The sequence below is a fragment of the Veillonella sp. 6_1_27 genome (assembly GCF_000163735.1).
Taxonomy (GTDB): domain Bacteria; phylum Bacillota; class Negativicutes; order Veillonellales; family Veillonellaceae; genus Veillonella; species Veillonella parvula_A.
On the sequence record NZ_GG770217.1, the window covers coordinates 202997 to 316475 of the forward strand.

General features: G+C 38.2%; 95 protein-coding genes, 2 pseudogenes and 1 riboswitch (1 of these 98 only partly in view). Of the genes and pseudogenes, 25 read left to right on the forward strand and 72 right to left on the reverse strand.

Translation table 11 applies throughout. The features are described 5' to 3' along the window. The 3 genes in view from HMPREF0874_RS07995 to HMPREF0874_RS08005 are tightly spaced (at most 38 nt apart) and all read right to left on the reverse strand, a layout consistent with a single transcriptional unit that may run on beyond the window. Positions 1–618, reverse strand: partial view of an asparaginase gene (locus tag HMPREF0874_RS07995; RefSeq protein WP_039965375.1) — the 5' portion only. It extends 360 nt beyond the left edge of the window; only the first 618 of its 978 coding nucleotides appear in the window; its start codon is at positions 616–618; its stop codon lies beyond the left edge, outside the window. A gap of 38 nt (positions 619–656) precedes the next feature. Continuing rightward, a complete protein-coding gene (gene nadE / locus HMPREF0874_RS08000) occupies positions 657–1424 on the reverse strand; it encodes an NAD(+) synthase (RefSeq protein WP_008602956.1) in 768 nt (255 codons plus the stop codon). Between the two features lie 8 nt (positions 1425–1432). Further along, positions 1433–2884, reverse strand: a complete 1452-nt coding sequence (locus HMPREF0874_RS08005) for a nicotinate phosphoribosyltransferase (RefSeq protein WP_008602957.1) — start codon at positions 2882–2884, stop codon at positions 1433–1435. A 301-nt stretch (positions 2885–3185) separates the two neighbouring features. Here HMPREF0874_RS08005 and HMPREF0874_RS08010 point away from each other — a divergent pair, with 301 nt between their 5' ends. The 4 genes from HMPREF0874_RS08010 to HMPREF0874_RS08025 all read left to right on the forward strand — a co-directional run bounded on the left by HMPREF0874_RS08010 (position 3186) and on the right by HMPREF0874_RS08025 (position 8283). Next, entirely contained in the window at positions 3186–4634 is a 1449-nt protein-coding gene (locus tag HMPREF0874_RS08010) for an aminoacyl-histidine dipeptidase (RefSeq protein WP_008602959.1), read from the forward strand. Between the two features lie 424 nt (positions 4635–5058). Continuing rightward, on the forward strand, positions 5059–5928 hold the full coding sequence (locus HMPREF0874_RS08015) for a GTP-binding protein (RefSeq protein WP_008602960.1): 870 nt from the start codon (positions 5059–5061) through the stop codon (positions 5926–5928). After that, positions 5925–7460: a permease gene (locus HMPREF0874_RS08020; protein ID WP_021147704.1), complete on the forward strand. Its 1536-nt coding sequence runs from the start codon at positions 5925–5927 to the stop codon at positions 7458–7460. The genes HMPREF0874_RS08015 and HMPREF0874_RS08020 overlap by 4 nt, the downstream gene beginning before the upstream one ends. Positions 7461–7518: 58 nt before the next feature. Beyond that, positions 7519–8283, forward strand: a complete 765-nt coding sequence (locus HMPREF0874_RS08025; RefSeq protein ID WP_008602964.1) for a TIGR03943 family protein — start codon at positions 7519–7521, stop codon at positions 8281–8283. Positions 8284–8469: 186 nt separating this feature from the next. Here HMPREF0874_RS08025 and HMPREF0874_RS08030 read toward each other — a convergent pair whose 3' ends face one another. After that, on the reverse strand, positions 8470–9036 hold the full coding sequence (locus HMPREF0874_RS08030) for a biotin transporter BioY (RefSeq protein WP_008602966.1): 567 nt from the start codon (positions 9034–9036) through the stop codon (positions 8470–8472). Positions 9037–9430: 394 nt separating this feature from the next. Between HMPREF0874_RS08030 and HMPREF0874_RS08035 the strand changes: the two genes are divergently transcribed. Continuing rightward, the gene (locus tag HMPREF0874_RS08035; protein ID WP_008602968.1) at positions 9431–10018 is read left to right on the forward strand and encodes a PepSY domain-containing protein; all 588 of its coding nucleotides are present in this window, start codon (positions 9431–9433) and stop codon (positions 10016–10018) included. Positions 10019–10499: 481 nt separating this feature from the next. Here HMPREF0874_RS08035 and HMPREF0874_RS08040 read toward each other — a convergent pair whose 3' ends face one another. The 7 genes from HMPREF0874_RS08040 to HMPREF0874_RS08070 all read right to left on the reverse strand — a co-directional run bounded on the left by HMPREF0874_RS08040 (position 10500) and on the right by HMPREF0874_RS08070 (position 18256). Continuing rightward, a complete protein-coding gene (locus HMPREF0874_RS08040) occupies positions 10500–11771 on the reverse strand; it encodes an O-acetylhomoserine aminocarboxypropyltransferase/cysteine synthase family protein (RefSeq protein WP_008602970.1) in 1272 nt (423 codons plus the stop codon). A gap of 289 nt (positions 11772–12060) precedes the next feature. Next, the gene (gene metA, locus HMPREF0874_RS08045; protein WP_008602972.1) at positions 12061–13020 is read right to left on the reverse strand and encodes a homoserine O-succinyltransferase; all 960 of its coding nucleotides are present in this window, start codon (positions 13018–13020) and stop codon (positions 12061–12063) included. Positions 13021–13081: 61 nt separating this feature from the next. After that, complete coding sequence (locus tag HMPREF0874_RS08050; protein ID WP_008602974.1) at positions 13082–14266, reverse strand: MalY/PatB family protein; 1185 nt, start codon at positions 14264–14266, stop codon at positions 13082–13084. Positions 14267–14276: 10 nt separating this feature from the next. Beyond that, positions 14277–15410 carry a PLP-dependent aspartate aminotransferase family protein gene (locus HMPREF0874_RS08055; RefSeq protein ID WP_038125772.1) on the reverse strand — a complete coding sequence of 378 codons (1134 nt, stop codon included), beginning with the start codon at positions 15408–15410 and terminating at the stop codon, positions 14277–14279. A 152-nt stretch (positions 15411–15562) separates the two neighbouring features. Then, complete coding sequence (locus tag HMPREF0874_RS08060) at positions 15563–16066, reverse strand: hypothetical protein (RefSeq protein ID WP_008602979.1); 504 nt, start codon at positions 16064–16066, stop codon at positions 15563–15565. 59 nt (positions 16067–16125) lie between these two features. After that, a complete protein-coding gene (locus tag HMPREF0874_RS08065) occupies positions 16126–16530 on the reverse strand; it encodes a PACE efflux transporter (RefSeq protein WP_008602981.1) in 405 nt (134 codons plus the stop codon). A gap of 259 nt (positions 16531–16789) precedes the next feature. Beyond that, on the reverse strand, positions 16790–18256 hold the full coding sequence (locus tag HMPREF0874_RS08070; protein WP_008602983.1) for a DASS family sodium-coupled anion symporter: 1467 nt from the start codon (positions 18254–18256) through the stop codon (positions 16790–16792). A gap of 210 nt (positions 18257–18466) precedes the next feature. Between HMPREF0874_RS08070 and HMPREF0874_RS08075 the strand changes: the two genes are divergently transcribed. Both HMPREF0874_RS08075 and HMPREF0874_RS08080 read left to right on the forward strand, forming a co-directional pair. Beyond that, the gene (locus tag HMPREF0874_RS08075) at positions 18467–20380 is read left to right on the forward strand and encodes an ABC transporter ATP-binding protein (RefSeq protein WP_008602985.1); all 1914 of its coding nucleotides are present in this window, start codon (positions 18467–18469) and stop codon (positions 20378–20380) included. Next, positions 20377–22200 carry an ABC transporter ATP-binding protein gene (locus tag HMPREF0874_RS08080; RefSeq protein ID WP_008602986.1) on the forward strand — a complete coding sequence of 608 codons (1824 nt, stop codon included), beginning with the start codon at positions 20377–20379 and terminating at the stop codon, positions 22198–22200. Before HMPREF0874_RS08075 ends, HMPREF0874_RS08080 begins: the two co-directional genes overlap by 4 nt. A gap of 134 nt (positions 22201–22334) precedes the next feature. Here the strand turns inward: HMPREF0874_RS08080 and HMPREF0874_RS08085 are convergent, their stop codons facing one another. The 5 genes from HMPREF0874_RS08085 to HMPREF0874_RS08105 all read right to left on the reverse strand — a co-directional run bounded on the left by HMPREF0874_RS08085 (position 22335) and on the right by HMPREF0874_RS08105 (position 27046). Continuing rightward, entirely contained in the window at positions 22335–23159 is an 825-nt protein-coding gene (locus HMPREF0874_RS08085) for a MetQ/NlpA family ABC transporter substrate-binding protein (RefSeq protein WP_008602988.1), read from the reverse strand. Between the two features lie 54 nt (positions 23160–23213). Further along, positions 23214–23885: a methionine ABC transporter permease gene (locus tag HMPREF0874_RS08090; protein ID WP_004693945.1), complete on the reverse strand. Its 672-nt coding sequence runs from the start codon at positions 23883–23885 to the stop codon at positions 23214–23216. Next, complete coding sequence (locus HMPREF0874_RS08095; RefSeq protein ID WP_039965377.1) at positions 23885–24907, reverse strand: methionine ABC transporter ATP-binding protein; 1023 nt, start codon at positions 24905–24907, stop codon at positions 23885–23887. Before HMPREF0874_RS08095 ends, HMPREF0874_RS08090 begins: the two co-directional genes overlap by 1 nt. Positions 24908–25158: 251 nt before the next feature. Beyond that, on the reverse strand, positions 25159–26025 hold the full coding sequence (locus tag HMPREF0874_RS08100) for a DMT family transporter (RefSeq protein WP_039965380.1): 867 nt from the start codon (positions 26023–26025) through the stop codon (positions 25159–25161). 319 nt (positions 26026–26344) lie between these two features. Further along, a complete protein-coding gene (locus tag HMPREF0874_RS08105; RefSeq protein WP_008602995.1) occupies positions 26345–27046 on the reverse strand; it encodes a hypothetical protein in 702 nt (233 codons plus the stop codon). A 353-nt stretch (positions 27047–27399) separates the two neighbouring features. Between HMPREF0874_RS08105 and pflB the strand changes: the two genes are divergently transcribed. From pflB to pflA, 3 genes are all read left to right on the forward strand, one after another. After that, positions 27400–29517, forward strand: a complete 2118-nt coding sequence (gene pflB, locus HMPREF0874_RS08110; RefSeq protein WP_039965381.1) for a formate C-acetyltransferase — start codon at positions 27400–27402, stop codon at positions 29515–29517. A 75-nt stretch (positions 29518–29592) separates the two neighbouring features. Beyond that, positions 29593–29829, forward strand: a complete 237-nt coding sequence (gene grcA3, locus HMPREF0874_RS08115; protein ID WP_004693956.1) for an autonomous glycyl radical cofactor GrcA3 — start codon at positions 29593–29595, stop codon at positions 29827–29829. A gap of 12 nt (positions 29830–29841) precedes the next feature. Continuing rightward, positions 29842–30618, forward strand: a complete 777-nt coding sequence (gene pflA, locus HMPREF0874_RS08120; protein ID WP_008602999.1) for a pyruvate formate-lyase-activating protein — start codon at positions 29842–29844, stop codon at positions 30616–30618. A 119-nt stretch (positions 30619–30737) separates the two neighbouring features. On the opposite strand, the gene HMPREF0874_RS08125 is transcribed toward pflA, so the two are convergent. Continuing rightward, entirely contained in the window at positions 30738–32633 is a 1896-nt protein-coding gene (locus HMPREF0874_RS08125; protein ID WP_008603001.1) for a cation-translocating P-type ATPase, read from the reverse strand. A gap of 200 nt (positions 32634–32833) precedes the next feature. Between HMPREF0874_RS08125 and HMPREF0874_RS08130 the strand changes: the two genes are divergently transcribed. Beyond that, complete coding sequence (locus HMPREF0874_RS08130; RefSeq protein WP_008603003.1) at positions 32834–33397, forward strand: TetR/AcrR family transcriptional regulator; 564 nt, start codon at positions 32834–32836, stop codon at positions 33395–33397. 14 nt (positions 33398–33411) lie between these two features. On the opposite strand, the gene HMPREF0874_RS08135 is transcribed toward HMPREF0874_RS08130, so the two are convergent. Further along, complete coding sequence (locus HMPREF0874_RS08135) at positions 33412–34362, reverse strand: 2-hydroxyacid dehydrogenase (protein WP_008603006.1); 951 nt, start codon at positions 34360–34362, stop codon at positions 33412–33414. Positions 34363–34672: 310 nt separating this feature from the next. On the opposite strand from HMPREF0874_RS08135, the gene alr reads away from it, so the two are divergent. Then, a complete protein-coding gene (gene alr, locus HMPREF0874_RS08140; RefSeq protein ID WP_004697849.1) occupies positions 34673–35785 on the forward strand; it encodes an alanine racemase in 1113 nt (370 codons plus the stop codon). A 404-nt stretch (positions 35786–36189) separates the two neighbouring features. Here the strand turns inward: alr and HMPREF0874_RS08145 are convergent, their stop codons facing one another. The 3 genes from HMPREF0874_RS08145 to HMPREF0874_RS08155 all read right to left on the reverse strand — a co-directional run bounded on the left by HMPREF0874_RS08145 (position 36190) and on the right by HMPREF0874_RS08155 (position 38328). Next, the gene (locus HMPREF0874_RS08145; protein WP_004697959.1) at positions 36190–36468 is read right to left on the reverse strand and encodes a PepSY domain-containing protein; all 279 of its coding nucleotides are present in this window, start codon (positions 36466–36468) and stop codon (positions 36190–36192) included. A 158-nt stretch (positions 36469–36626) separates the two neighbouring features. Continuing rightward, the gene (locus HMPREF0874_RS08150; protein WP_008603010.1) at positions 36627–37247 is read right to left on the reverse strand and encodes a hypothetical protein; all 621 of its coding nucleotides are present in this window, start codon (positions 37245–37247) and stop codon (positions 36627–36629) included. Positions 37248–37764: 517 nt separating this feature from the next. Further along, positions 37765–38328, reverse strand: coding sequence for a PepSY domain-containing protein (locus HMPREF0874_RS08155; protein WP_012863831.1), 564 nt, complete (start codon positions 38326–38328; stop codon positions 37765–37767). A gap of 160 nt (positions 38329–38488) precedes the next feature. Here HMPREF0874_RS08155 and fliB point away from each other — a divergent pair, with 160 nt between their 5' ends. Beyond that, positions 38489–39400, forward strand: coding sequence for a flagellin lysine-N-methylase (gene fliB / locus HMPREF0874_RS08160; protein ID WP_008603015.1), 912 nt, complete (start codon positions 38489–38491; stop codon positions 39398–39400). A 53-nt stretch (positions 39401–39453) separates the two neighbouring features. On the opposite strand, the gene HMPREF0874_RS08165 is transcribed toward fliB, so the two are convergent. The 4 genes from HMPREF0874_RS08165 to HMPREF0874_RS08180 form a co-directional block, all read right to left on the reverse strand. Continuing rightward, positions 39454–40083, reverse strand: coding sequence for a hypothetical protein (locus HMPREF0874_RS08165; protein WP_008603017.1), 630 nt, complete (start codon positions 40081–40083; stop codon positions 39454–39456). A gap of 72 nt (positions 40084–40155) precedes the next feature. Then, the gene (locus HMPREF0874_RS08170; RefSeq protein ID WP_039965387.1) at positions 40156–40839 is read right to left on the reverse strand and encodes a hypothetical protein; all 684 of its coding nucleotides are present in this window, start codon (positions 40837–40839) and stop codon (positions 40156–40158) included. A 299-nt stretch (positions 40840–41138) separates the two neighbouring features. Continuing rightward, a complete protein-coding gene (locus HMPREF0874_RS08175; protein WP_039965389.1) occupies positions 41139–41810 on the reverse strand; it encodes a hypothetical protein in 672 nt (223 codons plus the stop codon). 351 nt (positions 41811–42161) lie between these two features. Beyond that, on the reverse strand, positions 42162–43076 hold the full coding sequence (locus HMPREF0874_RS08180; RefSeq protein ID WP_008603023.1) for a metal ABC transporter substrate-binding protein: 915 nt from the start codon (positions 43074–43076) through the stop codon (positions 42162–42164). 147 nt (positions 43077–43223) lie between these two features. Between HMPREF0874_RS08180 and HMPREF0874_RS08185 the strand changes: the two genes are divergently transcribed. From HMPREF0874_RS08185 to HMPREF0874_RS08195, 3 genes are all read left to right on the forward strand, one after another. Continuing rightward, positions 43224–44009 (forward strand): metal ABC transporter ATP-binding protein, encoded by a 786-nt coding sequence (locus HMPREF0874_RS08185; protein ID WP_008603025.1) that lies wholly within the window; start codon positions 43224–43226, stop codon positions 44007–44009. Then, a complete protein-coding gene (locus HMPREF0874_RS08190; protein WP_008603027.1) occupies positions 44002–44820 on the forward strand; it encodes a metal ABC transporter permease in 819 nt (272 codons plus the stop codon). Before HMPREF0874_RS08185 ends, HMPREF0874_RS08190 begins: the two co-directional genes overlap by 8 nt. Before the next feature lie 230 nt (positions 44821–45050). Beyond that, positions 45051–45461 carry a Fur family transcriptional regulator gene (locus tag HMPREF0874_RS08195; protein ID WP_008603029.1) on the forward strand — a complete coding sequence of 137 codons (411 nt, stop codon included), beginning with the start codon at positions 45051–45053 and terminating at the stop codon, positions 45459–45461. An 81-nt stretch (positions 45462–45542) separates the two neighbouring features. Here the strand turns inward: HMPREF0874_RS08195 and HMPREF0874_RS08200 are convergent, their stop codons facing one another. From HMPREF0874_RS08200 to HMPREF0874_RS08215, 4 genes are all read right to left on the reverse strand, one after another. After that, positions 45543–46883, reverse strand: coding sequence for an anaerobic C4-dicarboxylate transporter (locus HMPREF0874_RS08200; RefSeq protein ID WP_008603031.1), 1341 nt, complete (start codon positions 46881–46883; stop codon positions 45543–45545). A 187-nt stretch (positions 46884–47070) separates the two neighbouring features. Further along, positions 47071–48459: an adenosylmethionine--8-amino-7-oxononanoate transaminase gene (gene bioA / locus HMPREF0874_RS08205; RefSeq protein ID WP_008603034.1), complete on the reverse strand. Its 1389-nt coding sequence runs from the start codon at positions 48457–48459 to the stop codon at positions 47071–47073. 201 nt (positions 48460–48660) lie between these two features. Further along, positions 48661–49413: a dethiobiotin synthase gene (bioD, locus tag HMPREF0874_RS08210; protein ID WP_008603035.1), complete on the reverse strand. Its 753-nt coding sequence runs from the start codon at positions 49411–49413 to the stop codon at positions 48661–48663. A 552-nt stretch (positions 49414–49965) separates the two neighbouring features. Then, positions 49966–50511 (reverse strand): carbonic anhydrase, encoded by a 546-nt coding sequence (locus HMPREF0874_RS08215; RefSeq protein ID WP_004694000.1) that lies wholly within the window; start codon positions 50509–50511, stop codon positions 49966–49968. Positions 50512–50858: 347 nt separating this feature from the next. Between HMPREF0874_RS08215 and HMPREF0874_RS08220 the strand changes: the two genes are divergently transcribed. Both HMPREF0874_RS08220 and HMPREF0874_RS08225 read left to right on the forward strand, forming a co-directional pair. Further along, on the forward strand, positions 50859–51899 hold the full coding sequence (locus tag HMPREF0874_RS08220; protein WP_004694002.1) for a YeiH family protein: 1041 nt from the start codon (positions 50859–50861) through the stop codon (positions 51897–51899). Positions 51900–52034: 135 nt separating this feature from the next. Continuing rightward, positions 52035–52649, forward strand: coding sequence for a LysE/ArgO family amino acid transporter (locus HMPREF0874_RS08225; protein ID WP_008603040.1), 615 nt, complete (start codon positions 52035–52037; stop codon positions 52647–52649). Positions 52650–52779: 130 nt separating this feature from the next. Here HMPREF0874_RS08225 and HMPREF0874_RS08230 read toward each other — a convergent pair whose 3' ends face one another. The 10 genes from HMPREF0874_RS08230 to HMPREF0874_RS08275 all read right to left on the reverse strand — a co-directional run bounded on the left by HMPREF0874_RS08230 (position 52780) and on the right by HMPREF0874_RS08275 (position 65592). Then, complete coding sequence (locus tag HMPREF0874_RS08230) at positions 52780–53664, reverse strand: LysR family transcriptional regulator (protein ID WP_008603042.1); 885 nt, start codon at positions 53662–53664, stop codon at positions 52780–52782. A 204-nt stretch (positions 53665–53868) separates the two neighbouring features. Beyond that, positions 53869–55065, reverse strand: a complete 1197-nt coding sequence (locus tag HMPREF0874_RS08235) for an MFS transporter (protein WP_008603044.1) — start codon at positions 55063–55065, stop codon at positions 53869–53871. 291 nt (positions 55066–55356) lie between these two features. Then, the gene (locus tag HMPREF0874_RS08240; protein ID WP_004697749.1) at positions 55357–55962 is read right to left on the reverse strand and encodes a hypothetical protein; all 606 of its coding nucleotides are present in this window, start codon (positions 55960–55962) and stop codon (positions 55357–55359) included. Between the two features lie 138 nt (positions 55963–56100). Continuing rightward, the gene (locus HMPREF0874_RS08245; RefSeq protein ID WP_039965392.1) at positions 56101–57372 is read right to left on the reverse strand and encodes a putative porin; all 1272 of its coding nucleotides are present in this window, start codon (positions 57370–57372) and stop codon (positions 56101–56103) included. Between the two features lie 251 nt (positions 57373–57623). Continuing rightward, positions 57624–58226, reverse strand: a complete 603-nt coding sequence (locus tag HMPREF0874_RS08250) for a hypothetical protein (protein ID WP_038125765.1) — start codon at positions 58224–58226, stop codon at positions 57624–57626. 324 nt (positions 58227–58550) lie between these two features. Then, positions 58551–59222: a respiratory nitrate reductase subunit gamma gene (narI, locus tag HMPREF0874_RS08255; protein ID WP_004694017.1), complete on the reverse strand. Its 672-nt coding sequence runs from the start codon at positions 59220–59222 to the stop codon at positions 58551–58553. Beyond that, positions 59219–59743 carry a nitrate reductase molybdenum cofactor assembly chaperone gene (narJ, locus tag HMPREF0874_RS08260; RefSeq protein WP_038125764.1) on the reverse strand — a complete coding sequence of 175 codons (525 nt, stop codon included), beginning with the start codon at positions 59741–59743 and terminating at the stop codon, positions 59219–59221. Before narJ ends, narI begins: the two co-directional genes overlap by 4 nt. Next, positions 59736–61169, reverse strand: a complete 1434-nt coding sequence (gene narH / locus HMPREF0874_RS08265; RefSeq protein ID WP_038125763.1) for a nitrate reductase subunit beta — start codon at positions 61167–61169, stop codon at positions 59736–59738. Before narH ends, narJ begins: the two co-directional genes overlap by 8 nt. Further along, positions 61159–64836 carry a nitrate reductase subunit alpha gene (locus HMPREF0874_RS08270; RefSeq protein WP_008603055.1) on the reverse strand — a complete coding sequence of 1226 codons (3678 nt, stop codon included), beginning with the start codon at positions 64834–64836 and terminating at the stop codon, positions 61159–61161. Before HMPREF0874_RS08270 ends, narH begins: the two co-directional genes overlap by 11 nt. Before the next feature lie 69 nt (positions 64837–64905). Next, complete coding sequence (locus tag HMPREF0874_RS08275; RefSeq protein WP_039965394.1) at positions 64906–65592, reverse strand: Crp/Fnr family transcriptional regulator; 687 nt, start codon at positions 65590–65592, stop codon at positions 64906–64908. Positions 65593–65954: 362 nt separating this feature from the next. Between HMPREF0874_RS08275 and HMPREF0874_RS08280 the strand changes: the two genes are divergently transcribed. Beyond that, positions 65955–67292, forward strand: coding sequence for an MFS transporter (locus tag HMPREF0874_RS08280; protein WP_008603059.1), 1338 nt, complete (start codon positions 65955–65957; stop codon positions 67290–67292). A gap of 587 nt (positions 67293–67879) precedes the next feature. Here the strand turns inward: HMPREF0874_RS08280 and hemQ are convergent. The 6 genes from hemQ to HMPREF0874_RS08310 all read right to left on the reverse strand — a co-directional run bounded on the left by hemQ (position 67880) and on the right by HMPREF0874_RS08310 (position 76708). Next, on the reverse strand, positions 67880–68611 hold the full coding sequence (hemQ, locus tag HMPREF0874_RS08285) for a hydrogen peroxide-dependent heme synthase (protein WP_039965396.1): 732 nt from the start codon (positions 68609–68611) through the stop codon (positions 67880–67882). 230 nt (positions 68612–68841) lie between these two features. Further along, complete coding sequence (gene hemG, locus HMPREF0874_RS08290; protein ID WP_008603063.1) at positions 68842–70458, reverse strand: protoporphyrinogen oxidase; 1617 nt, start codon at positions 70456–70458, stop codon at positions 68842–68844. Then, positions 70455–71354 (reverse strand): ferrochelatase, encoded by a 900-nt coding sequence (hemH, locus tag HMPREF0874_RS08295; RefSeq protein WP_039965398.1) that lies wholly within the window; start codon positions 71352–71354, stop codon positions 70455–70457. Before hemH ends, hemG begins: the two co-directional genes overlap by 4 nt. 4 nt (positions 71355–71358) lie before the next feature. Beyond that, on the reverse strand, positions 71359–72402 hold the full coding sequence (gene hemE, locus HMPREF0874_RS08300) for a uroporphyrinogen decarboxylase (RefSeq protein WP_038125759.1): 1044 nt from the start codon (positions 72400–72402) through the stop codon (positions 71359–71361). A 162-nt stretch (positions 72403–72564) separates the two neighbouring features. Continuing rightward, complete coding sequence (locus HMPREF0874_RS08305) at positions 72565–75447, reverse strand: AAA family ATPase (RefSeq protein WP_039965399.1); 2883 nt, start codon at positions 75445–75447, stop codon at positions 72565–72567. Further along, positions 75437–76708: a DNA repair exonuclease gene (locus tag HMPREF0874_RS08310; protein WP_008603070.1), complete on the reverse strand. Its 1272-nt coding sequence runs from the start codon at positions 76706–76708 to the stop codon at positions 75437–75439. The genes HMPREF0874_RS08305 and HMPREF0874_RS08310 overlap by 11 nt, the downstream gene beginning before the upstream one ends. A 326-nt stretch (positions 76709–77034) precedes the next feature. Between HMPREF0874_RS08310 and bioB the strand changes: the two genes are divergently transcribed. Continuing rightward, positions 77035–78063 carry a biotin synthase BioB gene (gene bioB, locus HMPREF0874_RS08315; RefSeq protein ID WP_004694042.1) on the forward strand — a complete coding sequence of 343 codons (1029 nt, stop codon included), beginning with the start codon at positions 77035–77037 and terminating at the stop codon, positions 78061–78063. 120 nt (positions 78064–78183) lie between these two features. On the opposite strand, the gene HMPREF0874_RS08320 is transcribed toward bioB, so the two are convergent. The 7 genes from HMPREF0874_RS08320 to HMPREF0874_RS08350 all read right to left on the reverse strand — a co-directional run bounded on the left by HMPREF0874_RS08320 (position 78184) and on the right by HMPREF0874_RS08350 (position 87448). Beyond that, positions 78184–78546 (reverse strand): hypothetical protein, encoded by a 363-nt coding sequence (locus tag HMPREF0874_RS08320; RefSeq protein WP_008603073.1) that lies wholly within the window; start codon positions 78544–78546, stop codon positions 78184–78186. Positions 78547–79148: 602 nt separating this feature from the next. Then, on the reverse strand, positions 79149–81332 hold the full coding sequence (gene cooS, locus HMPREF0874_RS08325; RefSeq protein ID WP_008603075.1) for an anaerobic carbon-monoxide dehydrogenase catalytic subunit: 2184 nt from the start codon (positions 81330–81332) through the stop codon (positions 79149–79151). 401 nt (positions 81333–81733) lie between these two features. After that, positions 81734–82639, reverse strand: a complete 906-nt coding sequence (locus HMPREF0874_RS08330) for a LysR family transcriptional regulator (RefSeq protein ID WP_008603076.1) — start codon at positions 82637–82639, stop codon at positions 81734–81736. Between the two features lie 230 nt (positions 82640–82869). Continuing rightward, on the reverse strand, positions 82870–84498 hold the full coding sequence (locus HMPREF0874_RS08335) for a phosphoenolpyruvate carboxykinase (ATP) (RefSeq protein ID WP_008603078.1): 1629 nt from the start codon (positions 84496–84498) through the stop codon (positions 82870–82872). Between the two features lie 368 nt (positions 84499–84866). Then, the gene (locus HMPREF0874_RS08340) at positions 84867–86483 is read right to left on the reverse strand and encodes a PAS domain-containing protein (RefSeq protein ID WP_008603080.1); all 1617 of its coding nucleotides are present in this window, start codon (positions 86481–86483) and stop codon (positions 84867–84869) included. Positions 86484–86712: 229 nt separating this feature from the next. Next, entirely contained in the window at positions 86713–87060 is a 348-nt protein-coding gene (locus HMPREF0874_RS08345) for an energy transducer TonB (RefSeq protein WP_008603082.1), read from the reverse strand. Positions 87061–87070: 10 nt separating this feature from the next. Then, on the reverse strand, positions 87071–87448 hold the full coding sequence (locus HMPREF0874_RS08350) for an energy transducer TonB (RefSeq protein ID WP_039965402.1): 378 nt from the start codon (positions 87446–87448) through the stop codon (positions 87071–87073). A gap of 464 nt (positions 87449–87912) precedes the next feature. On the opposite strand from HMPREF0874_RS08350, the gene HMPREF0874_RS08355 reads away from it, so the two are divergent. From HMPREF0874_RS08355 to HMPREF0874_RS08370, 4 genes are all read left to right on the forward strand, one after another. Then, complete coding sequence (locus tag HMPREF0874_RS08355) at positions 87913–88854, forward strand: metal ABC transporter solute-binding protein, Zn/Mn family (RefSeq protein WP_008603086.1); 942 nt, start codon at positions 87913–87915, stop codon at positions 88852–88854. 146 nt (positions 88855–89000) lie between these two features. Continuing rightward, positions 89001–89732 carry a metal ABC transporter ATP-binding protein gene (locus HMPREF0874_RS08360; RefSeq protein ID WP_004697906.1) on the forward strand — a complete coding sequence of 244 codons (732 nt, stop codon included), beginning with the start codon at positions 89001–89003 and terminating at the stop codon, positions 89730–89732. Then, positions 89729–90694 (forward strand): metal ABC transporter permease, encoded by a 966-nt coding sequence (locus HMPREF0874_RS08365; protein ID WP_008603088.1) that lies wholly within the window; start codon positions 89729–89731, stop codon positions 90692–90694. The genes HMPREF0874_RS08360 and HMPREF0874_RS08365 overlap by 4 nt, the downstream gene beginning before the upstream one ends. Beyond that, on the forward strand, positions 90691–91791 hold the full coding sequence (locus tag HMPREF0874_RS08370; RefSeq protein WP_008603090.1) for a metal ABC transporter permease: 1101 nt from the start codon (positions 90691–90693) through the stop codon (positions 91789–91791). Before HMPREF0874_RS08365 ends, HMPREF0874_RS08370 begins: the two co-directional genes overlap by 4 nt. A gap of 188 nt (positions 91792–91979) precedes the next feature. Here HMPREF0874_RS08370 and HMPREF0874_RS08375 read toward each other — a convergent pair whose 3' ends face one another. The 19 genes and pseudogenes from HMPREF0874_RS08375 to HMPREF0874_RS10090 form a co-directional block, all read right to left on the reverse strand. Continuing rightward, complete coding sequence (locus HMPREF0874_RS08375; protein WP_008603092.1) at positions 91980–92759, reverse strand: ABC transporter ATP-binding protein; 780 nt, start codon at positions 92757–92759, stop codon at positions 91980–91982. Further along, a complete protein-coding gene (locus HMPREF0874_RS08380; protein WP_008603093.1) occupies positions 92756–93805 on the reverse strand; it encodes an iron ABC transporter permease in 1050 nt (349 codons plus the stop codon). Before HMPREF0874_RS08380 ends, HMPREF0874_RS08375 begins: the two co-directional genes overlap by 4 nt. 16 nt (positions 93806–93821) lie before the next feature. After that, positions 93822–94995 (reverse strand): annotated as a pseudogene (locus tag HMPREF0874_RS10190) (ABC transporter substrate-binding protein). A 103-nt stretch (positions 94996–95098) separates the two neighbouring features. Further along, a complete protein-coding gene (locus HMPREF0874_RS08390) occupies positions 95099–96271 on the reverse strand; it encodes an ABC transporter substrate-binding protein (RefSeq protein WP_039965404.1) in 1173 nt (390 codons plus the stop codon). A 201-nt stretch (positions 96272–96472) separates the two neighbouring features. Next, positions 96473–96662, reverse strand: a riboswitch (cobalamin riboswitch). 213 nt (positions 96663–96875) lie between these two features. Next, positions 96876–97364 (reverse strand): GNAT family N-acetyltransferase, encoded by a 489-nt coding sequence (locus tag HMPREF0874_RS08395; protein ID WP_008603099.1) that lies wholly within the window; start codon positions 97362–97364, stop codon positions 96876–96878. Positions 97365–97471: 107 nt separating this feature from the next. Beyond that, positions 97472–97915 carry a GNAT family N-acetyltransferase gene (locus HMPREF0874_RS08400; protein WP_008603100.1) on the reverse strand — a complete coding sequence of 148 codons (444 nt, stop codon included), beginning with the start codon at positions 97913–97915 and terminating at the stop codon, positions 97472–97474. A gap of 36 nt (positions 97916–97951) precedes the next feature. Continuing rightward, positions 97952–98782, reverse strand: a complete 831-nt coding sequence (locus HMPREF0874_RS08405) for a class I SAM-dependent methyltransferase (RefSeq protein WP_008603102.1) — start codon at positions 98780–98782, stop codon at positions 97952–97954. A gap of 15 nt (positions 98783–98797) precedes the next feature. Next, positions 98798–99100 carry a hypothetical protein gene (locus HMPREF0874_RS08410; RefSeq protein WP_008603104.1) on the reverse strand — a complete coding sequence of 101 codons (303 nt, stop codon included), beginning with the start codon at positions 99098–99100 and terminating at the stop codon, positions 98798–98800. Between the two features lie 2 nt (positions 99101–99102). Continuing rightward, positions 99103–99426 (reverse strand): hypothetical protein, encoded by a 324-nt coding sequence (locus HMPREF0874_RS08415; protein ID WP_039965407.1) that lies wholly within the window; start codon positions 99424–99426, stop codon positions 99103–99105. A gap of 8 nt (positions 99427–99434) precedes the next feature. Further along, positions 99435–99845, reverse strand: a complete 411-nt coding sequence (locus HMPREF0874_RS08420; protein WP_008603108.1) for a hypothetical protein — start codon at positions 99843–99845, stop codon at positions 99435–99437. A gap of 255 nt (positions 99846–100100) precedes the next feature. Beyond that, positions 100101–101492, reverse strand: a complete 1392-nt coding sequence (locus HMPREF0874_RS08425; RefSeq protein WP_008603110.1) for a hypothetical protein — start codon at positions 101490–101492, stop codon at positions 100101–100103. 9 nt (positions 101493–101501) lie between these two features. Next, entirely contained in the window at positions 101502–103034 is a 1533-nt protein-coding gene (gene dgt / locus HMPREF0874_RS10070; RefSeq protein ID WP_008603113.1) for a dGTP triphosphohydrolase, read from the reverse strand. Positions 103035–103465: 431 nt separating this feature from the next. Then, positions 103466–104326: a DNA damage-inducible protein D gene (gene dinD, locus HMPREF0874_RS08435; protein WP_008603115.1), complete on the reverse strand. Its 861-nt coding sequence runs from the start codon at positions 104324–104326 to the stop codon at positions 103466–103468. A gap of 46 nt (positions 104327–104372) precedes the next feature. Beyond that, positions 104373–105050 carry a GIY-YIG nuclease family protein gene (locus tag HMPREF0874_RS08440; RefSeq protein ID WP_008603116.1) on the reverse strand — a complete coding sequence of 226 codons (678 nt, stop codon included), beginning with the start codon at positions 105048–105050 and terminating at the stop codon, positions 104373–104375. A 39-nt stretch (positions 105051–105089) separates the two neighbouring features. Continuing rightward, a complete protein-coding gene (locus HMPREF0874_RS09875; protein ID WP_008603118.1) occupies positions 105090–106421 on the reverse strand; it encodes a helix-turn-helix domain-containing protein in 1332 nt (443 codons plus the stop codon). A gap of 197 nt (positions 106422–106618) precedes the next feature. Then, positions 106619–106933: an HNH endonuclease gene (locus HMPREF0874_RS10075; protein ID WP_008603120.1), complete on the reverse strand. Its 315-nt coding sequence runs from the start codon at positions 106931–106933 to the stop codon at positions 106619–106621. Between the two features lie 30 nt (positions 106934–106963). Then, positions 106964–107206, reverse strand: coding sequence for a hypothetical protein (locus tag HMPREF0874_RS10080; protein ID WP_008603122.1), 243 nt, complete (start codon positions 107204–107206; stop codon positions 106964–106966). A gap of 18 nt (positions 107207–107224) precedes the next feature. Then, positions 107225–107614 (reverse strand): annotated as a pseudogene (locus HMPREF0874_RS10085) (DUF262 domain-containing protein); the annotation flags it as partial. Positions 107615–107911: 297 nt separating this feature from the next. Continuing rightward, positions 107912–108709 (reverse strand): modification methylase EcoRI, encoded by a 798-nt coding sequence (locus HMPREF0874_RS10090; protein ID WP_008603124.1) that lies wholly within the window; start codon positions 108707–108709, stop codon positions 107912–107914. A 59-nt stretch (positions 108710–108768) separates the two neighbouring features. On the opposite strand from HMPREF0874_RS10090, the gene HMPREF0874_RS08460 reads away from it, so the two are divergent. Further along, entirely contained in the window at positions 108769–109707 is a 939-nt protein-coding gene (locus HMPREF0874_RS08460) for an IS30 family transposase (RefSeq protein WP_008603126.1), read from the forward strand. Between the two features lie 370 nt (positions 109708–110077). Here the strand turns inward: HMPREF0874_RS08460 and HMPREF0874_RS08465 are convergent, their stop codons facing one another. Further along, the gene (locus HMPREF0874_RS08465) at positions 110078–113218 is read right to left on the reverse strand and encodes a type I restriction endonuclease subunit R (RefSeq protein ID WP_008603128.1); all 3141 of its coding nucleotides are present in this window, start codon (positions 113216–113218) and stop codon (positions 110078–110080) included. Between the last annotated feature and the right edge of the window lie 261 nt (positions 113219–113479).

Sequence of the window (113479 nt, forward strand, 5' to 3'; positions counted from 1 at the left end):
TACAGAGTCTTGCGTATGGCGTCGAGTAGACGCTTTATAATAGTGGGCAATACCATCTTGTACAATACCAAGATGTCCCACTAATGGACTATCAAAAGTCGCTACATTAGTAGTGTTGCATTTAGATACATCCCTTGCCCCATCAATGTAGCCATTTAATACGACTACCACACCTTTACCTACAGACGATGGCGTCCTCGCTACTTGGATTGCTTGCAATAAATTAATTGGCCCGTCTGCACTAATAGCACCTGCAGGTCTCATAGATCCAGTAATAACAATTGGCTTGTCTGTATGAACTGTCAGATTCAGAAAATATGCTGTCTCCTCCATGCTATCTGTGCCATGAGTAATGACAACACCACCGATATCATCTCGGTTAACCAATTTTTGCACCAACTTAGAAAGTTCTAACCAGTGATTTACGGTAATATCGGAGCTTTCAATATTACTAAACTGAGCATATGTATAAGGACCATACGGTTTTGTGCCAGGTACAGAGGCTAAAATTTCGTCAAGGCCTAACACCCCTGCCGTATAACCTGTTAAATCCGTATTTGAAGTACCTTTTCCAGCAATAGTTCCTCCAGTACCAATCAAAGCGATTTTTGTCTCCATATTGCCTCCACTATAAATCAAGATTTTCACCCTATCAATTAAAGGTTTGGGTCAAATGACGGCATCAACTCTAATTTATGCTTATTAATTCGATTCAGATAATCGATTCGCTCTTTTGTTGCTTGATCTTCAATTTTCCCAGTTCTAATATAATGATCCAATATAGCATAGGTAAATCCTAATTTATCCTCATCGGACTGACCGCTGAGACCATCACTTGGCACCTTATCAACTAGGTGCAATGGAATATCAAGAAGTTTTCCTATTTGACGAACTTCTTCTACTACGAGTTGTGCGAGAGGGCTAAAATCACCTGCACTATCTCCGTATTTTGTAGAGTATCCTACGTAGTCTTCAGATCCATTACAAGTATTTGCTACACGAGCACCATTTGGTAAATTTTGTCCTATTGCATAGAGAGTTGCCATCCGGAGACGAGGCGGGGTATTAATGGCAGCATCTTTAGATAAATCGGCTCTCCCCGTTACAGCATCATACCCCTTAGCCTGAACGATAGCATGAGTTAGCGCCTCATAGGCAGCACCAATATTGACCGTCATGTGCGGAATTCCTAAATGATTTACCACTGTCTGAGCATCATCAATATCCGATTGCACTCCATTTGGCATAAGAACACCAACTACGCGATCTGCACCGAGAGCTTCTTTGCAAAGAGCTGCCACGATAGTCGAGTCCTTACCACCTGAAATACCAACTACAGCACTACAGTTAGGACCATTTTTACCAAAATAATCTCGAATCCATTGAATGAGGGCATCCTTTGTAGCTTGTGGATTTTCTAACATAGGCCCTCCTACTTTTTCCGATAAATACGGTTCAATAAATCCATCTTCAATTGATAGTAGCTAGGACTCATATCAAGGTAGTGACGATGTGGATTTTCAAAGCGTTGCTCTTCAGGCCAAATTTCATTAGCTAATTGATCTTGCACATATGCTCGAATTTCCTCTAGGGTTGGTAAGTTCACAACTAATTTACCATCCTTGATAATAAGCTGCTTCATCTCTTTAAAAGTACAATTTTCAAAATATAATTCACGCCAAGGTTGCTCAGGATCGATATAACGATATGGTTCCTCTGTATCAGGTACCTCTCTCAACAATGTTAATAGATCTGCAATCGCACGACCTTTATCATTATAAACACGATATACCTTTTTAAGACCTGGATTAGTAATTTTTTCTACACTTTCAGAAATCTTGATACGAGGTTCCCACATACCATCTTTCTCGATGCTAGCAATTTTATATACCGCACCAAATACGGGGTCACTCTTAGAGGTAATGAGGCGTTCCCCTACACCAAAAATATCAATAGGGCCACCTTGTATGAGCAAAGATGTGATTGTATACTCATCTAGACTATTAGATGCCATGATTTTACAATCTTCTAAGCCTGCATCATCTAGCATGCGCCGCGCTTTTTTCGCCAAATACGCAAGGTCACCAGAATCTAGGCGAATTCCTTTTAAGCGTTTCCCCATTGGCTCTAATACATCCTTTGCTACCTTAATAGCATTGGGCACGCCAGAGTTTAACACATCATAAGTATCAACTAGGAATACTGCATTATCTGGATACACTTCGGCATAGGCTTTAAAAGCATCGTATTCAGAACCATAGTACATAACCCAGCTATGTGCCATGGTCCCGCTGACAGGAATGCCAAATTGTTGCCCTGCTAAAACGGTTGCAGTGGACTGAACACCACCAATGTAAGCGGCTCTTGCACCATATACAGCAGCGTCTACATTATGTGCACGACGAGCACCAAAGTCAGCCACAATACGCCCATCCGCAGCGCGAACAATGCGATTAGCTTTTGTGGCGATAAGGGATTGATGGTTCATCATAGTAAGCACTGCAGTTTCTATGATTTGTGCATCTATGAGAGGCGCCACAATTGTAATTACAGGTTCATTAGGATAGATGATAGAACCTTCTGGGAAGGCATATACATCACCAGTGAAAGAGAAATCTTTTAAATAAGCTAAAAATTCTTCACTAAAAATACCCTGACTCCGTAAATAAGAGATATCACTTTCATCAAAGTGTAAATTTAAAATGTACTCAACGATTTGTTCGAGACCACCAAAAATAGCAAAACCGCCCTTGTCTGGATTACGTCTAAAAAAAACATCAAATGCGACGCGATCCACATTTTTTAATTTTGTAAAGTAGCCATGTGCCATAGTCATCTCATAAAAATCCATAAGCATGCTAATATTGCGGCTTTCATGTTGCATTAGTTCACCAACCTTCTAAGATCTATAGAAATTTAGTTAATTGTTATTCGTTATTCGTATACCCTCATTATACAATATTATTCCTATATAGCTAGCACCTAGCATAAGCTATCCTAATAATCTTTATTGTGATATAACTATATATATACAACAATAATTTATATAGTTCGTATGTATGAAAGAAGCTAGTCTAGACTGTAAAACAAGCGACCATTACGCCATAATATTTTATTTTATATTGTTTTAAAAGCTTTCAATAATACATACATATCTATTTTACATGAGAATGAAAGGTACCATTATGGAAACAATCGTTCAAGCAAAACGCGTATTAGAAATTTTTAAAGAAATGAGCCAAATCCCTCGTGAGTCCGGCAATGAAAAAGGCATCAGCGATTACATCGTGAACTTTGCTAAAAATTTAGGTCTTGAAGTTCATCAAGACGAAATCTTTAATGTAGTTATCAAAAAAGCTGCATCTCCAGGTTATGAAAACCGTCCATCCATCATTTTACAAGGTCATATTGATATGGTTTGTGTTAAAGACCATGACTCTAACCACGACTTCTCTAAAGATCCAATTGCCAATATCATCGAAGGCGAATGGATGCACGCAGACCATACAACATTAGGTGCCGATAATGGCATGGGCGCTGCTATGATGCTTGCTCTCCTTGAAGATGAAAGCCAACAACATGGACCAATGCAATTATTATTCACTACCAACGAAGAAACTGGTATGGATGGTGCCTTTGCCATTAAAGAAGGTCAAGTAACTGGTGACTACTTACTCAACCTGGATACAGAGGTAGAACATGACTTCACCGTTAGTTGTGCTGGCGGTTGCCACGTACATGTAAAAATTCCATTGTTACGCGATAACAATCAACTAGGCTATGATGCGGGCTTATCCATTACAGTAACCGGCCTTAAAGGGGGGCACTCTGGCATCGAAATCAACGAGCAACGAGCCAATGCAAACCAAGTGTTAACCCGTGTACTCTATGATATTCAACAACAATATCCTATTAGCTTAGCGTCTTTTGAAGGTGGCGTAAAACATAATGCAATTCCGTCTAAGGCAGTAGCTGTACTATCCGTACGCTCTGAAGATGTGGCAGCCATTAAAACATTGCTCGCATACCAAGAAAAACAATACCAACACGAATATAGCGTACAGGATCCAGGCCTTACATTTGTAGTTGAAGATGTTCCTACTCCTGAAATAGTATATGCAGAAGACACAACAGAAGCACTTATTACATATATCTATCTTGCACAAGATGGGGTTCATTCTGTAAGTAAGTCTATCCCAAACCTTGTAGAAACATCTAATAATATTGCTATCGTACGTGAAAATCAACATACCATTGAAATACTCATTTCTATTCGTAGTTCCAATAGCAATAGTCTTGAATTCTTAACGAAAAAAATGATGCTTCTTGCAAAAGCACTTGGCGTAGCTGCAGAGCGTACAGGTGGATATCCAGCATGGGAATACGACAAAGGCTCAAAATTGGAAGAACAAGCGATTTCCTTGCATAACGAAATGTTCGATACACCAGCTAATGTAAATGCTATTCACGCAGGTCTCGAATGTGGTTTGTTAAAAGGCGTATTGCCAAATACACAAATGATTAGCTTTGGGCCTACTATCGTAAGTCCTCATACACCATCAGAACGCGTTCATTTACCTTCTGTTGAAAATGTATATGTGTACCTCAAAGCATTATTAGCAAAATTACAATAAAATAAATAATTACTATATTTTTGATGTATAATTTGTTATACTATAAGCAAATAACACATCAAGTTACGAGACCCATGTAATAGTGACTCTCCAACCCTCCTACAAGTAATTCAGCCATCTCTCCAACTGAATTATCTTGTAGGAGGGATTTTTTTCATAAAAATTTTTCAACTACATAAATAAATATTTATTCATACAGGAGTATTCTTTCATATATGAACAACATGGAATGCATCGTTTTATTTATAAATAATTATGAATATCAACTACATGTGCCAGTATACTCATATATAGTATATAATCTATAAATTTCAGAGAAGGCTGTTAAACTCTGATAAACTTGCTAGTTTCCATATACCCCATAGAGTATTTTCTGTGTTATCCTATAGGTGTATACTGTGTTTACATTACGCAGGAGGTATATATGATTCCAATAGTTATCATATCCGGATTTCTAGGTTCTGGAAAAACAACATTCTTACAACATATACTAAAAGAACATACATCGAAAGATAAAATTCTTATTATAGAAAACGATTTTGGTGAAACTAGCCTCGATGCTGCTAATCTTGCAAAAACAGGGGCCACAGTCCGTGAAGTAACATCTGGCTGTATTTGCTGTAGCTTACAAGGAAATTTCCAACAAGCACTACTTGATATTCTGCAAAATTACAAAATCGATATGATCTACATCGAGCCATCAGGTGTTAGCAAGCTCAGTGAAATCATCCATACTTGTAACGACGAGGACATTGCAAAATCTGCTTACATTCACGCATCAATAACGACTGTCGATGCTATGCAAGCACCAATGTTTATCAAAAATTTTGGTCTTTTCTTCAAGGATCAAATCACTCATAGTGATGCGATTTTTTTGAGCCATACAGAAGATATTCAACAGACAAGCATTACAAAACGTATGATTCGCGACCTCGCGCCACATACACCAATTCATGAAGAAGCATGGGATACCATTGGTTTGCGTGATTACATCAAGCGCCTGTATCATTGTCATGATGATCACTGCTTACACGATGAACATTTATTTATGAGTCATACCTTTAAGGATTTGCGCACCCTTAGTCTTGCACAATGGAAAACCATTTTAGAAGGCATGCCTGATACAGTGCTTCGTGCCAAAGGGATTGTACCAACCACGGAAGGTCCTCACGAACTCCAATACGGCACTCATTACTGTTCGCTTTCACCTAGTGAAACTAATGACTATAGTTTAGTCGTTATCGGCACAGATTTTAATGTACCAATGGTACATAACGAAGTGTGTCAATCATGATACCAGTTTATATCGTTACAGGGTTTATTGGATCCGGTAAAAGCACGTTCATAAACGAACAATTACAATACCGTAAAAAGCTAGGCGGTACCGCAATAATCAGCGCCGAAGAAGGCAGTGAACCTCTCATCAAAGAGCCCTTACAACTCAATGCGGATGAACTCAGTGCCATTGTTCCTAGCGATATCAAGTCTTACGAATTGATAGCCTGTAAAATCGGGGATTATTTAAAACGACTACAGCCAAAAGAGCTATGGATTGAGTGGAATGGCATGGTAAGCTTTCATCAACTAGAAGCCTTACTATATAGCGATATATTAAGCCACCTATTACAAGTAGAAAAGGTATTGTATATTTGTACCGATCAATTTGTCTCAACCATACTCCCTGGTTTAGGTAATGATGTAATGAGTCAATTGTATAGTGCAGATTGTATTATCACAGAATCCAATACACATCACGCTTTACTACGTACCTACAACGGAGAGGCTAAAATTATAACAGCTCCTACACCAGAAAAAGTAGAACAACTGTGCCGGAATTCCACATGGGGACTCATTCCTAATCTATTAGTTATTGGTATTACAACCTATATACTGTTGGTCACAGCTTTTCGCCATGACATCCCCTATTCCATTCACCAATGCTTCGCCATAATCACGGGCCTCATCATCGAGGCCATTCCATTCCTTTTATTAGGCACGGTAGGCTCAACGATTATTCGCTATTTCGTACCACAACGAGTATTACTAAAACTGTTAGGTGACCATTCTTTGAAAAGCTATGGGGCTGCTATGGTCAGTGGCTTTGCCTTGCCAATTTGTGACTGTGCCATCATCCCCTTATTCAAGGCGCTAATAGATCGAGGCATCCCTTTATCAGTAGCTCTTTTATTTATGCTCGCTAGCCCGATTATCAACCCTATCACCATTCTTTCTACATGGTATGCGTTTCCTGACAATCCCATGCTCTCCGTATGGCGTATCGTTTTAGGACTAGGTGTTGCCTTGTTAGTAGCCCTATCGTTCCGATTTTGGCCTCCAGCCACATCTATTTTGAAAGCAAGAACACCACAGAATCTTAGCTACGAAGAAATCGTTTTAGAAACAACTAAAACTAAACATATCGATAAAAAAAGATTGTTAGTCCATATGGAACGAGAGTTTTCTCAACTCTTATTCTATTTTTCCATGGCGGCAACTGTACTATCTATAGTTCAAGTGTATGGCAAGCCTTGGCTTCTCAACGCAGGATTAACCTTGCCAGAATTTACAGCCATTCCAATTTTGCTGATGTTAGCATTCTTCTTTTCAATCTGCTCTACATCAGATGCCATCATCGGTAAATCCTTGAGCACCTTATTTCCTATTAGTTCCGTAATGGGCTTTCTCATCTTAGGTCCGATGTTAGATATCAAAAACGTATATATATTAAAACAATATATGCCTACCTCATTTATCATACGATTAAGTATAACGATTGCCGTTATGTCCTATATAGCAGCATTAGTATTCAAATTCTTTCTTAGCTAATTTACAAATTTTTATAATCATTATCTCAGTTCTTAATTAATTAAAAGGAGATGATTTCATGACATTAGGACTGAAAGATCGCTTTTCTATCGTGAAAGGTCTATTGTATCTCATCTTAGGTATCTGTTGTATTTACCTCATTGTGACAGGTCGTTATTTGAACTATATTGCACCTCGTTATGAACTTTTACTAGGTATTAGTGGCGTTGCCCTTATTTTAGGCGGTTTAGCGACGATTATTTGGGCTCCGTCAAAATACTACAAACATAACTGGAAATCTATCGTTCCAATTATTATTCCTATTATGTTGCTCATCGTTCCTCCTGTTCTTGTACCATCAACAGGCGTTCATGGTGCCGCTCGTGTAAACGATGATACTAACAATTTTGACTTTACAAACGATGCTATTGGAGAGGTTGTCACCGTTAACAGTGAAAGTAAAGAGCCAGGAATTTCCAAGGACAAAAAAGAAATCGTTTTGAACTCAGACAATTTCTATCAAACCATTGTAAAAGTTGGATCTAATGCGGATCAATATAAAGACTACACAGTTTATATGACAGGCTATGTGAACCGCGAAGATAATACATTAAAATCTAACGAATTTACTATTTCTCGTATGGCTATGGCTTGTTGTATTGCTGACGTTGCCCCTATTGGCATGACAGCCTATAAAACAGATGGTGATAGCTTACAAAATGAACAATGGGTATCGATTGAAGGAAAGGTTTCTACGCGAGACTTCCACGGTCGTAAACAACCATATGTAGAGATTACAAAAATCAAATCTGCAGAACCTATATTAGGCTATGTATACCCTTAAGAATTACATAAAAAACGAGGCTTAACGCCTCGTTTTTAATAGGAATGATTCTGTTAAATAAAATAACCTATATTTTATAATTCAATGTCTATATGAATCTACAACAAATTGATGCCTTATAATAATTATAATAATTATTATACTTATTCTAGTTATTCTAATTATAATAGTTATTAAAACGTTCTATTAGTGCTGTAATTCTTTAATAATTCTCTTGCCAAGAGATGCTGCTACAGCGCACAAGAAAATGTCTGGGCCAACTGGGATTAGGAAGCAAGTAATAATGACAGCTTCCACACCAATCGGCTTACCTAAATACAGATTCATAATAAAGTATAGGTACACCATGCCAAGACCATATACAATAAATAGATTTAATATGGATCCGGCTAGCAAACGTTTGAACGATAGTGTATCCATTGTCTCTGCAATGCGTCCTACTGCATACGCACCAACCATAAAGCCAATTAAATAACCAAAGGTAGGTTGCAAAATATAACTAGGACCTCCACCAGATGTAAAAATAGGAACCCCAACAAGGCCTAGTACAATATAAATGCCAACACTAGCGGCACCTAAACGACTACCTAAAACAATGCCCGCTAATGTAGTAAATAAGATTTGCAATGTAAACGGACAATTCGGTAATGGGACCCGTATGAAAGCACCAACCGCGATTAGCGCCACAAAGAGTGCTGTCATCGTTAACTGACGGGTGGTAATGCGAGTTTGTTTTGATACAGTAGAGCTCATGGTATACCTCCATTCATAACAGACCTAAGCAGGAATTTGTGCTATCAATGGAGAATAAAAGTCCAAGATAACACGGAAACAAACTACTAACTATCTAAATTAAAGCACTTGTATTTTTAATTGTCAACTATAATGGTTGACTTTTAGTTTACTATATAGTCTAATACTATATATACTATGTTTTTAGTACTTTTTAATTTTGACTATAGCTAATAGTTATTATCAATAGTTCATAATAACTAAAAGATATACTCATCTTCATACAAAAATCATCTAATTTCACCTTATTTTCATACAATAATATTAAATTATACATAAGTAGATTGAGTAAAATCTACTTTCACAAAATCGTAACTAAACGAAAATTATAATTTGGTATCAGGAGGCATTGCTTATGAAAAATGTTAAGAAAGTATCCAAAGTACTATGTGCATTTGGCGTTAGTACAGTATTATTAGCAGGTGTAGTTGGTGCAGCTAGCAACCATGGTTACAACAACCATAGCAACTGGAATGGTGTTGGTAGCGTTGCTCCATCCGCACAAGCTAACTATTCTGTTGACTATATGGGCGCTGTTACAGTATTCCAACAACAATTCCCTGGCGCTACTGTAAAATCTATTTCCTATGATGCAAAACATAATCCTTACTATGAAGTAGAAGGTTATTATGGCAACCGTGAAGTAGAGCTTAAAGTAGACGAAGCATCTGGTCAAATCGTTGGTAAAGAAGTAAAAGGTTACTCCAAAGCTTCTAAAACAATTAACGTTCAAAACATCATCATTCCTGAAGTAGCTGAAACAAAAGCTATGGAAAAAGTTGGTTCTGATTTCCAAACTATGGATTGGACTGTTGAACGTGAAAACGGCAGAGTTGTATATGAATTTGATATGACAACTGGCGGCGGTAAAAATGCTGAAGTTAAAGTAGACGCTACATCCGGCAAAGTTATTAGCGCTAAAGTTAAAAACACAAAATACTAAGATTTTCATTTCATCAAGTGAAACCCTATCCTAACCCACTTAGATGACACACTACACATATAACACACATACTATACACACTGTATTCTTTGGATACACTCTCTAACACACTCTCAGAGAGCCCGTAACACTAACCACGGGCTCCCTAACATCCTATCTCACACAATAGGAAAACGGTCTGTGCACACACCACAGACCAAACGTTACACACACTATACTCCCTTAAAGACCTTGGATCATTAAATCCAAGGTCTTTTTATGCCCATTCTATCAAGGTTGTATTACACCTACACAACATTTCATTCTTATAAAGACAACAACACACTAATAACAAAAAAGCCTCCCAGTGGGAGGCCTTTTGCATAAGTTTTATAGGTTTGATAGTTATGTGTTCTATTTCTTAAGCAAAGTTCAGCTTGAGGATATCATTTGTAAGTTTTGAAGGTTTGATCTATAGTTTTCCAAACAAGAGGTACGAAAATTATGCTTTATCTAAAGCTTGTGCCAAGTCTTCGATGATATCATCGATATTTTCAAGGCCGATGGATACACGGATCATATCTGGTGTTACGCCAGCAGATTTTTGTTGTTCTTCGTTAAGTTGTGCATGTGTTGTGGATGCAGGATGGATAACAAGAGATTTAGCATCTGCTACGTTGGCAAGATTGGAGAAGATTTCCAAAGAATCAACTAGCTTAATACCGGCTTCTTTACCACCTTTTACACCGAATGTGAATACTGCACCAACACCTTTAGGGAAGTATTTATCAGCTAATGCTTTGTATTTGCTGTCTTCTAATTCTGGATAGCTTACCCATGCTACCTTAGGATGTTTGCTCAAGAAATCTACTACTTTACGAGCATTTTCTACGTGACGTTCTACGCGCAAGGACAATGTTTCAATACCTTGCAAGATTTGCCATGCTGCAAGTGGAGTAATGCATGCACCAGTATCACGAAGTAATTGAGCACGAATTTTTACAGTGAATGGGATTGGCAAATCACCAAATACTAATCCATTGTAGTGTTCGTCACCTTCGGAGAAGCCAGGGTATTTACCAGAACCTTTATAGTCGAATTTACCAGATTCTACTACTACGCCAGCCAATGTTGTACCGTGACCACCAAGGTATTTAGTAGCAGAGTGTACAACTACGTCAGCACCATGTTCTAATGGACGGAATAAGTATGGAGATGCAAATGTGTTATCTACGATCAAGATGATATTGTGCTTATGTGCAATATCAGCTATAGCTTGTACATCGATAAGATTAATACCAGGGTTACCAATAGATTCGATATAAACGGCTTTAGTCTTTTCATCGATAGCTGCTTCAAATTCTTCCAAATGATCCGGATTTACGAATTTAGTTTGAATCCCCAAGCGAGGCAATGTAGCAGTAAACAAATTATAAGTACCACCATACAATGTGGATGCAGCAACAATATTATCACCAGCATCTGCTACATTTAAAATAGAGTACGTAACCGCTGCAGAACCAGATGCTACTGCAATACCAGCAGCACCGCCTTCAAGTTGTGCAACACGAGCATCCAATACATCTGTAGTAGGATTACCAAGGCGAGAGTAAATACCACCAGGATTAGTCAATGCAAAACGACCTGCGGCTTCCTCAGCATCTTTAAATACGAAAGATGTAGTTTGATAAATCGGTACTGCACGAGAACCTGTTGGATCCACCGTATGACCAGCATGTAATTGTAATGTTTCAAATCTGTATTGTTTACTCATTATAATAACTCCTTTATATTAACTATATTTTAAGTTCGTTCTTTATGCCTAGTATATTACTATGCTTTAAAAGTTATGTCTACTATTTTTTATATTCTTTTCTCCATAACTTTAAACTATGGTGGACAAAGGAGGATAAAAGCTTTTACCAAAACCACTAAAGCGAACTAAGTCATTTATGAGAAATAAAATCCCCTAATTACTTCCAAAGAACTAGCTCCCTTAAGAGATGTTAGAAGTAATTAGGGGTACATAGTACTATCAATAGATTAGAAATAAGTACTTACATTTAGATGTAAGCGCCTAAATTTTTATCCCGTTCAAATTTCATTTTTTGGATTTGTTCAATGATGTACGGTGTTTCTTGGTATACATAGTAGTTTAACCAGTTTGTAAATAAAAGTGTACTTACAGAGCGCCAGCGCACGATGGGACGTTGTTTCGGATTATTATCTGGGAAGTAGTTTTCAGGAACCGCAATATCCATACCTTTTTTGATATCCCGCACGTACTCACGGTTAAGTGTGTCCCAATCGTATTCAGCATGACCAAATACAAAGATATGTTTATTATCTAAGCTACGAACGATAGCAGCACCTGTTGGTTCAGACCCAGCCAAAAGTTCCAAGTCACGATTTTCCTTAATTTGTTGCAACGAAACTGTGGTGTGACGAGAGTGTGGCATCCAAAACTTTTCATCGAATCCACGCATGAGCACTGGTCGATCATTATAAATATCGTGTTCATAAACACCGAATAATTTCTCATCCATAATAGATTTGTTAATACCAAAGTGATGATATAAACCAGCTTGAGCCCCCCAACATATATAGAAGGTCGAATATACATGTTCTTCGCCCCAGTTCATGATTTCTACGAGTTCAGACCAATAGTCTACCTCTTCAAAAGGCATTAACTCTACAGGAGCACCGGTAATAATCATACCATCAAAGAACTGGTCTTTTACTTCATCAAAGGTGCGGTAAAAGGTTTCTAAATATTGTTCATCTGTATTTTTAGCCTTACGAGATGCGGTATGCAACAATGTTAAATTAACTTGCAATGGGCTATTACTGAGAGCACGCAAAATTTGCGTCTCCGTCACTTCTTTAGTAGGCATCAAATTGACTAGCAAAATTTGCAAAGGTCGGATCTGTTGATTCTCCGCCCGTTCAGTATCCATAACGAAAATATTCTCTTGAGCTAATTTCGTAATGGCCGGTAAATTTTTTATTACTTTAATAGGCATAATATCACCTCTACACACTAAACAATTTGATAACCTAATCTAAATAATTTAACTAAGCTAGTTAAAAACCTCTCGCCTCATAGGCACAACGCCAAGCTTCGAGCCCTTCTTTTAAAATTTTACGAGGACAAGCAACATTAATGCGTTCAAAATCCTCCCCATCGACGCCAAACATAGATCCCGTATCGAGCCATAGCTTGGCATCATTGATGATCCATTCGTCTCGCTCTTTAGGGCTAAGTGGCAATTGAGAGCAATCTAGCCACATGAGATATGTCCCTTCAGGACGATATACATGAATCTTTGGCATATATTTTGCTACATAGTCGATGGTAAATTGAATATTATCTTGAATATATTCTTTCAATTCATCAAGCCAAGGAGCCCCTACTTTGTAGGCCCCTTCACAGCCCACAATCCCCATCGTGTTCAATTGGCTATAACCAGCACGGTCGATTTCTTTGATAAAACGGCGGCGTAAGGAATCATTAGGAATGAAAATATTACTTACTTGTAAGCCTGCAATGTTGAAGGTCTTACTAGGTGCTGTACATACAATACAGTGTTCTGCATAGCTTTCACCAAGAGCGGCAAAGACCTTATGCGTATGACCTTTCCATACAAAATCTGCATGGATTTCATCGCTTACAATGAGCACATTATGTTTAATACAAATATCACCGAGGCGTTTCAACTCGTCCTCAGTCCATACGCGTCCTACCGGATTATGGGGGTTACACAAGAGGAATAATGTAACATTTTCCTCAACGATAGCTCGCTCAATGCCTTCAAAATCGATAGTATATCTCTCTTCGCCTTTGATGAGTGGCACATTGATAAGACGGCGATTGTTATCGTCAATAACCATACTAAATGGGTAGTACACCGGTTGGTTGATGAGCACGCCCTCACCCTCCTTGGTGAAAGCTCGAACAGCCATCGCCAAGGCAAATACTATACCTGGCGTTTTAACGAGCCATTTTTGTTCTGGAGTCCAATTGAAACGTGTGGCGAACCAATTTTTCAACACATCGAAATACTCATCATCAGACTCGGTATAACCAAACACACCATGGTTTACGCGGTCCAATAAAATTTGCTTCAATTCAGGGGGAATTTCAAAATCCATATCCGCTACCCAGAATGGCAACACATCAGCTGGTTTACCGCACTTAACAGCAAAATCATATTTTAAAGATTTCGTGTGCGTTCTATCTAAAATTTGATCAAAATTATATTGTCCCATAGGAACTCCTTTATTTATTAAAAGCTTGTTCCAAATCTGCAATCAAGTCTTCTGTATCTTCAATCCCTACAGATAAACGCAACAAACGACGTGTAATACCTTTACGTTCAGCATCTTCCGGTTTTAAATCTGGATGTGTTTGCGTTACAGGATATGTCAACAAGGATTCTGTACCACCAAGACTTTCAGCGAATTGAATAAGCTTAATACCTTCTAATACTTGTTTAGCCGTTTCTTCGCTGTCTACTTCAAAGGATAGCATGCCTCCAAAGCCTGTTGTTTGAGCTTTATTGATTTCATAACCAGGATGTTCTGGAAGGCCTGGGAACAAAACTTTAGTTACTTTTGGTTGTTTTTTTAGCCATTCAGCAAGAGCAATGGCATTCTTTTGATGTTGCTCCATGCGTAGAGCCAATGTTTTTACACCGCGAATAACGAGCCAGCTATCCATAGCAGATAAACATGCACCTACGGTTTTATATGTTAAACGCAATTTTGCAGCGATTTCTTCGTCTTTTACAATAGTAAAACCAGAAATTACATCGTGATGACCACCGATGAATTTTGTACCACTATGAACAACAATATCGGCACCCAAGGTCAATGGTTTTTGGAAGTATGGGCTCAAGAAGGTATTGTCGATGATTACTAGCGCATTGCGTTCGTGAGCCAATGCACAAAGTGCACGAATATCGGTTATCTCCATCATAGGATTTGTTGGTGTTTCAATATATACAGCCTTTGTATTCGGTTTAAAAGCTGCTTTCACCGCATCAAGATCAGAAGTGCCTACATACGTAAACTCGATACCATTTTGCTCGTAAATATTCGTGAACATGCGGATAGAGCCACCATACAAATCATCACCCAAGATGATATGATCCCCAGGGGAGAATAGATGGAATACTGCGTCCACAGCTGCCATACCGGAGGAAAATGCCAATGCATCTGTACCTTCTTCAAGGCCAGCTATCAATTGTTCCAAACGGTCGCGCGTTGGATTAGACTCGCGCGAATATTGATAACCTGTTGTATCCCCCAACTTTGGATGGGAAAATGTACTAGACATATAGATTGCAGGGGAAATTGCTCCAGTGCTATCTGGTTTGCCACTGCCGTGAACACATTTTGTATTAAATTTCATTCCTATCAACTCCTCATATTTGTATACAATATATTAATTATAAAAGTAGACAATGATTACGGTCAACAAAAATGGGCACTCATAGGTCTTGAGTGCCCTTAAAAGGTCATATATATTTTGAATGGGTTGTCATAACTATAAGTTAAGTTCACCTAATATTTAGTGCGTTTTGTAATAAGTAATGCCAAAATTATACCTAATGACGAAGTTACCAATTGCGGCCAACTAGATACGAAAAGCATGGTATTTACAATCTTTGGTGGAAATTGGAACAAGGAGAAGAACAAGGAATACCCTCCAAAAAGTACACCAGCTTTTACCAAAGCCGCCACAATGATAAGCAATGCCTTTGGTTTATGTTGTAACCAATGAGCTACGAATACATACGCAGTCGTACCAAGAGCCGTAATCAAAATGAACGGTGGTAGCGGTAACATACCTTGTAAATGCGCCACTACCGGAGCAATCCAAGCGATGACGAGACCATTCTTCCAACCATAGCGCCACGTTGCAAGCACAAATGTAGCAGATGTAATGGAACCGATGAGGAACATACTCACCTGGTTTGGAATAAATGGAAACATGAGGCGCAAGCTTTGCGCCAATAAGGCAACGGCCAACAAGAGACCTGTACCTGTAATAGATTTTGTAGACATAAGAACCTCCTACTATACGATATAGATTTTTCAAGAGGTACTTACCTCATATATTAAAACTAAGCTTCTACAAATAATAAACGTGCCCGATCATACACCCAATTATAAACATACGTATAACCTAATATGACTAATGTCATCGTTATATCTGTAACAAAGGCCATCCAAAAGCTCATATGCATCATGTACATAATAATCGGTACTGTAGCAAGCATAAACAAACCTTCAAACAACACCGCATGAACTGTACGGATTACAGGACCTCGTGCTAATCGATCACCTGGTACTAGTTTATCAAATATCCAGTTAAACACAAAATTCCAAACCATAGCCAGTAAGGAAAAAATAACCATCAAAGCAAGAGGCTGACCCTCATGAGGAACAAACTGCATCACCGACCAGCCAATCATAACACAGCCTAACTCATATAAAATCGACTGTACAACACGCTCTGTAGCAGACATAATAATAAACCAGCTCCATCAGAAACCCCAAAAAAGATATTTACTATCACATCAATATTATATTTATTTTCTTAGATTTGTCGAGCTCTATCGAGTTTTTCCATTTTCGGATATAAAGAAAGCTACTCGTAGTATTCTGTAAGCTCGACTTACTTTTCCTAAAGTGAGTATTGTTATTTTAAGATAGAAGAAGCCGCCATATGTCTGTCCAGCGACTTGCAGCGAATGGAGCGCAGAGAGACATATGGCGGCGGAAAGCCTATCCTAAAAGTGGCATTACGAACTGAATCCATGGAATACCCACCACAATGAATATAGCAAGGTAGATAATCCCAAAGATAGCACCTAGTTTCCAAAATTCAGGACCTTTATTATAGCCACTAGCAAACCAAATTGGGCTATGACCAGTACCATAAGGGGTAAGAATCCCCATAATCCCCATTGGTACTAAAAGAATCAACATAACTTGAGCTGGATCAACACCAGGAATCTGAAGAATTAGAGTAGCAAACAAACCTACCATAGCTGTTACATAAGCAGTGCCAGAAGCAAAGAAGTAACGAAGTAAGCAAAATGCTAATAACAAGCCAAGAACAGCCATTGTTGGATCTAAAGAAACTAAAGAACCACCTGCAGATTTAGCAAGCCATTCCAAGAATCCTACATTTTTAAGCCCCGAAGCCATAGGCACAAGTGTGGCAAACCAAGTCAAAACATTCCATGCTGGTTTGTTAGCAAGGAAATCTTGCCAAGTCATAATCTTAGTAAAAATCATCAAGATAATAACAATTAAAGCCGTTGTAGTTGGGTTGATTTTAAATGTAGAAGCACCAATCCACAATACAAGAGCTAACACAGAAATCAAGGCCATGAAGATTTCACTGCGTGTCATGGAGCCTAATTTCTTATATTCATCCTTTGCCCATGCTGCAATTTCAGGGGAACCTTTTACCTCCGGTTTGCAGAATACATACGTCAACAATGGTGTAATGATAAATAGAATAATACCTACTGGCAAGAATGCTAAGAACCATGTACCCCAGTTGGCAGCTACGATACCCGACTTAGCAGACAATTCAAGAGCCAATGGATTTGGCGCCGCACCAGTCAAGAAAATAGAACTAGATACACAAGTTGTTGCCAATGCTACCCAATTTAAATAAGAACCAATTTTACGAGGATTCTTATCTGGATAAGAATCGAACATCGGACAAATACTGGATACGATTGGATAAATCGTACCACCAGAACGAGCCGCATTACTTGGAATAAATGGAGCCAACACAAGGTCAGTAATAGCAATGGCATAACCAAGGCCTAAAGAGGACTTTCCAAGCTTGGCTACGAGGAACAATGCAATACGTCGGCCAAGGCCAGAATTTTCATAACCGATACCGATCATAAATGCTGCGAATATCAACCACACGATGGCATTAGAGAAACCGCTAAGCCCCCAGCTGATAGCTTGAGCATCCGTAATAGCCTTTGCTACACCAGTTGCTTTGTCTACAATAGGTGCTGGACCAACCTTAAATAACATAGATACGGTAACAGCAATGATACCGATAAAAGCAGGTGGGATTGGTTCTAAAATCAACCCCACCACGAGGCCTGCAAAAATACTTACATAAATCCAAGAATTTGGACTAAGGCCTTCAGGCGCACCGATGAGCCATACAAGAATAGCTACTACAAGCGGTGCGAATAATTTCCAATTCGACTTCATTAGGAACACTCCTTACTAAAAATAAAACTGCAAAATTGCTAATACAGTATAGCAGAATATTTTTAGTAAAAATATAATATTCGTCATAATACTTATTGATTGATACTAAACTTTTAGTAATAGTTTTTACTAGATATTTTTGGTTTTATACAATATAATATAAACATCGAAAATCACTAATATATCGAAAGATATGTCGAAAGGATTGAAATGAAGTTAATTTCTAGTTATATAAAACCTTTATGGTTCTCTATTATCATTGTGTCACTTCTTTCGTTACTCAATGTAGCAGGCACTTTATATATACCAACCTTAACAGCTACCATCATCAATGACGGTGTCCTCCATGGTGATTTAGAGATGATTACTAACTCTAGTGCAACGATGCTTATCGTTGCACTATTAACAGTATCGTCTGCCATCCTAGGTGTTGCTATGAGCGCTCATATTTCAGCCTCTATAGGCAAGGTATTGCGCGACAATTTGGTGAAAGCTATACAAGCCTTTTCACTACGCGACTTTACACACTTTGGTACAGGCACCATACTCATGCGGACCAGCCGAGACGTTGAGAAAATTCAATCAGTTCTAGGAGAAGGTTTAAATATGATTCTCCCTATGCCTCTCATGATATGTATTGGTCTAGGACTAACCTTCTATAAGAGCTGGCAACTAGGTCTCGTCATCCTCGCTGTTATGGCATTCATGATACTGACCATAATCTTTATTGAAAGTCGCGCCTTACCTATTATTAAAGCGTTACAACTAAAACTAGATACTATTACCGATATGGTACGTGATCATATTGTGGGCATGCCTGTTATACGAGCTTTCAATAGAAGATATTACGAAAATACTAAAGAAATAGAAATTTTTACAGAAACAGCTCAACTAAATAAAAGATTACGCCAAACCTTTGCTATTGGTTTACCGACTATATTAATTCTCTTTAACATGAGTACCGTTGCTATCCTTTGGCTCGGAGGCTATAACGTAAGCATAGGATCCCTACAAATAGGTGACATTATGGCCGTTATTGAATACGCTAACCTTATCCTCTTAAGTATGCTCATGGCTATTTTCGTCATCATAGATATACCCGAAGCTATCGTATGTTACACCCGTATTCGAGAATTATTGGAACACGAAAACTCTGATACATTCCCTGAACCATATAATAAAAATACAAATTTAGACACCTATTATATAGTTAACCAAAAAGATAGTAAAAATTTTATAGATTTGGCATCAGCATCGGCATCGGCATCGGCATCGGCATCGGCATCGGCATCGGCATCGGCATCGGCATCGGCATCGGCATCGGCATCGGCATCGGCATCGGCATCGGCATCGGCATCGGCAAACGATGATACTCCACTTCTGGAATTTCGCAATGTTACGTTCCGTTACGATAATGCAGAATCGCCGGCTTTAGAAAATATTTCCTTTACCGTTCATCACGGTGAAACATTGGCTATTATGGGTGATATTGGTTCTGGTAAAAGTACGATTACAAACCTAATCCCTCGCCTATTCTCCATTGAGTCTGGAGACATTCTCTTCAAAGGCAAATCCATCTATGAATGGAATGTAGATGACTTACGCTCACGCATCGGTTATGTCCCACAAAAAGCCTACTTATTTACAGGGACTGTAGAAATGAACATCCGTTACGGTGCTGCACCAAGCCAAGATATTTCAGTTCAAGATATAGAAAATGCATGCCGATTATCTAAGGCGGATGAATTTATTAGTCGCCTTGAAGGTGCTTACCAATATATCATCTCCCAAGGTGGCACTAATCTATCTGGAGGTCAACGCCAACGTCTTGCCATGGCTAGAGCGCTCGTGCGCAAACCAGATTTATTTATATTCGATGATAGTTTCTCTGCTCTCGACGGCACCACAGAGCGTGCCGTTCGCACCGTATTACATGAGGAATTGCAAAAGGACAATCGCCCCGCTCTCATCTCTGTAGAGCAAAAGGTAAGTGCTGCAAAAAAGGCAGACCACATCTTAATCATCAACAGAGGTCAAGTGGCAGGGTATGGCACTCATGATGAGTTAGCTGAAAACTCTACCGTATATAAACAAATTTTAGCATCTCAGGAGGTGACAGCATGAACCCATTACGTCGTTTCCTGATCGATTCTAAAAGCCAATGGGGTTGGCTAGCACTACTCATCTTAGCCCTTATCACAGCAGCTATGTTTGAGGTATCAGCTCCAGTATTACTTGGCAAGGTCGTAGATGCTATTATTAGCGGATTACAAACAAACCAAGACATTAATACCATATTCGCCTCTATTGATACAATCATCCTCTGGCTTATTGCCATCTATGGAGGTCATGCTTTATTCACATACTTCGGCGAATACATGATGGCCTCTATTGGATCAAAAACAGTGCTCGCCTTGCGTACACGCATGAGTACTCACTTATACTCATTGCCTATCGAATACTTTCACGATCACCAACGTGGTGATCTTCTAAGCCGTCTAACCTCTGATTTGGATGCCGTTGCTGAAACGATAGGTGAAGGTGTGCCCGGTCTCGTGTCCGCCATTATCGGAATCATCGGCGCCACTGCAATGATGCTCTGGATCAGTCCGATTTTGGGAACATCCATCATCGTCATCATACTGATTGGTATCGTATGCTTAACGTGGCTATCTAAACGAGCCCGCCGCGTGTATCTTAGAAATCAGAATGCATTAGGCGCTTTCAACAGTGGCATAGAAGAAATCGTTGTAGGCAAGCCAATTATTCAAACCTTTGGTCTAGAAGAGACTACAACTCGCCAAGTAAATATACTGAATGACAATCTATTTAAAAGTATGCGAAGTGCTGCTTTCACCAGTCAGCTTGTAGAGCCTCTCGTAAAATTTTTAAATCAATTTACCTATTGCCTCGTCGCTATTCAAGGCGGTCTTATGGTATTACGTGGGTCCATTTCCATTGGGGATATTCAGGCATTCTTCCTCTATGTAGGTCAGGTATCCGACCCCCTATCTCGTAGTTCCTATATTATGACAAAATTCCAAGAAACCGCTGCAGCCTTAGGCCGTATTTACGAGGTAATTGATGCCCCATCTGAAATTGATGATGGAAAATTGACATTATCCAATAGCTCATCAAAAACTGATAGAGACGCTATTAGTACTAACACATCTATGACGGCCAATCAACCAAGTAATCAAGCTCATACGGGGACAATTGATTTTGAGCATGTTGATTTTGGTTATACACCGTCCAATGTGTTTATGAAGGATATTAATATTCACATTCCAGCTGGCTCTATGGTAGCCATCGTAGGCCCTACCGGAGCTGGCAAATCTACATTAGTGAATCTCATCATGCGCTTCTATGACATTAAAAATGGTCGTATCACTATTGACGGTGTAGATATTCGGGATTTGTCTCGTGAAAGCTTACATAATACGGTAGGAATGGTATTGCAAGACGCTTGGATTTTCACGGGTACTATCGCCGATAACATTGGCTACAGCAAACCAAATGCTACACGTGAAGAAATTGAGTATGTCGCAAAGCTTGCCATGGCAGATCACTTTATCCGTACATTACCCAATGGATATGATACGATGCTCAACCGAGGTGGTGATGATCTCTCCCAAGGTCAACGCCAATTAATTACCATCGCTCGGGCTTTCTTAGCCGATCCTAGCATTCTCATCCTTGACGAAGCAACGGCTAACGTAGATACCCGCACCGAAGTAGAGGTTCAAAAAGCGATGAACACTCTTCTCAAAGGTCGAACTAGTATCGTTATCGCCCATCGCTTGTCTACAATAAAAAATGCGGACTTCCTACTAGTGGTAGAAAATGGTACCATTGTAGAACAAGGGACACATGATGAACTCATGGCACTTAACGGATACTATAAAAAACTATATGAAAACTATGCTGTAGGAATGACAGTATAGAATAATAATTTTATCAATCTTACACATGGAAATCTCCTGAGATTATTCTGTAAACGGCAAAATAACCGCTGACAAGTAGTAACTTATCAGCGGTTATTTTATTTGTGCACATGTATAGTACGTTTTTCTATCAATTATTCACCTTTTGGTACAAACCATAAACCGTTATTATTTTTTTCCATGTAGTCCTTAAATTCTTGAGAATGATAAGCTGCTACAATATCTTTTGCCCATTGAGCCTCTTTGTTTTTCTCGTTAACTACAAGTTGTAATAACCATTGTGGCAATACATCCTCATTTGCCAATGCAGATTTAGGGTCAATTTTTGCATTATAAATGATAGCTCCTGTAATAACAATATAATCAAAATCAGTACGTACAGAAGGAATTGTAAGGGACTTCATTTCTGTAAATTTAAGATGTTTAGGATTTTCAATAATATCTGCTTGTGTGACTGTCGCTAAGTCTTTATTAGGATCAAGTTTAATCCAACCGATTTTTTGCAACAACGCATAGGCACGAGCCATGTTAGATGCATCATTAGGAACTGCAATAGTATCGCCATCAGCTACTTGATCTAAAGATGTCTTAGAACCACTAAAGATACCAGCTGGCACTGTTGGAATTGGAGTCAATGCTACAAGATGACCATTTTGTTTTTCGTTGAAGTTTTTCATGTATGCTGTATGTTGTTCAACATTAAAATCCACTTCACCATCACTCAATACTTGGTCTGCTTGTACCAAGTCAGACATATCTACACCTTTGAAGGTATAGCCTTGTTTTTCTAAAATTGGTTTTACACCTTTTTCAAACAATTCAGAATAAGGGCCTTGAGATTTACTATAGGTTAATTCTTTTTTAGCACCATTATCACTATTATTAGAACCACAACCTGCGATAAAAGCTACGCTAAATACTAATGCCATACCAAGGGCAAGGAATTTTTTAAATTTCATAGTACATTCTCCTATACTTTCACAATCCATATAACTAAAATCTATTTCATCAAATTAGGAACGACGCGCACGACGTGCAAAGTAGTTACCTATTGTTTGAATAATTTGAACAAAAATAATTAAAATAACAACGGTAAATAGCATCAATGGGAAGTTCAACCGTTCATAACCATAGGTAAGGGCCAAATCACCTACACCACCTGCACCAATAGCACCCGCCATAGCAGTAGCACCGATAAGACCTATGGTACCTGTTGTAATAGATAGAATAAGCGAACCCTTTGCCTCTGGTAAAAGGAAATGCCAAATCACCTCAAAATGAGAGGCCCCCATCGACTGTGCAGCCTCAATAATGCCTTTATTGACCTCTAAAATAGAGTTTTCAAAGAGTCGAGCAAGATAAGGCGCAATGAATATAACAAGCGGTACGATGGCCGCTGTTGTACCAACACGAGTACCAACAATCATCTTTGTTAATGGCAAGATAAACACCATCAAAATGATAAATGGTACAGAACGCACGATATTAACAATTGTATTTGTTATAGTATAGACCACACTATTTTTAATGATGCCATTAGGATTTGTCACCACTAGTGTAACTGCGATAATTAGACCTAGTACGGTACCAATGAATAAAGACAGGAACACCATATATAATGTCTGTTCTGCAGCTAGTACTAACTGTGAACCTGGAACTCCAAGTTCTTGCATAAAGAAGTCCATTATAGTGTCACCTCCTGCCATTCGATGCCTTGTGTCACAAGATACTCTTTTACCTTGCCCATTTCCAAATCATCACCAATAAACTGAACAATGAAAATACCAAGTACCGTATGCTCTAACTCTGTTACCGTAGCAAACAACACACTCGTTTCTAAATCAAAAGTTTTATTAATATGATATAGCACATTATCAGTTGTATTATTTCCTAAGAAGTGCATTTTAAGTATTGTGTAAGGCCTTTTATCACAAGCCAAGGTATGTTTCACTGTAGATGGGATTTCATCAGGAATAACAGTCCTAACAAATCGTTTTGTTGTTTCATGCTTAGGTTTACTAAACACCTCAAGTACAGAACCTCTCTCGATAAGCTTCCCATGTTCCATAACTACAACGCGATTACATATCTTTTGGATTACATCTATCTCATGAGTTACGATAACGACTGTTACCCCTAGTTCACGATTAACGCGTTCTAATAATTGAAGAATAGACTCTGTTGTATCTGGATCAAGAGCACTTGTTGCTTCATCGCAAAGCAGAATTGATGGATCTGTAGCCAACGCACGAGCAATACCAACGCGCTGCTTTTGACCACCAGATAATTCTCCTGGATAGGCATTTGCCTTATCACCTAAATCAACAAAGTCTAACAAGGTTTTAACCTTGTTATCAATCTCTGATTTAGAAACTTTATTTAGAATTAATGGAATCGCCACATTATCATACACAGATTTAGCATTCAATAAATTGAACTGTTGAAACACCATGCCGATGCGCTTACGAACCTTTCTGAGCTCGTTAAAACTTAAACCATTGATATTCACACCATCTATTTCAACATGACCAGAGGTAGGTACCTCTAAAGCATTAATCATGCGTAACAGTGTAGATTTACCGGCTCCACTAAAGCCAATAATACCAAATATGTCGCCTCTTTCTATGGTAAAGTTTACATCAGATAATGCAGTAACCTTTTGCTTATTAACATCAAACTCTTTCGTTACATTTCGTATAGCAATCACTGTACCGCCTCTTTTCCTGCAATTTAGTAGGAATTAAACTTAAATTTAAAACATATTTATAAGGTATGATTTAATTATGTACTTAGATTACTACAATTTATAAGGACTGTCAAACCAAAAAAGAACCTCACCAGTTAAAAGGTTGAGGTTCTTTTATTATATAACTCTTATCTTATAAGGGTTTACATCCCTATTTATCTAATTTTATATTTTTACATCAATCTGAACCGATTCAGACACTAACAAATAACTTATCTATATCGATTAAAGAGATATAGGGATCCTAAAATGACAGGCGCCCCTATATAGAGACCCATATTAGGTATTTCCCCCAATAAGAAGGCTGCTACAATAGCTGCCACTATAGGCGAGATATACATAAAATTAGTTACATCAGAAACCTTTTCAGCATGTTCCAAGGCATAGCTCCAGAATACAAAGCCTAACGCACTAGATAGGAATGCTAAATAGGCCATAGCAAATTTTGCACTAATCGGTGCCACCACAATCAATTCAATAGCATGTTCCGCAAAGGGCAATGCCATAATAGCCCCCGTAAACATAGACCACATGGCGATAGTGATAGGCTTATGTCCCTTTAAACTAAGTCCACGATTTAGAATATTATACACTGCAAAGAGTATCATCCCTAACAAAGTCCACAAGGCTCCTACAGGAATAGTAAGGGCGGAATTCCATAGAATAATTATGGCTACACCTATAAATGCAGTTATGGTAAATAGCCATCCTATAGGTCGTATTGTATCCTTATAAATAATCGTGGCCATCAGTGCTGTCGTCATCGGAGTCAAGGCCATAATAATACTGGATGTGGCCGCTGGAATTGTGCGCAAGCCTTCATTAAATACAACTTGGTAAAGAAAATTCCCTGTAGCACCTAACAGAATATATAGTCCCCACTCACGCCATGTTGTCGGTATATGTAGCCCTTTTACAACACCGATTACCAGCATAAGTAAAGCGCCACCCATGACCCTTGCCACAGACAATGTCAATGAATCTACTGACTGTAATGCTATTTTACTGAAAGGAAATGCAGTAGCCCACACCGCAATAGTAGCAGAAGCACCTAAAAGTGCTTTCTTTCGATTTGTCATTAACATCCACCTTTCAATAGCATTCGCCTATACAATCTTATAATCCACTTTGATTAACGTATATTCTATCCAAATTATTTCTATCTTGATTCATTCTACCAAGATCATGTTATCTACATGTTTTATAGCTTAATAACACTATCTCAATAGTACCATAATATACCCCTAACACTACAATAAATTAAATCATATTTTTTATTCCTATGAAGGGGATGCTTTGTTCCTTATGGGACCTACAAAATGTGTAACAAAGTCGTTAGAAAAAGTAATAACGCTTTATGAAAACTATGTAGCAGATATGTCTATGTATTTAATACAACTATTCACTTAACTTGACTATTGTAAGTTCACTATTGATTCCATTAATTTCAATTTGATTTTCTGATTCAGACACAGAAAAATCGTCTACAAGATGTCCACGATCTTCAAAGAGCAATTTAGTACGAATACCTTTTTTCACCGCTTTGAAAGCATACTCGTGAGGGACATGCAGCCGAGATTTCGCCGATATCTGATTCACATCAATTCGCCCCGTATAATCCGCTACATATATCTCCATTGGAGAGTTGTTATCCAGCTCTATATGACTGTTACCGCCGGCAATATAAATTTCTTTAACCGCTCCGTCTAGCTCAAACTTTTCACTAATAATATCAAATAGCTCTAGTTTTTCACAATGGGTCGCTAGCTCCGTATCTCCCATATATTTTTCAGGCAAATTTATAAAAATCCACAAATGTTCTTTTACAAGCTCTTCAGATAAGGATTTGGAACAATTTACATCCACATCGATACGCCTTTTGATATCATCGATTTTTACTTTCACCAGTTCCGTCAAATTTTCAATAGTATCACTGACCAATTGAACCTTTATCTTCTCACCCTCTCCAGCTCTCATTTTTACGCAATTAACAGAACCCAGTTTAATATCGAAATGTTTTATCTCATCGATATCATATTCTACGATGCTTTCATAAGGATATCGAGGTTTAACCGCTTCTTCTGAAAGCAATTCATCCACAGAGATATTGAATACACCTGAAAGGGCCTTTAAATTTGAAATATCCGATCATACTATTGAATAATCCGCCTTCATCCTCTTTAATAAAATTTTTATTTCCTTTATTAATATTGATATGCAATTTCATATTATTATATATACATTAAATGAAATTGCAAAAAGCAAAATCCCATATAAGCCTATATATACTGGTGTATTTAAACAATTTAGCTTATGGAAATTTATGAGATACTTCACAAAATTGCATAGTATGTATTGAAAATCTATATCATCTATTCATTGTAGAATTGCTACAAACATTGTACACTATAGGCATAGAAATCTATAGTTATATCCTTTTATGGAGGTGCAAAATGCAACATACTGCATGGAAAGATTTTAACACAGGTGTGTGGGATAAAGCCGTTGATGTACGCGACTTTATTCAAAGAAACTATATTCCCTATGAAGGGGACGATTCCTTCCTTGCTGGTCCTACAGAACGAACAACAAAATTGTGGGAACAAGTAATGAAGCTTTATGAAGAAGAACGTGAAAAAGGCGGCATGCTCGATGCTGATACTTCCGTGGCCACACACATTACTGCCCATGCGCCAGGATATATCGACAAAGAACTTGAAACAATCGTTGGTTTGCAAACTGACAAACCTTTAAAACGCGCTATGTTCCCATATGGTGGCTTGCGCACAGCAAAATCCGCTATTGAAGAATACGGCTTCAAAATGGATCCGCAAACAGAGGACTTCTTCAAGAAACATCGCAAAACTCATAATGATGGCGTATTTGATGTATATACTCCAGAAATGCGTGCTGCACGTACAGCTCACATTGTAACTGGTTTGCCAGATGCGTATAGCCGTGGTCGTATTATCGGTGACTATCGTCGTATCGCTCTTTACGGTGTTGATTACCTTATTGAAGATAAAAAAGAACAATTTAGCATTACAATGGGTGACATGCTAGAAGATGTTATTCGCGACCGTGAGGAAATACAAGATCAAATCCGCTCTTTGAAAGAATTGAAAGAGATGGCAGCGTCCTATGGCTATGATATTTCCAAACCAGCTAAGGATGTTCGTGAAGCTATGCAATGGATTTACTTCGGCTATCTTGGTGCTATTAAAGAGCAAAACGGTGCTGCTATGTCCATTGGTCGTAACTCCACATTCCTCGATATCTATGCGGAACGAGACCTTCGCAACGGCACATACACAGAGGAACAAATCCAAGAATTCGTAGACCATTTCATTATGAAATTGCGCATGGTTCGCTTCGCACGTATCCATGAATACAACAATTTGTTCACAGGTGACCCTGTTTGGACCACTGAATCCATCGGTGGTATGGGTACTGACGGCCGTACATTGGTTTCCAAGATGTCCTTCCGTTACCTACATACATTGACTAACCTTGGTCCTGCTCCAGAACCAAACCTCACTGTATTGTGGTCCCCTCGCATGCCGATTGGCTTCCGCCGTTTCTGTGCGAAATTATCCATTGAAACATCTTCCATTCAATACGAAAATGACGAATTGATGCGTCCTAACTCTGGTGATGACTATGCAATCGCATGTTGCGTATCCCCAATGCGTATTGGTAAAGAAATGCAATTCTTCGGTGCCCGTTCCAACTTGGCTAAATGCTTGCTTTACGCTATCAACGGTGGCGTTGACGAAAAGTTGAAGAAACAAATTGGTCCTAAGTACCGCCCTATCACTTCCGAATACTTAGAATTTGACGAAGTATGGGAAAAATTCGACGACATGATGGAATGGTTGGCAGGCGTATATGTAAATGCATTGAACATCATTCACTACATGCACGATAAATATGCTTATGAAAAACTAGAAATGGCATTGCATGACCGCAAGGTAACTCGTTGGTTTGCAACTGGTATCGCTGGTTTATCCGTAGTAGCAGACTCCTTATCCGCTATTAAATATGCTAAGGTAAAACCTATCCGTGACGAAAATGGCATCGCTGTTGATTTCGAAATCGAAGGTGACTTCCCTAAATATGGTAACGATGATGACCGTGTAGATAGCTTGGCAGCAAAGGTTGTTTCCACATTTATGAACAAGATTCGTAAACATCCTACATATCGTCAATCCGTTCCTACTATGAGCTTGTTAACAATTACTTCCAACGTAGTATATGGTACTGCTACAGGTTCTACTCCAGATGGCCGTAAAGCTGGCGAAGCTTTCGCTCCTGGCGCGAACCCAATGCACGGTCGTGATTCTCACGGTGCTGTATCCTCGTTGGCATCCGTAGCTAAAATGCCATGGCGTGATTGCTCCGATGGTATTTCTAATACCTTCTCTATCATTCCGGACGCATTAGGTAAATCTGGTGAAACATTTGTTTCCGTCAGCGATTTTGATATTGAGTTAGACCCTTCTCAATTGCCTAACAGCAATACAAACTTCGCATGCAGCGAACCAAATGTTACTATAGAGGAAGATAAGTAAAATCTTCCACAGTATCGAACTGCTTTCACCGGCATCGATACGCGTGTTAGTCTTGGTTGAAAGGAGGTTATACCCATGAGCAACCAACAAGTTGATAACTTGGTAGAGTTATTGGATGGTTATTCCCAAAAGGGCGGCCATCATTTGAACGTTAACGTGTTTACTCGTGAAACATTGTTAGACGCTCAAAAACATCCTGAGTTGTACCCTCAATTGACGATTCGTGTATCCGGTTATGCGGTGCACTTCAACAAATTGACAAAACAACAACAGGACGAAGTTATTTCCCGTACATTCCATCAACGTATCTAATCGAGGTTTCCTATGACTGGACGTATTCATTCGGTTGAAACGATGGGTACAGTTGATGGTCCAGGCATGCGCATGGTGGTATTTCTTCAAGGATGCCCCATGCGCTGTGCTTATTGCCATAATCCTGATACATGGGATGAAACTAGCGATAATGCTAAATTCATGACCGTAAAGGAATTATGGGACCAGTACGAACGTAACCGCCAATTTTATACTAATGGTGGTATCACCGTCACAGGTGGGGAAGCTCTTATGCAAATCGACTTTGTTATTGAGCTTTTCACATATTTCCGTGAAAGAAACGTCCATACCTGTTTAGATACAAGTGGAATTTGTTTTGACCCCCACCAAGAGGTGGCATACCGTAAATTACTCAGTATAACTAGTCTCGTCATCCTAGACATTAAGGAAATCGATCCAGCCAAGCATTTATGGTTAACGGGTAAACCGTTAGAACCCATTCTCGGGTTTGCTCGATTGACGGCAGACGTGGAAGTTCCGATTTGGGTTCGTCACGTAGTAGTCCCTACGATTACAGATAATGCCGATCGTCACTATCGTCTAGGCTTTTTTCTAGGATCTCTGAAAAATTTACAAGCCGTTGATTGCTTACCTTATCACGTTATGGGTATTGCTAAATATAAGGAGTTAGGTATTCCCTATCGCCTAGAGGGCATCCCAGCTGCGACGAAAGATATTGCAGCTAAAGCGACAAGAACCGTGGTGGAAGGCATCAAGGCCTATAGACGCCATTGGTGGAGTCCCATCAAAACACAACATCAATCATAATCAAGTTTGAGGATAACTACCTCCCTTGATATATATAAATATATATACCAAGACTTGATCTATGATAGCCCTAATCAATAGAGCCGCCCCCATACAACCGGGGACGGCTCTTATTGCATTTAAATAAACTTTCTATCATACAAACGGGCAGCGATGAGGACCACTAAACAAGATCCCACATTATGCACTAATGCACCTGTAGTAGGCGTCAAAACCTCAAGCAATGAGAGAATAATAGCGATACAATTAATGACCATTGATAAAGCAATACTAAATTTTATAGTTTTAATCGTAGCATCTGATAATCGTTTAATATAAGGAATTTTACTAAGGTCATCACTCATCAAAGCAATGTCTGCTGTTTCTATGGCAATATCACTACCAATAGTCCCCATTGCAATACTCACATCAGCAGTCTTCATAGCCGGTGCATCGTTAATTCCATCGCCAACCATACAAACCTTATGATGTTTCCCTTGCAATGATTCGATAATACTTACTTTTTCTCCTGGTAAAAGCTCCGCATGTATTTCGGAAACGCCAGATTTCTTTCCAATATATGTAGCTGCTTCTTCACTATCACCAGTAAGTAATACTGTTGTCATATCTAAGCTTGAGATAGCAGATATCATATTTATCACATCATCTCGCATTGTATCAGATAATGTAATGATACCTATAATATGCTCTTTATCTGCAATAATGACAGATACCTTTCCTTCACTTCGATATACATTAATGGCTTGTTGAATAGACTCACTGACAATAATATTATGCTCTTCAAGGAATCGTTCATTTCCACAATATAATTCTCGACCTTTTATTACGGCTATAATCCCTTTACCTACGAACATCGTAAACGAAGTAGTATCAAGTATTTCTAAATCTTGCTCTATGTCGTGAGAAACGATAGCTTTACCAATAGGATGCTCGCTCTTAGCCTCTGCAGATGCAGCTAATTGAAGAATATCGGTCTCACTATAATCTGTATCAACGGCTAAAATAGATTGGACCGCTAACTGACCACGTGTTAATGTGCCGGTTTTATCAAATGCCATAGTATCTACTTTTCCCATAGTTTCAAGAATTTCACCAGATTTAATAATAACTCCATGTTTAGTAGCTTGACCAATAGCAGCCATAACTGCAGTAGGTGTAGCGAGCACCAATGCACAAGGACAAAATACTACCAACACAGTAGCACCGACGATGATATTGCCAGTTACTAAATAGCCTATACATGCAATCATCAATGCAATAGGAACCAATCGACTAGCAACAATATCAGCTATACGCTGAATCGGAGCCTGTTTCTGTTCCGCATTTTTAATAAGTTGAATCATTTTTTGAATAGAACTATCTTCGCCCACTTTGGTAGCTATAATATCTATGGCACCAAAACAGTTAATCGTTCCGCCAAATACATCATCATCAATTGTTTTATCAACAGGGATAGACTCTCCTGTCATAATAGATTGATCTACCGTTGTTTCACCATTAATAATGCGTCCATCTACAGGCATCGTTTCGCCCGGAAGGATTCGTAAATAATCACCACTTTGTATAGACTCTACAGGAACCATCATTTCTTTGTTATCTTGTATTTTACGACCCTTAACAGGTGCTAATGAAATTAACTTCTTTAACCCTTTTTTTGCTCGCTCCGTAGTTGCTTCTTCAAGGAGAGCGCCTAAAGCCATAATAAAGGCGACCTCACCAGCCGCAAATATATCGCCAATGGCAATGGCTGCAAACATAGCCATGGAAATCAATAGAGCCGATGAGATTTTACTAATTCCCTTATTGTATACAATCCTTCGTATAGATAAATATACAAGAGGAAAACCACAAATAATAACGGTAATCCAGGAAGGTTCAAAAGGGAATATATTTTGAAATGGTCTCTGTCCACAAAACTCTTCTATCAAATACGGAATCCCATCAAGCAGTAAAAATAGCCCCGCTAAAATCGTCATATATAAACCAGATAATATATCATGTATTCGATGTACCATATAGCAATCCCCTTATCAGACTTTCACTACCAATATGAATTGAATTATGACTACACTTACAGTACAATAATTACGATAGCGAACACCTTGTTCACTTTAATTGTATCAACCTATGGTTTTAATACAATATATAAAACATCTCATATGTTCATTACGGAACATATACGCTATTCTGTACTAAAAGAATGACAGGAGTTAATATGGATCGTAGGCAGAAAAAAACTCGTAAAGCCATATTTATAGCTTTTAACAAATTATTATCTAATAAGGCGTATGACAAAATCACCGTTCAAGAAATCATTAGTGCCGCAGACATTGGCCGCACCACCTTTTATGCTCATTTCGACACAAAAGAAGCATTGCTAGAAGCACTCTGCGAAGACTTATTTTTACATATAAAAGATAGTATTAATCACTTACCGCATGCTCATGGGCTGTATCAACAAAGTATTTACCCTGTCTCAGTATTTGGTCATTTATTACAACATTTACAGCAAAATGAAAATAAAATCCTCGAACTACTAGCTAGTGATAATAACGAAATCTTTTTGCGCTATTTCAGGGATCATCTAAATGAGTTGGTACAAGGATATTTTATCAACCAAGACCGTAAAGCAAATACAAATCTACCGGATGACTTTATTATTAATCATATTTCAGGTAGCTTTGTGGAAATGGTGTTATGGTGGGTAAAAAACGGCATGAAAGAATCGCCTACAGAATTAGACAATTACTTCCATGCCGTTATAGAACCTATTATATAATTATTTAAAATTTATCAAGATACAACATTGATTGGTTCCCCCTTAAAGAAGGCTTGTACATTATCTCGAATAATGCCTACCAAGCGTTGACGTGTTTCAAGGCCTTTCCAACCCATGTGCGGAGTAATGATGACGTTATCTAGTGTATAGAGAGGACTATCCTCTGCAGGAGGCTCTACCTCCTGTACATCAAGACCGGCTCCAACAATGCGTTTAGCGGCTAATGCTTCACAAAGGTCTGCTTCATTAATAAGTGGACCACGACCAGTATTTATGATGACTGCACTAGATTTCATTTTACCGATAGTTTCTTTATTAATCATGTGCTTAGTTTGGTCATTCAATGGGCAATGCAATGTAATATAATCACTATTTTCTAGTAATTCATCAAGACTTACATAACGAATACCATCTCCATCAGCCTTTGGTGTGCGTGTATGAACCAAAATATTCATACCGAGTGCTTTTGCTACTTTGATCACTTCCATACCAATGTGACCAGCACCAACAACACCTAATGTTTTACCATTCACTTCTGTATGGCTCACTTGTAAATGTTTTGTGAAATTACTGCGATCACCTTTAGCAAGCATGCCGATTTGTTGCTGCATAGTGGATGCAAAATTGAGGATCATCATGATGACTGTATGCGCTACACGTTCCGTACTATAGGCCGGGATATTACATACGGTGATACCCTTTGCTTTCGCTGCGTTAAGGTCAATATTATTATAACCCGTGCCAGCTTCTACGATGAGCTTTACTGTATCTGGGAATTGTGAAAGTAACTCAGCAGTAACAGGAATCTCTTTTGTTACTACTACGCGAGCACCTTGAATGCGTTCAATAAGCTCTGCATTTGTACTATCCTCGTAAACTTTTACATCACTAGATAATACAGAAAAATCTAATGCATGGTCGTAATTCATTTTACTTGCGTTTACCACTACTACACGTTCACTCATGAGAACCTCCTAAATTGAATAGCCTAAAACATAGGTAATACCACTTCTATATAAATTATACATAAATTATACTATTATTTATATAATTTTATACTAAAATAACTTCTATTATATATCAACTACCTATACCAATTAATATACTTTCACAACTAATTAGTATACTTTCACAATAATTGTATATAATATATGTATAAATCCTATAAAATTCAAAGTAAAACTCATTTTTCTGTATATAACTTTCACAAAAGTATTGTGTAATTCCCCAAAAGTTATAAAATAAAAGTAATGTTATATAGAATTGAGGAATACAATGAGACCTACCTATTTGACCATAAATACAAGTCTCGTTCGCGAGAATTTGCGTAAAATTAAAGATAGTTTACCTGAATGGAGTACGTCTACAGCTGTCATCAAGGCCAATGGCTACGGCCACGGCAGTGTTATGATGGGGCGTATTGCCGTGGAGGAAGGTTACGAATCCTTAGCCGTTGCTATTCCAGAGGAGTCCGTACCACTTCGCAATGCAGGTATTATGGTACCTATTTATTTATTAGGACTCACAAGGCCACAATCCTTTGAACTTGTGGCAGACACTAATTCGATTCCTGCCGTTTGTGAATCTACCGACTTGGAATCACTCAATAAAGTAGCCGATAATCACGACATGATTATTCGCGTTGCTGTTGCCGTTGATACAGGCATGCATCGCATCGGTATCAAGCCTGAGGATGCCATTGAGTTTATCAAACGCATTGAGTCCTACGAAAATTTGGAAATAGACGGATTCTTCTCTCACATGAGCAATGCTGATGCGGCGGATCAATCACACGCCCATAGCCAAACGCAAAAATTTCATCGCATGGTAGATGAAATACGAGCATTCCGTCCAGAAGCAGATTACCGTTTCTCCCTCGCCAACAGTGCAGGTCTTTTATCTGTCAAAGATAGTCTATTCACAGATGCTCGTCCTGGTATTATTCAATACGGTATCATGCCATCTCTTGATGTGCCAAATCGATTGGGCTTAAAACCTGTTTTATCTTTCCATAGTGAAGTTGTTCATGTACAACATATCCCTGCTGGCGAAGGCATTGGATATGGATCTACCTATATCACAACTGAACCAATGACAATTGCTACTATCCCTGTAGGCTATGCGGATGGCTACCCTCGTAGTTTATCCAATCGGGGCACCGTACTGATTCATGGCACTCGTTGTCCCGTAGTAGGTCGTATTTGTATGGATCAATTCATGGTTTCTGTTCCGGATACAATCACGGTAAAGCCTGGCGATAAGGTGGTGCTTCTAGGGTCTCAAGGTCATGAAAGCATTTCTGCTTTAGAAATTGCAGCCCTTGCTTCCACAATTCCTTATGAGATCTTTTGTGGATTCTCAGAGCGCGTACCACGACAATATATTTAACCTATGTAAAATAAAGAAAGCCCGTATCACATGTAGAATTCTACATGTGATACGGGCTTTCTTGCTCTCCTATACCCAGCGTGCTGTAAAGCAGTTACGTTCTTATTGTGAGAGAGAGTATATATACCAAGTATATAATCTTATGATTCGGAGGGAACCACAATTCATAAGGGGCCCTCTGAACGATAGATGGCATAGGAGAGAGTCAATGTTTATCTATCCAATCCAGAGGGCTGTGTGTAATTGTTTATTGTGTGTGTTGTTTATTGTGTGTGTTTTTGTGTGTTTTTGTGTGTTGTGTATGTGTGTGTAAGTGTATTTATGTTATGTGTGTATAGTTTTGAGTGCTTAGTGTTCGTTTTTGAAAGGGTTTGCTTTACAGCGCTATAGAATAGGAGATCAACTTATTTTGCTACCGTCCCTGTTTTAGCATCCAATACAACGGATATCGGTTTATTTTGTGCATCATGGAATTCTATGGTATATAGTGGTTTACCATTTTGATTAGCAAGAGACCACGCATTAATACCAGTCGCTACCTTGCCAGACTGTACGAAAGCTGCATTAATTGCCACATGTGGAGGTATTACTGTTCCGGCATCAATAGCACTAGCTTCCATAGATGCATCATATGCTTTAGGAGTACCATCAGTTACATTACCAGTAGCCACATCTAGAGTCATAGAATGAGCACCACTAGTATTAAAACCAGCTACTTCATAGATGGCAGTTTTACCTTGAGTTTTGAAAGATACATTTGTAATTTTGGAGTTTCCAAATTTGCTTTCGAATTGGTCAATTAAATAATTAGCACCAGCTACGAAAATACTATTTTGGTCTACTACGCCTTCTTGCTGGTTGGTTGTGCTAGGTTGTGATTTTCTACTTTTAGAGTTTTTTTTTCCTCTTTAGTAGGCTCTTCTTTATCAGCTTTTTTTTCGTCTTTCACAACTTTTACTTTAGGCGCTTTATCTACTGCAGCTTTTTTAGTATTTTTAACTTCTTTACCATGCTTCGCTACAGATTCAGATTTTTTATCACCACTGCGTACTACTCTTGGTTCACTAGGAGCTTTAGCTACAGATGCAGTTTCAATAGAAGGGACCGCTGCTGCAGGATTTTCTGTACTAGGCACTACAGTTTCTTGAGCTACTGGTGTTTTAACATCTTGTGTAGCTGTTGGAACTGGTGTAGTATTACGAACTGCTGTACCTACTTGATTAGCTTCTGCTACAGGAGCTACTGGAATTTTAGGTGCAACTGCAGTAGTAGCCACATCTGGAGCCACCGCTACAGTAGGAACTACTGGATCAGTAACTGGTTGTGCTGGAGTCGCTGTACTCGCTGTTTCTTGCGTAACAGGCATTGGAGTTACTGGTTCAGCTGCTGTTACAGCTACAGTGGCACCAAATACGCCAGCCACTGCTAAAGCAATACTACTTTTTAAAATAGATTTTTTCATATTGTCCTCCTTATTAATTCATATACATGCAACTTTACGCATGTATATTTCCAGTCAACTCAATGTCATCATGTAAGTTCCAAAACATATATCTAGCATGGACTTGTAGATATATAGTTTGGAAATTTCAGATATAGTTGAGTTTGTCTTTCGACTGGTACACATACTATCGATAGTCTATGAAGTCAAAATGTAGAAGAACCATTAAATGCTTATTTTATAGTGAGTTTAGAATGAATTTATATATAATTCCTATAAAATCCTATGGGATTTACTTTATACTTAAAAATTCCATGAATAACATGTCAAAAGCCGTTTACCCCATATATAAGGGATAAACGGCTTTCAAAATACACGTATTGATATCTAAAAATTTACATTCATGAGCAAACTTTCACAAAAAAACACGTCAATACTAGTTATTTTTTTAAGAAAAACAGTATTAATGTATTTAATTATTATATTCAGAATAAAATAACTAAGCACTATTAAGATATAATAACTAGTCAATCATATATTAGTCATCAAATTTAACAGATAGCAATTTACCGTTCATTGCATCCATACGTACATGTACCTCTTTATTATCTTCTGTACCAAAGCTAACTTTGTACACGATTTTACCTTTATCATAGCGCACAGCCCATTCGTTGAGGCTCACAGCTTTGCCTTTTGTTTGGGCATAAGCAAAGTTCACCACTGCTGCAGGAGGTAAAATTTCTCGTGGATCAAAAGATTTTTTCTTTAACGATTTATGGAAGTCCCCTTCGCGTTTTTCAAAGATTTGATTAGTAGCATAGATATACGTTAACTCATATTTGCCAGTTTCATCAAAACCCTCTACATCATACTTAATTTGACCTCCATCCGCATCAAAGGCGATTTCCGTAATTCCAGCATTTGGATGATTTTGGATAAAGGCATTTAATAAACCATTAGCTCCTACAATTGCCGCATGGTTGCCATCAACAACTGCCACAGTTGGCTCTACAGCTACTAAAGGGGCTGCACTTGCATTTGGCATGCCAAATGCCGCTGCCAAGGCCAATACAAGGCTACCTTTTACAAAAAATGATCTCATTGGTTCCTCCATATCTCAAACAGTTATCATAACAATATATATACAATTATACACTAAATCAACGCGGTTTATAATCTTTATTTATATAATTAGTGCATGTACCTGCCCCCTATGATACAATGCACATAGATTCATTTTTGTAACTACATGTGAGCTAACTATGATTTCAATTTACCCCACTATATATCACGAATTTCAATGCAAGGCCGATCAATGCGAAAATACATGTTGTCAGCTGTGGACCATCGATATAGATGAGCCTACTGCTGAACGTTATCATTCCATGACAGGTTCTCTTGGTGAAAGTTTACGCCAAGCCATCACTGTTGATGATGAAGGCAGTCATTTTATCTTTTCTAAAGCACAACCTATGTGTCCCTTACTCAATGAAAAAGGTCTATGCAAAGTAGTTCTTGAATTAGGAGAAGAAGGACTTTGTGACACCTGTCATATGCATCCACGCTTTTATAAATACATTGAAGACTTAGAACTATGTGGCGTTGGATTATCTTGTGAAGCATCGGTTGAACTATTAGCCCAACAAGAACCGATGGACTTTCTCCTCTTTACAATTGAAGATGACCATAATGAATTCAATTCTGAGGAGCGATTAACACTCCACAATATTTTTGAATTATTAGCCTTTGATTTAGATCCTAATCTATTCCAATATACGCCAAAGCCCTCAAAGCAGTCTTTCAAAGAACTATTAGACCTATATAAACAAACCGAACCCATCGATGAGAATTGGACAGCACAAGTTAATACATTATCTAGTAAACTAGACCAACTCATCGCATCCGTACAGACCTATATACAGCAAGAGGATATGAGACTATTTAACAAAGTGTACCAATATATATTGTATCGCCAAATCGATATGCTATCAGATTATTCCTTGGAATCTATCTTAGCTTATGCAAAGGATGGTACTGACTATATACTTATAGCCAGCGCCTTAGAGGGACACCCCTTAAAACAAGTTGCAAGATGGTCACAACAAATCGAATACGACGAAGATAATGTGGTGCTATTATTACAACACTACGAAGCCCAACTTATTATAGAGTGAACAAAAACCGCAAGAATTTTATCTTGCGGTTTTTTAAGTCTTATTATAATACATCATTTGAAGAGAGTATGAACAAAACGAATCCATTGAGGCAATACGGAGACAGATAATAATGCCACAACAAACATAACAATATAAGTTTTAACGATACCTAGTTCAACATAACGTCTCATTAATTGGGCTACAATGAACACAGCATAATACTGGCTGAACATCGTAATAAGATAGGCCATATCCCCTACATATTTTTGAAGAGACAAAGAGAAAAAAATAATCCCTAGTATATGAATTAATACTAAGACAACCGTGCGAAGTGCATTTGTATAAGCTAATCCATATATATAATTGCGCAATACCCCACCATAAGTACCACGACCACCTAATAAAACAAGTAAGCGCCATATAACAAATGAACCGATGATAATTTGAAAAATTAAAAATACAGAACTTGCTAAAATACTAATTACATCAAAATGAGTTAACCCAGTAATCCGTTTAATTCCGAGCATTGGAGATATAACTTTCACCATAAACGGTAAGCTATAGGTCATTATATATAATACAATAGTAGATACGACTAGATTCAGAATGGCTCTTGTATGAGATCCATAATTGATAATATTCTGAAAAGATTGTTCGCTAAGCTTGGTAAATAAATGCAATATATCCTTATACCATGTCATAAATACTCCTTTTAGTTTAAAACTAGTAAAAAAGGACGAGCCATGTCTCGTCCTAGATATATCATATGTATTTTATCGAGTCAACATATAAATCCATTCAAACACGTGTGCTACCAAAAGAGCAATCAACATTAGAATCAAACCTTCATAAGGAGTCCCATTAATACATGCTCCCACAATACGTCCCATAGTTTGTAACAATAATACGGTACTTAAAACACATAGCACAATCATACAGAAGCCAATGATTGCTTGCAGTATTAATGGTACCGAAGTTAAAATCAGCATAATCCCTGCTGTAAAAGTAATCAATGCCACAACAAGTTGAGCAAATGACATGATATGCAAAATACCGGTTGTAACAGTTCGAACATAAAATTTACGCTGTTGAGCAACCGCATAAACTATAATGATACATGCCATGAAAATAACTTTTCCGATTACCCATGCAAAGCGACCCATATTCCAAAATTCTCTAGGACTACCCATCTGTTCCAAAAAAAGTTGTATTTCATGTTGACCTACTGGAAGAGATAGCGATTCCCACCTTACTAATAACGAAGAATTGCGTATAAACGCACGTATAGCATCTAAATATACGCCTTCACCTACAATAGTAAATTGATAGCATATAAGTGTTAATAGCAACATTCCTATGAGTTGCCCATCGGCAATATCAAAGTGATACATACGAGGATTATTCTCTTCAATAGGGTTTAATAAACGATAGATAAACTGCATTAAACCTACCATCATAAGTATCACCACCTTTTACACAATATACATACATACCATTCAAGTTTAAATACTATAACATACAACACACCAAAAGGAACTATAAAAATAGTTACTTTTCATTTTCCGTTCATCATTATAGCACAAAAGAGACATCTTTTCATACTTTAATTATCCCAATGAAATGCATCCTTCGGGGTCCTTTTCTTTATAAAATACAGAAAAAAGCTATTAGCTGATTATATATAATCAGCTAATAGCTTTTTTAGTAGTAAGGACTATTTTATTACAGCCCCTTTGATAGTTTTCATGTTATGTAATTATCTGGAAGTAGCAAGTGCTATGATGCCAATCAAGATACCTAAAACGATTATGGGAATTAAACTCGTAATAATAGAAATGCCAAAAGTTGCTAAACGGGATTTATTAATTTGGCGACTTAACAATGTTAAACATACCCAGAATGTATAGACTGCAAAAGCTATCGTTGCGAATATAATAATAGTTATCCATACAATACTACCTACTATAGAGTCAGGATTAGAGCCTAGTAGCAGCAAAAATGGCAATGATAGTAATAGGAAGCCAATGAAATATACTAAGCCCATAATCTGATTATAAGCTTGTTCGTACCACATGATTTTTAACACAGACTCATATGTAGTATGGGCATCAAATTTATTGGCGACCCAAGAGAAAATCGCAGAATAAATAGCAATACCAATAAAAGCAAATAGCAAGCCAACCGCTAGGCCTAATATACCGGCCCCAGAAAGAGCCGCCGCACCAGTAAGTGCAACACTAAGTTTATCCACAAATATCATACTCAAAAAAGTAGGTAGAATATTTGAAAATACGAATGCCACCAATGCCAAAGCTACTGTAGCATAGAACCCTTTTCGACAAGATCCATGCTCTACAATCTGTGGAATACCGCGTTTAAAGGGAGCTACCACAAGCTGCCAAATATCTGAATACCATTTTGTTTCCATAAAACCTCCAAAACACCTATATTTCTTTAATTGTAACACAAACTATATTTAAACCGTCATGGACAACATTATACCTCCCACACCAAAGATGAAGGATATTATGTAAAAAGAAATTCCCGTTATCCAAAGATTTAGACCAAATTGCTTATAGGTAACTTGCCCCTTCAAAATAATAACTATGGTCAAGCCCTTTCATCAGCAACCCCTGATTTATTAATGATAACCATATTAGGTTTCCTTTTTATTTCATCTATTAATATATTATACTATATAATTCAAATTTTAAGACATTATTCTAACCTATTATAACGCAAAAAAGCAGCCCCACTAGGGGCCGCCTTTTCGTTTATCTTATTGCAAAGATGCTGCAATTTTTGTAAGGTTTTCATCCATACGTTCTAAGTATGTTTTATTATCTTCGTTGCTTTCGATAGTATAAATAGTTTCTACCTTAGCACCTACTTCTTGTGCCAAAGTTTTGGATACTTCTGGGCTAGCCATTTCTTCTGCAAAGATAGTAGTAATATGGTTTTCTTTAGCGTATTCGATGAGTTTAGCCAATTGTGCTGCATTAGGTTCACCTTCAGCAAATACATCTTCCACACTGTTTTGTTCTAAACCAAAATCACGGCATAGGTACGCAAATGCTGCATGGCCTGTAACAAAGTTTTTATGCGGAGCTTTAGCGAATTGCTCTTCATATTTTTTAATCATTGCATCTAATTTAGCAACGTATTCAGTATAATTCTTTTCATAATAATCCTTGTTTGCTGGGTCAACTTTTACAAGGGCATCCTTGATATTTTTCACTTCAATTTTAGCATTTTTCAAAGATAACCATGCATGAGGATCTTCTGCACCATGTTCTTTAATTTCTTCTGGGTCAGTATTTTTAATAGCTTCAACACCTTCAGTAGCTACAACAGATACGAGTTTATCATTTTTAGCTGCTTCGATAGCTTGTTTTGCCCAAGGCTCCATACCAAAACCGTTATACACAAATACTTGAGCTGTTGCCAATTGTTTCATATTTTCAGGCTTCAATTCGAAATCATGTGGTTCTACGCCATCTGGTATAATAGTAGATACCTCTACCTTGTCACCACCAATAGCCTTTGTAAACTCAGCCATTGCATTAAAACTTGTTACCACTTGGATTTTTTTACCTGCTTGTTCCTTCTGTGCATTCGGTGCATCATTGCCACAACCTGCAAATAAAGCAGCCATCATAATACCTACAACTAACAAAATCAGTTTCTTGATCATCGTAGTCCTCCTTTGTAAAATCCTGATCGCTATGCCTATACAGAATACACTCTATTCTTTAGTTGCAGTTGCGACTCAGTTGCATTTGTAATATAGTTATAGTATAAACTTACTTAGAATTTTGTCAATCAGAAATGTGGTTTTCATATGTTATCAATAGAACATCTTTATTTTTCCTATCAAGGTCAACCTCCTTATGTGCTAAACGACCTTAATTTACATATTCACAGTGGTGATTATATATCCATCGTTGGGGATAATGGGTGTGGTAAAAGTACCTTGCTCCGTCTCATTTTAGGTTTTCTTACCCCTGTAAAAGGCTCTATCAAGCGAAGCACCAATAATATTCGGTATGTGTCTCAAAAAAATGACTTCTCTCACGCAGGCTTTCCTATTACGGTAAAAGAAATCCTCGATTCCTACCGTAAACTTTTAAAGATTAAGGATAAACAGGAAGTCAATCGCGTATTAGAGCTTACCCATATGACGGAATTTAAAGACCGTCTCATCAGCAAACTTTCAGGTGGACAAGCTCAGCGTGTATCTATCGCCCGCGCCCTCATCGGTAAGCCTGACCTCATCATCCTCGATGAGCCTTCAACAGGTATCGATAGAAAAAGCCAAGAGGGCATCTATGCTCTACTTCGAAATTTGAACCAAGAGCACCATATTACGATTATCTCTGTTGAGCACAATATCGAAATGGCTCTCGCCAACTCTACCAATATCTACCATATTGCAAATGGTCAAGGTCACCTTTGCTCCCCTGAGCAATATGCTAGTGAAATCATGCACAGTACAGGTCGCAATCCAATAGATCACAAAAACTGCTCCTGTTTCACAGATGTAACAATAGAAGCTCAGGCTCAGGCTCAGGCTCAGGCTCAGGCTCAGGCCGATGATACCACAGTTGAGGAGGTGCGCCATGTTTAGTTATGATTTCATGCAAAATGCCTTCTTCGTAGCAATTTGTATTTCTCTTTTATGTCCATGTATTGGTATCTTCATGGTGCTACGCCGTTCCAGTATGATTGGCGATACCATGAGTCACGCATCGCTAGCAGGTATTACACTAGGTTTATTAACGAATACTAATCCAATTTTAGGAGCCTTTATCTTCACTGCCATCTGCGGTGCACTCATCGAGTTCTTGCGAAAATATTTTTCATACCATCTCGATCTTATTCTTACTATCATCTTATCCCTCAGCATCGGTACAGCTATTACACTTATTAGCTCAGGCAAACTAAAGGCTAACGCAAATGTATTCTTCTTTGGTAGCATCCTAACGGTAAACGCAACCGATATGATTAGTATTGCAGTGCTCACCATTTTATCAGTATTAACGCTATACTTTTTGTATAACTCCTTACTCTACATCGCTTACGATGAAGAAGCGGCTCGTGTAGCAGGTGTTAAGGTAGATTTTATCAACTATATCTTTGCTATCTTAATGGCTGCCGCCGTATCCATTTCTATTAAAATCGTTGGTGTTCTCGTATTGAGTGCCATGATTGCATTACCAGTAGCATCTGCATTACAATTAGAAAAAGGATTTAAAATAACTTTATTATGCTCCATTGGATTTAGCTTACTTGCCATGATTATCGGACTTTTTGGATCCTACTTCCTTAACGTAGCACCTGGTGGCTTCGTGTCCCTAACGTCGGTAGGTATTTTACTGGTAGTGTTAGTCATTAAAAATATTCGCACCATCATACGACGCTTTCAGTTTAGTAGATAAGCTAAAACAATAATTTATATATTTAGGCATAAATATTATAGCTAGTTAGAGTAATATAACTAGTTAGAGTCAAATAATACAGCTAGTAGATTAAAAAATATAACTAGTTAAATATAAAAATATATCTAACCAAATGCGATAGCATATTTGATATTCTATTAGCCATATAAGTCATTTAACTATACAGGTGTATAGCATGTTTAGTATTAAAATAGAATCGAAAGAGAGCTATGAATACAACAACTTGGCCAGAAGGCATAAAAAAGACCAAACAGCGCGAAGCCATTTGGTCTGTATTAACAACTACAGATAAACCCATTACAGCCCTTGAAATCGCAGAACGCTTAGGTGACGGTAGCACTACTTGGATGTCTACTATCTACCGTACACTTGAACTATTAGAAACTAAGGGTATCGTTACACGTACCACGCTCATGGGTAGTGATATGGCATATTATGAAATCACCCCTCATACACACCGCCACTATGCTGTATGTACGAGCTGTGGTGCTATGATACCACTCCATACCTGTCCTGTCGTAGAAATGCCTAAAGAACTCAGCAAAGCAGGATTTACTGTGACGGAACATCACTTAGAGATTGCTGGAATCTGTAGAAACTGTAAGGATAAAAATAAATAACAAAAAGGACGTAACACTGTAGTTACGTCCTTTAACGTTTTAGCGTATACTTTGGAATTAACCGTATTTAGCTTTCACCAATTACAGCATCAACGGAGCCACTAAGAAACCGAGTGCTACGGAGATGGCAATAGCAAGTACGCCAGGTATGAAGAACGGATGGTTAAATACGAGTTTACCAATTCGTGTAGAGCCCGTATCGTCCATTTGTACAGCCCCCAAAAGTGTTGGATATGTAGGCAATACAAAGAGTGCAGATACAGCTGCAAAGGATGCGATAATAATATAAACGGATCCTGTGTTCTCTGGTGTAATACCGAGAGCTAGAATTACAGCTGGTACCAAAGCTTGCGTAGTTGCCGCTTGACTATACAACAATGTACTTGCAAAGAAGAACGCTACCGCCAATAGGAACGGATATGCTGTTACCATGCTAGAAGCGAGCGCTTTGATTTCAGGGATATGACCTTTTACAAAGGTATCACCCAACCATGCTACGCCTAGTACACAGACACAAGCGGATAAGCCGGATTTGAATGTACTTGTATTAACAAGTTCTGCTGTATCAAGCTTACAGAAGAATGTGATAGCAGCCGCAATAATCATCATAAAGCCGATGATAGCATCATTTCGACCAAAGATAACTGGTTTAATAATACCAATGTTTTTGGAAATTGCTGTTGCGTAGAATACGATACAAATGATACCAATCAAGAAAATCAATACTGAAGTTTTTGCACCAGGTTTTAAGTGGAAATCAGTGCTTTTTTCACGAGGTGGCGCCACGTGACCTGCCGCCAAACGTTCTTGATACACTGGATCAGAAGATAAATCATTATTCGCAAAGGTAGACATGATAAATGCCGTAATCATAACCCCTACAAATGTTGTGGAAATACAGATGGCGAGCAATGTAGGATAGTTAACACCATATGGCTCAAGGAACCCACTCATAGCAACTACTGCTGCCGATACAGGACTCGCTGTGATACCAATTTGGCTTGCTACAACGGCGATAGATAATGGCACAGATGGCTTAATGTTTTCACTTTTCGCCACCTCTACGATTACTGGAATCATAGAGAATGCTGTATGACCAGTACCCGCTAGAATAGTTAAGAAATACGTAACAGTTGGTGCCAAATAGTTGATATGCTTAGGATTTTTACGCAAAATACTTTCAGCAATGCGCACCAAATAATCAAGACCGCCGGCTAACTGTAAGGCACAGATGGCTGCGATAGCAGACATGATAATCAGAATTACATCCCATGGAATCTGTCCCGGAAACATCCCCATACCAAGGCTTAACAACACAACCCCAAGGCCGCCAGCGTAACCGATGCCCATGCCACCTAGGCGAACACCGAGGAAGATGGCACCAAATAAAATAATAACTTGCATAATTACATAAATGTCCATACGATGACCTCCTTTATACATATATAGTATCATAGATATGCTAAATAATCATCGAATTTTGGCAATGTATAGTCTATAGTTTAAAATATGACGAAATTTCGATATGTTATGCAAAAAAACTACACCCCATTGCCTTAAACTACTAACAAAAGACAATAGGTGTAGCTTTTCAATAATTAATTTAGCATTATAAAATAATTGGGCGCATATCTTCAAGTATCCCCTCTTCCTCAGTTGCACGTTGGATACTTTCACCTACAATACGAACCATGTCCTCTAATTGTTCCACAGTCGATGCCAATGGAGGCATAAGGATAACCACGTCGCCAATAGGGCGGCAAATAAGACCTTGTTCACGGGCAAGGATTGCCACCTTAGCACCTACCGCATCATTTGGGCGATACGCTTCGTGGGTGGACACATCTTTTTCAAGTTCAATACCTACGATGAGACCCCGCTGACGAACCTCTTTCACATGCTTCAAAGATTTAATAGGTTCTAAGGCCTTTGTGAAAGCTTCTACTTTAGCAGGCAATTGTTCAATTACCTTTTCATCACGGAATACTTTCAAAGAAGCCAACGCAACGGCACAGGCCAAGGCATTACCAGTATAGGAGTGACCATGATAGAATGTTTTCTTTTCCTCAAAGGTGCCGAGGAATGCATCGAATACGCGTTGTGTAGTCAATGTTGCTGCTAATGGAAGGTACCCACCAGTGATGCCTTTGGATAAGGTCATAAAATCTGGAGATACTCCTTCATGTTCGCAAGCAAAGAATTTGCCAGTTCGGCCAAAGCCAGTAGCTACTTCGTCAACGATGAGGAATACATCGTGTTGTTCTGTTAACTCACGAACCCGTTTCAAATAACCGTGAGGCATTACGAGCATGCCTGCCGCTGCTTGCACCAATGGTTCCATAACAAGAGCTGTAATTTCATCGCCTTCTTCGTTAAGGATGCGTTCCAATTCAGTCAACGACTCTTCAAAAGCTTTATCTCGATCTGCCAAATCTCTATACACACCAGGGCTTGGCAATGTTAATGGTTTAAATAATAGATTATGGAATACTTGGTGAAATAATTGAATACCACCTACGGATACGGTACCTAATGTATCCCCATGATAGCCTGCATTGAGGGCAATGAACTTAGTCTTTTTCGTTTGCCCTACTTGTTGACGGTATTGGTACGCCATTTTAATAGCCACTTCGATAGCTGTACTGCCATCATCAGAGAGGAATACTTTATCTAAGCCTTCTGGAGCAAGCTCTACAAGTTCTTTACACAATTGTGCAGACGGAGGACTTACGAGGCCTAATAACGTGCTATGCGCAATTTTATCGATTTGATCCTTCAATGCTTGGTTCAATACAGGATGGTTGTGACCATGAATATTAACCCACAAAGAGGATACACCATCGTAATACTTTTTACCGTTCTCATCGATGAGGTATACCCCCTCACCGCGTTCAATTACTACTGGTTCTTGTGCTAGCCAATCTTGCATTTGTGTAAATGGATGCCATACAAACTCGTGGTCCCATTGTGCTGCTTGTGAAAGCTGTTTCTCTGCCATTTCGTCACCTCATACTTACTAAGTTTACAAACTATAACTCTCTATCACATATACCTTATATAAACTAAATTAAGTTGCCCAATCTAAGGTATGCTAAATCACAAATTTAATACGTCTCAAAATTACTGTTAATATGTACTCAATATCACTTCTAACATATATTAACTTGCTATAGCTAATATAAAATCAGCCAATTATTATTTATAGACCTAATACTGTGTTCCATAATTCCTTAGAATCAATAAAAGATCGAGCCCAACCAAGTTGAACCTTTTGAATATCCGGACCTTGGTATGGCGGCACTACAGCTACTACAGGAACACCTGTGTAACGCTCCATATCTGCCACATTTGTTTTCAACAAAAACAGATCTACAGCTGTTGTATCATTTACGATAATAGCTTTCACCTCGATACCATGCAACTTAGCATATTCGCAAGTCAAAACGGCGCGATTAATAGATCCAAGACGACCATCTGCTACAACAATAGCTGGTAATTTGATATCTTTCATAAAATCCGTGAAAGTTTTATCTCCATAGAGAGGGGTCGTGATACCGCCTGCACCTTCTACAAAGGTTATGTCATAGCGACTCACTACATCTAATGTATGTTCTACAAGGCCATCATAGTCAATCTCGATACCAGCCAATTCCGCTGCAAGGCGAGGAGAGAAATCACCGGCTATAGCATAAGGATTCACTTCATGACGACGAGATTCAGGAATACCTGCGGAGCGCATCAAATGTGTTGCATCTTTACTCTCAAGGCCAATATTATAATTATCCTCATCCATCGTCACACATTCAGGGAAAGGAACTGCACTAGAAGACACAGGTTTCACCATACCAACAGCAAAGCCATCGTCTACAGCCATCGCCCCCAATAACCCTGTCACAAACGTCTTACCTACATCTGTATCTGTACCAATTATAGAAATACCTAACTGCTTCATACAAAGCTCCTCTCAAGCGAATACTTACTGCCGCATAGGTTAACTAATTTATATGATTAAGTTTACAATCTAATTACAATATACAGCGAAAAGGAATATATAGTCAACCTATTATTACTGTTCAAGTTTACGATGCTATGACTCTATGGGTCCCGAATACATCGCTACATTTTAGCTAAAAAGCTGTGTCCCTAACCTCCGCGCTCCATAGTAAACTAAGTCGCACTTCGCTTAGGAACACAGCTTTTTATAACATTATCGCAGTATTAGTCCCATAGAGTCACAGACCGCTACTTTGAATACGATAATAATAGGTTGGCTATATGGGAAAAGAGAAAGGGAATGGCTAAGCCATTCCCTTTCTCTTTTGATACAGTGAATTTTGTTTTATTGATTTATGGATAGACTCGATGGGACGAGTTCACAAATACAGTTATAAAAAGAGTAATGACTAATCGATTAGCGACTTAGCTCGCTTTGGAGCGTAGAGATTAGTCATCACTCTTTTTTACCTAAATGTAATTATCTAATGGGGCCCCATCGAGGCCACCACTAAATCTCAATATAACGGAATTCGCCTGTATCAGGATCCATCATGCCTCCATAGAACCCCATTCCTTTTGGAAATAGTGGATGGTGGCGTAGGAAGTTAACTGTATAAATTACATTGTCTTCAGAGATATGGAATCGATCCATCCAGTCGATAAGGCCCGGTTCAATCATGCGAATAGCATCTTCACTAATACCTTTCGCTTTCATAGATTCCATGAATGTTGTAGCAGAAAAATCAATCATACCGCAGTTTTCATGACCGATGATTAGCACATCTTCAATTTCCATACCATAGGTAGCAACGAGCAAGCTTTGCACAATGTTATCGATAGGTTGTGTTACACTATTTCCTGCAGTTTTGATGACAATTATCTCACCTCGATTAAAGCCTAGTGCTTCTTCTAGCATACCTACTAAGCGGGTATCCATACAAGTTACGATACCTAACTTTTTTGTAGGATGGCTTGTTAGCCCCGCCTTTGGTAGCTCAGGGTGTTGTTTCACATATTCTTTATTGGTTTCAATTATTTTTGTAATATCAATCATAAGGGTCCTCACTTTATATACTCTATTTCCACCTGAAATAGATTCTATTCATTATATACACCTTATTCATCACAAAACAAGTTTAAATTTCAACTTATAAATTATTATTATGAATTTTACGATTATACAAAATCTTTAACTCAATAATATTAACTTTTATCTTATAATTTGTTTTTATTTATATCAATCATATAAAAACTTCAAAAATGCGATGAATATTCTGTATAATTCTGACATATATAGTAGATTTAAAAACCCTTCCTATGGTACTATTAACACTATAGAAAGCAAACGCCACATGATACCGCATATGACGTGAACTGTATGTACAGTAAGGAGGTTTTATAATGGGTATCAATCAAAAAACGTTGCCAGGCATTTTGCTCTGTGCCATTCTCGCTATTCCTTGTTGGCTACTAGGACAGCAATTTCATCTAGTAGGTAGTCCAATCTTTGCCATCATTTTAGGTATAATTATTGGTTCTATCTTTACCTCTTGGAAACGGGAAAAAACAGGTGCTGGCATTGGATTTACATCCAAAAAGATTTTACAGTGGGCCGTTATTTTGTTGGGCTTTGGTCTTAACATTACACAGATTCTACATGTAGGTTGGATTTCTTTACCTGTCATCATTTCTACCATCGCTACATCGTTAATCGTATCCTATGTTATTTATCGATTAACCCATATTGACTCTAACTCAGCTGTTCTCATCGGTGTTGGTTCATCCATTTGTGGTGGTTCCGCTATTGCTGCAGCGGCACCAGTTATTAAAGCAGAGGATCATGATATTGCACAAGCAATCTCTGTTGTATTCTTCTTCAATGTGGTAGCCGCCTTCGTATTCCCTCAATTAGGCGACGCCATTGGGCTCTCTAACATGGGCTTTGGATTGTTCGCTGGTACTGCAGTTAACGATACTTCTTCTGTAACAGCAACAGCTGCTGTATGGGATAGTATGAAAGGTACGGGCACTCAAGTTTTGGAATATGCTACTATCGTAAAGCTAACACGTACCCTAGCTATTATTCCTATATGTTTAGGCCTCGCTAGTTATCAAGTATACAAAGCCAAGAAAAATGCCTCTCAGACAGATGGTGCAAACGTTAGTATTGCTAAGATTTTCCCAAGATTTGTTTTATACTTTGTACTTTGCTCCCTTATTACAACAGCATTATCCTATGCTAATGTAGATATTCAATTCTTGAGTATCTTCAAAACAATTTCCAAATACTTTATTACAATGGCCATGGTAGCAATCGGCCTTAATACAAATATTGTAAAATTATTAAAATCCGGCGGCTCTGCCCTAGCCTTAGGCGCTTGTTGCTGGATTGCTATCTCCGCCGTAAGCCTTATGGCACAACATATGATAGGTTTATGGTAGAAAATATACATATATTGTATATTATGTTATAATTATATATGAATAGAATAGTAAGGACCCCTCCAGTAATGGAGGGGTTTCGTGCTACTATTCACCTTATTAGTACTTTATCATACCATAGTCAGGAGGGTTAATATGTACTTCTTACAAGGACTTCTTGTCGGTCTCGCTACGTTTGCCCCTGTTGGCATGCAAAACCTCTTCATTATTAATACGGCCTTGGTGCAACCTGTCCGTCGCATTATATTGACGCTAATCATACTAGCGTTTTTTGACATGAGTTTAAGTGCTGCCGCCTTCTATGGTATTGGTGCCGTTCTTGAAATGTGGCCACTCACAAAGCTCATAATTCTCCTCTTTGGGGGCCTCCTCATTGTTTATATGGGCTTTAATATATTTAAAACTGAACCAGACATGCGCAATGTGGACACACATATTCCAATTAGAAAAATTATTGTCTCAGCCATTGCGGTATCATGGGGCAATCCTCAAGCCATTCTAGATGCGACAATGATGCTCGGTGCTTTTCAAGCTAATATTCCAAAAGAAAGCATCTACCACTTCTTCGCTGGTTTCTTAGTTATGACACCTATTTGGTTTGGTTCTCTAGCTACTACAATGCATCTACTAGCTAAAAAAATTAAAATTACTCATATGGCATGGATTAACCGTTTCTGTGGTTCGGTTCTCGTCATTTATGGTATCAAATTATGTATTGATGGCTTCATGATGTTAAGAGACTTTTTGTGAGGTTATACAAAGAAAAGTCTAAATCACTAATACCATCATAACTATATAAGAAAAATACAAATAGATGATGTACAGAAAAAGAAAAAAGTCGTTAGCAAGTTGCTAACGGCTTTTTCATTTATAATCTCATTTATAATTCTTCAAGTACCTGCCGGAACATATCTCTAAGAGCTACAATATACGAATTATTTTGATTTCGTTGCGATATAAAGTAGTAGTGGCGTTCCATAGGTTTACTATGATTCGTCAACACCTTACGTTCGATACCTGGCATAGGATCTGTTAAGTATTTAAAACAATCTAATAGTAATAGCCCTTGCTGCCCTGCAACCAGGTATCGTGCTTCTTCTAACGTACGAGCATAAGCGAAGGCACCATTATAACCTATGGCCTTACGATAGTGTTCCTCTTCAGACAAGGTATATTTCCCGCGACACAATAAAATAAGTGGTAAATCATCGATATGCTTTAGTTCTACACAATCTTCATTAGTATATCCTTGTGGTACCTCTATAAATGTAGTGGCTTTATCAATTAAATGACTTTCAAAATCATCAGACAAAATTTGCCATTGATCATTAAATACTACATCTACACGACGATCGCTGAGCATGCCATATAGCTCTTCATGACTGCCGCTGTACATACGAATATCTAAATTTTTATAACGCTTTGCCATGCGAATCACAGTTTGCTGCATAGCAATCCCACTATAACGGTTCAAATAGCCAATGCGCAAACTCACCCGTGCATCTGTACCAATGCGCGTCGTTTCTACCTTAATATCATGGAACCGTTCTAATAACTTCTTACCAGATCGATATAAATATTGTCCTGCTGGTGTTAGATGAAAACTTCGTTTCTCTCGAACCATTAATTCAACACCAAGGCTATTTTCAAGAGCTTTGATTTGCTGAGATATAGCAGATTGAGATACATATTGCTCTGTTGCAGCTTGTGTAAAACTATTATTATCTACTACACATACAAAATACTCTAATTGTTTTAATAACATAACGATGCACTCTCATCTCTCTTACGGATTAGACAAATCAATACCTTTGAAACATTTCGCAACATACAGCCCCATATTGGAGTTTGCTATACGTTTTCTCTACATAGTATCTTACATAGAATCTATAGTATCTATCGATTCTCTACATAATACTAAATATATTTAACTATGTCTAAAACGGTGAAAGCAGATCAGCTATGATGATTAACTTTCACTGGGAATAACTAAACTACGATAAATAAACAGTGCCGCTACAAAGAATATAGCTGCTGTAGACCAAAAGACCGCCCCATACCCAAAGGCACGAGCAATCATGCCACTAAGGACAGGCCCCAATACATTTCCCATCATGGCTACACTGGACACTGCACCAAACACGATACCTCGGCGCTCAATAGGAACAGCCTTGGATATGAGCGTATTCGCAATTGGTGTAATAAAGCCCATGAAGAATCCTGCAATGGCACGGAATATGCCAAGGCCCCATATACTAGGCATTATATATTGAAGTATAAACAAAGTCCCTACAGCCCATGTAGCAGTAAAAATAATACGAGGCATGGTTAAACGTTCTGTTATCTTGCCAATGGAGATTGAAGCTAACGCACTAAATAAACCGGCGCCAAAGATGATTATACCAACGATTGTGGCTACAAACTCATCATTCATATGCATATAGTGCTTAATATATAGTGGTAAAATGGGACCAATACCGGTAATACCAAAATTACATAAGAACAATAGTCCTACCAAGAGGCGAACTCGAGGTATGACCAAAAAGGATTTAATTAGAGACAGCTGCGACTCTCTAGCATCTACCTTATGCTCAAATTGTAGATTAGGCATGAATAGATAAATCCCCAACATACAAAACCCTGTTAAGGCTGAGAACATAATGAATGGTGCGCGATAACCTAATAAATCAGCCGCCAACCCACCCATGAGTGGTCCAAAAACGAGGCCCATAACCATGGAGGCTTGATATAAACCCATTGCCCAAGGTACCTTATCCTCAGGGGTTATGAGAATAATAATAGCCAAGCCTATCGGAACATAGCCCCCCACCACGCCTTGCAAGATGCGTAACATCAATAACTGCCATGGTGTTTGTGTAAAAGCACAGGCGCCAACAGTCACCATTAGGGTAAACAAGATGAACATCATTACCTTACGTGGACCAAGCTGATTTGCCTTACGCGACCAATAGGGAGCACTAAGAGCCACCATACAAGGCGTTACACCTGATACAAGACCTGCCCACATGGCCGCTTCCCCTGGATCATGAAGACCTAGCTCAGCTAAAAATAACGGAAGGAAGGATAATACACCGATAATTGTTATACCCCCACCAACCTGTATAGTACAGATTAGGTATATAATTCGTTTCCAAGAAGAATCCATAATATCCTTCTTTCTTATTTGAAATTACCTATAAAGGTAGTAATATACATATCGATATGAGCTAAAGAATACTATAATACAAAAGAAATGTTTATAGAACAGATTTTTATTCTTACCTCAAAAGAATGCAACAGCATATATTTACATAAATCCATAGAATATATACTTATAATTCTATTGTATCGCAAACAACCTAAAAAGACCATCGCTTATACCCATAAGGGTCAGCGATGGTCTTTTTTATCGTGTGATTCTCCTACTTTTACCAAAGAAAGAGATGCCTACAATATATTATTTTTGTTTGAACATCCAATAAATATAGTAAATAACAAGCGCATAAGTCACTACGTCAAACACAGGTAAGAATGGCACCATTTTAGATAAACGTCCAAATCCATGAACATGGATATTTGCCGCAATAATAGCAACAAGATTCAAGCGATGAATCCAGATTGCTTTTTTACGAGATACAGATTTTGCCATATTCCCTACCCAAGGTGTTAAGTATAATACCGCAAAGATAAGAGCAATAAACATAGCCACAAGGGAGATATAACCACCCCAGAAGCCTAAGAAGGATTTCAAAGCTTTCAAGAAGTATACATACCAGTGTGCACATACGAGAACAACACTAACAATACCTACGATGCGATGAATTTCAAACATTTCTTTTGGATTGTATCGTTTGATAAACCATTTTGGTTTTGTTGCAATGTATGTTAATACAAGCCATGCCACATAAGGAATAAGGCCTAAGTGAACCTTCCAATTGCCGAATGGTCTACCACCTGTTACATAACCATATTCCACCATGCCCATAAATATTAAGGATAAAACTGCAATCCAAATTAAAATATGGTATTTACTCTTAAACTGTTTTTTTACAACTTCTGCCATAATAAACCTCTCTATGTCTTATACAATCTACAAGTATACATCTAGTTTGGCCTAATGTAGCATGCTAATAAAACACTCTCACCCTATAGCATTCTACTTAGAACTAATTACTGATTAACTTAAAATCCAATCATTAAATTAGAATTTGAAGTTAAGATCCGCACGATAGTAATCATTTACGCGATTGCCTTCTTGTGTTTTAGCATTGAAGCCGTAGTATGCATTAATGCCGATATTTTTCTCTGGTGCGTAGGATGCACCTAATTGCCATGCTTTATAGCCTTCATACCGTGTTTTCTTTAATAAATCATTAGATTCATATTTTTGTGTTTTAAATACAGGTGCATTCTTAGCTTGATCAAAGTAATCTAATCGGATAGCCCAAGAGTTCTTCTTATTAATTTTATAGTCGCCCCATTTAACGCCAACGTTCCAAATATCGGAATCACTTAAGCCAGATGCTTTTACCCACTCGCCATCAATACCGAATTTACCAATATTATACTTAGCATTAAATCCATATACATTATCGAATTCGTTATTTTTCTTGCCATTACCCATACGTACATTCGTTGTACCTACATGAGCAAACATACCACCAAAACCAAAGCGATCATTAACAGCTACATTAGCATTGATAAGACCTACATCACCATTATCAGCTTTACTAGTCTTGGCAAAACGACCTGCTGTCATGTAACCATAAGCGCCATTTAATGTAACTTTATCACCAAGCTTAGCTGTAGCACCAACACCATCAAAGTTGGAGTTATAAATGAGACCACCGCCAAATTTTTGAGTATAGCGCCCCGCATCGACCACAACATTTTTACCGAACTTGTGCTCTACGTATGCCAAATCCCAATTAGCTTGTGCCTCTTTAGAGCTATCACCTAGCTCAATAGAACCTGTAGTAATACGCGCTTTAACAGAGGTATTTTTATTAACCTTTGCATCGAGACCTAGACGTACACGAGCTGTGATCTTATCTTCGTAATCATAACCATCGCCACCCTCTTTACCGATGTAGTTGATACGAGCATCACCAGTAACTTTTACATTGCCTACGCGGTCTTCCAATTTAGCTACACGCACACCAAGTGTATTCAATTCATTGGAAAATTCATCCGCCAAGCGATTTAACATAGCTTGTTGTTCCGCATTTGCCCGATCTTGATTAGCCATGCCTTTCGCAATCATTTGGGCCATTTCATAACGCGTAATATTATTTTGCCCTTTGAAAGTACCATCAGGATATCCATTGATAATACCAGCTGTAGCCAATTGATCTACTGCTTGATAAGCCCAACTATCAGAAGGAACATCAGAAAATGGGTTAACAGCAAAAGCTGTAGCCACACCCATCATGGCAGCCACTGCAAAAGCACTGGTCATTTTACGTTTAATCATACTAAACCTCACACAATAAAAATAACAAGAATAAAAATGAATAGATAATGAATTTATGAACCTAATTATCATTATCATGTTTAACATACAGATAATAACAATTTTCATTATACGAGTAAAGGGAAAATGTATATCAATCTCACAATCATTTATGACTCAAACTGATAATATCCTATGTTAATTTACTAGAAACTATAAATGTAACGAAAAATCCCTTCTGCATGATACAGAAGGGATTCTAGTAATTCATATTATTTCTTTTTAAACATCAAGTAAATGCAGTAAAGAACGAGACCGTATGTAATGATATCAAACACTTGTAAGAATGGCACCATTTTAGAAATACGATTAAAACCATGAATATGGATATCTGCAGCAACAAGTGCTACAAGATTTAATCGATGTAACCAAATACCTACATTACGACCAGATGGTGTAACCTTTCTAAGTTTTGGAGTTAAGAACGCAAGGCCAGAGATTGTAGCAATACCAAAGGAGGTAAGAGCCACATATCCGCCCCACCAACCAAGGATGGATTTAGCCGCTTTACCAAAATAGAGATATAAATGGAATGCAATAACAGCTACAGTGGCAATACCTAATGCACGGTGTACCTTATACATGTCACCTAAATTATAGCGGCTTGTAAACCATTTAGGGCGAGTCGCTAAATAGGTCATGATGATCCATACACACCATGGCACAAGACCCGTATACACTTTATAATTACCAAAGGCACGACCACCGGCCATGTAGCCCCACTCTAATAAACCGATCATAACTAAGGAGAAAATAGCAATCCATACAAAGATATGGTAAATACTTTTTTTCTGTTTTGTTTCAACTTGATTCATCATATACCTCTCAAAAATAATACCTAAAAAATTCAATCTATACGATATAGTTTATCATTTAAATCGAATTTTGTAGATTACTTATATTAGATACATAGTATATATTATAAGAATAATTCTAAATTAAAATGCCTATTATAGTAATTCTAAGTTTATTACAATGAATAAATTTTTTCTCTACAGAGAATACATTGTAATCTACTAATACAGAATCGGTAAATAAAAAGCCCCTCATAGTTGTGAGCATATGCTTTCACCACTACAAGGGGCCATAGATTAATGAATCCTATTATATATAGGCATACAAATTAATCATCATCCTAATTATTTTTGATCCCGTTTACGATATACGATGAACGGACGTGTTAAATAGTTGAGTGGAACACTCAAGCAGTGTACCAAACGGCTGAATGGGAAGATAATAGCAACCACCATCCAAGCCAACATGTGGAATTTAAACATGAATGGCACGCCTTCCATCAAGGATGGATCAGGCATAAAGGATAGCAAGCTACGGAACCATGGGCCGATGGATACACGGTAATCAAAGAACCCGGATGCATTAAGTAATGTACCGGCCATACCACTAAAGATAGCCAATGTTAAGAATAAATATAGCCATTTATCAAAGCCAGATGTATTTACTTTCATAGCAGGTACAGTAAAGCGGCGTTTCATCAAGAGCAAGAAACCAACGATAAAGATGATACCCGCTACAGCACCCATATACAATGCACCTTCATGGTACATATGGTCATTAATACCCATAGCTGCAGTCCAAGTTTTAGGTACTAATACACCTACTACGTGACCGCCGATAACGCATAGCAAACCAAAGTGGAACAATGGATTGGCAATACGTAATTGTTTTTTCTCTAAAAATTCACTTGATTTTGTAGTCCAGTTTCTTTCAAAGTAGAAGAAACGAACAAGTGTGCCTACGATTAAGAAGGTAAACGCAATATATGGCAAAGCGCCCCATAAAAATAGATTCATCGTGCACCGTCCTCCAATCCATTTGCAACCGACAATATGATATCAAATAAGAATGCATAGGTCAGTTTTGCTTCGATCAATCGATCCCTAATATATTCTAGCTTTGGTTTACAATAATCATATACTTCACGAGCCTTTTCAGGTTCGATAACTGCACATAACTCTAAAATAGCTGGAATATAGTCAGGCATCTCCTTTGGTAAATCATAGCCATTTTCTAGGAAGAAGGCTTTATATTTAACGAGTTCCTCTGCTTGTTCCCCTGTACCTTGCAATTCGTAAGTCGATAAGTACATCGTCGTATTACGGCTGAAGTCAAAGATACGTACGTATTGGTCTTCAAAGGCCTTACGATCCGTTTCTTCAATGTAATCAAAGAACTCTAGCAATCCTTGGCGAAGCTGAGGATGCTCAACAGAGTAAGTATCCTCTTTCCATTCACCAAGTTCATTGTACCAAGATTCATCTGGATACCGAAGCAAAAAAGAAGCAATGAGAGCTATTTTTTGTGCATCATCCATTATGGCAACCCCCTGTCGGGCATGCAAAACCACGATTGTGTTGCATTTCTAAGCGACCTTCGCGAGATACGTTAACATCGGATGGGATAACAAAACGATCATTATATTTAGACAAGGCTAATAATTTGTACATAGCATACATTTGCTCTTCTGTAAGATCTACTTCATGAGCGATTGCTTCGTCACCTGTCTCACGGCGGCGCATGTATTCACGCATATCGAGAATGCGTTGTAATACACGAGCTAAAATATCTGTATTACCAGCAGTAAACATATTAGCTAAGTATTGTACAGGCACGCGCATTTCATGTGCATCTGGCAAGTATACATCAGATGTAACACGTTGTAAGATTGGGCTGAGCGGTGGCACATACCAAACCATTGGCAATGTGCGATACTCTGGATGCAATGGCAATGCAACGCCCCATTCTTTTACAAGCTTGTAAACAGGAGATTTTTTAGCTGCTTTCAAGAAGGCTTCAGAGATACCTGCTTCACGAGCGGCTTTAATAACCTCTGGATCATTAGGATCCAAGATCAAATCTACTGTATTTTGGTAAATTTCTTGTTCATCCTTCGTAGCTGCCATTTCTTGAACTTTGTCCATATCGTATAAAACTACACCAACATAGCGCATACGACCTACACATGTTTCAGCGCAAATTTGAGGCAAGCCATTTTCCAAACGAGGGTAACAGAATACACATTTTTCAGCTTTATTTGTTTCCCAGTTATAGAAGATTTTTTTGTATGGGCAAGATGGAACGCAATGTCTCCAACCGCGGCATACATCTTGAGAAACAAGTACAACACCATCTTCATCACGCTTGTAGATAGCACCGGATGGACATGCTGCTACACATGCAGGATTCAAACAGTGGTTACAAAGACGTGGTAAATAACGCATGAATACTTCTTCGTAGTCAAATACGATATCATCACCCATTTTAGCCAAGTTCACATCTTCCCGTGCATGATGACCACCAGCCAAATCATCATCCCAGTTAGGGCCCCATGTTACTTCCATTTTTTGCTTTGTTAACAAAGAACGAGGACGTGCTACAGGTTGATTATTTTTACGACCGGTATGAATCAATGTCTCATAATCGTATGTCCAAGGTTCAAAGTAATCCGTAATTTCTGGTTGTTCTGGATGATAGAACAACTTCATCAATCGAGAGCCTTTAGAGCCTGTGGAAAGCGCCAAATTACCGCTTTTATCGAGAGTCCAGCCACCCTTCCATTTCTCTTGGTTTTCCCAATTACGTGGGTAACCCACGCCAGGGCGGGTTTCCACGTTATTAAAGTACATATATTCCGCGCCTTCGCGGTTCGTCCATGTATTTTTACAAGTAATAGAGCATGTATGACAGCCTAAACACTTGTCCAAATTTAGGACCATGGATACTTGAGCTTTAATCTTCAAGCCAATCCACCTCCTTCAATTTACGAGCCACAATTGTCATATCACGTTGGTTACCAGTTGGGCCATAGTAGTTAAAGCCATAGCTCAATTGACCATAACCGCCGATCATGTGTGTCGGCTTCATGTGAATATGAGTTGGCGCATTGTGTGTACCACCGCGACGATCTTTCTTAACTTGCGTACCAGGAACGTTGATGTGACGGTCTTGGGAGTGATGCATATAAGAAATGCCACGAGGAATACGTGGAGATACAACTGCACGAGCTGCAACTACACCATTTTTATTGAAAGCTTCTACCCAGTCGTTATCTTTAACACCAATTTCTGCTGCATCATCTTCGTTAAGCCAAATTGTTTGGCCCCCGCGGAATAATGTCAACATTTGTTGGCTATCAAAGTACATACTATGTGTAGACCACTTATTATGTGGAGTTAAGTATTTCAATGTAATTTCTGGAATACCTTCTTGTTTATAATCACCTTGTACTGGTTTATATGACAATACAGGTTTGTACAATGCCATAGCTTCGCCATAGTCGCGCATCATTTCATGATCACAATAGAACGATTGACGACCTGTTACAGTACGGAATGGTACCTTATCTTCTGTAGATGTTGTAAATGGAGAATAACGACGGTTTTTATCGTTCTTACCAGTACTTGTTACAGAGCTAATGATAAAGCGTGGTTGACGAACCATGTCATCGAAGGTAATTTTTTCTTGTTCGCGACCTTTTGCATTCTTTTCAAGCCCAGAAAGACCTGTTTTTTCTTCCATCGCTTTCCAAGAACGAACCGCTAATTTACCATTTGTACAAGAAGATAATGTTAATACAACATTACAAGCTTCCTTACATTCGTAAATGCTTGGACGGCCATGAGAAATGAAGTCTGGATTATCAATCGTACCATTTTGAGCATACAATGTTTGATATTCGTCAGATACATCCCACGCCAAACCGTGAGCACCCATTTTATTTTCGATATTAGGTCCTAAAGCAATGTATTTTTCAAAGATCTGACTGTAATCGCGTTTTACATGAACGAGGTTCGGCATTGTTTTACCAGGGATTGGTTCACATTCGCCTTTACTCCAATCAAGAACTTTACCTTCTGGTTGCGCTACTTCGCCTGGGCTATCATGGCCAAGTGGAGTAGCTACAATATCTTCATATTCTGTAAAGCCAGATTCTTTTGCTACGCGAGATACTGTTTCTGCAAGGGTACGGAATGTATCCCAGTCGGATTTAGTTTCCCATGCGCAATCAACAGCAGCTTGGAATACATGTACATATGGATGCATATCTGTGGAAGACAAGTCTTCTTTTTCATACCATGTAGCTGCTGGGAACACGATATCAGAATATAAACCTGTAGACGCCATACGGAAGTCGATATCAATTAAGAGATCAAGCTTACCCGCACCATCTGCTTCGCGCCATTTAATTTCTTCTGGACGCGTAGGAGCATCATCATCTTCCAATACGGCATTTTTTGTGCCTAATAAATGTTTCAAGAAGTACTCATGACCTTTAGAAGAGGAGCCGATAAGGTTCGCACGCCATACAAACAGGTTGCGAGGGTGGTTTTCTTTAGCTGCAGGATCCTCTACGCAGAATTGTAAATCTTTATTTTTCAAGGCTTGTGCTACATATTGGTTGATTTCTGCTTCTGTACTAGCACCGGCTGCGCGAGCATCATTAATCAATTCTTGGCTACCTTTATTGAAAGTAGGATAAGATGGCAACCAGCCTAAACGAGCTGCTAATACATTGTAATCCCCAGGATGACGATAGCGAGGTTTAGCCAATTTAGATACGCGGTCTGCCAAATCGATGCAGTCAGAACGATATTGCTCTGTAGCAAAGTAGAACCAAGATGTACCATTTTGCAAACGAGGAGCCTTACTCCAGTCATTGGCAGTCATGATACCACCCCAACCTTCAACAGGACGAAGTTTTTCTTGACCTACGTAGTGGGCCCAACCACCACCGTTAACGCCTTCTGTACCACAGAACATGATAAGGTTCAAAATAGTGCGGTAAATAACATCGGCATGGTACCAGTGGTTGATACCACCGCCCATGATAATCATGGAACGACCTTTCGTTTTTTCTGCATTATCTGCAAACTCACGTGCTGTAGCAATAGCAATGTCCGCTTTTACGCCAGTGATTTTTTCTTGCCATGTAGGTGTATAAGGTGTGTCGTCAGTGTAAGCTGTCGCTACCTCACCACCGATACCGCGGTCAATACCATAGTTAGCAAGAATAAGATCGTATACAGTAGTCACTTTCATAGGACCATCAACAGTTTGTACTGTAATAGTTGGAATAGCGCGTTCAATAATGCCTTCGTGCTCTTCATCACCAAAGTATGGCAATTTAACAACAGTCACATCTTCCCGTTGATCAAATACTGATAAACGAGGATCGATTTTAGCCCCTGTATCACGATTTTCAAGACGTAAGTTCCATTTCTCAGGATGTGTGTGACGTTCACCCATTGTACCATTAGGAACAACGATTTCATTTGTTAGTTCATCAATCAATACCATTTGGAAGTCAGCGCCTTCCTCTTGGCGGCCTAAGTCCTTAGCATTCAAGAAACGGCCTGGTTGAACCGTGCCGTTGATGTCTTCAACACGCACAAGGAATGGCATATCTGTAAACTCTTTTGCATACTCTTTGAAGTATGGAGTTTCTTTATCGATGTAATATTCTTTTAGAATAACGTGACCCATTGCCATGGCAAGAGCCGCATCGGTACCAGCTTTTACATTGAGCCATGCATCAGAAGAAGTTGTAGATTCCGCATAGTCAGGAGACACCGATACTACCTTAGTCCCTTTATAGCGAACCTCTGTCAAGAAGTGAGCATCTGGCGTACGAGTCAACGGTACGTTAGAACCCCACGTCATAATGTAACCAGCATTATACCAGTCACCAGATTCAGGTGTATCAGTTTGTTCACCCCAAACTTGAGGGCTGGAAGGTGGCAAATCGGCATACCAGTCATAGAAGGACAATGGTGTACCACCCATCAAGTTAAGGAAACGAGCCCCTGCTGCATAGGACAACATGGACATCGCAGGAATTACTGAGAATCCTGCGTTGCGGTCAGGGCCGTAAGTTTTTGCTGTATATAGTAAGGATGCTGCAGTGATTTCTGTTGCTTCATCCCATGTGGAGCGCACAAAGCCACCCATACCACGGGCAGACTTATATTTTTTCGCTTTTTCAGGATCTTCTACGATAGATTTCCAAGCTTCGATTGGGTTCTTAGCATTCTTCTTTGCTTCTCTCCAAAGCTCAGCCAATTCGCCACGTACATAAGGATATTTTACGCGCAAAGGGCTATAGAGATACCAAGAGAAGGTCGCACCACGAGGGCACCCACGTGGTTCGTAATCCGGCATATCATCTGGTGTTTCAGGGTAATCAGTTGCTTGATTTTCCCAAGCTACAACACCATTTTTAACATAAATGTTCCAGCTACAAGAACCAGTACAGTTTACACCATGAGTCGTACGGACTACTTTATCGTAAGACCAACGATCACGATAAAAATTTTCCCACTCGCGACCACCATCTTCTGTGATTTGATGACCACTTGGAGATACTTCCTTCTTGCGAAGAAACTTAAACTTTTGAGACAACAAGCTCATCTCGTGTCCTCCTTCAAAACTACAAAAATCCCTTGTGCTAGATGTGCTAACACAAGGGAGAAAATCCTGTTATTCGATATTACTAATATTAGGGTCGATACCATCAACCTCTAAATCAAGTAATCCGATTAAAGCGTCAAAATCACAGATTACTAGATGGTGTTTGTCATAGGCTACATAGCCTAACTTACGCAACTCACTTAACATGCGATTTAAACTTTCTCTTGATGTGGCAGCAAACTCAGCCAACTCTTGATTTGTTAGGGCAATATCAATAAAGATACCATCCTCGCGCTTTACACCATAACTATTGGCTAAGCGCAACAAGGTAGAATAGAATGCTCCCTTCTTGCCGTAAAGTAGCAAGTCTCGGTATTTTGCCTGTTGACGACGCATATGTAAAGTGTAGATTTTCATCATCGCAATGGCCAATGAATGGTCTTTTGCAATAGCCCCTTCCAACACATCATAGCGTATACAGTAAACAGAGCAATCCTCCCGAGCAATGGCGTTGAACACATATGATCTAGTGTTCTCCTCATACAACGGAACCTCACCAATTACATTATTCGGTCCTACTAAACGCAACGCAAAAATGTGTCCGCTAGCTTCGAACTTTTTAATGCTCATTCTACCTTTTACTACTACGTAAAAGTATTCTGCCTTGTCCCCCTCACGGAAGAGAAAATCACCTTTTTTAAGATGTAGTTCCTCACCCGGCAAAGCAAGCAATTGGTTAATTAAATTTTGATCCATACCATTATCACTCCACAGTACTTTTATAACAAAATCCATTAGTTATACTAATCTATTTATAGTAAAAGCACCTATACTATATACTTTTTCGTATATATAAGATTATTATAACTTATTAATTTCAGAATATGTGTGTTTTACATCACATTCACAAAAAAAATTACACTATATAATATATCTGTGATGTAAGACATTGAAAAATATTAATGCTACAATAATTATAACGCAATTTGTAAGTAAATCGAATACTTTCTATAGGAATTTTTTAGATTTTATTATTTATATATACTTTATATATAATTTTAATATATTTTTCTTGTCTTATCTGCGTGTATAGTTGTTACAGTAAGGAGAAGTTCAAAATGAACGAACTAAAAATGCCTCAAGTAGGTGCAAGCCGCAGCGAAATCGTGGCTAATTGGCAACCGGAAAATCCGGAATTTTGGGAAAAGTTTGGCAAAAAAATCGCTAAACAAAACCTCGTTATATCCACTATTGCCTTAACACTTTCATTCTGTGTTTGGTACTTATGGGCTACCATTGCAGCTCAGCTAAATAGCGCTGGATTTAACTTTACTACAGATCAATTATTTACATTAGCTGCCTTACCAGGCCTTGTAGGTGCTACATTGCGATTTGTATACACATACATGCCAGCACTATTAGGCGGTAAAAACTGGACATTTATTTCCACAATTATCTTATTAGTTCCTGTTGTTTGGCTTGGCTTTGCCGTTCAAGATACAACAACTTCTTATACGACATTCATGATCTTAACTGCCCTCATCGGTTTAGCGGGTGGCAACTTCTCGTCCTCCATGGCGTACATTGGCAACTTCTTCCCTAAATCCGAAAAAGGTACTGCTCTTGGTATCAACGGCGGTGTTGGTAACCTTGGTATTTCTGTAATCTACTTCTTGGCTCCATTCGCTATGGGTTCTGCTGCATTAGGTAGCGTATTTGGTGTAACACCAGCTATCATCAAAGGTAACGCAGTATACCTTGCCAATGCGGCTTTCATGTGGATTGTACCACTTGTTGTTATCCTTGCACTTATGACACGTTTCATGGATAACTTACCACTAGAAAAACCAAATCCTAAAAATCTTGTACAAATCTTTGGGAACAAACACACTTGGGCACTTACATTGCTATACACTTGTTCCTTCGGTGCTTTCTCTGGTTATGCGGCAGCACTTGGCTTATTAGTAGGTAAAGAATTCCCTGAAGTTCCATTTGCGTCTATCGCATTTGTTGGTCCTCTTGTATCAGGTGCCCTTCGTCCTGTAGGCGGTTGGTTAGCAGATAAGATCAATAGCGGTACAAAAGTTACCTTTGTAAGCCTTCTCGGTCTATGTGCAACAACAGCGCTAATTGCAGTTGGCGTAGATATGCACAACTTCCCATTCTTCTTTGCTATGTCCGTGTTGACATTCGTATGCTGTGGCTTCGCAACTGGTGCTACATTCCGTATGATTCCTCACGTATTTGGCAATCCATTGCTTTCCTCTTTAATTACAGGTTTCGTTGCTGCCGTAGCTGCATACGGTGCCTTCATTACACCTAAAATCTTCGGTTTTGTATATTCCATGTTCGGCAATATTCACCCAGCCTTTGCTGTATTACTTGCATTTAACATTGTAACTGTAGCAGTGTGCTACTGGTTCTATGTGCGTAAAGGTGCAAACATGAACGTATAATTTTCTGGAACAGAAAATTTACGTTCATTGAACAGTACTACAAAATATAATTCACTTTTCTATACTAAGTGATAAAAGAAACCCCGCATCTCTCCTCCATACTTATCAGGTCTGCGGCCTAGGGCCTTGACCTCGTAAGTCGGATCGATGCGGGGTTCTCTTTTATGAGAATATAGTTGCGAATGCGATACTCATATATTGTGAATTATATTTTACGAAGTATAGTGCGTATATTAACTTTTCTCCCCTCAAAATTATAGCCTTCATTTTGAGGGGAGAAAAATGGACTGCAAGGCAGTCCATTCATTCTAATTTGACGATATATACCTTTATCTCTATAATATAAATAGATAGTCAGACGAGTAGGAACGTCAGGCGCATCTCAAAAACTAATTATCTAGGAAATGGCCTTTCTGTTTATCTAATTACACTTGGTAACGGAGGGCTATTTGCTTTTTGAGAGACCCAACCTCGCCGACTACCTTAAGAACATTATAAATTGAACAAATATACGATACAATAAGCAGTTATTTATCGATATATATGAATTAAATAATAAAGAAGAGCCTGCATTGCAGGCTCTTTTATTATCCAAAGATTTCTTCTAGTAGTGCGTCGTCGATGATGGTACCAACGTAGAAGTCGCTGAAGATGCCGTATTTTGCACTGGCTACTTCAAAGCGCATATCATATACGATTTTTTTGAATTGGATGTCGTCGTTACTGAAGATGGTAATACCCCATTCCCAGTCATCTAAGCCACAGCCACCTGTGGTGAATTCAGATAAAACGTCCAAGTATGTTTTACCAAGTTCACCGTGAGACTTCATCAAGGCTCCGCGTTCTTGCGGTGGTAGCATGAACCAATTATCATCACCTTCGCGTTTTTTACTCATATTATAGAAACAGATATATTTATCGCGAGGTACGTGAGGATATAGTTTTTGGTTAACTTCCTCTGTATCAAGTTTAGCCTTAACATAGGTGCTTACTTCTGTTACAGATGTATAAGAGTATGTTTGTACTAATACGCTTGCAATGGCAAGGCGGCGGAATTTGCGTTCTACTTGCGCCAAGTATTCAAGGGATGGACCAAGAATCCATAGGATTAAGTCCCCTTTTGCTCCATTACAATCATAGAATGCATAACTTCCTTCTTTAGCTTGATGTTTAGCTTCAAGGTCTGCTAAGAATGCTTTTAATTCATTGCGCGCTGCTGCTTTTTCATCCTCTGTGAAGCAGTTCCATGCGCTGAAATCCATGGCGAATACCATGTGTTGGCTATGCCAACCTTCTACTGTAGGGATTGCTTTTCCCATTATGATCACTCCTATCTACGGTGATTATATCAAAATAATAATGTATCTATATAACTAAGGAAATCAAAAGACTCCACTTACTATTATAGCATATAGAGTCTTTTCAATTTAGTTTCTATTGAGATTTTTTATTAGTACATTCTTTAGTTAAGACTAAACTTCTACTTTTATGCTGAGGATAATCCTATAGCTCTTAATACTATACTAACTCTTTTAAGCAAGTCACTATTTTACTTGTCATTCACAAGTTTTTCTACCAGTTCTTTTGCTTGTTTTACACCATCAGGGATTCCAATGCCATCAAAGGGCGTACCAATGAGGTGTAAATTGGGATAATGCTCTGCCACATGTTCACGAACAGCTTTAATGCCTGCGCGATGGCCTACATTATATTGAGGCATACAGTGAATGAGGCGATTGATGCGCACCCACTCTGGTTTGACAGAGAAACCCATGATATGTTGAATTTCTTTGACTGCCAATTCTGAAAGTTCCTCTTCGCTGAGTCGTTCTACCACGTCATTGCCAGGCTTACCGATAAAGACGCGTAACACCACCTTATCATCTGGCGTTGTTTGAGGCCATTTTTGATTAAGAATAGTACACGCTGTAAGAGGCGTATCTGTGTTTCTAGTAATGAGCAAACCTGATCCCTTGAGGTCACCATCAAAGGTGCTTTTATCAAAAGACATAATAGCAATGGCACAGCTAGATTGCTCCATGGAACGCAAAAAGTCAAAACCCTGATCATCCTTAAACCATTGTCTATACGTTGCCGGCGGCGTACTAATAATCACATGATCTGCCATAGATTGACGACCACAAGAATCGTTACACTGATTAACCACATCGATTGCATACACACCATCAACATATCGAATATCAGAAACTAGTGTACCTGTATGCAAGTGTACATTACTAGGCATAGCCTCAACGATAGCGGTAATCACGCTTTCAAGGCCGCCTGTCAATTGACGAAACATACCGGATTGAGCCGCTGTTCCCTTCCGACTTTCCATATCCGTTTGCGCCTTAGCAGACTGATGATTTGAACTAGTCTTTGTTACATGGTTAGAACTGCTTGCACGATTACTAGCAAAATTAGCTTGACTAGACTTTGCTTCGTGGCTTTCAAATTGACAATCTGTCATAGTACCTTTACCAGCACGAGGCACATCGCCTTCTGCAACAGCATCTTTAGCTGCTTTAGAGACACCTGCTTTGGAATGACTCATCTTAGCGGCCATCATACCTTTTACCATGTTCCCATATTTTTGTTCTACTTGAATAAAATGAGGGAATGTCGACAATAGACTAATTTTATAAATATCGCCACCATAGATGCCCGCTAATAGAGGCTCGATGAGTTTATCCATCATTTCTTGTCCTAAGTGGTATTTGAAGAAATGACCAATGGATACATCACCATTTTCATCGAGTTGGTATGGTTTCTTAAAATAATCTAAGCCCGCACGCAATTTACCAGACCAAGAAATGAGCGTTGCTTTCACAAAGGGCATCATTTCCGTAGGAATGCCCATGATGGAGCCGCCTGGAATTGGGTGGATAGAACCCTTATCATATACAAAGGCTTGGCCTGTTTCATTAGACACAAGGGTATCCCCTAGTCCAAGATCATGCACAAGATCTGTCATTTCTGTTTTACGACCCAAATAGGAGTCAGGACCGAGTTCCACTACGAAGTCATCCACACGTTGCGTTTGTATTTTCCCACCAAATCGTGGTGCTTGTTCATAAAGAGTAATGGTCCATTCTGGCTTTGCATGACCTAAATAATAAGCCGCTGTTAGCCCTGTTAAGCCACCGCCCACAATTGTTACGTTCACGAATGAATCCTTTCTATTATTGCACTCGCCATTGCTTGTAAAAATGTTTCATTACAATTTGGCATGGGTGCACGCATATATGTTGCGCCCTCTGCTTCAACGAGTTCTTTACACTCCACATCATTATCGTACAATACCTCAACGTGGTTGCTTACAAATCCAAATGGTACAAAAACAATGCGATTAGCACCAGTTTGTAAGGCTTCGTTGATAGCATCCTCTACAGTAGGGCCCAACCACTGACCATGAGGAGCTGCACTTTGCCACGCCACAGTCCATTTAAGTAATTTACAATGTTCAGCAATCTCTTTGGCGCTTTCCTCTAAAGCTAACGCATACGAATCGCCACCATGATTATTGATAAGAGGTATACTGTGCGCACTAAAAATAACGAATACATCTTTAGCATTATGCACACACTTTGAAAGTGCTTTTACCCAGTATTCCTTAAAAGTTGGTTGGTCCCACCAGGAACGAATAAAGTCGAATGTCACATTATCATAGTTTGAAATGGCTGCTTGCACTTGTTTTTCATAAGCTCCAGTACCGAGAGCGGTGAAGAATGGAGCTGTTACAATAGCGATAATATGCTCCACTCCTTGCTGGACTAAGCAGTCAACCGCATCTGCAATGGATGGTTTCATGTGTAAAAAACCAATAGCGGAAGGCATAGTTGGCAACAGAGTAAGCAATGCTTTATATTGGCACTCTGCCATAGTTTGAAGCTTAATATTTTCCCATTGACCGATTGTATCATAACGCTTAGTGAGATTTGTAATCTCTGCTTCCGTTGGTACACGGCCACGACGAATGCTCGTCATATAGGGTACTAAATCATCCTTACTTAAAGGGCTACCATAAGACAGGAATAATAATCCTTTTTTTTCTACTTTCACTAATTTACCTCTCTTGAGTCCAAATCTCACGACTACGTTCATGCACATAGTCCGTTAGCCAATGAAGTTTTTTAGGATCTGCCTCTGGGAATACGCCATGACCTAAATTAAAGATATGGCGCCCATAGCGAACGCCGTCGAGCAAGATGCGATCCACTTCGCGAGCCAATGTTTTTTCGTCTCCGAACAAATACGCCGGATCTAAGTTACCTTGTACCGTTTGTGTTACGCCGCGCTCGTTTGCCATAACGATGGAACTACGCCAATCAAGGGCAATGACATCTAAAGGCAAGTGAGACCAAATAGACACCAAATGATCCGTACCAACGCCATTCATGGCCATTGGCAAATGAGGATATTTAGCTTTCACAGTCTTTATGATCCGCTCCATATGAGGGTAAATTCCTTGTTTATACTGGTCTGCATTAACAGCACCTACCCAAGAGTCAAAGATTTGAAGTGCATTAGCACCCGCTTCGGCTTGCATGGACAAGTACGCAATGGACATGTCCGCTAGTTTTGTCATCAATGCATTCCACATATCTGGAGCACCGATGAGCATACCGCGAGTCTTATTGTAATTCTTTGTTGGCCCCCCTTCGATAAGGTAGGACGCAATAGTAAACGGTGCCCCGCAGAAACCAATGAGCGGCACGTCGAGCATACCAGAAGTTAATAATGTAATCGTTTTCGCAATATAATCTACCTTTGTAGGATCAAAGGTTTCTAATTTATCCACATCAGCTATAGAGCGGATAGGCGTGCTAAATACAGGCCCCACACCAGCCTTGAGCTCTACATTTACATTCATAGCCACCATGGGGCTCATAATATCTTTGTAGAGAATCGCCGCATCGACGCCGTATTCCTTAACAGGTAATTCCGTAACGCGAGCACATAGCTCAGGTTCTTTTGTAATTTCAAATAAAGTATATTTTTCTTTGATTTTGCGGTATTCCGCTTGACTACGACCAGCTTGTCGCATATACCACACAGGCGTTACACCAGGGTTCTTTCCTTGGATCATGTCCAAATATGCTGTGTTCAAGTACCCAACCCCTTTCGTTCTAAATGTATACTAACACACTTGTGTAACTAAAACAGTTACTTTAGTTACAATCACTTACATTATTTATTCTTTAATAATCCCTAATAATCCCTGTGAAAGCATATGCCTCCACAGGGATTATTATTTCATTACCACTTTGATTTAACTACGACTCAATCTATGGCAATCGATGCCCATAATAGATTGAGCCATATCATATACGGAGCGTTGACAAGTAAAGAGCCAAATCTGTTGATTTTTCCCAAGCTCAGCCAATAATTCTAAAGCACTACGTTGACGATTTTCGTCAAAACGCACCAAAATATCGTCCAAGATAATCGGCAAGGATTCTACTTGATAAGAGAATACCTTGGCTAGGGCAAGACGCAATGCCAAGTATACTTGGTCAGCTAGACCACTAGACCAGAATTTAAGTTCTAGTCGTTCCCCATTGTTGTTGATAAGTGCTACCCCTTTATTGATACCTAGAATATCAAGCGTATACCTCTCACCAGTTAGTCTTTCAACATAAGAGGAGGCAAGCTCTAACATATGAGGTTGTTTTTCTTGTTCATATGATTGTTGAGCCTTATCCATACAATGACTTATCAATACTTGCGTAGCCCAATCTTCGAGAGCAGACTCTAATTCACTTTGTAAAGCCTCTCGTTCTTGCAACATTTGGTGTTGTTCCTGGTCAGAACCAAGTGTACGCATGGCTTCAACGATTTGGCCGCGACGCTCGTACAAGGTAGCCAATTTATCTTCGATAGAGGCTATTTCACGCTCAGAATGAGCCAATTCATCCAACCAGTTATCCTTGTTGGCTTCACGCAAACGACGGTAGAACAAGTCTTTATTCTCCGCATCAGGAGCAAGCAAATCAAGCTGCACTTGACTTTGCTTGTAGATGGTTTGCCACTGTTTATATTGGTCCTCATCGATAAGATGTTGACGATACTCGTTGGAACTTTCCATACCCGCTTTATGGAGCAGTTCTTGTTGACGAAGGAGTAGCTCTTTTTCCTTACGATGCCAATTATCGTATTCATTGCGGAAGCTTTTACGTTGTGCTTCCTTTTGTTCCCATACAATCTTATTTTGTTGGAAGTTCTTATATTGGTTATAAATGCGTTTTAGCTCTGTTGGAGATACTGGCGCCTCTATCCCAAGGTTATACCACAAAGCCATCGCTTGGTCTTCAATAATACGTAGACCTTCTTTATGCTCCGCCAAACGCTTTTCATAGCCTTCTATGGTACGTAGTTGCTCATGATATTGATCATATTCATGTTTGAGGCCAAAGAAATCATCTTCATCGAGACTCTTAGCCGCCCCTCGGGGTAACCAGTTTTGCCATGCTGCGAGAGCTTCATCGTAAATGCCTTGTAATGTATGACCTTCTTGAATCCAACGTTCAAGATGTGCCACCCCTTCTAAGGATGGTACAGGACTCGCTGTAGGCGTAGCAGCCTTGATCAAAGCCTCTAGCTGATGCTCTACATCGGATTTACGGGAGGATAAAATTTGTAACTCATAGTTTAATTTAGACACTTCAGAGTTACCATTATGAAGCCTCCATGTAGCATACCAGAATAGCCCCATAGATAGAATCAAGAAAATAAAACCACCTATAGTATATAATGCCGATTCAAGAACCAACAAGCCTGCTAATACTACTAATACAGCAATAACAGCACCTATACCACTAATGCGTTGTAGCCATTTTGGCAGAATTGTAGGCTGTGTATCTGAACCAGGACTATTCCGTCTAGCCTCTACTCGATCTATATCCATTAAGATACGATCTAATTCACGTTCTAAATATTCTTTTTTAGCTAATTCTTCTTCACTAAAGTTAGGTAAGGATGCCCCTTCAAGGTTCGCCGTCGGCACCTCATCGGTAGCCTCTGCAGGTTTGCGGTCTTGCCAATGTAAAAGTTGTTCTTTTGCGGTGCGCAAACGACTTGCCAAACGTTCTCCATCAAACCAATTGATGTCTTCTGCCATTGGCTCATCATGACGCCACGCAGAATGTAGGGTTCGTGAAAACTCCAATTGTTCCCTAACCTTACGGATGTACGCATCGCCTTCTTCGCACTCGCGGCGTAATTGCTCCCATTTAGCACCTTGTTGAATAAGATCTTCAATATCTTGGCCATAAGTTCCAAATGGGCTATCAGGACTAAAGTTGGCGGGCATCAATGCCGCTTCCTTTTCCTGCCATAATTGCATATTGTCACGAGCCCGTTTTATTTCTTCATCAAGACGTAGGAACTCATCACGACTCAAGGCGAGCTCACTATTATACTGCTGCATGTGCATACGCGCCTCTTCACTGCGACGATATGTATCCCATGCACGCAATACTACATCGATACCATCCCGATATTCCTTCCATTCTTTCAACTGATTTTGCAATTCCATTTCGGTTTGCTCCGTACTGTGAAAGACGGTTTGTAATTCCACATATTGCGCTTCATGCTCCGCCAACTGACTCAACTTTTGACGGTTTTCTTTAAGCTCATCCATCAATACATTGATGCGACGTTTACCATTCGAGGATGCTACAAGTAGGTCTGTAGCCCCTTTTTCAACATCCTTAACAGCTCCACCTAAGTGTTCTCCCCCTTCGGCGCCAAAGAATCGAGAACGAACCTCTACCTCTTGTAATACATCAAGGCCTTGTAGATCGTCTAATGTTAACGCAAATATGCGGTTATATGTTTTTTTATCGATGCCATGCCACCAATGTTGAGCCGGCTCTTCATGGATGGCAGGATGACCAGGGCTGTAAAAGTCTAACTGCTTACCCTTACGACCGATATAGTAACTTTCACCATTACGGTCCACATCAAGGGCCCCCGTCATAGGGCCATAAGCCTTATGAGTACCGCCAAATAACAAGGTGCGCATCCCTTCGAGCAAGGATGTTTTACCACTTTCATTAGGGCCATACATGAGTTGAACCCCATTGTCACCCGTGGTGAAAGACCAGTCGCGATACGGGCCAAATTCATCAAATCGTATACGTTTAATGTTCATCATTAGCCCCCATCAACACAGTAACACCTTCAATTTCACAACGTTTCAAAGCTCGTGCCAATAATTCATCACTCAATAAATCGGCATATGCGCCTAAGCGCTTAAATTCAGGACGATTACCCATGATTTGACGCGCAGTCTGTATCGCATCCCCATCTACCATATCGTCATAAGCACGCAAGTAATCACCTACTACATCTGTTAATAAACGTCGTTCAACTAGATTAATACTAGGTCGTGTATTAGAAATAATACGGTAAGGCATAACGAATATAGATTTGCCTTTCTCTTCATTTTGAGACTCTTGCAACCATAGTTTTCGAATCTCCTCTTGCGTACATAGGCGATGTAGAGGTCCCGTTCCGGACAAAACGAGGGATAGCAAGATGTTTTTCTTATGTTGCTTTCGCAAGTTTTCTTTTTTATGCCGCAAAATCTCTAAGAAATCTGTTTCATTTTGCATGCCAGCAATATCGATTTTGATTTCCTCAAATCGAACAGCACAGGTGTCGATAAATCTCAAATCACAATGACCATTATGAGATACGGATACAAGATAACATCCTTTAGGTCCATGTTCTTTACGATGCAATCCTTGCGAATTACCCGCATAAACTACGAGAGGTTCCTCGCTAAGAACTTGAGATTTATGAATATGGCCCAATGCCCAATAATCCATGGCAGCCTCTGTTAAATCAGTTAAGTTACAAGGTCCTGTTACATTATGATTTTCAGAGCCTACACTAGAACCTACAGTACCATGCATGACAGCAAGGGAAAACTCATCCCGTTCAAAAGCTCTGTATTGACGAGCATAGTTGTCGCTTTCATTACCATGACCACAACTAATGCCATATACGCCACCAATTTCTATATTATTAACGATGAGCGGGAAACGCTGTACCTGTTCGCTAGAAAATATATGGACATTATCTGGCATCTGCAGTTGCGCTCTCCAGCTTTCAGCAGGATCATGATTACCTTGTACCATATAAACATCAATACGATGCTCAGCCAAGCGATACATGGCGCGCACAAAACGGACTTGAGCCTCTAAATTATGGTCTTCGCTATTATAAATATCCCCAGCTATTACGACAGCATGCACATGTTCTGTAATAGCAGTATCAATAATTTTATCTAAGGCTACATAGGTTGCTTCACTTACGGCGCGATCAACAGCATTGCTAATACCTGTAGCATATTGAAAGGGTGCCCCTAAATGCAGATCACCACAGTGTATAAATCGAAACGGCTGCATCTATATCCACTCCTCCATTAATATTTTTATTATAGTTATATATAGTAATTACAATAGTTTATTATACTACAAAACCTTAAAGATAAGTTAAAAATAACTATCATTTAGCATCAAAAAGATATAGTTAAACTAAACTTCTCTTAACTATTAATAAGTATAAATTATAAGATAAGCTCATATTCTTTTCTCATAAGATATGAACCATAACATGTTATTATTTTGTTAACCAATTCATGTATTAAGTTGACAATTTATACGTGAACGTTTACAATCAAATTGTCAATATATTATGTTTTTATTAAGTTAACAATTTACCGGAGGCTATTATGGCTTTGCCTATAGATCAACAACCATCCCAAGTGGGTACATACGAAAAAATTCTTACCATTGCAAACCGCATCATGAACGGCGGCGAAATTACAAAAGAAGAAGCAATCGAGCTGATTCATACTTCAGATGATGATACCATGATTCTACTCGCTATGGCTGATAAAATTCGCCAACATTTCAATGATAATTCTGTGGATGTATGTGCCATTGTTAATGCTCGGTCCGGCAAATGTCCTGAAAACTGTAAATTCTGTGCTCAATCCGCACACCACAACACAGGCGTTCAGGAGTATCCTTTCATGGATGAAGAAAGCATTCTCCAAGCAGCACGTAAAGCTAAAGAGGCTGGTGCAATTCGTTTTTCCATCGTAACAAGTGGTCGTAATACTAATAACCCTGATGAATTTGATCAAATCATCCATGTATTAGGCCGTATCAAAAATGAAATTGGTCTTGAAATCTGCTGTTCCCTTGGGTTGTTAACTTACGAACAAGCACTCAAATTAAAAGAAGTTGGCGTTACTCGATACCACTCCAATATCGAAACAGCACCTAGTCACTTCCCAGATATTTGTACTACACATTCCTACGAAGATAAAATGTTTACCATAGATAATGCACAAAAAGCAGGCATCCGTGTTTGCTCTGGTGGCATTCTTGGCCTTAACGAAACATTAGAACAACGCGTAGAAATGGCGTTCGAACTTAAACGTTTACATATTGACTCCGTGCCATTAAACATTTTGAATCCTGTTAAAGGGACTCCATTTGAAAGCAACGAAGCTTTACGTCCATTGGATATCTTACGTACCTTCGCCGTATTCCGTTTCATCTTGCCAAATGCATTGATTCGTACTGCAGGCGGTCGCGAAGTAAATCTACGGGACTTACAAGCTTATGCTCTAAAAGGTGGCCTAAACGGTATCATGGTTGGTGGCTACTTAACTACTGGCGGTCGTTCACCTCAAGACGATCTCCAAATGATTCAAGACTTGGAGTTGACTCGCAATACAGCTCAAGTTTAAAAACCTCATATATACCATTCTCCATATCTAGAGGATGTGGTATATAAATTATTCCCTAATGCTTTATAAATATTTTACACATAAAAAGAACCATCTAGCTTGCTGTACTAGATGGTTCTTTTATTTCCATAATAAAATGTAAATGGCTTGACCATTTGTGTTACCCGCAATGGGCTCAGGATTCTCATTAAATTCTACATTCTCATACGGCGTCCCGTCTGACATGTACGCATCTACCTTCAATGTTTCCATGGTTCGATTATATCTACTGATATAAACTTTATATCGCAATTCGTCGCCACCCAGTTCATTAACTCGCAGCCACAAAAGTGCATCGTAATCACTCTTCTGTACACTGTCATTGTCAATAAATAATTGGTTTCCTGATGCATCTGGTCCAACATAGTACCAGTCCGTTGCGTTAGTAGTCCCCCCTATACTGAGTAGCCACAAAAGTGTTAATATGGTGAATATTTTACTCATATGACTGCCCCTCTCATGCTATTGAGCTGTATATTTTATAAAAGCTTAATGTGGATAAACCTTTATAAAATATACAACTTCTCCTTTATATAATACCAAAATTGTCCCATATTTATCAACAATAATTAAAATTAATTACCATGTTTTTTACAAATATAAGAAACTTAAAGAAATTTATTAAATTTCTTCATTTTTAACTCATTTACCCTTCCTATAATGATAATGTCAAATGATAGATAGAGGTAACAATTCCCTGGTTATCGTACGTGTATTTATCTCCCGACAAGTAATACTAACCCCAAACCTACTACTTGTTTAAATACATGTTTCATTTGATATTAATACTAACACTCCCCTTACATGAAAAAAGGACTCTATAAAGAGTCCTTTTTTCGTTGCTTCATAAACTTATACATATTGTTAAGTCTACATACATATTACCATAAGGGTTAATAGTAAAGGGTTTGTAAGGACTCACGAATTAACAAGTAATACTATATTCTTTTAAAAAGAAAAACGCTCAAAAGCTTAAGGAAATACGATAACCATTACGCTTTTGAGCGTTTTTTATTATAAACTACAATTTACTAATTTCTATCTTACTATTTTACTTCAGCCCAACCTAACGCAGCGCGTTTTTCATCGATATCTGCCAAGATTTTCTCAGCTACTTTAGCAGGATCCGTATTTACATACATAACAGAGCCTAAGATATCTTTAGTGTCTTCTTTGAGCCATTTTGTAACAGCATCAGAGCCTTGTGTAGGTGGCTCAACGCAGTGGTAAGAGTTAATCCCCATCAAGCGGAAGCCAAGGGATGCATCGATACCCTTTTCGTTAGACCATTCAGGGCTAGACATAGCAAATGGCAATTGTGGTAAATTAAGGCCGAGCTCTGCAGCAATACCACCGAAGATGCCGGAGGAACGTGCATTATCTACACATTCACCCACATGCCATACTGGTGGTTGATCATCACCCAAGAACTCTCGCAATGCAGGGCTACATTTCTTGTTAGCATCTGTATTGCAATAGCCAAGTTTCATCAATGGGAAGGATGCACAACCATTTGTAAGGATGATACAGCCATTTTTAATAAGTGTATCAACGATATCTACAGTTGCTTTTTCGTAGATAACGCGAGGGTTGGAACAACCTACTACGTTAACGATACCGCGAACTTTACCAGATTTTAATGCCTCTGCCAATGGTTTGAAGGAACCATAATGTTTAACAGTAGATTCTGGAGAGAAACCAACTTCTGCAGTAATTTCATATGGCGGAATGAATACAGGCATACCTTTGCGCAATTCATGAGCTTCAAGAGCACGATCCAAGATTTTACGAGCCAATTCTTTTGTTTCAGCCAAGTTAGTGTGATGATGGTCGTAGCCGATATGTTCTGCACCTGGTAAACGAGCTGCATCAGATGTAGTGATAACTTTTGTGTTGAAGCAACGTGCTACGTCCATAATAGCAGGGTAAACGTCTTGAACGTCAGCTACCCAGCAATCGAGTGCGCCAGTACCAAGTACAAGTTCCGCACCGATAGCATTACACAATGGAATAACGTTTTCGTAGCGGTACATGCTGGACAAGCCAGAGCAACAAATACCATAGAATTGGATGCCTTTGGCACCGATAGCTTTCGCTTTTTCTAAATACTCTTCAGAGGCACCAATTGTACAAATTTGAGATACTAATGTTGGCAAGTGACCATGAACAGCGATGTTAACATACCCCTTTTTCAAGGCACCAATGTTAACTTTGGAAGTACGACGACCACCTTGCCCGAACAATGCGTCTGTTGCGATATCCGCTGCCACTACGCCAGTGAATGTAAAAGCAAGGCCACAACGTAAGAATTGCTTCATGTTGCTTTCCCAATCGCCATCTGTACCTACGCATGTACGATGATATGCATCGAAGGCTTCATTGTATGCAGAAATAGGCAAGATATCCAAGTTTTTCCAAACTTCGCGGCGTTCAGCAGGAGCCATCGCAGTAATTGTTTTATATTCACCAGGTAATGCACGGCTCAAATCTTCTAATAAAACATCTGCCAAGTCATTTGCCACTTCTTTTAAGGAACGACCTTCTTCAGGGATATTGAAAGCTTTACATACAGTACGGATTTTTTCTTCCCCCAAAATTGGAATATCCAATTGGTCATTAGCAGCCGCTTTCAAAGAAATCAAGATTTCACGAGCATGCGCACCATGTTGAGTCAAACCACCTGCAGCAGCACGTGTCATATTACGAGCTACGATAAGATCAGCATCGGCACCACAGACACCACGAGGGCTCTTAGGTGTAATTTTACATGGCCCCATGAAGCAGATACGGCAACATACACCGGCAATACCGAATGTACATTGTGGTTGTTGTTTATCAAAACGGTCAAATACTGTATCACAACCGATTTGCTCCATGCGAAGAATCATTTCGCGTACCGCAGGATCTGGTGTTTGTTCAATAACATCTTGTTTTGTAGGCCATGTTTTACGATACTCAGCAACGGCTTTCATATAGTCATTTACGCCATGTTCATGAGGTACCCCTGGTTCATGAGTGTGTGGCACCCATTTATCCGTCGGAAGGGCCTTTGCATGACTATGGTCGTGACCATGGTCATGATCGTGGTCATGTTGATGATCGTGGTCGTGACCATGATGATCATGACCACCACAGTGGCAATGATGTTCATGATTATGATTGTGACCATGATCATGTTGTTCACCATGATTATGATCATGGGTATTTTTGTTTTCCACATCTTTACTCATTTGAAACCTCCTAGGGGCCTACATAGGCCAACCAATAATAACAAAAACATATTCTACTTTTAATTCACTTTAAATCCACTACAATGATGGGTTTTAAATCCTATCTCCTAAATATGTTTTAAACTACTATAAGTATATTTTCTGAAAAGACATTTGTCAATTAAAATTTGAGAAATTTTTGACGCATCTATATCTAAGAATATGATAATTACTATATTTATTTAATTCGATTCTTTCAGTTTCTTTTCATAAATAAAAAGAGGCTAATTCCTAAACTTTACAGGAATTAGCCTCTATAATTTATTGATTGATTTACGTATTAATTTATTTATTAATTATTAATTCATTAATATGCTCTACCTCCTCAGGATATGCCACCTAAATATCTTTATACCTATACATTACAAAAATTGCTGCATAATATGTGCTACTTCAGATAAATGGAAACGTTTTGCCCTATCAGACCTCGCCACAAGAACTAATTGGCGGAAACAAAGTTTCGATGCAAGAGGATAAAATTTAACCTTATCGTCATCCCCCTTGCTATTGAGCGTGCTCGGCAAGAATGTAATACCATAATCATCTTCTACCAAGGACCGGCATGAATCTAAAGTTTCAGCGCCAATTACGGCTTTTGGCACAAAGGATTCCGCTTGACACAGACGGTTTACCAACGTCCGCAATTTGAGTCCCTCTCTTAGCAAAATAAACGGAAATGCTCCAAAGGGTGCAATTTCTCGAATTCCATCATTAGTCATGAGAGAATCTGCAATATCTATGGCCTTCTTGTTTTCCACACTAATGGCCAATAAAATCTGTTCATCTAAAACGGGATAACTTTCAAGGTCCTGAGAATAAATCGGCGTTGGAAATAATCCTACATCTACTAAGCCATCACAAATTTGCTGTTCCAAAAAGTGAGATTCTCCCTCTACAACATGGAACTCCCAAGTAGGTTCAATCTGTTGAAAGCTTTTCAATGTTTTCCCAAGCATATGATGTCCATAGAATTGAGACAAGCCGATACGCACATGATAGGCTACATCTGTGCCTTGATTAATGATAGATTGCGTTAAAGCCTCCACCTTTAAAACTAACGGCATGCCCTCTTTTGCAACTTGTAACGCCGCAGCAGTTGGCACGACTTTTGTGCGATCACGAACAAACAACGTAACGCCTAGCTCTGCTTCAATACGACGAATCCCCTGACTCAACGCCGGCTGAGAAATATATAATTTTTTAGATGCCTTTGAAAATGATGCCATCTCAACGATGGTACTAATATATTTAATGTCTTTTATGTCCATATAGAAGTCCTTATAACTATGTCCGTATACAAGTCTTATAATAAAACATTATTTCTATTATAGCTATACATTACTAAAATATATGTTACATATACATGGGGAAAAATAAAAATACCAAGAAATTTAGTGTCTTACAATGCTAAATTTCTTGGTATGTCTTATAAGGTAAACGAACTACATATAGGATGCGATAGAGCCACATTCTATTACAGCCCTTTTTAATTTTTAGATCACATTAAGGATTTAAGTACATCCAATACTTCTTGAGGTAATTCGTTTTTATGACCTTTAAGTTTTTCCACATAGTCATAACGGAATTCGAAAGCTTGGTGTAATTGGTGATGGTATTCACGTACTTCGAATGGAGGTTCAAAACCTGGTACCTCTACATAGGAAAGATTTTCGTATTCACAGAATGGTTTGAATTCCAATGTACCTTCCACCAAACGCTCTAACAAATCAAGAGTAACTTCTTTAGGAATTTTATTTTCCAAGAAGAAGCCTGTGTTCATGATGTAGCATTCAACGCCACATTCGCAGAACAATTTTTTATAGCTTTCATAGTCACGAACCAATGGATATGTACGGAATGGATTTGCGTAAGGTTCGATAACGAGTGCATTTGGATCGACATGAGCATCCAGTTTTTCCGCTGTAGAACGACGAGTTGCCAGCGTTGCACCCATAGTAGATGCCAATACTGGATCATCAATTTTAAGAATAGGTGGCAAAGTTTTATCTTTCATAAGCCATACTATGGCATTAACAGGTTCACCAACGTAGTTTACACGGTTATCTGTCCAGAATTGAGATTTGATAGCACGACCATTGCTATTACGCACATCTTCGGCCAATACAACCTTGCGACCATCTTCATCCATTGTTACGCCTACATTTTGTAGTGTTAACAAGAATTCATTAGCAGGATGTTCCACCGGATAATCTTGCATTTTATCGAAGTATGTAGGTTCAAGAGCAATAGAACTCAAATCGTTTGTATTGATAACATACGCGTCGTCATGCAAGATAGAAATATCATATCGACCACCATGTTTTTCATGAGTCAATGTGGATTTACCGGAACCGGACAAACCGAATACACCGATAGTGTATGTTTTACCACCTTCAAGGTTGTAACGTTTCATACCGCCGTGGCATGCAACATAATCAAAGCGGTTTGCCAAAGACCACGCAAGTGTAAGCGTACCTTTTTTATGCTCCCCGAAATAACGCATACCTAGAATCATGGCACAGTTATGAGCAGGATCGAAAATGGCAAGACCACCTGGATGACCTGGCACAACATAGTCAGGATCAGAGTAAATATAGATATCGCCTTCCGGAATGTCCACACTATCGTTGTAGAACTCTTTTACAGCCGCATCAAAGAACTTAAAGTTCATAAGCCAAGAATACAAAATAGACGCGTGATCTTTTGGAATCATTAAATGAGCACGAGCTGTGAATTTTTTATCAAGACCAACGATAGATTCCGCAGAAATCCACTCTTTATTGCGGCTATCATATACTGCGTCACGTGCAATGTTAGCGAGTTCAACTTCATCTATGCCTTCATCGCCAATAATGCGGCGAGCTTTAGCATAACGGCCAGTAGTTTTACCATCGTTTGTAACAAGAACCTTTGCATCAGCTGGCAAACCTTGCTCTAAAGGTTTAAATACTGGCATATCGAGGACGATAACACCTGGCTCTTCAGAGGCTAATTGATACGCTTGTGCCACAGATGTTACAGGAGTTACATTGTTCCCATAGAATGCAGTTTCAATTGTACTGCGCATCATAGAAAATAATGGGTTTGTTTTGATTTCACTTTGCTTCCAAACGCGTCTTGTCGACATAGTATCTAGATCCTCACCTTTAAATATATTAGTAATTTCTCTTGTAAAAGTAATGTTGTACATGAAAACACTGCTAAGGCAAATACTTTCATTATTTTCTATTTTACCCTTTTCAATCAAATTTGTATACATAAAACAAATGATTTATAGGAAATTAATGTATGTTTATTTTGAATTAGTGCAACACATTTGTAATGTAATAAATTAATACCTAGCGGCATAAAACTATTAGTATGCAATGGAACACCTTAAAAACTAGACGTAGTTACAAAGTAACTAGTTATATTTACAAATCAACTAGTCAAATAGCAAAACGAAAAAGAGGCAAGGTCCTAAGCACTTGCCTCTTTCACGTTTAAAAAATGCAATTATTTCTTATCTTTATTGATAAATGCATCGATTTTACTAATTAGATCATCTACCTCAAAATCGCCGCGCTCTGCCATCATCTTAATTGTTGCCACCTTGGCCATTACTTTTACCATAGGTGTTTTTAATTTCTCAAATTTAGGATTCAAAGAAATCAAATGATCTACAATATCTGGACGATGTTTAATTAAATTAGACAATGTTGTTTTTGCATCGATGTGGAATCGACCATCTGCATCAGTTGTTAATGGTTCTTCTTCTACCTCTTCTGCTGCCTCTTGAGCCAAGGATTTTTCTTTACCACCATCGCCTACAAAATCAGTTTTATCCCAAGTCAACAATGTACGAGAACCCTCAAGTTCACGGATATGAGTACAGTCTTGCATCATTTCCAATACGCCGCGGAATTTACCATTTTCATCGCGCACCGCTGTGTAGATAACATAGATGAACAAGCCTGGTTTATTGATCCAGAATTCCGCTTGGCTTTGTTCGCCAGAACGGAACTTCTCTACGATTTCCTCTACTATATGAACAGATTTTGCGGGGTGACAATTCTTCACCTCACGGCCGATAACGTTCGCACTGCGAGGGAAAATACGATGTGCCGTATCGCTGTAGAACTTAACTAGTTCATTTTCATCTACATAGGATAAATCTACCGGTAAATGACGGAACAACAAATTAATTTGCTCTAATGTCAATTTACCCGTTGCCACATCGAGGACTGCATCCTTACCAGTGGGCGCACCACCAACAGGGCCTACATATTTAGATAGCAAGCCCGCTAAATCATTTAAAAATTCGTTAGATACAGCATCACCTTGAGCTGAATTATTGCCATTCAATTGCGCCGCAGAATCATTAATACCTGGCACTACATATAAACCTGGCGCATTGATGATAGCATAACCAATTTCATGGTCATTTTTACTCATCCGCACAAACTCTTCGTCACTCAACAATTTATAAGATGTTGGCAATAAGACTTCTAGTTCTTTAGAATTCAAATCTCGTAATTTTGCCAAAGTTTCTGGCACAGATGCTAGGAATTCTTCGTATTTATCTTCCCGAAGCAATGCGTAGGATGCAGAGATAGCATCGCGCACAGCATCATCAAAGGTCCACATAATGCGCGTTGGACGATCAAAGCCGTGGTCCTCAAGCATCGGATAGAGTTGATTTTGCTTACGAGATAGATGAGTTCTCCACTCTGCTAAGGAATCAAAAATACCGAGCCACGGATTTTTGATAAACTTCTCTTGTTTCAACAATTCGTCTGCTTCAAGGGCTACCTTTTCAACAGCGTTGATTTCTTCCAAGTACGCCCACAACGGATGGTTCTCAGGATACTCATTTTCAGCACGCACCAAAACGCCATCAAATAGATCTAAGAGATCATCCATTTTCTCTAGGATTTCTTCGTCCTTGTAAACACCTTTCAAGCTTTGCTCTGCATAGGCAAACTCATCAGGTGTACAAGTACCTAGTTTCTCTTTTAAAATGCGATTGCCCTCTTCTAAGGACAATTTACCATCTAAATAATCTTCTTTAATGGACACAATAATTCTGTAACGTTCATTGTTAATATCTAGTTTTTGTTTTAATGGATTCATATGCTTATACCTCCACGGGCTAATCTATAATTATATTTTTATTATATCATTTTGAAAGTAATTTTCAGTTGCTACAGATACAATTTTGATTTATTTTTAAAATTTACGAATCAAATATTATGAAAATAAATAACTTTACTTTATTTTTTAGAATATTTTGGCATACAAAAACTGCACCTCAAAAGTTGTGTCCAAGTTTTAGGGTGCAGTTCTCTATAAGTGTCTTTAATTAGTTTTTAAAATCAATATATTCAGTTTTAGAAGATGCTACAGGTCTACCATTGGAATCTGTAGCAGGGCTAAATCTCCATTTAGAAATAGTATCAACAATGGCGGCATCAAGCGTACTAGAGCCACTAGATGAGACAACTTCAACGTCCCCTACAGAACCATCTTCCTTGATGGTAAAACGTATATCTGCACCATGAGCTGCTTCACCATAGGCAGCAAGCAATGCTCGGTCAATAGGTGGTGTAGCTATAGCTACTGGTGGATCGTATGGAGCTGCCAACACAGACGCGACCATACTAATTACAAACAATGAGCTTAAAATAATACAACGCAACACTTTATTCATCGTTTTCTCCTTATTTAGCTGTCACAGCTTGCTTAGGCAGAGTAATTGTCATCCCAATGATAGATTCATGTGCTTTTTGATCTGTGCCAATAGCAGGTGTGAACTTCCACTGTAAAATTGCTTTTTTAACTGCTTCGTCAACTGGAGCATAACCAGAAGAACGTTCTACGAAAACATTTTTAACATTACCTTTTTTATCGATTAAGAAGCGTACGCGCATATCAGGCGCTACCGTAGCGGTTTGAGGAATCTCAGGCAACTCAGGTTTTACAATAGTAACCTCCCTTGGAGATTCTAAAAACTTCGCCGCATCAGCTGTATAATCACCTAACATACCGAAAGATGCAACGAGTACTGCTGCAGCAGCGTATCGGAATAATTTATTCATAAGAAGCCTCCTTATTAACCTTTTACCTATGCATAATATCATACTAAATAAAGATGAATATTAAAAGAATAAATTCTTATTGATAAAATTTCTCATTTATGATATATTGAATTCAAGATAACTGTCCGGACTCACATATCTAGTTGATATGACAAAAAACTACACAAAGGAGGTTCATCATGAGACGTAGAAAGCGTATTCAAATGAAGGTCATGATGGTACTTGGTATCGTTGCCCTCGTTGGGCCTAGCCATCTACAAGCACTTATTCCCTAGATTATTTTGACCTTAGCAGAAGACTGTATAACTGCCACTAGCCGCTACGTTAGTAGCGGCTATTTTTCCGTTTAAATTCAGAGAGATATTCTCCTTCTTCAAATTATTTCATTATTAGAACAAAATATTTCTCTCAAACAAAGTCATTAATGTTTTTAAATTTAGTATCTATAAAAAAGGAGGCTTATTATGAAATTTAATCGAATTTTATTAGTCGTCGTATCATTAGCACTTATAGTATTTGCCCTTGCAGGCTGCGGAAAAGACACCGCCCAAGATAGTCAGAAAAAACTTAATGTCGTAGCTACTACAACGATGTTAACGGATTTAGTAAAAGAAATCGGCGGTGACCATGTAACCGTACAAGGTCTCATGGGACCTGGTGTAGACCCTCATCTATATCAAGCTAGCGCAGGCGATGTAACAGCTATGTCTAAGGCGGATGTTGTAGTATACAACGGCATTCACTTGGAAGGTAAAATGGGCTCCATTTTCGATAATCTAACAAAGCAAAATAAAGCGACCATCCGCGTATCTGATGCCATTGATCCAGCTACATTGCTCGACTTTGACGAAGAAGATGGTGTAAAAACAAAAGACCCTCATATTTGGTTTGACGTTGCTAACTGGAAGCTGGCAGCAAAAGCAGTATACGAAGGTCTTGCTAAAGCCGATCCGGCTCATAAAGAAGATTACCAAAAACGCTATGACGCATACCTTACTAAATTAGATGAAACTGATGCGTACGTTAAAGCTCAAGCAGAATCTATTCCAAAAGAATCTCGCGTACTTGTAACAGCTCATGATGCATTCCAATACTTTGCTCGTGCGTACGGTTTTGAAGTAAAAGGTTTGCAAGGTGTAAGCACTGCCACAGAAGCAGGTACACAAGATATGAATAACCTCGTTCAATTCATCGTAGACCACAAGATCAAAGCTATCTTCGTAGAGTCTTCTGTACCTCACAAAACAATTGAAGCCGTTCAAGAAGCTTCTAAAGCTAAAGGTTGGAACGTCTCCATCGGCGGCGAATTATACTCTGACTCTCTCGGCTCTGAAGGCACTGAAGGTGGTACATATATCGGTATGGTGAAAGCTAATATTGATACAATTACCAAAGCACTTAAATAATCATTTATTAGAATTTCTTAATTGAATACAACAAAGTAAATTTACTTATACTAAATTAGATTGACTTAAGTTTACTTTATTATTGTAAGTACATGTGCTACTAGCAATTCACAGCCAGTAGCACGCATTAATACAAGGAGGTTTCCATGGAATGGGCCGTTGAAGTTGAAGATATGACCGTAGCATATACGACAAAACCCGTATTATGGGACGTAGATATGAAGGTACCCATCGGTTCCTTAGCGGCCATTGTCGGCCCTAATGGTGCCGGTAAGTCCACATTATTAAAGGCCATGCTCGGTCTACTAACAGTTATCTCAGGAAGTGTAAAATTTTATATCGATCACCACTTAGCGATGGACAAAAACGATTACAAGAAAATCGCCTACGTCCCTCAAAGTGGTAGCGTAGACTGGGACTTTCCCACTACCGTACTAGATGTAGTACTCATGGGTCGTTATGGTCATCTAGGTTGGTTCAAGCGACCTAGCAAAAAGGATAAGGAACTCGCCCTCTCCATGATTGAAAAAATGGGCATGAGCGACTATGTGGACAGACAAATTCGCCAGCTTTCAGGGGGACAACAACAACGCGTCTTCCTCGCAAGAGCCCTCGTCCAAGAGGCAGATATTTACCTCATGGACGAACCCTTCAAGGGCGTCGATAAAACAACAGAACATGCTATTATTTCGCTTTTACAAGAAATGAAAGCTCGAGGCAAAACGGTTATCGTCGTCCACCACGATTTAAATACGGTGCCCCAATATTTCGATTGGGTAACGATGGTAAACAAACAAACTGTCGCCTATGGACCCGTAGCAGATACATTTACGGACGAAGCTATTGAGCGCACTTACGGCAAGGGGAGGATTGTATGACCATACTCCAATCCTATACGACGCAAATGGTACTGCTCGGCACGGCGTTATTAGGCCTCGCTAGTGGTATCGCTGGCACCTTTGCGGTACTTCGCAAGGAAAGCCTCATCGGTGACGGCCTATCTCATGCAGCACTACCCGGTGTGGTCATTGCCTTCTTGCTGACGGGCATCAAGGACATCGAAGTTCTCATCGCAGGTGCTGCCCTATCCTCTATCACTGCGGCTTGGCTCATTACCATCACAGTAGAAAACAGCAAAATCAAATTTGATGGCGCTTTGGCCACCATACTTTCTGCCTTCTTTGGGCTCGGTATGGTGCTACTCACCTATGTACAAAGCCTAAATAATGCAGGTCAAGCGGGGCTTTCAAAATTCATATTTGGACAGGCAGCCACCATATTGGCGCGCGACGTGTACATCACATCTGCAGCGGCGCTCATCATCATCGTGTTAACCGTATTATTCTGGAAGGAGTTAAAGCTCATCTCCTTCGATGTGGAGTACGCCAAAACACTACAAATTCCCGTCACTTTCACCCTTATTTTATATCGTTCACTATTGATCATGACCATCATCATCGGTATTCAATCGGTAGGGGCTATCTTGATTAGCTCCCTCCTCATTGCACCCGCCGTTGGGGCAAGACAGTGGACGAATAAACTGAGCACCATGTGTATATTAGCAGGATTATTTGGCATGATATCCGCCATCGGCGGTACTATCTGGAGTACAGCGGTCCCCAAATTACCGACAGGTCCAGCTATCATCGTCATTTTATCGATTCTCGTATTATTGAGCCTCATCTTTGCTCCTAACAGAGGTATGCTCTGGCAGTTCCGCAAAAATAGACAGTCAAAGCACGCATTATTGTTAGAAACCACAAGGGCTCCCAAATCCAAGACACAGCAAAGTATTTACGTAGCAGAGGACGCACAACCTCGCATAGGAGGTGCCCTATGACAGTTCATACAGAGATATTGCTCATTGCCATTGCGGTATCCATCGCATGTGCCATCCCTGGGGTCTTCCTCGTATTGCGTCGCATGTCCATGATGGCCGATGCCATTACGCACACCGTATTCCTCGGCATCGTGCTCGCTTTCTTTATGACGGAAGATTTAAACTCTCCATTTCTACTCGTCGGGGCTACCTTAGTTGGTGTAGGCACCGTATGGCTTACGGAAATGATACACAATACGGGGCTTGTCAACGAAGATGCGTCTATCGGCATCATCTTCCCTCTTCTATTCTCTATCGCCATCATTCTAGTCAGCCTATACAGCGGTAACGCTCATCTCGATGTAGATACCGCATTACTCGGCGAAATAGCCTTTGCACCCTTTGATCGATGGATTGTGAACGGCACCGACTTGGGACCTGTATCGCTATGGATTTCTCTAGGCGTGGCGATCATCAATTTAATATTAGTCATGCTGTTCTACAAGGAATTGCAACTCTCCACCTTTGATCCGCTACTAGCGGGACTCTTCGGTTTTATGCCAGCCCTCATCCACTACGTGCTGATGACCATGGTATCCCTCACCGTTGTGGCCTCGTTCCAAGCGGTAGGCGCCATTCTCGTCATCGGCCTCATGATAGGGCCTGCGGTCATCGCTTATTTATGGACGGACTCTGTGAAAGCCATGCTTACTAGCAGTATCATCATCGGTATTATCTGTGCTGTCGTCGGTACGGAAGTAGCTTTCACCATGGACGTATCCATCGCGGGTTCCATTGCAACCACCATCGGTATCGCACTGATTATCGCTGTTATCGCAACACCGAAGACTGGCTATATCGCCACATACCGCCGTCAACGTCATTTGCGTCGCCATTATCGGGAAACGATGATGCTATGCCATATTTATACACATATGGATACACCTATCGCGCACGTTGAAAACGGCATCGGTACCATTCATGAGCATTTGAACTGGAGGCCTGATTATACTCATCAAGCTGCTTCACAGCTAAAGAAACAAGGTCTATTATATGTGACAAATGGACACTACGTGCTTACTGATAAGGGTATAGCACAGGTTAAAGAGATTATTTAAATACAATACCACTACTTTTCCCAACAAAAAGAAGCTGAAATCAATGCTGCTCTGCAAAGATTTCAGCTTCTTTTATTATTAACTAATTATTTTACAGCCTATTAATATAACTGGATTCACGTCAATGATTATCTATAATAAATAGTTCCAACACTATAATAAGCTCAACGCAATCATAAAGAATCCTATTAATTAATAATAGCTTCTAATGGAATTACATGAGGTAGCCCATTGTCATCCATATAAATTTTCGTTTTAACACGGTATACATCTTCCATCATGGCTTCTGTAAAGATGTCTTTCGGCGCGCCTTGAGCGTATACTGTACCCTCTTTAAGCACGATGATTTCATCTGCGAACATAGCCGCCAAATCAAGATGATGCAATGTTACGAGCGTTGTAAAATCATTTTCTTGAGTCAGATTTTTAAGCAATGTTAATAAGTCAAATTGCTTGTGCAAATCTAAAGCACTTGTCGGTTCATCAAGAATTAAGATTTTAGGTTCTTTTACAAGGGCTTGCGCCATGAACACAAGTTGGCGTTGACCACCGCTGAGCTCCATGATGCTGCGCGATGCAAAGCGCTGTAAGTTCAACCGTTCCAATACCTCTTGTGTGGCTGCAATATCCTCATCACTTACGCGGAAGGACATGGAGCCCATGCGCCCTAGCATAACAACTTCAAAAACAGATAGATTGACTTTACAGTCATTATCTTGAGACAAATAGCTCACTGTACTACTAAAATCCTTTGTAGAATATTGAGATACAGGTTTACCATTAACGGAAATCTCGCCCTTGCCTTTCAAGATACCCATGATTGTTTTTAAAAGTGTAGATTTACCAGCACCGTTAGTACCAATGAGCGCAGTCAATTTACCTGTTTTAGCAGCAAAATCAACGCCCTTTAAGATTTGTCCGTCTTCCGTAGCGGAATAACCAAAGGTTAGATTATGAACTTCAATCATTTGAAATAGCTCCTTTTCCTAGTTAATACCAACGAGAAGAAGAAAGGTACACCGATGATTGCCGTCACAATACCGATTGGGAACATCGCCCCAGGAACGAGCATCTTACTCGCAATAGATGCGAGAGACAAAATCGCCATGCCACATACTGCAGATAGTGGTAAGAAATAGCGTTGATCCTCACCCACAAGCATACGTGCAATATGTGGCCCTACAATACCGATAAAACCAATGGTGCCAACGAAGGAAACGGCAACGGCTGTAATGATGGAGATGAAAGCAAACACTTTTACCCGTAAGCTTTCAACATTAACACCAAGACCAGAAGCCTTTTCATCGCCTAATTTTAATGCTGTTAAACGCCAAGATTCACGCATCATAAGCGGAAGCATGATTGCTAACACGATAAGAACAATAGAGATGTTCATCCAATTCGCCTTAGCTAAACTCCCCATCGTCCAGAACACGATGTTTTGAAGGGCCTCAGGAGATGCCATATATTGCATCAAGGATTGAAGCGCTTGGAACAAGAACATCATGCCGATACCAGCGAGAATCATCGTTTCAGAGGAAAAATTCTTAATCTTATTGATGGAATAGATAAAGAAACTCGTCAAACTAGCAAATACAAAGGCGCCAAATGGAACCATAAAGACACCTAAAAACTCTAATGCACTAGCGCCTACAACAACCATAAGAGATGCACCGAAGCCAGCCCCTGCGGATATACCAAGTGTATACGGGCTAGATAACGGGTTATCAAGGATAGTCTGCATGCCAGCACCAGCAATGCCCAAGGAAGCACCTACGAGCAATGCCATAATGGCCGTCGGAAGACGAATCGACCAAATGATAACATATGCGTTTTTGGAAACCTCTGCTGGGTCTGTTAATGCGAGCCATACATCACTTAACGTAAGTGATGCAGGACCTACAATAATATCGGTAACAAAGCTTACCGCACAAATGATCAGACCAATGATAATAAACATGAGCTTTTTATAGCTCTGTTTTTTATAATCGTACTGATTGTTAGTATCTGTCACTATACAAAACCCCTTCTTAGTTTAAATGCATAAACCAAACGCCACCGTAAGAGAATGGAAGGAATTTATCATAGAATTCCTTAAGTGTGCCTTCCGGATCTACATCCTTGAATTCCTCAGGATAGAATGTTTTAGCTAAGTATTCGAATACTGCAACGTCATATACTTCACGAGGTAAACCATGGTGAGTAGAGTAAACGTTTTTAGATTGAACGGCTTTCAATTCAGGCCAGCCTTGACGTTCTGTGGTGAAAGCTTTCAATAACTCTTGAGATTTTGCTTCATTTGTATCAAAACCTAAACGCATGGAAGTCGGTTTCTTAGGCCAGTAGGAACCGATAATCATGATGATATCTGGGTTTCTTTCTAAAATAAATTCTGGGTTAACTGGACCGGCCTTTTGAACTACATCTTTTGTAATAAGGTCGCCACCTACTTGCGTTGCTAATGCGCCCCAGGCTACATTTGCACTATACGCAAAACCTAAACCTTCTGGACCTTCGTTACCTGTTTCAATATAAACAGTTGGTTTTGGTTTATTGATTTTGCTAATGCGGTCCATAACTCTTGTTAAACGGTCAGTATAGAACTTGTTGATTTCTGCTGCACGCTCTTCTTTACCCAATGCTTTACCGATAGCTTCAATAAGATTTTTGGTGATTTTCAAGCTTTTCAGCATGGTAATCGATGTAGATAGTTGGGATACCTGCTGCATCGATTTTAGGTTTGTAATCAGATTCGTATTGATCTTTAAAGTATAAAGGCATAAAAATAACATCTGGGTTTAAGGAAATTACTTTTTCCACATCAAATGTTTTGTCATTTACGTTACCGATAAGAGGAATTTGTTCCAATTCTGGAACGTCCGCTTTATAGCGATCCCACATATCTGTACGCAATTTACTCAAATATGGGTCCATACCAACAATAGTCTTAGCTACATCTTTACCTTGCAATGCAGCCATAGTCAAGAACGCACCGCCAGAGGCACTCAATTGAACTACTACGCGTTCTGCCGGTTTTTTCAACGTAACTTTTTGACCCGTTACGTCGGTAATTTCAATTTGTTTGCCAGATTGTGCCGCATCCTTTTTCGTATCTGCTGGACCACCACAAGCTGTCATAATCATGCTCACAACTAGCAGCAGCACCGTGGCAAGATAGGCCATAAACTTCTTTTTCTTAACCATAGAATACCTCGATTCAAAATTCAAAACTCAATACATTCTAATAAACACAATGTACGACAGCATTTATATAGTTTTACTCCATCAACTCCTTCTACACACACTCTTAATTCATATGCATAAACCAGATACCACTATAAGAGTATGGCAAGAATTTGTCATAGAACTCTTTCAGTGTAGCTTCTGGATCTACATCCGCAAACTCTTCAGGATAGAAGGTTTTTGCTAAATATTCAAAGACTGCTGCATCAAATACTTCGCGAGGAAGGCCATGATGCGCGGAATAAACTTGTTTATTTTCAACAGCTTTTAATTCGCTCCAACCTTGACGTTCTGTGGTGAAAGCTTTCAACAACGCTTGAGACGAATCTTCGGTTGCTTCAAAACCTAAACGCATAGAGGTTGGTTTCTTAGGCCAGTAAGAACCCATAATCATGATGATATCTGGATTTTCCTCTAATACAAATTCCGGATTAATAGGAGAGGATTTCTTAACAGCATCCTTGGTGATTACATCACCTCCAGCCATAGTCGCTAAAGCACCCCAAGAGTAGTTACCACTAAAGGAGTTACCAAATTCTTCTGGACCATTCATGCCAACTTCAATGTAAACAGTTGGTTTTGGCTTGTTAATTTTACTAACACGGTCGAGAACTCTTGTCACGCGATCCGTATAGAACTTGCTAATTTCTGCAGCTCGTTCTTCTTTGCCCAAAGCCTTACCGATGGCTTCAATGGATTTTTGATGACTTTCCAATTTTTCTGCATGGTAATCTATATAAATAGTCTGGATACCAGCAGCATCCATTTTTGGTTTTGCATCAGACTCGTACTGATCTTTCAAATCTACAGGAATAAAAATAACATCTGGATTTAATGCCACAACTTGCTCAGCATTAAATGTTTTATCACCGATAGTACCCACTACTGGGATCTTAGCTAATTCAGGCATTTCAGCAGTAAAGTGCTTCCACATATCCGCTCTGTAATCCTGTAAGGATGTATCCATGCCGGCAATAACCTTCGGCGTATCCTTGCCCATAAGTGCAGAAATCGTAAAGAATGGACCACCGGCACCACTCCATTGTAAAACAACTCTCTCTGCTGGCTTTTTCAGTGTTACCGTACGCCCCGTTACGTCTGTGATTTCGATTGGCTTGTTATTTTGCGCCGTATCTTTCTTTGTCTCACTAGGACCTCCACATGCAGAGATGAGCATACTAACAATTAGGAGGAAAACAGTGACTAAATACGCCATAAACTTCTTTTGTTTGAACATAAGTACCTCTCTTCTCTCAACTAAAACTATCACTATAAGTGCACATAAAAAGCCCGTTTCCCCACGAAGAGGAAACGGGCTGTCATCTCAGTTAGACTAACTACCACGCCTAATAAGCTAGCATATAGTATGAGCTTTCAACTATGCATAGCTAGTATAAATTCATCTATATCAATCCCCATCCCTGTCTCTCGCAGGTCAATTGGCAATTGTTAATTAGGCAGTTCTCCTGGCTCCAGTTTAACGTTACTTTGCGCCTTCCCAAAAACTTCAGTGACCGAGAGCATTTCATCCTCTATGCAAAGTACCTCGCTGTTACAGTGGCGTGACCGCTTTGGCTTATACCAAATTCTCTATTAAGTCAATAGACACCTAACCCAATCATATGTGATTTTTTTCATCGTAGCATGAGGGATATACAGTGTCAATAAACATATAGGGGTACAGCTATTCTTGTAAAATCTATACTTTTCAGCAAAAAAGAAGCTAAAACTCAACCACTAAGCGGAGTTTTAGTTTCTCATTAGGACAATCTGTAAAAATATCCGTCAAATTCTATAATTTATTTTTATCTATTAATAACTATATTGCCATAACAAAGGTGCTAAAACTCAACGCGCATCTGATACCATTTAGCACCGCCGTGATCAGACTCAGACTCACCTTCATTTACAAAACCAAACTTGGCATAATAGGGTATCTTTTCTTTCTTACAGGTTAGAATAACACCCTTACGTTTTTCCTCTCTCGCAAGGTCGATAAACGCCCCAATTAACTTACCACCTACACCGCGATTCCTATACTCTGGCAATGTATTTAAGCCAAATATCATCTGCCATGCACCGTTAGGGTTATGCAAAGAAGCATCGCCGAACATCTCATCCGTTAAGATTTCATCATCAGATACGAAGCCATCAATAAAACCAATTGGTGTATCGCCGTCAAAGGCAATTAAAAACTGGCCTGCATAATAGTCTAATCGTTCCTTAAAAGCCTCACGAGGCGCCGCCTCTGCCGGAGGAAAACAAGTTGCTTCTATATGTGTAACTACATCTAAATCTGCAGTTGTCGCTTTTCGTATTAATATATCCATATCCTTCTCCATTGTATCTACATATAGGTTTTAGTATATACCGTTTACATAACAAAGGCTACACGTAACTCTATGTACGTGTAGCCTTTTATTAACAATTTGACCAATTATCTTTTTGTATATTTAGGCACATTACGATATTGCATTGGTAAGGAGTTATCTTTTATCTTAAACCCATGCTTCTCATAGAATGGAGCATTCTTGCTTTCACCAATCATAACATTGATGTACAAATACGATTTGTAAGCGTCTTTCACCATTTCTAGCAAGTGCCCTGCAATACCTTGGCCCCGATAATCAGGATGAACTAGCACATAATTGATGAAGCACACAAGTTCGCTATCATCCATGACGCGAATAAGACCTATTAAACGATCTCCATCCCAAGCAGAAATCACGCGCGAGGAATTCATTAGCGCCTTGTACAATCGGTCGGGATATTTACCTACCACCCAACGAACAGATAAAAACAGTTCTGCTACCTGCTGAGGGGTAAAGTTTCTTTCTTCGGTATAGGTAATCGTCCTATCGCCCTTAACGATACTAATCATGTTGCTGCCTTTTCTAATCCATTTACGAACTACATCTTAGGTGTGTGACACAACTTCCCTAGGATTCCACCAAATTATAGCAGACCGAGAAGAAATCAAACATTTATTGTCCTTAGATTTTGCTATGATTTCTTTTTTGATTTGTTCCTCTGCTGCTGGCGTTAAATCTCCATAGTACTGTTCGTATATGATCTTTCGGCACTCGATTTCATCTTCTACAGTACGTTCACATCTATAATCAATGATGCTTACATTAGGGAATCGCCCTTGTGAAAGCAACATATTGTACAGAATCTGGAATTCTTCTACATCAGATTTACTTGCTGCTCTAGGATTCTTCCAATCGGGAATACCAGCCACAATGGCACAATAGCCTTTTGAGTATTGCTCCATTTGTAAAATTCGAGGCCACACATCAGGAAACATCCAAAGTACTAAAGAAATAGCCACTACATCAAATTGGGAGTCAAGAGATCCATCTTGAGGTAAGTCCTGTACCATTTCTTCAATGATGTTAATATTCTCAACGTTTAATTCTTTGGCATTTTCTTTAAGGACTGCCACCATGCCCTTTGACGGCTCAATAGCAGTAACAGATTTAATATGTTGAGCAAAAGGAATTGTAAAAGAACCAGGACCAGCACCTATGTCTAACATACTAGAATCAGGTGTTAAGACACTACTTAAAGCAGCATACACCTTCCGTCCAAAGTCGTAGTCATTGCTTTTACGCATAAGAGAAAAATCATTGGCCCGCTTGTCCCAATACTCTAATAATGGATTCGCCCGAATCCCTTTCTCACGATCATAATAACTTTGTTTCCACATTTCATTCCAGAACGAAAAATCTGTAACTTGCGGTGCCATACGAAACCTCCTAACTTAGTCTAAATTCCTCATTTCTCGGATAAACTCTTCTGCCTCTTGCAGATTCTTAAGGAACTCAAAATAAATACATTGCTCATGTCCACAATAAGGATTACGGAAATCATAGCCGCTCAACAACAAATACTCTATAATCTTCCACTCTTTGTCATTAGATTTTTTAGGAGCCTTGAACTTCTCGTTCACAAAGTACATTTTACCTTTACAGGTAGGGCAGGTTTTATTTCTGTTAAACAACTCGTAGTTTGTGCCCTCCGACAAGGAGATTCGGCAGTTTACACATACATTTTTATAGCCCAAAGTTATTTACTCCCATACGGTTTATGTTGAAAGATTTCTTTTACAATCCCTTCACCAACAATATTTCCGCCTTCCATAATAAAAAACTCTGCACCTGCTTGTATAGCAGAATAATCTACGGTTTCATATACTGGTAAAGCATTCGCTTGAATCGGTTTATCAAAGATGACATCTTCACCATCAATAAAGTTGATACCAAGATATTCCTCAGTACCTTTTATAACAATATGAGGATAGTACATTCCATTATTTAAATTCGGTGAAGTTCTTCTCTTCTTACTGAAGAACGTAACTGTACAGCTAATAGTAAAATCTAAATCACTCATCTCAGGCCTCATTCAATTACATATACCATATCACCTTTAAAGTATATGTTCATTATACAGTGAACTGGATTCCCCTCGGTCCATAACCAACCCTGGAATACAGCGTGATCCCAATTATAGGTCTCTGTAATGACCTCGAATTCACTTTCACTATAATCCTGTTGATACTGAGATAATTCAATTCTTTTACCTGTGAAAGTATCTAGTATTGTGTTATTAAACACGAGAATTTCAAAAAAATCTATATCACACGTCTCAAATACAACTTGAGCCTTATGAGTTTGTTCAGTACCGTTTTCGTAAGAAAAAATGTAATCAAATGTAAGGATCAAATTATCGTGTGCGTATTCTATTTTCTGTACCCTTGCATCATGAAGGGAATATTTGGAATGATTGCCAAAAGATTTTGTTGTTTTCATAGGACCTCATTACACAATTAACAATACTATAATCTAAAACTCAATTAATTTGAGCCTATTTTATTCATTAATAATACTTTTCATCTACTATTGTATCATGTGTATCATAATGATAAATGATTATTTTTCGATTAATGATTAAATATTAAAATGCAAATAAAAAGCACATGATAAAACGCTTTTACACGTTTATAATCATGTGCTTCATTTTATCAAAGCCTAATAACTTTGACTCATTATAAGCCTAAACATATATTACTTTTTACTTATTTTGCTAATAAATGATGGTATATTGTCATGCCTAAGAACATCACCAAAATGGCTAGTAAGACCTACATCCCCAATTAATTCAATACCAATATTACTATCTTTAATAGCTTTAATTTTAGTCCTCAATTGCTCTAAACCATCTTCTACATAAAACTTTTCATACTTAGCTGGTTTACCTGTAACAATTGTAGTTCCAAGTCCCTTTTCTTTAATCTGATTCAACTGTACTAACCAAATTTTAGTACCATCAAATACCCACTCAATCGAGACATCACCTAAAAGATAATGATAGTTACGAATTTCATTTAGTAGTGCTTTTAATTTTACTAACACATTATCAGGTAAAGAATCTAAATACTCTGCACCAACCATGAAGTTATCGCCTTTTCCAGCAACCCCTTCTATAACATCATTAACCTGATTCTCACTTACAATAGCTCCACCTGAGTAAACTGCTTCAACTGCACTTTGACTTAAAACAGAAGCAATATTAATTTTATTGTCCCCTTTAAGCTCTTCTTTCTGCATTAAAATAAATGGATCAGTCCACTTATCTCCAGTATAATACTTGCCTGGTTCTTTAACGATTGGAGCAGTACGTATCCACTTTTCTCTTAGTCCAGTTTCTTGTCCAAAAGAAAATGGAGGAACATTTCTAGAAATAACCGTTGTATATGGAACATTAAATCCTAAATAATCCGCTATAATCAAACCAAAAGGCTTATCACCAATAAAGCGTGAAAACTTATTTGGCCATTTTATTTTTATATCAAACTCATACTCTTCAAATTTTTCGTATTCCCAAATAATCGTATGACTTTTATTAAGGCCTTCTCTATGGGGATGTAAGCTAAATTCAACTCTATAGCTTTCGTCAAAATCACACACCGGTGCAAAACCATATACTGTTTTCAATAGATGCATTCCCATATTTCTTTCTAAGAAACAAATATCAGGCTTTTCGACACACTTAGGCGTATCATTTGGAGCAAATTCAATAATATTCCCTAAAATAACCCCAGAAACACCACCATCATTTACATCTATGGTCTCATTAATTATAGAATATTTGTTTTCATTGCAATTCTTTTGAATTATATTGAGTATTTCATCTATCTCGTTTGCTTGTTTTCCATAAACAAGACTATGACCTTTCATTGACTCTATGCTAAAACTTCTAATATTAACAGACTTAGAATTAGAAACTTTAATCAGGTCAAGAATACATTCTTTTAAATCACCTTTATACACATAATCTTTGTCGATATTTATATACCGAATACTCATATCAGGAGAAATGCTAATATACCTAGCTATATTACATCCCATATGATCATGCATAAATGATAACTTATCATCTTTTAATAGTTCTACCATAATACACTCTTATAAGTTAAAATCTACACTACTTCCAATCAAATCTCTATACATATTTTCAGCATATGTATCTGACATCGTAGCTATATAACAAGCAACTTTTCTAGATACAACTTTCTTTTCTAGATTATCATACGATTTCTCTTCGCTTATTTGCTGTTGCTTTGTTTGCGACTTCTTTGTTTTCGCTTTTATTGATTCTTCTTTAATATCATTAATTTTAGAAATTAATTGAGATATACGCCTTTGTTCTTTAGTTTTCTCTTTATAAATATCATTCACTATTTTACTTAAATATTTATCTTCATAGGCAGCTTCTATAATAGCGTTGTCAATTTCATTTCTAATTTTCAAAGGCAAAAGCTTATGCTTATCTCTTAATTTATTGAAAAGCCATTCTACTATAACTTCAGCCTTAGCATCATTCTTTTGAACTTCTGGACTTAAAATATAATAATCATCTAGAAATTTTCTTAAATCATAATACTTATCACGATATTCTTTACTAAAATTAATAATAAGACTATCTAAGTACACCTTATTTTTACTATTAGAATTCGAAGAAGACTGTCTATTTTCAGTCTCTCGCTTAACATTAACTTGTTGTAAATTATTAATCTTATTAATCGTCTCAACACTAGAAACAATTAAATTTCTGATAATACTTCGAATTAAATCTCTCGATTCAAAATCCTTTAAAGAGTCTATATTCTTCTTAAATATTAAGTCATTTAAAATGGAACATAACTGTTTTTCAATAGTAGCGTCACTATTTTCCAAATTAGCATATGCAGAGCACCCCAAAAAGTCTTCCAAGTCATGTGTAATATAAGCAATCTTATCTGCCCAAATTACTACTTGTGCTTCTAAAGTGCTTGGAAATGAATTAATCCACTCATCAACTTTGACCCATTCTTCAAATTCTACTGATTCATTATCACTTTTCTTCAAGTAATTAAACTGGTTTTGAACTTTCTTTTTGTCAATTTTAAACATATCTGAATCATGCAATAATATTCCTTCATAAATTTCAGGGTCAATTTTGGAACCATATTTTTCCCATAAATATCTTATACTCTGAATCGGGTGATGAAACTGCCCTTCTTTTTCTAATAACTTACTTAATTTCCTTTCAGCAGCATGTCCAAATGGTGTGTGTCCAACATCATGTCCTAATGCTATTGCAGATACTAAATCTACGTTTAGTTTAAGAGCATTTGCAATACTTACTGCAATCTGTTCAACCTCCAATGTATGGGTTAATCTCGTTCTATGATCTCCTGAGCTAGTAGCAGAAATTACTTGAGTTTTATCTTGTAATCTACGAAAGCCTCCAGTATACAAAATTTTATCTCTTTGTCTTCTTAGAGAGGTTCGATAAGTTTCTTCATCACCAGCATCGTCTTCTACTCCCTCTTCTTGTACGACCTTTTCTTTTATCTCATTTTTCCAACCATATGCCGCAATATGCTTATTAAACAGCTCTTCCAAATCGTTACTTTTTAGTGGAAGATTTTTCTCAATTTCAATCTTTGTCCCCATTTCAGCCCTCATATATAATCATACAAACACACTATCTAAATAAAGAAATTTCGAGTAATCACCCTTATACATACATTTTATTACTTTTTTCTAATAACGCAACAATTCTGTTATTAATAAGTATCCCTATTAAAATATTTAAATTTATTTACTTAAGTAAAAATCACAACATACAAGACATAATTAACTCAGTCAAATAAACCTAAAGCCTTATAAATTTAATATTTATAAGGCTTTAAATTCTATATTTACTTATTACTCCCACTCAATAATTACCATGGCATATTTGTTTCATTAATTTTATATCAGTATCTTTTTAGCTTTTGTTTTTAGCTATTTCTATACCTATTATTTGTGGTTTTAGAGTTTTTTAGTATCAAAACAGTATCAATGGTGATACTACAATATGAATGATTTTCTTTGGACAAATATTATTCATCCAACATCAATTTGCCCTTTTTCGCTTTATCTTTTAGACGTTTCATTTGTTCTTTTTCTATTTGTTGAATGCTTTTCTCCGGAACAGGCAAATCTTCCGGCATAGTGCCACCAATTTTTTCAATAGCACTTCTCACTTCTTTTCCTACTGAGTAATGAACCTTTGTTGCAGCTTCTGCACCTTCAATCTTGTCCTTCCTTAGCTTTTCTTCTGTCTGTGATATTCTAAATAAATTAGCAATCAGTTCGGTACTCCCCATATAATCCAGAATTTTTTGTCTCGCGGTTAAGCCTTTTCTATCATGTATGTCTTCAACATCTAATCCGCCATACAATCCCATATATCCTGCATTCTGAAATATAGCAAATTCTTCGTTTGTGATAACTCCCGCATCGTGTGCAGTTTCTACCAAAAGCTGATTCCATTGTTTAATATCTCCACGAACAACAAGCCTTCTTCTATCTTCATCAAGCTGATTAAAATGATCTGCTATTTCTTGACGATATGTTTGTATGGCAAAATAGGTTTGTCCAAGTGCAATAACCTCTTTTCTCGGATCGCCGTTTTGCACAATCAAATAGCAAGCATATCTCGTAAGTTCATAATCTTTTATAGACTTCCTTGTAGCTCCAGCCTCTACGATTTTGCTGACCTCAGCAAAATCGTATGTGACCTCATGTCCGCTGTTCTCACAGGCAATCATCGCTCTATCAATGACCTTTTGAAAGTTTCGCCATTGAGAATAATCAAGTACATCAGCAAGTTCTCTTGCACTCCAATATTCGCTCCCGTCTTGTCTAACATATTTAATATTTTCAAATTGCCTATATTCTTTTGCTTTTAAATTTGACATAAGCTTACCTCTCGTTATATTTTATGATAGCCAATTTATGTATCAGCTACTTTTCTTTATCTCTATATTTTTCGATAAGATTCCCTTGTAAGTCTTTCCATTCTACCCATCCATTATTAGATTTGCCAATAACTATCCACCCGGCACTTGATGGATTCATACATACAATATCTTCTTGTAATATATTATCTTTTATCTTCGCATTTCTTCTAATAGAAGGTACATAACCTTTGCCGGTGTTACCACAAAAACTTCCTTTCAACACTGTAAAGACTCCATCTTTAACTATAGCTTTCCCCTTCACTTTTCCAAAACCTTTTATGTTACGATTTAATACATACTCTCCATCTGGAATAAATCCACCCTCAGTTTTAAGTTTTATTTCTTCTGTAGATTCTTTGAATACTTCTTTTTTGCTTTTATCTTTAGGATAAATTTGTTTACCATCTAAAGAAGATAATAAGGATTTTGCCACCTCTATATCTAACGCAAATAGTTCAGTACCGACAATTCTACTTTTGCTAAAAATATCATGAATTAATTTTTCTTTCTCATCATATCCATCTACTTCTATAGCAAACTCCCTTTTTAATCCTGTAATATTGGCATATCCATTGCTCTCTAAAAATCTCATTCTATTTTCAAATTGGTCATTTCCCGTCTTGCCAATCTTGATAAGACCGGAAACGACTGTAGTCATTAAATATATTACCCCTTTTGCCATAACTGACTCCTATTACTCATTTGAATTATATATTCGTAACTATTTATTAAAAAACAGCACTTCATCTAATCTACAAATAGCTTTTCTAAAGCAAGTAGCCACATTTCCTCGCTTATTTTTTAAAAGCTTTTCATATAACTCCAATAATATAGATTTGTAGTATGCTTCGTTTTCAATTATTTTCATATCATCTAAATACATAAAAGACTGTAGCAACCATATTTGATGTTTTTCTTCTAAAAATTCACTCAAATCATTTGTTATTTTTTTATCTTTAAAGCAATTGAAATATCTCCTTTTAAAATAATTAGCTTCAGACTCGTTTGATTTCAATTCTTGTTTTTTTTCTAATCTTCCATTTAATCTACTAATCAATAATGTTATAGTTTGAGTATCTTTCCCACTATCATTAATAAATTTTTTTATCCAGTCTATATCTCGTTCACTTTGCTTTATATAGTAATAAATTGGTTGAAATCCACTATTACAATTCATGATAACCTTTATAAATTCAATAGGTGAATCTACGGCCGAACTTCTTAAAAATTCGATGATTATATCTGAAGGCTCTATTGCCTTTAACTTTGGAGTTGTTACAACAATACCGTCAAAAGTCCGAATATCTTTTATACTACCCATTAACTTCAAAGCTGGAGTTCCACCGTTTTCAACAAAGCTACCTTCTTTTACAAAATTTATACTATCAACTAACGCCTTATCCATAACAATTGTAGAATTATCCAATTGAAACTCTCCATTACTTAGATTTAATAATGAGGCATTAGATATACCTATTTTAGCTGTATTTTCTATCAACTTAATCCATTTTTTTGCCTCTTTTTCTTTGTTTTCATCAAAAATCATTTGTAATTCTGCATATTTAATTTTTTGACTTCTGCCCCTATATCTATAGTATATATCACCCTCTTCTAAGCTGTTTTTCTTCCCTCTATCGTCATACATTTTCGAACATATACAAGGTTTATTATCCAAAGGATAGGTATATATTATTCCGTAGGTTTTATCCCTATATTCAAAAATTACATTAGCCCATTTAATACTTGGTTGAAAATACTCATTTAAGTTGTTTGTAAATTCTTCAATTTTGATATTTTCAAACTGGTGTTTACCTTTATCTGATAAGCCTTTGAATGTCCTCGGACTGTCAGTTATCCCAAAAATAATATAACCGCCATCTGTATTGGCAAAAGCTGCCATAGTTTTAAAGTACTGAGCCATTGAACCATGATTATATGATTCTTTATATTCGATGGTCGTACTTTCCCTTGCTTTTATGTAGTTCTCATTATTTTTACTTGGAGTAAATAGTTTTGTAATTTTAAATTCAGATAAAGGGTTTTCTACTTCCATAATCAATCTCCTAAAGATATTTCTTTAAATTTTCTTCATGTACCATTTGCTTTATTGAATTATTGTTATTTAATTAAGATTGATATTCCTTTAAAGCAAATGACATACAGTTTTTCAAGTTCGCAAACACAAATTTGTCCCAAAGAATAATATCGTACTCAATATGAAGAGACAATTCCTAAGTTAATATTTAATACCTAATACTTATCCGTTTTCTTTCCATTGCAATCTCTACACAGCATTTGACAGTTATCTGGAATTGTATGACCGCCTTTGCCCCAAGGCTTAATATGATCGCCCTCCATTTCTTCAAACTCAAAATGTTGCTTACAAATTGGACAATTCCCCTCTTGTTTACTAAGAGCAGCCATTTTATCTCGCTTATCAAGTACTCGTAAATTAAGCAATCTTCCGGCAAAAGGATCTTTGTCTTTGCACAAAAGATATTCATAAATCCCTTTTGTTTTTTGAATATCTTCATCTTCGTGAAGCCTTTTAACTTCAGCATTCATCGTTGATGAGTTGTAGGAGTTTGAATGGTATTAATTGTAAAAATGACACCAATCCAATCCTTTCATATCTGAATAGTATTTAGGAAATATCTTTTGCACCCAACTGATGACATCTTGAAAATATTGCCATAATTCATCTGCATCATTATCCAATTTATGTGCAGCCATATATTCCGTGATATCTCTTATTCCTTGAAATTCGCTGATGCCTTTCAAAGCCTTTTCAAGAAGCTCCTGTCTATTTGGATCTCCTGTAATATATTTATCTGACAAACCTTTAGCTGCACAATTTCACTTGGAGAAATACTTCTTTGCATCTGATAGCCATTCGCCTATATAAACAGAGTTGCGTAGTTCTTGTTCTATTAGCTTTTCACCGGCGATATTTACAACCTTAAACCAATCTAATTTTTCCGACTCATTGCCCTCGCAAATATAAATCATAAACTCATAATTCATAATCGAATTGAATTTATCATCTGGCAATGCGTCCCAGTAATACTTTTTGCCGTCAATTGTAATCGGAAATTGATGTTTAAGATATTGCATTACAGAAAGCGTCCTTTGTTGACCATCTAACACTTCATATTTTTCGTTTCTGACCTTTACCCAATACATAACATTTAATGGAACGCCTTTTAATATCGTATGCATAACAGCTTCAGCTTGTTCTGTGCTATAAACAAACTCTCGCTAATATGCAGGTCTTATCGCTAATTTACCACCATAAGCAAAAACCCCATCATCTCCATTATCCGAATAGCTTTCGAATATATCACTAACTTTTATTGATTTAGGCTCTATTTTCATTGCCTTTTTCTCCTTCTAATTAAAATTCTGTTATAAATTTTCTTACCATCAATTACTGTATAACATGGATAATCGCCTAAATATCTTGCACTATTTGCTAACCCAAGTATTTCAAATTATTCTGGATTATATTTATCAAGAAAGGTACTGTGTACGCCTATAACTCCACTACACTTTTCTCTTAATAAGTATTCTTGCATAAGTTTCTCGTCCACCGACCTTAAGTCTATGTCCACACTTTGGATTGTCTGGGACATATCTGTCAAGCCCAACGATGATGAATTGGTCTGGGTTGTACTTATCAAGGAATGTGATTGGCACTCCCATAATTCCGTTACATCTTGCGTCTGATAACAATTCTCGCATAAGTAATGCGTCTGTCTGTCTGTCTGTCTGTCTGTCTGTCTGTCTGTCTGTCTGTCTGTCTGTTAGAGCGTAATTTTCTTCATCTTTTGTTGTCAAGGATTTTTTTGTGGTAATTACCGCATCTTTATCCTTTATCAATCCATGACTCTTTTGCGGAGCATCATGATTAGTTCTAATATCGTTGGCATTAACTATTTCAAATTGATCCGGATTATGTTTATCAACATATGTGATAGGGACTGCCATATTCTCAAAATAATCTTTCGGAATATCTGTAACTTTATTTACATTGACTGCATCATAATTATCATATTTAGGATAGTCCTCTTCATTCCCATAATAGTTCTTATACAATATCAATTCTTCATGTCTTTTTTCATGGTCTAAGTTTGTATACCAACAAATAGTTCCCAAACTACGCCATTTCTGTCCAGATTCATCTATCCAAAATCTTGTAGCTCGCGGTTCATAATGGTCAGGAACTCTAAAAGCCATATCTCCAAACTTGCAACCCAGCCATATTTTATTTTCCTGTATCAACGGAAATATTTCTTTATATGATGAATTGTAAAATATATTGCGACAAATAAAAAGACTCATATTGGAGATCTCGTGTAAAATGTAAATAACCACAAATACATGACACGGAGGTCTCTAATATGAGCTATATACATCTTACCATAGAAAAACGAAGTCAAATAGAAGTTTTACGAAGAGAAGGATACTCTGTTCGTAGGATTGCTAGCTTAATCGGGGTTCACCATTCTACTGTAGCAAGAGAATTAAATCGCATTGAAGGTGAATATTCTGCGATTAAAGCACAACAATTAGCAATTAGTAAGTCTGCTAACAAAGGCAGACCAACAAAGTTAACACCTCAATTAGCGGCTTTAATTGAATCCAGGTTACAACAAACTTGGTCTCCAGAAGAAATAGTTGGTGCTGAATTAGTTGGAGTTCTAAGCTTTAAAACAATTTATTCTTGGATTCATCGTGGTTTTCTTGCTGTAACAGAAAAAGTACTTCGCCGGAAAGGCAAAAAACCTGGTACACAAGAAAAGCGTGGACGGTTCAATGTGAAAAGGACCATTAAGGACCGACCTCAAGAAGTTGAAAACCGTAAGACTTTTGGTCATTGGGAACTAGATACAATGGTGTCTTCCAGAGGTCAAAGTAAAGGTTGTTTAGCTACATTTGTTGAACGTAAAACTCGATTTTATGTAGCAATAAAAATGGATGACCGAACTAAGGATTCTATGTTTTTAGCTATTAGTTCCCTATACAACACATTAACAAGTAAATTACTTAAAACCTTTACAGTAGACCGTGGTAAAAAATTTGCGTGCTTTGAACAGGTTGAAAACGAGTTTGGGATACCAATGTATTTTGCTGATGCCTATGCAGCATGGCAACGTGGCTCTAATGAAAATAGTAATAGTTTACTTCGAGAATTTTTTCCTAAGAAAACCGATTTAGCTAAAGTAACACTAGATAAACTAACAGAAGCACTAGTGCTGATTAATAATCGACCTAGAAAATGCCTTGGGTTTAAAACACCATTTGACATGTTTAAACATGAGATTAAAAAATTGATTTAATTTTGTCACATTACTTATTGCAATTCATCTTATAAAAAATAATTTTCTCCATTTTATTTTCCCCTTAATATATATTAGAACAAAATATCTTATGTAAATGACAATATAACAATAGAAATTAACGGCTCTAGTAACTACTCATACATCCTGTAAAAATCTCCCCCTTCTCAGAATTAATCGTTAAATTATATAACCTTTCTATTAATATTTTCTACAAATAAATGCAGTTCTCCTCTATTATCAATTCTAATAATTAATAAATACTTCCAATCCCTCATACTTTTATATTTAAATCTTTACACTACTACAATCTACTTACAAAAAGCCAACAAAGTTAGCACTTTGTTGGCTTAAAAATTTCATATCAATCTTACTTCCCTATATTATCGGCAACCAGGGATAACGGTTTCTCCGTTGGCATTGGATAGGAATAAACCTTATGTTCTTCTTCCATATCATAATTATCCGTCCATAGCTCGCATTGTGTTATTACAGTCTGAACCGCATCATCCATACCTTCTGGAGGGTATTTGTGCTTTTTCAAAAGTTTTTTAATGATCATACGCATTTTGGCTCTTGCTGATTCACGTTTTTGCCAATCTATGGTCCTATTTTTACGCAGAGTCTCAGCCAATTCTTTCGTTATCGAGATTAGCTCTTCATTTTCATAGAAATCTTTAATAGCCTGTGGTTTTACCAATGCATCATAAAAGGCTAACTCATCTGCAGTTAAACCAAGTTTTTCCCCTTCTTGTCTATCTGCTGCGATTTGTTTTGCTAGTTTTAGCATCTCTGCAATAACTTCTTCATTTGTTAGCATCCCATTTAAATAAGCATTGAGAGAGCGTTGCATAATTTCACTAAATTTCTCAGACTTAACTACATTTGTTCTGCGATAAACAGAGACTTGATTAGAAATTAATCTCTTCAACAATTCAATTGCAAGATTCTTTTCCTTCATATTAGCAACATCTTGTAAGAATTTAGGATCAAATAAAGAGAACTCTTCTTTAATGTCAGAGAATAAATTAATTACGCCATCACTCTTAATACTGTGCTTTAAAAGTTCGTTTATTCTTGCATTCATTTCTGGTAATGAAATCTTTTTATCAACACCAGTATTAGTAAGTCTCAAAACAAGTACACGAACAGCTTCAAAGAATGCTGCTTCAAATCTATCATCTTCATTAACTAACGAAGAACAAAGAGAGAGTGCTTGATGAAGCATAAGGGCTTCTTTTACAAATACCTCCTTATCCTCTGCCCGCTCTTTATCCATAATGAAATTCACTGCACCACTAATAGTTTTAGCTCTTTCAAGATCCGTACCACTTTTAAATTTAGAATAATCATATCCATGGAATATATCTCGACATATAGATAATTTTTCTAAGAATTTAGGATAGGCAACCATAGCAACATCGGTGTCGCCATAATTTTTTTTATCACGTGATGTATAATCGTTCATCGCCTGCTTCAAAGCAGTAGCAATACCCACATAATCAACAATAAGCCCGCCTTCTTTATCACGGAATACACGATTAACACGAGCAATTGCTTGCATTAGATTATGTCCAGTCATAGGCTTGTAAATGTACATAGTTGCAAGAGACGGAACATCAAACCCTGTTAGCCACATATCGACAACTATAGCAATTTTTAAAGGGCTGTTATTATCTTTAAATTTCTTTGCAAGTTCATTTTTATGATGCTTATTGCCAATAATTTGACGCCACTCTTCTGGATCATTATTACCAGAAGTCATGACTACAGCAACTTTTTCGTCCCAATTCGGTCGAAGCTCTAAAATGCGTTTATAGATTTTCATAGCAATAGAGCGAGAATATGCAACAATCATTGCCTTACCGGTAAGTAAATATTCCCTATTATTTTCATAGTGTTCAAGAATATCATGCACAAGAGAATCTAGAGTATTATCATTACCAAGAATGGCTTCCATCTGTCCTAGCTCATGTTTGCTTTTCTCTATGACTTCACTATCAGCATTTAGAGACATTAAATCATATTCAGCATCAATCAACCTCAATGTAGCTTGATCCAGATTCAATCTGATAACACGACTTTCATAGTAAACAGGTCGTGTTGCACCATCTTCAACAGACTGCGTCATATCATAGATATCGATATAATCACCAAAGACCTCCCGCGTACTACGGTCTTTTGAAGAAATAGGTGTTCCTGTAAAACCAATATATGTAGCATTAGGTAATGTATTACGAATAAGTCTGGCTGTACCAATAACACGTTTTGCTACTTCCTCTCCAGATTCATTCTTTGTAATCTTAATTTTTTCAGCAAGCCCATATTGCCCTCTATGTGCTTCATCCGCCATAACTATAATATTATGACGTTCAGATAGAGGTTCATCCGATTCCTCAAACTTTTGCATCGTAGTGAAAATAATACCATTTGCCTGTCTCCCAGCAAGTAAGGTTTTAAGATTTTCTCTACTTTCTGCTTGTAACGGCTCTTGTCGTAAAAAATCTTTACACTTTACAAACTGACTATAGAGTTGATCATCAAGATCATTTCGGTCAGTAAGCACAACAATAGTAGGGCTATCTAGTGCCTCCTGCAACAAATGGGCATAGAATACCATTGAAAGAGACTTACCACTACCTTGAGTATGCCAAAAAACTCCACCCTTACCATCAGTAACAGTAGCGTGCTTAGTCGATTCAATAGCTTTCTTTACTGCAAAATATTGATGATATCCAGCAAGAATTTTATAGCTATTTATTCCTTCATTCGAGAAACAAATAAAGTTCTTAATAATATCAAGTAATCGTTCTTTTGGGAATATTCCCTCAAAGAATGTATCAAATTGTGCATACTGAGTATTCTCATAATTACCATCTTTGGTTTTCCACTCCATAAAACGGTCTTCGCCGGAAGTAATTGTACCAGCTTTAGAAATTAATTGATCACTCATAACACAAATAGCATTATAAATAAACATCGATGGAATCTCTTGCATATAGTTGCGAAGTTGTCTATATGCCTCGGAAGCATCTGTTTCTTCACGCGAAGGAGACTTAAGCTCCATTAATACTATTGGCAGACCATTTAGAAATAGAATAAGATCAGGACGTTTATTGCTGTTCTCAATGAAAGTCCATTGATTAGCTACAACAAATGAATTATTTTCAGAGTTCTTATAATCCACAAGATAAACAATTGAAGAACATTCTTCTCCATCAACAAAATATCTTACAGGAATACCATTCTGTAAGTAGTCCATAAAGATAGCATTCTTCTGTACAAGTTCAGCATTTTCAAAATTTTTAAGTTTAAATAATGCATCCTGAATCGCATCATTATTTGCACCATGATTTATACGATATAAAGACTCAACTAAAACTTCTTCATAGAAAGGACTATAAAAATCTCTTTCTATATCTGGGCCATATACATATTCATACTCTAAATCATTTTGAAATAATTCAATTAATGATTTTTCATAATCTTCCTCTCGGAAAAAATTTAGCATTATTTTACTCCCTATTAAAAAGATAATTTTGACGCTTAGTTGTAAATTGAAACTGAACACATAAAAAATCCATATTAGTACAAGTGATAAGATTAGAGTATCAAATTCGCAATCAATCACGAGGTACTAATATGGACTGCTCTAATCTTATCACATCATTGCGCACAAACAAACACTTAAATTTAGAAGAGCGCTTTTATCTTGAAAAACGCCTTCTTGCTGGTGATCCTATCAATACTATTGCCAAGGCATTAGGACGCT

Bases quoted from the DNA above. Each gene is read 5' to 3' on its own strand.
- nadE (WP_008602956.1), bottom strand. From the start codon at position 1,424: ATGTTAGAAAATCCACAAGCTACAAAGGATGCCCTCATTCAATGGATT.
- HMPREF0874_RS08005 (WP_008602957.1), bottom strand. From the start codon at position 2,884: ATGCAACATGAAAGCCGCAATATTAGCATGCTTATGGATTTTTATGAG.
- HMPREF0874_RS08010 (WP_008602959.1), top strand. From the start codon at position 3,186: ATGGAAACAATCGTTCAAGCAAAACGCGTATTAGAAATTTTTAAAGAA.
- HMPREF0874_RS08015 (WP_008602960.1), top strand. From the start codon at position 5,059: ATGATTCCAATAGTTATCATATCCGGATTTCTAGGTTCTGGAAAAACA.
- HMPREF0874_RS08020 (WP_021147704.1), top strand. From the start codon at position 5,925: ATGATACCAGTTTATATCGTTACAGGGTTTATTGGATCCGGTAAAAGC.
- HMPREF0874_RS08025 (WP_008602964.1), top strand. From the start codon at position 7,519: ATGACATTAGGACTGAAAGATCGCTTTTCTATCGTGAAAGGTCTATTG.
- HMPREF0874_RS08030 (WP_008602966.1), bottom strand. From the start codon at position 9,036: ATGAGCTCTACTGTATCAAAACAAACTCGCATTACCACCCGTCAGTTA.
- HMPREF0874_RS08035 (WP_008602968.1), top strand. From the start codon at position 9,431: ATGAAAAATGTTAAGAAAGTATCCAAAGTACTATGTGCATTTGGCGTT.
- HMPREF0874_RS08040 (WP_008602970.1), bottom strand. From the start codon at position 11,771: ATGAGTAAACAATACAGATTTGAAACATTACAATTACATGCTGGTCAT.
- metA (WP_008602972.1), bottom strand. From the start codon at position 13,020: ATGCCTATTAAAGTAATAAAAAATTTACCGGCCATTACGAAATTAGCT.
- HMPREF0874_RS08050 (WP_008602974.1), bottom strand. From the start codon at position 14,266: ATGGGACAATATAATTTTGATCAAATTTTAGATAGAACGCACACGAAA.
- HMPREF0874_RS08055 (WP_038125772.1), bottom strand. From the start codon at position 15,410: ATGAAATTTAATACAAAATGTGTTCACGGCAGTGGCAAACCAGATAGC.
- HMPREF0874_RS08060 (WP_008602979.1), bottom strand. From the start codon at position 16,066: ATGTCTACAAAATCTATTACAGGTACAGGTCTCTTGTTGGCCGTTGCC.
- HMPREF0874_RS08065 (WP_008602981.1), bottom strand. From the start codon at position 16,530: ATGTCTGCTACAGAGCGTGTTGTACAGTCGATTTTATATGAGTTAGGC.
- HMPREF0874_RS08070 (WP_008602983.1), bottom strand. From the start codon at position 18,256: ATGAAGTCGAATTGGAAATTATTCGCACCGCTTGTAGTAGCTATTCTT.
- HMPREF0874_RS08075 (WP_008602985.1), top strand. From the start codon at position 18,467: ATGAAGTTAATTTCTAGTTATATAAAACCTTTATGGTTCTCTATTATC.
- HMPREF0874_RS08080 (WP_008602986.1), top strand. From the start codon at position 20,377: ATGAACCCATTACGTCGTTTCCTGATCGATTCTAAAAGCCAATGGGGT.
- HMPREF0874_RS08085 (WP_008602988.1), bottom strand. From the start codon at position 23,159: ATGAAATTTAAAAAATTCCTTGCCCTTGGTATGGCATTAGTATTTAGC.
- HMPREF0874_RS08090 (WP_004693945.1), bottom strand. From the start codon at position 23,885: ATGGACTTCTTTATGCAAGAACTTGGAGTTCCAGGTTCACAGTTAGTA.
- HMPREF0874_RS08100 (WP_039965380.1), bottom strand. From the start codon at position 26,025: ATGACAAATCGAAAGAAAGCACTTTTAGGTGCTTCTGCTACTATTGCG.
- pflB (WP_039965381.1), top strand. From the start codon at position 27,400: ATGCAACATACTGCATGGAAAGATTTTAACACAGGTGTGTGGGATAAA.
- grcA3 (WP_004693956.1), top strand. From the start codon at position 29,593: ATGAGCAACCAACAAGTTGATAACTTGGTAGAGTTATTGGATGGTTAT.
- pflA (WP_008602999.1), top strand. From the start codon at position 29,842: ATGACTGGACGTATTCATTCGGTTGAAACGATGGGTACAGTTGATGGT.
- HMPREF0874_RS08125 (WP_008603001.1), bottom strand. From the start codon at position 32,633: ATGGTACATCGAATACATGATATATTATCTGGTTTATATATGACGATT.
- HMPREF0874_RS08130 (WP_008603003.1), top strand. From the start codon at position 32,834: ATGGATCGTAGGCAGAAAAAAACTCGTAAAGCCATATTTATAGCTTTT.
- HMPREF0874_RS08135 (WP_008603006.1), bottom strand. From the start codon at position 34,362: ATGAGTGAACGTGTAGTAGTGGTAAACGCAAGTAAAATGAATTACGAC.
- alr (WP_004697849.1), top strand. From the start codon at position 34,673: ATGAGACCTACCTATTTGACCATAAATACAAGTCTCGTTCGCGAGAAT.
- HMPREF0874_RS08145 (WP_004697959.1), bottom strand. From the start codon at position 36,468: ATGACTCTAGATGTGGCTACTGGTAATGTAACTGATGGTACTCCTAAA.
- HMPREF0874_RS08150 (WP_008603010.1), bottom strand. From the start codon at position 37,247: ATGAAAAAATCTATTTTAAAAAGTAGTATTGCTTTAGCAGTGGCTGGC.
- HMPREF0874_RS08155 (WP_012863831.1), bottom strand. From the start codon at position 38,328: ATGAGATCATTTTTTGTAAAAGGTAGCCTTGTATTGGCCTTGGCAGCG.
- fliB (WP_008603015.1), top strand. From the start codon at position 38,489: ATGATTTCAATTTACCCCACTATATATCACGAATTTCAATGCAAGGCC.
- HMPREF0874_RS08165 (WP_008603017.1), bottom strand. From the start codon at position 40,083: ATGACATGGTATAAGGATATATTGCATTTATTTACCAAGCTTAGCGAA.
- HMPREF0874_RS08170 (WP_039965387.1), bottom strand. From the start codon at position 40,839: ATGATGGTAGGTTTAATGCAGTTTATCTATCGTTTATTAAACCCTATT.
- HMPREF0874_RS08175 (WP_039965389.1), bottom strand. From the start codon at position 41,810: ATGGAAACAAAATGGTATTCAGATATTTGGCAGCTTGTGGTAGCTCCC.
- HMPREF0874_RS08180 (WP_008603023.1), bottom strand. From the start codon at position 43,076: ATGATCAAGAAACTGATTTTGTTAGTTGTAGGTATTATGATGGCTGCT.
- HMPREF0874_RS08185 (WP_008603025.1), top strand. From the start codon at position 43,224: ATGTTATCAATAGAACATCTTTATTTTTCCTATCAAGGTCAACCTCCT.
- HMPREF0874_RS08190 (WP_008603027.1), top strand. From the start codon at position 44,002: ATGTTTAGTTATGATTTCATGCAAAATGCCTTCTTCGTAGCAATTTGT.
- HMPREF0874_RS08195 (WP_008603029.1), top strand. From the start codon at position 45,051: ATGAATACAACAACTTGGCCAGAAGGCATAAAAAAGACCAAACAGCGC.
- HMPREF0874_RS08200 (WP_008603031.1), bottom strand. From the start codon at position 46,883: ATGGACATTTATGTAATTATGCAAGTTATTATTTTATTTGGTGCCATC.
- bioA (WP_008603034.1), bottom strand. From the start codon at position 48,459: ATGGCAGAGAAACAGCTTTCACAAGCAGCACAATGGGACCACGAGTTT.
- bioD (WP_008603035.1), bottom strand. From the start codon at position 49,413: ATGAAGCAGTTAGGTATTTCTATAATTGGTACAGATACAGATGTAGGT.
- HMPREF0874_RS08215 (WP_004694000.1), bottom strand. From the start codon at position 50,511: ATGATTGATATTACAAAAATAATTGAAACCAATAAAGAATATGTGAAA.
- HMPREF0874_RS08220 (WP_004694002.1), top strand. From the start codon at position 50,859: ATGGGTATCAATCAAAAAACGTTGCCAGGCATTTTGCTCTGTGCCATT.
- HMPREF0874_RS08225 (WP_008603040.1), top strand. From the start codon at position 52,035: ATGTACTTCTTACAAGGACTTCTTGTCGGTCTCGCTACGTTTGCCCCT.
- HMPREF0874_RS08230 (WP_008603042.1), bottom strand. From the start codon at position 53,664: ATGTTATTAAAACAATTAGAGTATTTTGTATGTGTAGTAGATAATAAT.
- HMPREF0874_RS08235 (WP_008603044.1), bottom strand. From the start codon at position 55,065: ATGGATTCTTCTTGGAAACGAATTATATACCTAATCTGTACTATACAG.
- HMPREF0874_RS08240 (WP_004697749.1), bottom strand. From the start codon at position 55,962: ATGGCAGAAGTTGTAAAAAAACAGTTTAAGAGTAAATACCATATTTTA.
- HMPREF0874_RS08245 (WP_039965392.1), bottom strand. From the start codon at position 57,372: ATGATTAAACGTAAAATGACCAGTGCTTTTGCAGTGGCTGCCATGATG.
- HMPREF0874_RS08250 (WP_038125765.1), bottom strand. From the start codon at position 58,226: ATGAATCAAGTTGAAACAAAACAGAAAAAAAGTATTTACCATATCTTT.
- narI (WP_004694017.1), bottom strand. From the start codon at position 59,222: ATGAATCTATTTTTATGGGGCGCTTTGCCATATATTGCGTTTACCTTC.
- narJ (WP_038125764.1), bottom strand. From the start codon at position 59,743: ATGGATGATGCACAAAAAATAGCTCTCATTGCTTCTTTTTTGCTTCGG.
- HMPREF0874_RS08270 (WP_008603055.1), bottom strand. From the start codon at position 64,836: ATGAGCTTGTTGTCTCAAAAGTTTAAGTTTCTTCGCAAGAAGGAAGTA.
- HMPREF0874_RS08275 (WP_039965394.1), bottom strand. From the start codon at position 65,592: ATGGATCAAAATTTAATTAACCAATTGCTTGCTTTGCCGGGTGAGGAA.
- HMPREF0874_RS08280 (WP_008603059.1), top strand. From the start codon at position 65,955: ATGAACGAACTAAAAATGCCTCAAGTAGGTGCAAGCCGCAGCGAAATC.
- hemQ (WP_039965396.1), bottom strand. From the start codon at position 68,611: ATGGGAAAAGCAATCCCTACAGTAGAAGGTTGGCATAGCCAACACATG.
- HMPREF0874_RS08305 (WP_039965399.1), bottom strand. From the start codon at position 75,447: ATGAACATTAAACGTATACGATTTGATGAATTTGGCCCGTATCGCGAC.
- HMPREF0874_RS08310 (WP_008603070.1), bottom strand. From the start codon at position 76,708: ATGCAGCCGTTTCGATTTATACACTGTGGTGATCTGCATTTAGGGGCA.
- bioB (WP_004694042.1), top strand. From the start codon at position 77,035: ATGGCTTTGCCTATAGATCAACAACCATCCCAAGTGGGTACATACGAA.
- HMPREF0874_RS08320 (WP_008603073.1), bottom strand. From the start codon at position 78,546: ATGAGTAAAATATTCACCATATTAACACTTTTGTGGCTACTCAGTATA.
- cooS (WP_008603075.1), bottom strand. From the start codon at position 81,332: ATGAGTAAAGATGTGGAAAACAAAAATACCCATGATCATAATCATGGT.
- HMPREF0874_RS08330 (WP_008603076.1), bottom strand. From the start codon at position 82,639: ATGGACATAAAAGACATTAAATATATTAGTACCATCGTTGAGATGGCA.
- HMPREF0874_RS08335 (WP_008603078.1), bottom strand. From the start codon at position 84,498: ATGTCGACAAGACGCGTTTGGAAGCAAAGTGAAATCAAAACAAACCCA.
- HMPREF0874_RS08340 (WP_008603080.1), bottom strand. From the start codon at position 86,483: ATGAATCCATTAAAACAAAAACTAGATATTAACAATGAACGTTACAGA.
- HMPREF0874_RS08345 (WP_008603082.1), bottom strand. From the start codon at position 87,060: ATGAATAAAGTGTTGCGTTGTATTATTTTAAGCTCATTGTTTGTAATT.
- HMPREF0874_RS08350 (WP_039965402.1), bottom strand. From the start codon at position 87,448: ATGAATAAATTATTCCGATACGCTGCTGCAGCAGTACTCGTTGCATCT.
- HMPREF0874_RS08355 (WP_008603086.1), top strand. From the start codon at position 87,913: ATGAAATTTAATCGAATTTTATTAGTCGTCGTATCATTAGCACTTATA.
- HMPREF0874_RS08360 (WP_004697906.1), top strand. From the start codon at position 89,001: ATGGAATGGGCCGTTGAAGTTGAAGATATGACCGTAGCATATACGACA.
- HMPREF0874_RS08365 (WP_008603088.1), top strand. From the start codon at position 89,729: ATGACCATACTCCAATCCTATACGACGCAAATGGTACTGCTCGGCACG.
- HMPREF0874_RS08370 (WP_008603090.1), top strand. From the start codon at position 90,691: ATGACAGTTCATACAGAGATATTGCTCATTGCCATTGCGGTATCCATC.
- HMPREF0874_RS08375 (WP_008603092.1), bottom strand. From the start codon at position 92,759: ATGATTGAAGTTCATAATCTAACCTTTGGTTATTCCGCTACGGAAGAC.
- HMPREF0874_RS08390 (WP_039965404.1), bottom strand. From the start codon at position 96,271: ATGTTCAAACAAAAGAAGTTTATGGCGTATTTAGTCACTGTTTTCCTC.
- HMPREF0874_RS08395 (WP_008603099.1), bottom strand. From the start codon at position 97,364: ATGGATATATTAATACGAAAAGCGACAACTGCAGATTTAGATGTAGTT.
- HMPREF0874_RS08400 (WP_008603100.1), bottom strand. From the start codon at position 97,915: ATGATTAGTATCGTTAAGGGCGATAGGACGATTACCTATACCGAAGAA.
- HMPREF0874_RS08405 (WP_008603102.1), bottom strand. From the start codon at position 98,782: ATGGCACCGCAAGTTACAGATTTTTCGTTCTGGAATGAAATGTGGAAA.
- HMPREF0874_RS08415 (WP_039965407.1), bottom strand. From the start codon at position 99,426: ATGAGTGATTTAGATTTTACTATTAGCTGTACAGTTACGTTCTTCAGT.
- HMPREF0874_RS08420 (WP_008603108.1), bottom strand. From the start codon at position 99,845: ATGAAAACAACAAAATCTTTTGGCAATCATTCCAAATATTCCCTTCAT.
- HMPREF0874_RS08425 (WP_008603110.1), bottom strand. From the start codon at position 101,492: ATGGTAGAACTATTAAAAGATGATAAGTTATCATTTATGCATGATCAT.
- dgt (WP_008603113.1), bottom strand. From the start codon at position 103,034: ATGGGGACAAAGATTGAAATTGAGAAAAATCTTCCACTAAAAAGTAAC.
- dinD (WP_008603115.1), bottom strand. From the start codon at position 104,326: ATGTCAAATTTAAAAGCAAAAGAATATAGGCAATTTGAAAATATTAAA.
- HMPREF0874_RS08440 (WP_008603116.1), bottom strand. From the start codon at position 105,050: ATGGCAAAAGGGGTAATATATTTAATGACTACAGTCGTTTCCGGTCTT.
- HMPREF0874_RS09875 (WP_008603118.1), bottom strand. From the start codon at position 106,421: ATGGAAGTAGAAAACCCTTTATCTGAATTTAAAATTACAAAACTATTT.
- HMPREF0874_RS10075 (WP_008603120.1), bottom strand. From the start codon at position 106,933: ATGAATGCTGAAGTTAAAAGGCTTCACGAAGATGAAGATATTCAAAAA.
- HMPREF0874_RS10090 (WP_008603124.1), bottom strand. From the start codon at position 108,709: ATGAGTCTTTTTATTTGTCGCAATATATTTTACAATTCATCATATAAA.
- HMPREF0874_RS08460 (WP_008603126.1), top strand. From the start codon at position 108,769: ATGAGCTATATACATCTTACCATAGAAAAACGAAGTCAAATAGAAGTT.
- HMPREF0874_RS08465 (WP_008603128.1), bottom strand. From the start codon at position 113,218: ATGCTAAATTTTTTCCGAGAGGAAGATTATGAAAAATCATTAATTGAA.